Genomic DNA, 115,343 nt, shown 5'->3' with positions numbered 1-115,343 from the left:
CACCATCGACACGCACCCCAACTGGTCGCGGCGCCTTCCCGGTGGCAGCGAAGCGCTGCTCGACGACCCGGACGCCGCCCGGCGCTTGGAATTGCTCGCCTGTGCGCGGCTTCAGGCTGGCGAGCGTGACCAATGAATCACCCGTTAATACAACCGCTGCCGCTTCGCGCGACCCTGCGGCTGCAATTTCATAAAGGCTTCACGCTGGATCAAGCGGTGCCGCTGGTGCCGTACTTTGCCAGCCTGGGCATCAGCCACGTCTATGCCTCGCCACTGCTCGCTGCCCGTGCCGGCTCCATGCATGGCTACGACGTGGTGGATCCGACCACGGTCAATCCTGAGTTGGGTGGCGAAGCAGCGTTGCGCCGATTGATCGGTGCCCTGCGCGAACACAAAATGGGGCTGATCCTGGACATCGTCTCCAACCACATGGCCGTCGGTGGGAGCGATAACCCGTGGTGGCTGGACTTGCTGGAATGGGGACGCCTGAGCCCTTACGGCGAGTTTTTCGACATTCAATGGCACTCACCCGACCCGTTGATGGAAGGCCAGTTGCTGCTGCCTTTCCTCGGCAGCGATTACGGCATCGCGCTGCAGGACGGCACCCTGCCCTTGCGCTTTGATGCACAGCGCGGCGCGTTTTATGTCGAGCACTACGAGCATCATTTTCCGATCTGCCCGTCGAGCTACGGTGAACTGCTGCGGACCGATGACGAACCGCTCAAGTTTCTCGCGGACCGCTTCAGTGCCTTGAGCTACCAGACCGATGCGCACAGCCTGGCGCAACCGCTGAAGGCAGAGCTGCGTGAACTGGCCAGCGACCCTGCGCTCCTCCAGCACATCCAGCAGAATCTCAGCGCCTATGACTCGCTGACACCCGAAGGCTTCCAGCGCCTGCACCACCTGCTCGAACGCCAGAGTTACCGCTTGGCCAGTTGGCGCACGGCAGCGGATGACATCAATTGGCGGCGATTTTTCGATATCAACGAACTCGGCGGTTTGCGGGTCGAACGGCCGGCGGTGTTCGAAGCGACCCACGCGAAAATCTTCGAGCTGGTGGCTGAAGGTCTGGTTGACGGTCTGCGCATCGACCACATCGACGGCCTCGCCGACCCGCGTGGCTACTGCCGCAAACTGCGGCGTCGGGTCGATACGCTGTCGCCCGATCGGCACTTGCCGATCTTCGTCGAGAAGATTCTCGGTGAAGGCGAAACCCTGCACCGCGACTGGTCGGTGGACGGCACCACCGGTTACGAATTCATGAATCAGCTGTCGTTGCTGCAACACGATCCCGACGGAGCTCAGACCCTCGACGAGCTGTGGAATCGCTACAGCGAACGGCCCGCCGACTTCCGTCAGGAAGCGCAGCTGGCACGTCAGCAGATTCTCAACGGCTCATTGGCCGGTGATTTCGAGAGTGTGGCCAAAGCGCTGCTGCAAGTGGCCCGGGACGACTTGATGACCCGCGACCTGACCCTGGGCGCGATCCGTCGGGCGTTGCAGGAACTGATCGTGCACTTTCCGGTGTACCGCACCTATATCAGCCCGCGTGGCCGCTCTGCCGAAGACGATGTGTTTTTCCAGCAAGCCATGGACGGTGCCCGGCAAACCCTCAGCGAGGCCGATTGGCCCGTGCTGGATTGCCTGGCCGGTTGGCTTGGCGGTGAGCCGTGGCGCAACCGCCCGGTGGGTCGTCAGCGCAAGATACTCAAACATGCGTGCGTACGTTTCCAGCAACTGACGTCACCGGCCGCCGCGAAAGCTGTGGAAGACACCGCGTTCTATCGTTCGGCAGTGTTGCTGTCGCGCAATGACGTGGGGTTCAGCACCGAGCAATTCAGTGCGCCGGTTGCCGATTTCCATGCCGTCTGCCTCCAACGACTGGAACAGTTTCCGGACAACCTGCTGGCCACCGCCACCCACGACCACAAACGCGGCGAAGACACCCGCGCACGGTTGGCGGTGTTGAGCGAACGCAGTGCCTGGTACGCCGAACAGGTCCCGCTGTGGAGAACACTTGCACGGCCCCTGCGTGACGACGACCAGATGCCCTCGGCGGGTGATGAGCTGATCCTGTATCAGGCGATCCTCGGCAGTTGGCCGCTGGATTTGCGCGCTGACGATCAATCGGCACTTGAGGACTACGCCAAACGTCTGTGGCAGTGGCAACAAAAAGCCTTGCGTGAAGCCAAGCTGCAAAGCAGCTGGAGCGCGGCGAACGAGCCTTACGAAAAAGCCATGCAGGTCTTTATCGAGCGTCTGTTGTTGAGCCCGGAGGGTGAGCTGTTGCGCGCCGCCCTCGGCAAAGCGGTCCAAACGATTACCGCGCCCGGCGCGATTAACGGCTTGGCGCAAACCTTGCTGCGCATGACCGTACCGGGGATCCCGGACCTCTATCAGGGCAACGAGTACTGGGACTTTTCGCTGGTGGACCCGGACAACCGCCGACCGGTGGATTACGCCAACCGCGAGCAGGCGATGCAGGTGCCGTTGAATCTGCCCGAGCTTTTGGCCAACTGGCGTGACGGGCGCATCAAGCAAACCCTGATCAAGCAGGTGTTGAACCAGCGGGCCGAGCACGCCGATCTGTTTCGGCGAGGGACGTATCAAGCCCTTGATGTCGTCGGCAGCCAGGCTCACCGGGTGCTGGCTTTTGCTCGCGAACATGAAGGAACACGGGCCATCGTGATCGTACCGATACGTTGCGCCCCACTGCTGGAAAACAGTGCCGAACCCCGGGTTGACGCGCTGCGTTGGGGCGATACGCGGGTCAAACTGCCGTTCACCGCCGCTGAGGAAAATCTGAAGGGACTTTTCTCGAGCACAGCAGTCACACACGACAGGAAGCTGAACATCAGCGCCGCGCTGGGGGATTTCCCGGTCAATCTCTTTATTCAAACGTTTACCCAAGCTTGAGTTCAGTTCAGGAGTATTGCGATGAGTACCGACGATAAACGCGTTCGTGAATTTGCCTATCAAATCTGGGAGTCGGAAGGGAAACCCGAAGGCCAGGAAGCCCGGCATTGGGAGATGGCTCGCAAACTGGCTGAAGCCGAAGCGCTGGCACCGAGCAAATCGCCGAAGGCTACCGGCAGTAAAACGGCTGTCAAACCTGTTGTGCCCAAAGCCGCCAACGGCAAGGTTCCCGAGCCGAAAGCCAAGGCCAAGTCCAAAACGGCTGCCGCTTCATCGGTGATCCCGCCGAGTGGAAAAGCAGCCGAGAAGAAGCCTAAAGCAGCGCGTAAACCGCCTGCGGTCTGACGCTTCCCGAACCTGTTCTGATTGACCTCGTGGCCAGCCCCCTGGCCACCGTGGGCTCGCTCGCCCACGAAAAACCTGTAGGAGCGAGGCTTGCCCGCGAAGGCGGCATGTCAGTCGATTCAAATGTGACTGAAACACCGCCTTCGCGGGCAAGCCTCGCTCCTACAAAGAATCCCCTTTTTGCAGGAGCATGTATGACCAGTCCAAAGAAATCCGCGCCAGAACCTCACGCCGAGGCCTCGCGAATCCGTGAAGGTTTGCCCTTCCCGCTGGGCGCGACCTGGGATGGCCTGGGGGTTAACTTTGCCTTGTTTTCCGCCAACGCCACCAAAGTCGAACTGTGCATCTTCGACGATGCCGGCGAGGTCGAACTCGAGCGTATCGAACTGCCGGAATACACCGACGAGATCTACCACGGCTACTTGCCCGACGCCCACCCAGGGCTGATCTACGGCTACCGTGTCTATGGTGCGTACGACCCGGCCAACGGTCATCGCTTCAACCACAACAAACTGCTGATCGACCCCTACGCCAAGCAATTGGTCGGCGAGCTGAAATGGTCCGAAGCGCTGTTCGGCTACACCATCGGCCACCCCGACGCCGACCTGAGTTTCGATGAGCGCGACAGTGCGCCTTACGTGCCCAAGTGCAAAGTCATCGACCCGGCTCACACCTGGGGCAATGATCAACGGGTCAGCATCCCGTGGGACAAGACGATCATTTATGAAACCCACCTGCGCGGCATCAGCATGCGTCACCCCTCCGTCCCCGAGAACGTGCGCGGTACCTGCGCCGGGTTGATGGTCGATGACGTGCTGGAACACATCCGCAAGCTGGGGGTTTCTTCGGTTGAATTGCTACCGATCCACGCCTTCGTCAACGACCAGCATCTGCTGCACAAAGGCATGACCAATTACTGGGGCTACAACAGCATCGCGTTCTTCGCCCCGGACCCGCGCTACCTGGCCAGCGGCAAGATCGCCGAGTTCAAGGAGATGGTCGCGCACCTGCACGAGGCCAATCTCGAAGTGATCCTCGACGTGGTCTACAACCACACCGCCGAGGGCAACGAACAAGGCCCGACCCTGTCCATGCGCGGCATCGACAACGCGTCGTACTACCGCTTGATGCCCGATGACAAGCGCTACTACATCAACGATTCCGGCACCGGCAACACCCTCGACCTGAGTCACCCGTGTGTACTGCAAATGGTCACCGATTCCCTGCGTTACTGGGCCACGGAAATGCACGTGGACGGTTTCCGCTTCGACCTGGCGACCATTCTCGGCCGCTACCACGAGGGCTTCGATGAACGTCACAGCTTCCTCGTCGCCTGTCGCCAGGACCCGGTGCTGCGTCAGGTGAAAATGATCGCCGAGCCTTGGGATTGTGGCCCCGGCGGTTATCAGGTCGGTGGGTTCCCGCCGGGCTGGGTCGAGTGGAACGACAAATTCCGCGACACCGTGCGTGCGTTCTGGAAAGGCGATGATGGCCAACTGGCGGACTTCGCCAGCCGCATGACCGCTTCCGGCGAGATGTTCAACCAGCGCGGTCGTCGTCCCTATGCTTCGTTGAACTTCATCACGGCGCATGACGGTTTCACTCTCAACGATCTGGTGTCGTACAACGACAAGCACAACGAAGCCAACGACGAGAACAATCAGGACGGCAGCAACAACAACCTGTCCTGGAACCACGGCGTCGAAGGCCCGACTGACGACCCGGAAATCAATGAGCTGCGTCAGCGGCAAATGCGCAATTTCTTCGCCACGTTGTTACTGTCCCAAGGCACGCCGATGCTGGTGGCCGGCGACGAATTCGCCCGCACCCAGGAAGGTAATAACAACGCCTATTGCCAGGACAGCGAGATCGGTTGGGTCAACTGGGACCTGAGCGAAGACGGCAAGGCCCTGCTCAAGTTCGTCAAACGCCTGATCAAGTTGCGCCTGGCCTATCCGATCCTGCGCCGCGGACGCTTCCTGGTGGGCAATTACAACGAAGACATCGGCGTCAAGGACGTGACTTGGCTCGCCCCGGATGGCAGCGAAATGTCCATCGAACAATGGGAAGAAGCCCATGGCCGCTGCCTCGGCATGTTGCTCGATGGTCGCGCACAGGAAACCGGTATCCGCCGCAAGGGCGGTGACGCGACGTTGTTATTGGTGGTCAACGCGCACCACGACATCGTCAACTTCACCTTGCCGGAAGTGCCGGACGGCTATCACTGGACGTGCATGATCGACACCAATCAACCGAAGATTCGCGGGCAGGAGCTTTTCGAGTTCGGTCACGAGTATTCCGTCACCGGTCGTTCGCTGCTGCTGTTCGAATTGCAGCATGAGGAAGAAGAGTGAAATGGACCTTCAGGCGTTTCTCACTCGCCAATCACCGGACTACGCCGATACTCAGGCGCTAGGCCGGTGCCTGCGGACGCTGGTGGAGGCTGGACTCGATCAACTTCCACTGCCCGGCAGCGGCCAGACGCTGGAGCGATTCCAGCGGTTGGCCGAGGTCGGCGGCCATGACCTCGGGTTGTGCAAATTGTACGAAGGCCATACCGATGCGCTGGCAATCATCCAGCAACTCGGTGGCTCGCCAACCCCCGGCAGCACGTGGGGCATGTGGGCGGCCGAACCGCCACAAGCGCGGGTACTCGTCCGTCCGCAAGGCCATATGGTCGTGTTGAACGGGCGAAAGGCCTGGTGCTCTGGCGCAGCGGTGTTGAGTCATGCGTTGCTCACGGCCTGGGATCATCACGACCGTCAGCAATTGGTCGCGGTGGCGCTGGATCAACCCGGTGTGACCGTCACCGATCAGGGCTGGCAAGCGGTCGGCATGGGCGCCACCGGAAGCGTCGAAGTGCTGTTCGAAGGCGCTGAAGCGCAAGCCATCGGCTACCGCGGCGATTACCTGCAACGGCCCGGTTTCTGGCAAGGCGGAATCGGCATTGCCGCGTGCTGGTACGGCGCGGCACAGAGCATCGCCGAACGCCTGCGCAGCCATTGCGCCCAACATGAAGAACCCTATGCCCTCGCCCACTTGGGCGCTGTCGACAGCGCGATGCATGCCGCTGCCGAGGTGCTACGGTTCAGTGCATTGATGATCGACGCCGCACCGCTGGACGACGCCGAACTGCTGGCCCGGCGTGCTCGGGCGGTGGTGGAACACGCCGCCGAACAGGTGATGTTGCACGTTGGTCACGCCCTCGGGGCCGGTCCCTACTGTAGGGATCGGCAGTTCGCCCGACTGATCGCCGACCTGCCGGTATTCCTGCGCCAAAGCCACGCCGAACGCGACCTCGCCGCCCTCGGACAGCAAGTCATTACCGGGACATGGACGTTATGAAAACCAACCCTATCGTCGGCCAGGGCACGCCGCTTCATGTCTGGCAGACTTCCAGTCACCTGGCGCAGTTGCCGGTCATCGACATCCTGAGCCTGGTGCCGGAAGGCGCCCGCGCGGTGATCATCGCCCCGCATCCGGATGACGAAGTGCTGGGCTGCGGCGGTTTCCTGCAATTGCTCGCCGCCGCTGGCCGCCCTTTGCAACTGATTTCGGTCACCGATGGCAGTGCCAGCCACCCCGGCTCGAAGCGCTGGCCGGTAGAGCGCCTGAGCGCGGTCCGGCCTCAGGAATCGGTCGAAGCTTTGCGTCGTCTTGGCCTGCCATTGCACAGCCTGAAATGGCTGCGCGGCGGTTTCAAGGACAGCCAGGTCGCGGCTCGGGAAACCGAATTGAGCGAATTCATCGAACATCATCTGCGCCCCAACGACGTGGTGTTCACAACGTGGTGCGAAGACGGCCACTGCGATCACGAAGCCGTGGGCCGGGCCAGTGCCGCAGCGGCAAAGCGCGTCGGTGCGACCGTGCATGAACTGCCCGTGTGGACCTGGCACTGGGCGGCGCCCGAAGACAGTTTCGTGCCGTGGCACCGGGCGCGAAAAATCCTCCTGGCGCCGCATCTGGTCGCACGTAAACGCCACGCAATCCACGCCTTCGCCAGCCAGCTGGAAGGTGACCCTCAAATCGGCTTGCCGCCGGTGCTGGCGCCCTATGTGCTGGAGCGGCTGCTGCAACCGTTCGAGGTGGTGTTCTTATGAGCGTCGAGGATCGCTATTTCGACGGTTTGTTTGCCGGCAACGATGATCCCTGGTCCTTTCGTCAGCGCTGGTATGAACAGCGCAAACGCGCCATCACTCTCGCTGCATTGCCCCGCCCGCACTACCGGGCGATCTTTGAACCCGGCTGTGCCAACGGCGAGCTGAGCTTTGAGCTGGCCAGCCGTTGCGATCGCCTCCTGTGTTGCGACACCGCCGCCGCGGCCGTCACGCTGGCTCGCACCCGACTTGGGCCGTTCGACCACGCCGAAGTTCGCCAAAGCCGTTTGCCTGCTGATTGGCCGGAGGAAAAATTCGACCTGATCGTGCTCAGCGAAGTCGGCTATTACCTCGACACCGACGACCTGAAATGCCTGATCGATCAGGCCGAAAACTCGCTGACCGCCGACGGCCAACTTCTGGCCTGCCACTGGCGTCCCCCCATCGACGGCTGCCCGCTGAATGCCCGGCAGGTCCATGACTTGCTCCACGAACACTTGAATTTGCCGCGCCTGGTCCTGCATCAGGAAGCGGATTTTCTGCTGGAACTCTGGAGTCGTGAACCACGCTCCGTGGCGGCTCTGGAGGGCTTGCGATGATTGGCATTCTGATCCCCGCGCATAACGAAGAAGACTTGCTCGGAGATTGCCTTGAGGCGGCCCTGCTCGCCGCGCAACACGAACTGCTGGACGGTGAAACGGTCGAGGTGCTGGTGGTGCTCGACAGTTGCACCGACCGATCCTCGGAGATCGTCAGCGCTTACCCGGTGCACAGCCTGGCGATCGAGGCGCGTAACGTCGGCCAGGCCCGAGCGGCCGGAGCGCGGTTTCTGCTGGATCGCGGGGTGCGCTGGATTTCCTGTTCCGATGCCGATAGCCGTGTGGCGCAGGATTGGCTGGTGGCGCAACTGGCCCTCGACGTCGATGCCGTGTGCGGCACGGTCACGGTGGATGCGTGGCATGAGTCGATCGATGAATCGGCACAGATTCGCTATCACCAGAGCTATCAGGCCCGCGAAGGCCATCGGCACATTCATGGCGCCAATCTGGGCATCAGTGCTGACGCCTATCAGCGCGCCGGCGGTTTCGAACCGCTGGCCTGTGATGAAGACGTGCAACTGGTGCGACAACTCGAACGCTGCGGCGCCAATATTGCCTGGAGCCATCGCCCGCAAGTACTCACCAGTGCTCGACTGGACAGTCGGGCGCGCGGTGGTTTCAGCGATTATTTGCGAGGCCTGGCACAGGTTGGTTAAAAAAAAACGTCTCAGATGTCACCACTACGCGACGAATAGCCTTACTTGAGCAATACTCTGCTCGCGGCAATCCAGGGTACGGAGCGCTGCACATTGCTATCAAACTGAACAAGGACGTAGCGCCGATGAAATCCGTTTCCATCATCGAAAGCAGCCTGCCAGGACAAATCTGGAACAGCGCCCGGCAGCTGGACAACATCCCCGTCATCAACACCGAGACCCTGGTCCCCGCTGGCGCACGCGCCGTGGTGATCGCGCCGCATCCCGGCGATGAAGTGGTCACCTGCGGCGGTTTGCTGCAGCTGCTGTCCACCCTCGGTCATCCCCTGCAAATTATCTCGCTCACCGATGGCAGCGCCAGCCATCCGGGTTCGCAACAATGGTCAGAGAAGCGTCTGAGTGTGTTTCGCGGCCAGGAAAGCGTCGAAGCCTTGCGCCGGCTGGGATTGCCGATGCACAGCCTGAAGTGGATTCGCGGTGGCTTCACCGACAACGCCCTGGCCGAGCGTGAGGCCCGAATGACCCAATTCATCGCCCGTTATTTGCGCCCCGGCGACGTGGTGTTCAGCACCTGGCGCGAAGACGGTACCTCCGATCATGACGCCGTCGGCCGTGCGAGCGCCAATGCGGCGAGCATGGTCGGGGCAACGCTCAACGAACTGCCGGTCTGGGCCTGGCACTGGCCGACGCGCGATCAAGGACTCTTTCCCTGGCATCGTGCGCGCAAAGTACGCCTTGACACCTGGACCGTCGCGCGCAAAAGCCACGCCACCCATGCCTACGCCAGCCAGCTCGACGGCGAACCGGCCATCGGCATCGCACCGCTGCTACCCCGGGTGATTCTGGAGCGCATGCGCCTGCCCTACGAAGTCGTTTTCGTCTGACTGCCCACTTCCTGTAGCAGCTGTCGAGCCTGCCTTGTGGCGAGGGGATTTAGCGAAACGTCGCACCGCCCCGTTCGGCTGCGAAGCAGTCGTGAATTCTGCAAGTGCGGTGTGAATGGCGGAATGCTGGGGCCGCTTCGCAGCCCAACGGGGATAAATCCCCTCGCCACAAGGCAAGCTCGACAGCTGCTACATTTTTGTGTGAAGGCTGCTGGCGACGAATCACTCTGAACTGCCTGCCGCTGAATCAGTCGCATAACTAAGCAGCCCAGATTCAGAGGAGTGAACGTGACCAGCGATTCCGAGCAGCGAGCCGTCGAATCAGTGCCCTTGAACACGCCCCCGGTGATTCATCGTTTGAGGGTGCTGACGGTCAACACCCATAAGGGGTTTACCGCCTTCAACCGGCGATTCATTCTCCCGGAACTGCGCGAAGCGGTGCGCAGTACATCGGCCGATATCGTCTTCCTGCAAGAAGTGGTCGGCGAACACGATCGGCATTCTTCCCGCTACAACGACTGGCCGCAGACTTCGCAATACGAGTTCCTGGCCGACAGTATGTGGAGCGATTTCGCCTACGGCCGCAACGCCGTTTACCCCGACGGTCATCACGGCAACGCCTTGTTGTCGAAATACCCGATTCGCGAACACCGCAACCTCGATGTCTCGATCACCGGCCCCGAACGGCGCGGGTTGCTGCACTGCGTACTGGACGTGCCGGGGCACGCTGAAGTCCACGCGATCTGCGTGCATTTGAGTCTGCTGGAAAGCCATCGTCAGTTGCAGCTCCAGCTGCTCTGCCAACTGCTCGAATCCTTGCCCGACGATGCGCCAGTGATCATCGCCGGTGACTTCAACGACTGGCAGCTGCACGGCAACGCCGCCCTCGCCCGTCGCGATTATCTGCACGAAGCCTTCGAACACCACAATGGTCGTCCGGCGAAAACCTACCCCGCGCGTTTTCCGCTGCTGCGCCTGGACCGGGTCTACCTGCGCAACGCCAGCAGCCACAATCCGCGCATTCTCGGCAACAAACCCTGGACGCACCTGTCGGATCATTTGCCATTGGCGGTTGAAGTGCACCTCTGAGTTTTCATCCCATTAAGGCGCGTTAACCACGACGTAGGTCACATTACTGCCCTGATACTGCGGTTGATACCAGGTCGGTCCACACTCGTTTCCAGAACGGTATCCCGGGACACTTCGGTGTCTACCTGAAACTTCGACAGGCTGCGCAGGTAGTCGCTCATATCAATCAACTTGTCGACCACCTGAGGGCTGATCGTCGGGGTAGCGTCCGCGGTCATTTCCCGCCGCATTACTGACAGAATCGAGACACCCAATCAGCAGGACAACTGTGCACTGAACCTCGCTTTGGCAGACCGATAGCCCGCTATCCAAAGGCTCTGGCACGCGGGTTTTTTGACGATTTTTCGTACAAACAAGAACTTAGATGCGCGCCGTAAATCAGTCACTTGTGAGCACTAAAATACCACTACCACTTATCGGCCATTTTCTTGACGCGATGTCAAGGATCTTCTTAGCTACACGTTACTACCCCCGGAAATTCCACCAGGGGCAAACCTCCAGGACACCCGCGAAATCGGGCGACCAGCGGCTTGCCTCAATCCATTCGGTCGCCCCTCATTCGGGGTAGGAGAGACGCCAAAGCGAGATTCGGCATGCGATTGCAAGGTAGACCCCCATGAAAACTTCATTCACCCATCAAGAGATCAAAATCACTTTCTGCACTGTCTCGAGTTCGCTGCTGCTGTGTTCTTCCATGGAGGTGCAAGCAGGGCCCGCAGAGAATGAAACCGCCCCCAGGTATCGCCAGGATATTTCGGTAATGACCTTGCCCACGGTCAATATCACCGCCCCCTACCCTGGCCACTTCAGCGCCGCCTCCGATACAAGAAGTTCACACCTGACCATCGAAGACGCCGCGCCTTCGGCCTGGGATCAGCTGTACGGGCAGGCTTCGCGACAAGCACAGACCGATGTGATGGCGCAGGGCTTTTCCAGCCCTGGCAGTACAGAATTCAAAGGCCCGGCGATCCTGACCCTGCAGAGCGGTAGCGGCCATACCCAGCGGGTCGGCCTGATCGGCGGGATGACTCAGTTACAAGGCAACAGCAACGGCCTGCTGACCAGTCGCGCACTCGCCGACCCCGCCACGGACACCCTCAACCTTCAAGGCCAGAGCCTCGGCGCCTACTGGAGCCTGACCGGGCCCCAAGGCTGGCACGTGGATTTGTCGGCCAGCGGCGGCCGGGTCAACGGTTTCAGCCGTAACGACCAGGGTGCTCGGATGGCGACCGAAGGCAGCGCGGTGACGTTGTCGGTGGAAGGCGGTTTTCCGATTGGCCTGAGCGATAACTGGGTGGTCGAACCGCAAGCGCAGTTGATCAATCAACGCATCACACTGGATACACCTTATGCCGGCTCAGGCAATGCGTCGTCCAGCGACCTGACGTCCTGGAGCGGCCGGGTCGGCGCACGATTGAAAGGTAGTTACGACATTAACGGCCTGGGGGTCGAACCCTATGTGCGGACCAACGTGTGGCACACCGTATACACCGGCAATACCGTGACCCTCGATCAGGTCGACAAGATCAGCAGCAGTCGCCATTCATCGACGGTCGAAGTGGGTTTGGGGCTGGTGGCGAGAGTTACGCCTGCGGTGAGTTTTTACGTCAGTGCCGATTACAGCAGTGACGTGGATGACAATGATTTGAATGGATTGATCGGGAGTCTGGGTGTGCGGATGCGGTGGTGAGTGTCTGACTTCAGATGTGCGTTGTCCGGTCCGACGCCATCGCGAGCAAGCTCGCTCCCACAGTGGTTTTGTGTTCGACACAGATCCAATGTAGGCGCGAGGCTTGCCCGCGAAAGCGGTTTTAGATCAACCCTCCGGCCTCAGGATCAACACCGCCAGCGGTGGCAGGTTCAACACCAGCGAAAGCGACTGCCCATGGCTTGGCTCTTCCTCGGTAAACGCGCCGCCGCTGTTGCCGTAGTTAGAGCCGGCATACATCGCCGCATCGCTGTTGACCGCCTCGATCCAGCGCCCGGCGAACGGTACGCCGATGCGATAGGCCTGACGCGGCACCGGCGTGAAGTTCGCCACCACCAACACCGGCCGCCCTTCCTTGCTCCAGCGCAAGAACGCGTAAACGCTGTTGATCGCATCATCGCCAATCAACCACTGGAAGCCTTGCGGCGCGTCGTCCTGGTCATGCATCGCCGGTTCTTCGCGGTACAGCCGGTTGAGGTCGCCCACGAGTTTCTGCACACCCTTGTGTTCCGAGTATTGCAGCAGGTACCAGTCCAGTTGCTGATCGTGATTCCACTCGCGCCACTGGCCGAATTCGCAGCCCATGAACAACAGTTTTTTGCCCGGATGCGCCCACATGAAGCTCAAATAGGCCCGCAGGTTGGCAAATTTCTGCCAGCGGTCGCCGGGCATCTTGTCGATCAGGGAATGCTTGCCGTGCACCACTTCATCGTGGGAGATCGGCAGGATGAAGCGCTCGGACCAGGCATACACCAGGCCGAAACTCAGTTCGTTGTGGTGATGGGCGCGGTACACCGGATCCTGCTGGATGTAATGCAGCGAATCGTGCATCCAGCCCATGTTCCACTTGTAGTCGAAGCCCAGTCCGCCCTGTTGCGTGCTCTGGCTGACACCCGGCCACGCGGTGGATTCTTCGGCGATCACCAGCGCACCCGGCGCTTCCAGGTTGACCACGTCGTTGAGGTGGCGCAGGAAGTCGATGGCTTCAAGGTTCTCGCGTCCGCCGTGACGGTTGGGCACCCATTCCCCGGCCTTGCGCGAGTAATCGCGATAGAGCATCGACGCCACGGCATCGACCCGCAGGCCATCGACGTGGAAATGCTTGAGCCAGTGAAGTGCCGAGGCCAGCATGTAGCCGTGCACTTCGGTGCGGCCCAGGTTGTAGATCAGCGTGTCCCAATCCTGATGAAAACCTTCCTGCGGATTGCCGTATTCGTACAGCGCGGTGCCGTCGAACTGTGCGAGGCCGTGGGTATCGGTTGGGAAATGCGCCGGCACCCAATCGAGGATCACGCCGATGTCAGCCTGGTGGCAGGCATTGACGAAGGCCGCGAAGTCTTCCGGCGAACCGTAGCGGGCGCTCGGGGCGAATTGCGACAGCAACTGATAACCCCAGGAACCGCCGAACGGGTGTTCCATGATCGGCATCAGTTCAATGTGGGTGAACCCCAGCTCCTTCACATAAGGGATCAGCCGTTCGGCCAGTTCGTGCCACGTGTACTGACGCGCCACTTCACCCAGATCATCCAGCTCACACTGCCACGAGCCGGCGTGCAACTCGTAGATCGACAGCGGCGCACTCGGCAGATGCCGGTCGCCACGGGACTCCATCCATGCCTGATCCTGCCAATCGATGTTCAGCGGCGAAGCGACTTTTGACGCTGTGTCCGGCGGCAGCGAGGTGGCCAGGGCCATCGGATCAGCCTTGAGCGGCAGAATGCCTTGGGCACCGAGGATTTCGTATTTGTACGTTTCCCCCGCCTGCAGGCGCGGGACAAACAGCTCCCAAACCCCGGTGGGATGGCGCAGGCGCATCGGGTGCCGACGACCGTCCCAGTTGTTGAAGTCACCGACCACCGACACCCGCTTGGCGTTCGGTGCCCACACGGCGAAACGCACGCCGTCGACACCGTCGACCGACTTCAGCTGCGCACCGAGGCAGGCGCTGAGGTCGCGGTGATTGCCTTCTGCGAACAGGTACAAGTCCATCTCGCCGAGCAACGGGCCAAAGCTGTAAGGGTCCTCGGACACTTGTTCGCCGCCGGCCCACCGGGTTCGCAGCAGATACGGCTGCGCCCGATCGAAGTGCCCGACATACAGCCCCGGCGTCTGGGTGGCTTCAAGGTTGCCGAGTTCTTCCCCAGAGTCCCTGGCCAATACCTGCACACTTAGCGCGTCTGGCAGATAAGCCCGAATGAATTGCCCACCGGCGTCATCGCCGTGGGGGCCGAGAATTGCAAAAGGGTCGTGATGTTCGGCGCGTACCAGCGCGTCGATATCCCGCGATCTGGGCAGCAGCGCTTCTTTAGCGTGACCCTGTTCCTTGTTCGAGAAACTCATGACTACTCTCCACCAAGATCGGAAAAGGGTTTAAGCCCACTCAATAATCCAAACAAACCGTGCAATGGCACCGGCAGCCACGTGGGGCGATTTTCCGCCTCGTAGGCCACCTCATACGCCGCCTTCTCCAGCCCGAACAACGCCAACGCGGCGTCCTCGCCTTCCGGATCTTGCCACGCATGAGCAAGACTAGCTGCCGCCAGCCGATAAGCGTCGACAAATGCCTTTTTTGCTTCATTCAAATAACGGTCGGCTACCCGTTGCCGTGCCGCGCGGGCCTCGGCGGTGTTGTCGACGCTGTGCACGTTGATCGCCATCGCCGCGGCGTAATCGAAGGAGCGCAGCACGCCACTGACATCTTTATACGGGCTGTGCTTGCCGCGTCGTTCACTCAGCGGCCGCGCCGGTTCACCCTCGAAGTCGATCAGGAAAGCGTCGCCCTTGATCACCAGCACCTGACCCAGGTGCAAGTCGCCGTGGACGCGAATGCGTAAGCCGCCAACGGCTTTTTTGCCCAGTTCCTGGACATGGCTGAGGATGGCTTTTTTGTTGTCCAGTAACCGAGTGACCAGCGCTTTGTCCGCCGGGTTCAGTTCACTTTGATGCTGTTTGAGCAACTTCAGCGAGTGCTCCAGCTGCGCCGCGACGTCCTTGGCCGAGGCCAGGGCATCTATCTGCGTGGTCGCCTGCGGGGCAAAGTCCGGGTCATCGGTCGGGGCCGCCAGCACCTGGTGCATTTCACCCAGGCGCTGGCCGAGCATGCCGGCGAAGTCTTTCAATTCACCCAAGGCGTTGTAGTGCTGCTCCTGCTCCGATATGGCATCGGCCAGCTCATCACGTATCGCCCGTTCGAGGTTGTTCTGGGTCCATTCCCAGGCGTCGCCCTGATTGCTCAAATAGCCTTGGGCGATCATCAGCAGATTGTCTTCGCCTTGGGCATCGCGACGAACCACCGAACCCAGCAGCGGCGAGATGTTGCTGAAACCGGCATGGGTCAAGTACGCGCTCATTTCCAGTTCCGGGTGCACGCCCGACGCGACTTTGCGGATCAGCTTCAGCACCAGGCTGCTGCCGATCACCACCGAACTGTTGGACTGTTCGGCGGACAGGTAGCGCACTTCCGATTCCGCCGTCAGGCCCAGTCTGGCCAGCTCGGCGGTCGGTTCGAAACGAATCTCGCCGCCATCCGAAGGCAACACGGTGTTTTCCTGCATGCCTTGCAGCACCGCGCGGATAAAATTTTCCAGGCTGAACGCATCGGTGATCAAACCCACTTGAGGGCCACGTCGTACCCGAGACAGCGCCAGTTGCTGCGGCAACGCCGGCCCGACCTGATCATCGGCAATGAAGCCGAACGGCAACTGGTAACGGCTGGTCTGGCCGCCACTGGTGACTTCGACTTCACTCAAGAGCACCGGATGCTGCGCGTCACCGAAGCGCACGCCATAGACCAGGTTGACCTTCTCGATGGCCGCGTCCTTGCCGGCGAACCAGCGGCGGTTCTGCAACCAGTTCGGCAAGATGCCCTGCTCCAGCGTGCCACGGGACGGCACTTCGAGCAGTTCTTCCAGGCGTTTTTTCAGCACCAGGGTGGTGAAGTCCGGCAGGCTTTGCGCCGGTTCTACGTGCCAGCTAGGCATTTGATTCTCCGCGGCGAGTCCGAACCAGTAAAAGCCGTACGGCGCCAGTGTCAGGAGGAAATTCAACTGGCCGATCGGCGGAAAGGCGTTACCGCCGAGCATCTCCACCGGCACCATGCCGACGTAGGCGGACAAGTCCAATTCCGCCGCTTGCGCACTGCGCGATACGTTGGCGACACACAGGATGGTTTCGTATTGGCCATCCGGCCCGGTGAATTCACGGGTGTAGGCCAGAATCCGTCGATTGCTCGGCGACAGCATTTTCAGCGTGCCGCGACCGAAGGCCTTGGACTGCTTGCGCACGGCGAGCATGCGCCGGGTCCAGTTCAGCAGCGAATGCGGGTCGCCGGCCTGGGTTTCGACGTTAACCGACAGGTAACCGTATTGCGGGTCCATGATCGGTGGCAGCACCAGGCTCGCCGGGTCGGCGCGGGAGAAACCGCCGTTACGGTCGATTGACCACTGCATTGGCGTGCGCACGCCGTCTCGGTCGCCGAGGTAGATGTTGTCGCCCATGCCGATTTCATCGCCGTAGTACATCGTCGGCGTGCCCGGCATCGACAGCAGCAAACTGTTGAGCAGCTCCACGCGACGGCGATCCCGCTCCATCAGCGGTGCGAGGCGGCGGCGAATACCGAGGTTGATCCGCGCCCGGCGGTCAGCCGCGTAGTAATTCCACAGGTAATCGCGCTCTTTGTCGGTGACCATCTCCAGGGTCAGCTCATCGTGGTTGCGCAGGAAAATCGCCCACTGACAGTTGGCCGGGATCTCCGGGGTCTGACGCAGGATGTCGGTGATCGGGAAACGATCTTCCTGAGCCAGCGCCATGTACATGCGTGGCATCAACGGGAAGTGGAACGCCATGTGACATTCGTCGCCGTTGAGGCCTTTTTTGTCAGTGTCACCAAAGTACAGTTGCGTGTCTTCCGGCCATTGATTGGCCTCGGCCAACAGCATGCGGTCCGGATAATTGGCGTCGATTTCAGCACGGATCTGTTTGAGGACGTCGTGGGTCTCGGGCAGGTTTTCGTTGTTGGTGCCGTCACGCTCGATCAGGTACGGAATCGCGTCCAGCCGCAAACCGTCGATGCCCATGTCGAGCCAGTAGCGCATCACCGACAGCACCGCTTTCATGACTTGCGGGTTGTCGAAGTTCAGGTCCGGCTGGTGCGAATAAAAGCGGTGCCAGAAGTACTGGCCGGCGACCGGGTCCCAGGTCCAGTTGGACTTCTCGGTGTCGAGAAAGATGATGCGGGTGCCGTCGTATTTTTGATCGTTGTCGGACCAGACGTAGAAGTCCCGCGCCGCCGAACCGGGTTTGGCTTTACGTGCGCGCTGGAACCAGGCGTGCTGGTCGGAGGTGTGGTTGATGACCAGCTCGGTAATCACCCGCAGGCCACGTTTGTGGGCCTCGGAGATGAAACGCTTGGCGTCGGCCATGGTGCCGTAGTCGGGGTGGACGCTACGGTATTCGGCAATGTCGTAGCCATCGTCGCGCCGTGGCGACGGATAGAAGGGCAAGAGCCAGATGGTGTTGACGCCGAGATCGGCAATGTAATCGAGTTTGGCGATAAGACCGGGAAAGTCGCCGATGCCGTCATTGTTGGAGTCGAAAAAAGACTTAACGTGTACCTGGTAGATCACCGCATCCTTGTACCAGAGCGGGTCCTTGATGAAGGTGGCTGCCTTGGGTTTCTTCGCCATTTGAAACTCCTGTTGAATTAGAAATAGCCACCACCGAGCCAGTCGCTTTGGAAAAAGGCATTTGTGGTGAGGGGATTTATCCCCGTTCGGCTGCGGAGCAGTCGCATGCGTGTGATCTGGTTGATGCAGTGTTTGGGCGGACTGGGGGCCGCTTCGCGACCCAACGGGGATAAATCCCCTCGCCACAGGAATCCCCTCACCACAAAAGCCCCTCACCACGGTCAGGAGGTGGTGATTCGCCAGATGCTGAACGGTTGATGCGCCGGGTCGATCCGCATGAACTGGTACTTGCCGTGCCAGGTCCAGCGATGGCCGCTCATCAAGTCTTCGCCTTGGGTGCTGGCGTCGTCGGGCAAGCCCATTTCCCACAGCGGCAATTCGAAGTTCGCTTCCTGGACGTTATGCGGGTCGAGGCTGACGGCCACCAGAATGAAGTTGCTGCCATCCGCGCTGCGTTTGCCGAAATACAGAATGTTGTCGTTCCACGCGTTGTAGACCGTCAAGCCCAGGTGCGTGTGCAGCGCCGGGTTTTGCCGGCGGATGCGGTTGAGCTGGGCAATCTCGGCGATGATGTTGCCCGGCGCATTGAAGTCCCGTGGGCGGATTTCGTACTTCTCGGAATTGAGGTATTCCTCCTTGCCCGGCACCGGCGCGGCTTCACACAGTTCGAAGCCCGAATACATGCCCCACAGCCCTGAACCCATAGTTGCCAACGCCGCGCGAATCAGAAAACCGGCGCGCCCGGACTCATGCAAAAACGCGGGATTGATGTCCGGCGTATTGACGAAGAAGTTCGGCCGGTAGCATTCGCGCCACGGCGACTCATTGAGCTCGGTGAAATAGGTCGCCAGTTCCGTTTTAGTATTGCGCCAGGTGAAGTAGGTGTAGCTCTGGGAGTAACCGACCTTGCCCAGCCGCGCCATCATCGCCGGGGTGGTAAAGGCTTCCGCGAGGAACATCACCTCGGGATACAGCGCCCGCACATCGGCGATCAGCCATTGCCAGAACGGCAGCGGCTTGGTGTGAGGGTTGTCGACGCGAAAGATCTTCACGCCCTCTTCGACCCAACCGACCACGATGTCCCGCAGCTCCACCCACAAACTGGGGATCGCATCGCTGGCATAGAAATCGACGTTGACGATGTCCTGATATTTTTTCGGCGGGTTCTCGGCGTATTTGATCGTGCCGTCCGGACGCCAGTTGAACCAGCCCGGGTGCTGTTTGAGCCACGGGTGGTCCTGGGAGCACTGGATCGCGAAATCGAGGGCAATTTCCAGTCCGTGATCCGCCGCCGCTGAAACCAGTCGACGGAAGTCTTCGCGAGTGCCGAGTTCGGAATGAATCGCCTCGTGCCCGCCCTCTTCGCTGCCGATGGCATACGGGCTGCCCGGATCGTCGGGGCCGGCGGTCAATGAATTGTTCGGGCCTTTGCGGTAGCTGCGACCGATCGGGTGGATCGGCGGGAAGTACAGCACATCGAAACCCATGTCCTGAATCGTCGCCAGACGCGAGTGCACATCGTTAAACGTGCCGTGACGGGCGGGATCGTCGGTGATCGAGCGCGGAAACAACTCGTACCAACTGGCGAACTGCGCCAGTCCCCGCTCGACGTCCAGCGCAAACTCGGGGCTGAGACTCAGGTAAGCGCGGTGATCGGCCTGGGCCATCTGGTCGGCGCTACGCTGGTGCAGAAACAGGGCGACCTGCTCGGTTTCGAGCAGACCGGACAGCTCATGGTGCAACGCCGCCAGCTCTTCGCTCAACGGCCCTTCCGAGCGTTCGGCCGCTTGTTTCACCTGGTTGCGCCCTTCCTGCAACTCCAGGCTGATCGGCACGCCGGCGATGTGTTTCTTCTCGATCTCATACAGAAAGCTGGCGTACTGATCGATCCAGGCTTCGATACAAAAGACGTAGCGGCCCTGATCCTCAACATGGAACTGGCCCTGCCAGCCGTTGTTGCCAAGGTCGGTCATGACCTCGCTCTGCCAAGTCTCGTCGCTGTCGGCACGCCAGCGTATGCGCACGGCCAGTTTGTCGTGACCGTCGGCGAATACTTTGGCGGTGACCACCACGTCCTGCCCCACCACGGCCTTGGCAGCAAACTGCCCGCCGTCCAGGGTCGGCATGATGTTTTCGATGGCGATGCGCGGCAGCAGCAGAGCCTGCGACAGCGGCATATGAGGGTTGTAATTCAGCTCTGTCGGTTTTTCAGCAGTCATCGAGCATCTCTCCTTAACGCCCCATGGACGCTCATGTGTCTGGTCGTCGTTCACGCAGAACCCGTCGGTCCGACATGAACTCACTTAGGTTCCGAGCGACAAGCGCGGGGAAAAGTTCACGCCATTTGCCGGGAATCAAATCCCTCGCGCGACGGTCAACCAACTTAAGCACGACTTACGCCATGTGCCACTGGAGGCTTCAACGATGAGTATTCCAATCCCGGCTGAAACACCCGATCCGAACATCGACCAGCCGACCATTCCGCCGACCGAGCCAGAGCCGGTGCCCGAGCAAGAGCCGCCGGGAACCACTCCACCGCCTCGGGAAGAACCACCAGCCACCCTGCCGCCGGTGATCCTGACGCCAGAGTGATAGCTACGGCCGCTCTTGCTCGTCTGTTTCCCTGTCGATCATTCTCACGATCCTCGGCATCACGCTGAAAATCGCCAAGGCCAGCAGCGTACTGAACACCGCCGTCGCCTCGCGACCCAAGCCGGCCGAGACACCGATGGCGGCGGTCATCCACAAGCCGGCGGCGGTGGTCAGGCCTTTAACATGGCCATCATCGCCTTCCTGGTTTTTCAGGATGGTGCCGGCGCAGAGGAAACCGATTCCGGCGATCACGCCCTGCACCACTCGGCTCATGGCATCGGCCTGGGAGCCGGACATCTGCGGCACCAGCACAAACAACGCCGCGCCCAGCGCCACCAACATGTGCGTGCGAACCCCGGCAGCCTTGCCCTTTTGCTCCCGTTCGAAACCGAGAATGCCGCCCAATATTGCTGCAATCAGCAATCTCACGGTTATACGTGTCAGTTGTGACGCATCGCCGATGTCGGCGAACTCCGCTTGCAGGGTTACCCAAACCTCATGCCACCAGGCGTTCATGGTGCAATCCTTGTGATTGTTCGTTATGGGAGGATGAACCGCGCCGACCATTAATCAGTTGCACAGAACGATGTCCTACGGATGCGCCCTAACAGTTTAGAACCCGCTAAAAAAAGGACACCGCCATGACTGTGCGCATCGAAAACCAGACCTGCTTTTTCCTTACCGAGAACGGCGAAGAAATTCGCCTGTGCCCCGATGTCACGATCATTACCGATTCGGAAAAAGCCATGTCGGCGGTTGAGCTCAACGGCCAGCGTGTCTACATCACCGAAGCAGAAGCCGACGCATTGACCGTAGCAGGTGCAGTGGACGGTCGCAGGCATTTGAAGGCTACCGACAGTGATTCGGTGATTTGACTGACCCGGATCAACAACGCCCGCAAGCGCCTGATATAGGGGCCTGCGCCCCGCTGTGACGGGGTGCATCAAGTTGTCGCAGGTAGCGGATCAATGCCCATCTGATCCGCTTTTTATTGCAATACCTGAGTCTGTTATGCAAACAGATCGCTGGTCATAGTGCTCATGCCTGATGGAGGCTGATGAGCGAAAGACCATGAGCGAAAGAATCCCCGTCCGAACCGTAGAACCTGCCTCATTTGTAAAAAACGAGCCTTTGCGTCCAAAGACAAAGGCCAAATCCAGCGACAACCTGATCCACACCCGCAGCTTCACCGGCCTGTTCCGCACACTGCGCTTGAGCGGCACGGGCGTATTGTTTTTACTGTTCTTCGGCACCGTGTGGCTGAACTGGGGCGACCGTCAGGCGGTGCTCTGGGACCTTTCCGAAAGCAAATTCCACATTTTCGGCGCAACCTTCTGGCCTCAGGACTTCATCCTGCTCTCGGCGCTGCTGATCATCGCCGCGTTCGGCCTGTTCGCGATCACCGTGTTCGCCGGCAGGGTCTGGTGCGGTTACACCTGCCCGCAGAGCTCCTGGACCTGGATCTTCATGTGGTGCGAGAAGATCACCGAAGGCGAACGCAACCAGCGGATCAAATTGCAAGCCGCGCCCTGGGGCCTGAACAAACTGATCCGCCGCTCGGCCAAGCACACCCTGTGGCTGGCCATCAGCCTGCTCACCGGGCTGACCTTTGTTGGCTACTTCACGCCGATCCGGCCGCTGGCCGAAGAGCTGCTGACCCTGCAGATGGGGGGTGTCAGCCTGTTCTGGGTACTGTTTTTCACCGGCGCAACTTACATCAACGCCGGTTGGCTGCGTGAAGCGGTGTGCATGCACATGTGCCCGTATGCGCGGTTCCAGAGTGTGATGTTCGACAAAGACACCCTGACCATTTCCTACGACGTGGCCCGTGGTGAAAACCGTGGCCCGCGCAAACGTGAGGTGAAACCGGCCGAGGTGGGCCTGGGTGATTGCATCGATTGTCAGGTGTGCGTGCAGGTCTGCCCGACCGGAATCGACATTCGCGATGGTTTGCAGATGGAGTGCATCGGCTGCGCGGCATGTATCGACGCCTGCGATTCGATCATGGACAAAATGGGCTATGCGCGTGGCTTGATCAGCTATACCTCGGAGCATGAGTTGCAAGGTGGCAAGACCCACCTGTTGCGGCCGCGGCTGATCGGTTACACCGCGGTGCTGCTGGTGATGATCGGCGCCCTCGCCCTCGCCTTGGTCGAACGGCCGATGGTGTCGTTGGACGTGAGCAAAGACCGTGGCCTGTTCCGCGAGAACAGTCAGGGGCAGATCGAAAACATCTACAGCCTGAAGGTCATCAACAAGACTCAGCTGCGTCAGGAGTACCAACTGAACCTGGTGGATGGCGAAGGCTTCCAGCTGCAAGGCAAGACCGAGCTGAGCCTGGCGCCGGGTGAGATTGTGGATGTGCCGGTGTCGGTGGCAATGCTGGCGGACCGGCCGAACAGCAGCTCGCAGACAATCAGCTTCAAGATTGTCGACAGTGACGAGCCAGACATCTATAGCGTGGCCAAAAGCCGGTTTGTTGCGCCGATGAACCGTTGATCCCTTAGACTACGGTGCTGCCATTCGCGGGCGGCGTTCCGACTTGCCCGCGAAGAGTTCACCTCGATTTTTCTGAATGACACCAATCCAGGCACTCGATGAAACGCTACGAAAAATTCGCCGACGACATCGCTGAACTGATCCGCTCCGGCGTCCTCGGCCCCGGCCAGCGCGTGCCGTCGGTGCGCTACGCCAGCCAGACTTACGGGGTCAGCCCGTCCACCGTGTTCCAGGCCTATTACCTGCTCGAACGCCGTGGCCTGATCCGCGCCCGGCCGCGCTCCGGCTACTTCGTCAACGCGCACGCGCCGAGCCCGTTTTCTGAGCCGGTGATCAGCAGTCAGGTCAACGAATCCACCGAAGTCGACGTCAGCGAACTGGTGTTCTCGGTCCTCGACTCGATCAAGGACCCGACCACCGTGCCCTTCGGCTCGGCCTTCCCCAGCCCGACCCTGTTCCCGTTGCAGCGCCTGTCCCGCTCCCTGGCCAGCGCCGCCCGGGACATGGACCCGCGAATGGTCGTCACCGACATGTCGCCGGGCAACCCGCAGCTGCGTCGCCAGATTGCCCTGCGTTACATGGTCGGCGGGCTGATGCTGCCGATGGAGGAATTGCTGATCACCAACGGTGCGCTGGAAGCGCTGAACCTGTGCCTGCAAGCGGTCACCGAGCCCGGCGACCTGGTGGCCATCGAAGCCCCGGCGTTCTATGCCTGCCTGCAAATACTGGAACGGCTGAAGCTCAAAGCCGTCGAGATCCCGGTGCACCCGCGCGACGGTATCGACCTGGGCGTGCTCGCCCAAACCCTGGAACGCCACCCGATCAAGGCGTGCTGGTGCATGACCAGTTTCCAGAACCCGATGGGCGCAACCATGCCCGAGGCCAAGAAGCAGGAGCTGGTCGAGTTATTGCGCAGCCACCAAGTGCCGCTGATAGAGGACGACGTCTACGCCGAACTCTATTACGGTCAACAGGCACCGAAACCGGCCAAGGCGTTTGATACCGAAGGGCTGGTGATGCATTGCGGTTCCTTCGCCAAGAGCCTGGCCCCGGGCTACCGCATTGGCTGGGTCGCCGCCGGGCGTTACGCGCAGAAGATCGAGCGCCTGAAACTCATGACCTCGCTGTGCGCCTCGATGCCGGCCCAGGCCGCCATCGCCGACTACCTGCAACACGGCGGCTACGACCGGCACTTGCGCAAACTGCGTTATGCCCTGGAAGAACAGCAAAGCGCCATGCTCGCCGCCATCGCCCGCTACTTCCCGGCGCAGACACGCGTCAGCCAACCGGCCGGGGGCTACTTTTTGTGGCTGGAACTGCCGCCGCAGATGGATTCGCTGAAGTTGTTTCAGATGGCATTGGCGCAAGGCATCAGCATCGCGCCGGGGCCGATCTTTTCACCGACGCAGCGGTTCAGGAATTGTATTCGGTTGAATTATGGGAGCCCGTGGACCGAGGATTCGGAGAAGGCGATGGAGACGTTGGGGCGGATAGTGCGGTCATTCTGACGATTCTGTGTTGTTTGATAGATTGCTATCGCGAGCTTGCTCCGGGCGGCGATCCGACGATGAGGCCGACCCGGTTAACACAAGTCTTAGAGATTAACGCCCGCCGCCAAGATCAACGAAAGTCCCCGTCGCATAAGAAGCCTTGTCCGACAGCAACCAGATAATCGCCTCAGCCACTTCATCCGGCCGGCCACCGCGAGCCATCGGGATTGCCGATTCGAGCTTGCTGACCCGATCCGGATCACCGCTCAGCGCATGGAAGTCGGTGTAGATAAACCCCGGCCGCACCGCATTGACGCGAATCCCCTCGCCCGCCACTTCCTTGGACAGGCCGATGGTGAAGCTGTCGAGGGCGCCTTTGGAGGCGGCGTAATCCACGTATTCGTTGGGTGAGCCCAAACGCGAGGCCACCGAAGACACGTTGACGATGCTGCCGCCCTGCCCGCCATGTTTGGGCGACATGCGCATGATCGCGTGCTTGGCGCAGAGGATGGGCGCCAGGACGTTGGTCTTGAGGGTTTTGAGAATGCGGAACTCGGACATTTCGTCAACGCGGGATTTGTGCCCGACGGTGCCGGCGTTGTTCACCAGCGCCGTGACTCGACCCAGCTCGGTGTCGACACGGTGGAACAGACTGATCACTTCGTCTTCGATGCTGACGTCGGCGCGCACCGCAATGGCTTGAGCGCCCAGTGCGCGAACTTGCGCCAATACACTATGCGCAGCCGATTCGTCGGCCTGATAGTTGATACAGATCCGATAGCCAAGCCCTGCGGCCAACAGCGCGGTTGCAGCGCCGATACCACGGCCGCCGCCGGTGATGACAATGACCTTGTCCATGCTGACTTTCCCCCTTCACGCGTAAGCAGTCGGGGCCAAGAGTAACCGCCATTGCCGGTTTTTGCATGGTCTCACATCAATCACAACGGTATTCAAGCCGTCGTCAATCGTTCCCCGCGAACAATGTCGGCCATGAAGCGATCCGCCGGCAGAGGATGGCCGAGCAGGAAGCCCTGCAATGAATCGCAGCCCAGTTTGGTCAGGAAGTCTTGCTGGACACCGGTCTCCACGCCTTCAGCCACGATGCGCAAACCCAACGCCTGGCCGAGGGCGACGATGGCCGAAACGATGGCCGCGTCGTCACTGTCGTGTTCCAGATCTCGGACGAAACCGCGGTCGATCTTCAGTTCGTTGGCCGGCAGACGCTTGAGGTACATCAAACTCGAATAGCCGGTGCCGAAGTCATCGATGGACAGGTCGACGCCCATTTCCGAGAGTTCCTGAAGCACCGTCATGCTCGCATCGGCATCGCTCATGGCGGTGGTTTCGGTGATTTCCAGGGTCAGGCTATTGGCCGGCAGCTGATGCGTGGCCAAGGCCTTGGAGACGCTCTTGACCAGGCCCGCATGGCAGAACTGCAACGCCGAGAGATTTACGGCAATGCGCCAGTCGGTGTAGCCAAGCACGTACCACTCGCGCATTTGGCGGCAGGCTTCGTTCAGGACCCATTCACCAATGGGAATGATCAGCCCGGTCCGTTCCGCGAGGTCGATAAACTTGTCCGGCAGCAACATGCCCTGGGTCGGATGCTCCCAGCGCAGCAGCGCCTCCGCGCCCACCGGGCGGCCATTGCCGGCGTCGAACTTGGGCTGGTAATAGAGGCTGAATTGCTGCTGATCGAGGGCGTTGCGCAAATCCTGCAGCAGTTGCAGCTGTTTGCGCGCGTTGCTGTTCATCGAGGCGTCGAAGAAGCTGTAGCCGTTTTTCCCGGCGCCCTTGGCGTGGTACATCGCCGCATCGGCGTTCATCAGCAATTCCTGGGCAGTCTGGCCGTTGCCCGGGTACAGCGCGATGCCAACGCTGGCGGAAATCTGCAGCTCATGTTCGGCGACGCGGAACGAACTGCCGATCAGCCCGACCTGACGCGCCGCCAGGCTCAACGCGTCATTTGGCTCGCCGAGCCGCACCAGCAACACGAACTCATCGCCACCGATTCGCGCCAACGTGTCCTGACTGCGCATGTCCTCGCGCAGGCGCAAACCGACCTCACGCAACAACTGATCGCCCATGTGGTGGCCGAACGCATCGTTGACCGGTTTGAAACCGTCCAGGTCGATGAACATCAGCGCGAAACAACCGCCCTGCTCCTGAACCTTGGACATGGCCTGCTCGATGCGGTCGGCCAGCAACATGCGATTGGGCAGTCCCGTCAGGGTGTCGTGCAGGGCCAGTTGGGTCAGCTCACGGTTGGCTTCCGTCAGCGAGCGCGCCAGGTCCGCAGTGCGGGCCTCAAGACGTGCATCGAGCACCGAGGTCAACAAGGCGATGCTCAATACCGCGAGCGTGGTGATCAGTACCAGATTGTCGAGGCCTTTGCCGTTCAAGCCGCTGATGGCGGCGCCACAGAAACTGCCGTCCGGGAATCGCGCCGCGGCCATGGCGGTGTAGTGCATGCCGACGATGGCGAGGCCCATGATCACCGCGGCACCGGCGCGTAACAGACCCACATACGGCGTGTGCTGGCGCAGGTGGAAGGCAATCCATAACGCTGCGCCGGAAGCGCCAACGGCGATAAGCAGCGACGCACCGAACAGCGTCGGGTCGTAATCGATACCCGGCTGCATGCGCATGGCGGCCATGCCGGTGTAATGCATGGCGCTGATCCCGGCCCCCATGATCAACGCGCCGAACGCCAGTTGCCAGCTCGGCAGCCGTGGCTGGCTGACCAGCCACAGGGCAAAGCCGCAGGACAGGATCGCGGTCAGCAGCGAGAGTGCCGTGAGGGTGAAGTCGTAACCCAGGTCGATGGGCAATGTGAACGCGAGCATGCCGATAAAGTGCATCGACCAGACGCCAACGCCCATGGCAAAGGCGCCGCCCGCCGTCCATAGAAACACGGCGCGGCCTTTGGCCGTGGAGATGCGTTCGGTCAGGTCGAGCGCGGTATAGGAGGCGAGAATCGCTACGCAGAGCGAAATGATAACCAGCGTGGGTGAATAGCTACCGATGAGCATGTGACTTCTCGCGATCGCCCCACCGTACTGCTTCCGTTCTCGGGAGGGCAAATCGGGCGATTGTACTGATTGCACAAAAGAACGCACTGACAAAAGTAATCAAATGGCCATCAAACCGATGAAACGCTTGTTTGACTCCCCAATGGCTTACGCATCCGCTCGTAGCAGCTGTCGAGCCTGCGAGGCTGCGTTCGGCGGCGCAGTCGTCGTAAAACCTGTGCATGAGGTCTTCCTGAAACACCGCACCGCCCGATTTCACGACAGCTGCTACAGGGACCGCGCTATTTGTTTTCGCTTACCTGAAGCGCCCCATCCCAACCACCGCCCAGCGCCGCAATCAGCTGCACACTGGCGATCAGACGGCTCTGCAACAGGCTCAACACGCTGCGTTCGTTATTCAACGCGGTGGCCTGGACCACCACCACACCCAGGTAAGCAATCACCCCGGCCTTGTATTGGTTTTGCGTCAAGCGAAGGGATTCACGCGCGGCATCCAGCGCTTCCTGGCGCACGCCGGCTTCGTCTTCCAGCACCTTGAGCTGCACCAGATAGTTTTCAACCTCGCGGAAACCATCGAGCACGGTCTGGCGGTACTTGGCGACGGTTTCGTCGTAGGCCGCTTCGCTGCGATCGACCTCTGCAGAGCGCTGGCCGCCATCAAACAGCGTCATGGCCAGTTGCGGTCCCACTGACCAGAAGCGGTTCGGCACGCTGATCCAGTTGGCATAGGTGCTGCTGCTGTAACCGCCATTCAGGCTCAGGGTCAGGTCCGGGTAGTAGGCGGCCTTGGCCACGCCGATGTTGGCGTTGGCCGCCATCACCGAACGCTCGGCGGATGCGATGTCCGGGCGGCGCTCGAGCAGTTGCGAAGGCAGGCTCAGCGGCACTTCGGGCAATGCCGGGATGTTCTTGGATTCGGCCAGGCTGAACTCGGCTGGCGGCAGACCGATCAATACGGCGATGGCGTTCTCGAACTGGGCGCGTTGCCAGATCAGGTCGACCATGTCCGCCTGGGTGCTTTTGAGCTGGGTCTGGGCCTGGGCTACCGCATCCTTGCCGGAGACACCGGCGCGGTACTGGTTTTCGGTCATTTTCAGCGAGCGCTGATAGGCCACGACGGTCGCTTCCAGCAAGCGTTTCTGTTCGTCGATCACCCGCAGTTGCAGGTAGTTCTGCACCAGTTCCGATTGCTGGCTGAGGCGCATCGCCGCCAGATCGGCAAAACTGGCCTCGGCGTTGGCGGTGTCGGCTTCAAGCCCTCGGCGCAACTTGCCCCAGATGTCCGCTTCCCAGCTCACCCCGGCCTGAGCGGTGTAGGTGTCACGAATACCGCTGGAGGAACTGCTCAGGCTCGAACTGCTGCTCCCGGTGCCCTGGCTGGAGCGGTTTTTCCCGACAGTTAAATCAACCGTTGGAAAAAACGCGCCCCGGGCGCTGCGCACCAAGGCCTGGGCCTGACGGTACTGGGCTTCGGACTGGGCGACAGTCTGGTTGGAGCTGTTGAGTTTCTCGATCAGGCCATTGAGCAGCTGATCGCCATACAACTCCCACCAGGCGCCACGGGCCAGGGAATCACTCGGGCTGGCCTGACGCCAGCCGGCGGCTTCCTTGTACTGCATCGGCGCGGCGGCCTGCGGGCGCTGGTAATCCGGGCCGACAGCGCAAGCGCTGAGCATCGCCACGCACAGCGCCAGGCTCAGCAAACGCGAGCCCCGGGCCGTCGCCAACGGCGTGGCCAGATTGATAAGCGAACAGTCAGTCATAGCGGAGTTTCCAAAGCAGCATCGGTACGCACTCCACGCCATTTGTTGAAGCGATGGCGCAGTTTATCGAGATAGAGGTAAACCACCGGGGTGGTGTAAAGGGTCAGCACCTGGCTGAAGATCAGCCCGCCGATGATGGTCAGACCCAACGGCTGACGCATTTCCGCACCTTCGGCGCGGCTCAGCAGCAGCGGCAATGCACCGAGGATGGCCGCCAGGGTGGTCATCAGAATCGGTCGCAGACGTTGCAGGCACGCGCTGCGAATCGACTCCAGCGGCTCCAGGCCCTGATGGCGTTCCAGTTGCAGCGCCAGGTCGATCATCAGAATGGCGTTTTTCTTCACCACGCCGATGAGCAGGAACAACCCGAGCAACGAAATCAGGCTGAACTCACCGCCCAGCGCGTAGATTGACAGCAGTGCGCCGACCCCGGCCGACGGTAACGTCGACAAAATAGTCAGCGGATGAATGTAGCTTTCATACAGCACGCCCAACACCAGATACACCGCCACCAGCGCGCCGAGAATCATCCACGGCTGGCTCTTCTGGGTGGCAGCAAAGGCATCGGCGGTGCCGGCCATTTTCGCGATCACGCTTTCCGGCAGACCGACCTTGGCGATTGCGCGCTCGATCGCCGCCGTGCCCTGCTCCACCGTCACCCCGTCGGCCATGTCGAACGACAGGCTTTCGGACGCGAACTGGCCTTCATGGCTGACCCGGTCGTCTTCCAGGCTGTTTTCGTAGTGGGCAATGGTCGACAGCGGAATCCGTGCGCCGTCAGCGGTAATCACCTGCACCTGCTTGAGCGTGATCGGGTCCTGGGCGTATTTCGGATTGACCTCCATCACCACCCGGTACTGGTTGAGGCTGTCGTAAATCGTCGAAATCTGCCGCTGACTGTAGGCGTTGTTCAGCACCGAGGTGACCATGTCCATGTCGACGCCCAGGCGCTTGGCCTGATCGCGATCAACGATCAGGGTCACCTGTTGCGCGCCCCGACCCTCCCGAGCGTCAATCGCGGTCAGTTCCGGCAACGCTTTCAAAGCGGTGACGACTTTCGGGTACCACTCGCGCAAATCACCCAGATCGCCGCTTTGCAGGATGTAGGAATACTGCGAGGTGGTTTGTTCGCGACCGCCACCGAATTGCAGGTCCTGATCCGCCATCAACATCAATTGCGCGCCAGGGACTTTGGGCATTTCCTTGCGCAAGCGTTCGATGACCTTCTGCGCGGAAATGTTGCGTTCCTTGATCGGTTTCAACCGCACCAGCATGAAGGCGTTGTTGGTGCCGTTGGTGCCGCCGATGAAACCGGCAACGCTTTGCACCGCGTCATCCTTGAGCACGGCACGCCGGAAGATTTCCATTTTCGGCTGCATGACGCTGAACGACAGCCCGTCGTCGCCGCGCACGAAACCGATCAATTGGCCAGTGTCTTGCTGCGGCATAAATGTTTTAGGAACAACGATATACAGCGCGACGTTAACGCCAACTGTCACGAACAGACTGAGTAAGGTCAACCGACGATGACGCAGCACCCAGTCGAGGCTGGTCGCGTATTTGCCGACCATCCACTCGTTGGCCCGCTGACTCCAACGCTGCAAACGGTTTTCCTGCCCCGGCGTGTGCGGCTTGAGCCAGCGGGCGCAGAGCATCGGCGTCAGCGTCAGCGACACCACCAGCGACACCACGATGGACGCCGCCAACGTGATGGAAAACTCGCGGAACAGGCTTTCGACAATCCCGCCCATGAACAGGATCGACAGGAACACCGCCACCAGCGAAACGTTCATCGACAACAAGGTGAAGCCGACTTCCTGCGCCCCGAGGTAGGCGGCCTTCATCGGTGATACGCCTTTGTCGATGTGCCGGGAAATGTTCTCCAGCACCACGATGGCGTCGTCCACTACCAGCCCGGTGGCCAGAATCAGCGCCATCAGCGAAAGGTTGTTCAGGGAGAACCCGTAGAGGTACATCACCGCAAACGTGCCGACCAGCGACACCGGCACCGCCAAGGTCGGAATCAGCGACGCGCGGAAGTTACCAAGAAACAGGAACACCACCAGAATCACCAGCGCCACGGCGATCAGCAGGGTCATTTCCGCTTCGTGCAGCGTGGCCTTGATCACCGGCGAACGGTCCATCGCCAGGTTCAGCTTGACGCTGGCCGGCAGCACGGCCTGCAACGCCGGCAGCTGCGCCTTGATTTCGTTGACCGTCTCGATGATGTTGGCGCCGGCCTGGCGGTTGATCACCAGCAGCACCGCCGCGTCATTATTGAAGAAACCGCTGTTGTAGCGGTCCTCGACGCCGTCGCTGACCTTGGCCACATCCCTCAGGCGCAGTGCCGCGCCGTCCGCGTAGTGAATGATCAGCGACTCGTAATCCTTGGCTTTTTCCAGTTGATCGTTGGCTTGTACCTGCCACAGCCGCTGGCCGTCTTCAACCGAGCCTTTCGGCCGGCGCACGTTGGCGTTGGCAATGGTGTTGCGCACATCGTCCAGGGCCACGCCGTACTGGTTGAGCGCCTGCGGTTCGAGCTCGATGCGCACCGCCGGCAAGGAGCTGCCGCCAATCTGCACTTCGCCCACGCCCTGCACCTGGGACAGGCTCTGGGACAGAATCGTCGAGGCCAAATCGTAGAGCTGGCCTTTTTCCAATACGTCGGAAGTCAGCGACAACACCATGATCGGCGCCTGGGACGGATTGACCTTCTTGTAGGTCGGCATGCTGCGCATCCCGCTCGGCAGCAGGTTGCGCGAGGCGTTGATCGCCGCCTGCACTTCCCGGGCGGCGCCGTTGATGTCGCGGTCCAGGTCGAATTGCAAAATCACCCGGGTCGAGCCCTGGCTGGACCGGCTGCTCATGGTGTTGACGCCGGCGATGGCGCCGAAGGAGCGCTCCAGCGGCGTGGCCACGGTCGAGGCCATCACTTCAGGGCTCGCGCCGGGCAGGCTGGCCTGAACCACGATCACCGGGAAGTCCATCTGCGGCAACGGCGCCACTGGCAACAGGCCGAAGCTCACGCCGCCCAGCAGCATGATCGCCAGGCTGAGCAACATGGTCGCGACCGGGCGCTTGATGAAAGGTCCGGACAGGTTCATGGCTGCTCTACCGCTTCCGCGGCTTCAGACTTGCGGCCCCAGCGCCGACCAAGACGATCGAAATACAGATAGATCACAGGTGTGGTGAACAGTGTCAGTACCTGACTCACCAACAAACCGCCGACCATCACCAGGCCCAACGGCTGGCGCAACTCCGCGCCAGAGCCGGTGGCCAGCATCAACGGCACCGCACCAAACAATGCAGCCATGGTGGTCATCAGAATCGGTCGGAAACGCAGCAACGCCGCTTGATAGATCGCTGTTTCCGGGTCCATGCCCTGATTGCGTTCAGCGTCGAGGGCAAAGTCGATCATCATGATCGCGTTCTTTTTCACGATGCCGATCAGCAGAATGATGCCGATGATCGCGATCATCCCCAGGTCATTGCCGCTTAACAGCAACGCCAGCAAGGCGCCGACCGCCGCCGAGGGCAAGGTCGAGAGAATGGTGATCGGATGGATGTAGCTCTCGTAGAGCACACCGAGCACGATGTACATAGTCACCACCGCCGCCAGAATCAGCAGCAAGGTGCTCGACAACGAGGCCTGAAACGCCTCGGCTGCGCCTTGGAACTGAGTCTGCACACCAATCGGCATGCCGATGTCTTTCTGCACCTGATCAATGATTTCCACCGCATGCCCCAGCGCCACGCCGGGTGCCAGGTTGAAGGACATCATCACCGCGGGGAACTGGCCGATGTGAGTGATCGCCAGTTGCGCCTGACGCTCCTCGATGTGCGCCAGGCTGGACAGGCGTACTTGCCCGCCATCGGTGGTCTTGACATGAATCTGGTTCAACGCATCCGGGCCGATCTTCTCGCCGGACTGCGATTGCAGCACCACGCGGTACTGGCTGGCCTGGGTGTAAATGGTGGAAATCTGCCGCTGGCCGAAGGCGTCGTACAGCGCATCGGTGATGTTCGACACCGACACACCGACCCGTGACGCCGCATCGCGGTCGATCACCAGATAGACCTGCAGGCCCTTGTCCTGCAGGTCGCTGGCGACGTCGGTCAATTCCGGCCGCTGCGCCAGCGCTTCCACCAGACGCCCGCTCCAGAGGCTGAGCAACTCGGAATCCGGCGATGACATGCTGAACTGGTATTGCGTGCGGCTGACCCGGTCTTCGATGGTCAGGTCCTGCACCGGCTGCATGAACAGGCGAATGCCGACCAGCTTGTCCAGTTCCGGTTGCAGGCGGGCAATCACCTCAGTGGCGCTCAGGTCACGGTTGCTGTGGGACTTGAGGTTGATCAGCAGGCGGCCGCTGTTAAGCGTCGAGTTGTCACCGTCGATGCCGATGTAAGACGACAGGCTTTGCACCGCAGGATCGGCCAGGATCACCTTGGCCAGTTCCTGCTGACGCTCGCTCATCGCCGCAAAGGAAATCGACTGCGGCGCCTCGGAAATGCCCTGGATAACGCCCGTGTCCTGCACCGGGAAGAAGCCCTTCGGCACTACCATATAAAGGACAACGGTCAGCGCCAAGGTGCCGATAGCCACCAGCAGCGTCAGTGGTTGATGCTTGAGAACCCACTTTAACTTGCGCCCGTAAGCCGCGATCATCCAATCAATTGTGGCGCCGCTGGCGCGGTAGAACCGGCCCTGTTCCTCTTCCTTGGGTTCACGCTTGAGCAACCGTGCGCACATCATCGGCGTCAGGGTCAGCGATACCACCAGGGAAATCAGGATCGCCACCGCCAGGGTGATGGCGAATTCGCGGAACAGGCGCCCCACCACGTCAGCCATGAACAGCAGCGGAATCAGCACCGCGATCAGCGACAGGGTCAGGGAAATCAGGGTGAAACCGATCTGCTTGGCACCCTTGAGCGCAGCATTGAGGGGACTTTCCCCTTCTTCGATAAATCGGGAGATGTTTTCCAGCATCACGATCGCATCGTCCACTACAAAACCGGTGGCGATGGTCAGGGCCATCAAGGTCAGGTTATTGACCGAGAAACCGGCGAGGTACATCACGCCGAAGGTGCCGATCAGCGACAGCGGCACAGCCACCGAGGGAATGATCGTGGCGCTGGCCCGACGCAGGAACAGGAACGTCACCATGACCACCAATGCGATGGCGATCAGCAATTCGTGTTGCACGTCGGTGACGGAGGCGCGGATGGTCTGGGTGCGGTCGGTGAGGACCGTGACGTCGAGGCCGGCCGGCAGGTTGTCGGTGATGCTCGGCAGCAGGGCCTTGATCCGGTCGACTACCTCGATAACGTTGGCGCCGGGCTGACGCTGAATGTTCAGCAGCACCGCCTGGTTTTCATTGGCCCACGCCGCCAGCCGCTCGTTCTCGGCACCGTCGACAATCTCGGCCACGTCCTTGAGGCGCAACGGTGCGCCGTTGGCGTAGGCCAGAATCAGGTTGGCGTAATCCTTGGGCGAGGTCAGTTGATCGTTGGCATCGAGCATCGACACCCGGGTCGGGCCGTCGAAATTGCCCTTGGGCTGGTTGACGTTGGACGCGCCGATCAGGGTGCGCACATCCGACAGGTTCAAGCCATTGGCCGCCAGGGCTTCAGGGTTGACCTTGATCCGCACCGCCTGACGCTGGCCACCAGCGATGCTGACCATGCCGACGCCGCTGATCTGGGCGATTTTCTGCGCCATGCGCGTGTCGACCAGGTCATTGAGCTTGGGCAACAGCATGGTTTTGGAGGTGATGGCCAGGGTCAGCACCGGGGTGTCCGCCGGGTTGACCTTGTTGTACACCGGCGGCGCCGGCAGGTCCTTGGGCAGCAGATTGGTCGCGGCGTTGATCGCGGCCTGCACCTGCTGCTCGGCAACGTCCATATTGATGTCGAGGCTGAAACGCAGGGTCAGCACCGAAGCGCCGCCGGAGCTGGTCGACGCCATCTGGGTCAGGCCGGGCATCTGCCCGAATTGACGCTCCAGCGGCGCGGTCACGGCGCTGGTCATGACATCCGGGCTGGCGCCGGGATACAGCGTCATGACGCGAATGGTCGGGTAATCCACCTGAGGCAATGCTGACACCGGCAGCAGCCGATAGGCGATCACGCCGGCCAGGATAATGGCCAGCATGCTCAGCGTGGTGGCGACCGGGCGAAGGATGAACAGCCGCGAGATGTTCATGCGCCGCCCTTTTTCGCCTTGTCGGTGGTCGCCGGCTCAGTCGAGCTGGCCGCCGATTTACCTTGCAGGTGGCCGGTCGGGGTGGTCGGTACGTCCTTGGTGTCGTTGACCACTTCCACTTCGCTGCCTTCCTTCAGGCGGTCAGTGCCTTCCAGGACAACGCGATCTCCGGGAGCCAGGCCTTCGGTAATCACGGTGTTTTCGCCGTCACTGGCGCCGACTTTCAACTGACGGATCGCGACTTTCTTGTCGCCGTCCAGGGCGTAGACGAAGGTGCCGTTGGTGCCGAACTGAATCGCTGCCGAAGGCGCGAGCACTACGTCTTTCAAGGTGTCGGCCAGCAAGTGGACGTTGACGAACTGGTTGGGGAACAGCGCCTGATCACGGTTCTCGTAGCGCGCCTTGAATTTCAGGGTGCCGGTGGTGACGTCAATCTGGTTGTCCAGGCTCTGCAACACGCCGGTGGCCTGCAACTTGGTGTCGCCACGGTCCCAGGCTTCGGCGGGCAGTTTGGCGCCAGTACGGTAGCGCGCCAGCACGACGTCGAGGCTGTTTTCCGGCAAGGTGAAGGCGACACTGATCGGTTGGGTCTGGGTGATGATCGCCAACGCCGTGGTGTCGTTGGCGGCCACCAGGTTGCCGACGTCCAGTTGTCGCAGGCCCACACGCCCGGCAATCGGGGCGCGGATCTTGGTGAATTCGAGATTGAGCTTAGCGTCGTTGACCGCCGCCTGATTGGTCTTGACCGTGCCCTGGTACTGACCGACCAGTGCTTCGGCGGTGTCCAGGGTTTGCTTGGCGATACTGTCTTCCTTGAACAGACCACGATAACGCTCGACATCGACCTGAGCGTTTTTCAGTTGCGCCTGGTTCTGCAGCAGCGTGCCTTCGGCCTGAAGCAAAGCGTTCTGGTAAGGGCGCGGATCGATTTCAGCCAGCAGTTCGCCAGCCTTGACCATTTGCCCTTCTTCGAAGGAGATCTTCATCAGTTCGCCGCCAACGCGGCTGCGCACATTAATGGTGTTCAGCGCAGTCACCGTGCCCAGCGCCTTGTAGTACAGCGGAAAATCCCCCTTGACCGCCAGCGCCACCCGCACCGGGATCGGTCCGGTCGCCCCGCCGAAGCCCGGACGCATCCCCCCCGGCTTGCCGGTGTGGCCGGCCACGGCTTTGGGCGCAGCACCGTCCTTTTGGGCAGTGCCGGCGGGCCAGAATTTCCAGCACAGGCCAGCGATGACCAACAAGACAAGCAGGCCGGGGAGCCAGCGACGAGGATTACGGGAAACGGAGGATTGCATGGAATGATCAACCATTGGGCGCGTGGGCTTCTTCTACAGGAGGCTGAACGATAAGCACTGGCGGGTATTAAGCAAAGCGGCTTTACCGGCAATTTACCTTCGGCTTACGTAACAGGAGGTTTATCTAAGACACTGAAGCACAAATGAAAACGGCCTGGACAGAGGGGGCGTTCTCAGTTAATTACCCCGCCGCGCCGGGTCTGCTGTTGTGCAGGGCAAGGCGCGAGAAGCGTGGTTTGGTCATTCCAAATAAGCTTCGAGCAACGCAGCCCTGCACAACAGCAGGCCCGGCCCTTCGGGTTGTGCCTTAAAGCGGGCCAGCCTGCGTTGCAGGCCTTGGAAAGGGAACAACCATTCCCTGCGGCCTACGCCTTGCCTGGCCCGCTTTAAGGCGACAACGCGGAGGGGAAATTAACTGAGAACGCCCCCTCAGGCCGTTAACAATTGTAATGCTTTACTTATTTCAGAACGGCAAGTGCCGCTTCGTAGTTCGGTTCTTCAGCGATTTCCTTGACCAGTTCGCTGTGCAGAACGTTGTCGTTTTCGTCCAGCACAACGACGGCACGGGCAGTCAGGCCTTTGAGTGGACCGTCAGCGATGGCAACACCGTAGTTCTCGATGAACTCGGCACCGCGCAGGGTCGACAGGTTTTGCACGTTTTCCAGGCCTTCGGCGCCGCAGAAGCGCGCTTGAGCGAACGGCAGGTCAGCGGAGATGCACAGCACCACGGTGTTGGCGATGTCGTTGGCCTGGGCGTTGAACTTGCGCACCGAAGTGGCACAGGTCGGGGTGTCGACGCTTGGGAAGATGTTCAGCACTTTGCGCTTGCCGGCGAAGTTCGCCAGGGTCACGTCGGACAGATTGCCGGCAACCAGGGAAAAGGCTGGCGCCTTGGAACCGGCTTGAGGCAGTTGGCCGTTGACTTGAACCGGGGAGCCTTTAAGAGTGACTTGAGCCATGAACGGAGTCCTTCTGACGTTATTGTGGAGAATTTTGAAGAGGCCGAAGTTAACCACGAAATGGTCCGACGACCTATGCCCGGATACAAATTGTGATGTCTCGTCGCACACATTGGATACAAACCAAATCCGGTGTAGGAGCGAGGCTTGCCCGCGAAGAACGGTAACGCGGTCAGCTTGTTGCAACGAGGCGCTCCCTTCGCAGGCAAGCCTCGCTCCTACGGGTCGGGTTCAGGCCAGCAATCGCAGCATATTGCGGTGCCGCGCCTAGATGCTCCGGGGCATATAGGCATTCACCAGCAGCGCCTCTGTTAATGCACCACCGATCACCGAATTCGTCACACAGTCGAAATACAGCGTACCGCCCTCTCCCGCCTCCACCCGGTCTTCATGACGAAAGGCAGCCATCGCGACTACATTTCACCCATCGCCTGTCGATTCAGGCCACGGTTGTTCGACTACACAGTGAATCACCCACCCTCCAGCGGAGACAAGACCATGCGATTCATGATCATTGTAAAAGCCAGCCAGGAATCCGAGGCCGGCGTGATGCCCAGCGAAGAACTGATGGCTGCGATGGGCAATTACAACGAGGAACTGACCAAGGCCGGCATCCTCATCGACTGCGACGGCCTGCACCCCAGCAGCAAGGGCGCCCGGGTGCGTTTCTCGGGTGAAAAGCGCACAGTCATCGACGGCCCGTTCGCCGAAACCAAGGAGCTGATCGCCGGTTTTTGGCTGTGGGAAGTGAAGTCGAAAGAGGAAGCGATCGAGTGGGTCAAACGCTGCCCCAATCCGATGCCGGGCAACGACGCGGAGATCGAGATCCGCCCGATATACAGCGCGGAAGATTTCGCGGCGCTGTTGACTCCGGAACTGCGCGAGCAGGAAGAGCGGGTGCGCGAGCAGATGAAAAAGCGCTGAATATTTCAGGTACGTAACCGTCCAGAGCCACCGCATTATCGTTCTTCGCGGGCAAGCCTCGCTCCTACATAAGCGAAGCTTGCCAGCAGTGGTTTCTTACATCCATCACCCAAACCCCTGATTCGCATTAACTTTTTAGTACACAAAAAAAACACCGAAAACTTGTACAAAAGTCCAAAGATCCCCCCTTCCGACTGGCGAACCCGGCGTTAGCTGCTAACTTCAACAGACGTGTCCTACAGGCTTGATAGGAAAGGGCTTACGCAGTAACGGCCGCCAAGTGCCGAGTCGTCCATACGAGCCACGAAGGAACGGGGGAGTCATGTCGATAAGAACAGGAACATGCGCCGTGTTGTTGGCGGCATGGTTTGCGCCTGTCGTTTGTGCCCTGGCGGACAACGCCGATACGGCCAACAAAAGTAACAACCCGCTGAACCTGGCACCCGGTGCCAACCTTCAGGACTACTACACGCCCAAGCTTTACGACAGCGGTGCCCACACCAACGATCTCTTGATGCGCGGCACGCTGCCGATTGCACCCGGAGACTTCATCGGTGTGCCGCAATTGCTGCGCGCCACCGTGCCGATCAGCACGCGCCCCGACCCGCATGGCGGCTACAGCACCGGCGAAGGTGATCTGAACGTCTTCGATATCTTCTTGCTCAAGACCGAGGGTGTGCAGTTGGGCATCGGCCCGCAAATCACTGCACCCACCGCCGATCAGCACGAACTGGGCACCGGCAAATGGCAGGCCGGCCTGGCCGCCATAGCGATTGATGCATCGCCGCGCGGTTTGCTCGGCGCACTGGTGCAGTATCAAAGCTCCTTCGCCGGCGACCATGACCGTGCCCACGTTGAAACCGCGACGCTGCAACCTTTCATCATTCATAACCTGGACAAGGGCTGGTACCTGCGCTCGACCGGTACCTGGACCTTCGACCTGAAGAACGACACCCATTACATCCCACTCGGTTTGGGTGGCGGCAAGGTCTGGAAATCCGGGTCCAATATCCTCAATGCCTTTATCGAACCGCAGTGGACCGTGGAGCGCAAAGGCGATGGCCTGCCTCAGTTCACACTGTTCGCCGGGATCAACGTCACGTTCGGTAAATGAGGACTTTTCTATGCACGGTGCAATTCGCGCAACCGGTTTCAGCCTGATGACCATGTTCGTCAGTTGCGGCGTTGGCGCACAGGACGTTGAGACGCGGATCGGCAAGGTTGCGATGGAGGGCGAGCTGCCAGCCCATGACTCGATCCCCAAGCTCTATGCCGAACTGGATTTCCAACAGGCGACCCAGAGTTATCTGTGGGCATTGCCGTTGGTGTCCTACGCCCAGTGGCAGGAAGAGTTTCGTGGCAAGCTCGGCGCCCACAACGGCGACCTGATGGTACTCAACAGTTACGAAGACAAGCTGGGCGTGATCACTGCCAATGCGACCACACCGTACATCCTCGGCTTCGTCGACCTGAATGAAACCGGTCCGCTGGTGATCGAACTGCCGCCCGGCCCCACTGCGGGCGGCGTGGGTGATTTCTGGCAGCGCGCGATTATCGACATGGGCCAGACCGGTCCCGACAAAGGCAAGGGTGGCAAATACCTGGTCCTGCCACCCGGCGCCGAGTCTCCGGCTGATGCGGGTAAGTATTACCTGGCCAAATCGGAAACCATGAACGTGCTGGTGGGTTTTCGTGTGCTGGATCCGGACCCGGCCCAAGGCAAGGCGTTGGTCGAGCAGTTCAAGATGTACCCGTACGTCAATCGCACCACGCCTGCCAAAACCAGACTGCTCTCCCCCGGCGGCAAAGCCTGGTCCGGCACCCAGCCGCGTGGCCTGGCCTACTGGGAGCGTTTGCACCAGATCATCCAGAAAGAGCCGGTCAACGAACGTGATCGTTTCTACATGGCCATGCTCGCCAGCCTCGGTATCGAGAAGGACAAGCCCTTCAACCCCAACGACAACCAGCGCAAGGCTCTGGAGCAAGGCGCACAAGTCGGCGAACTGATCGCCAAGGCTAACACCTTCGCCAAGCGTTTTCCGGACGCCCAGTACTGGAAAGACCGTCAGTGGGACACGGTACTCAACATCGCCGAGCCGTCCCAGCGCGTCGCTTACTACGACCAGTTATGGGAGCGCAGTGCCTGGTTCTACGAGGCGGTCACCAACACCAAAGGCATGGTGTCCAGAACCCCGGGCCTGGGCCAGACCTACCTCGGCGCCTACACCGACGCCAAGGGCAACTGGCTCGACGGCGGCAAACACTATCGCCTGCACGTCGGCGCCAATCCGCCGGCCAAGCAGTTCTGGTCGATGACCGTGTACGACATCGACAGCCGCTGCCTGATCGACAACCCGCAGCGCAAGGCCGATCTGTCGTCCCGTCAGGACCTGAAGAAAAACGCCGACGGCTCGGTGGACTTGTACTTCGGCCCGACCGCGACCACAGGCTGGGAGAGCAATTGGGTACAAACCGTGCCGGGCAAACACTGGTTCAGCTATTTCCGCTTGTACGCGCCCACCGAAGCCTATTTCGACAAAAGCTGGAAACTCGACGACATCACGGCCGTGGAATGACGCCCAGGATTCAATAAGGAAGTTTTATGAATAACCGTCTGTTGCTCACCGCTCTCTCGCTCGCCCTGAGTACCAGCGCCTGGGCCGACTTCACCGCCACACCCGAGGAAGCTCGAGGCATCGCCAAGGAGGCGTACCTGTATGGTTTCCCGGTGGTGGAAATGTACAAAACCCTCTACACCCAGGCCGTCGACAAAAAGAGTGCAAACTTCAAGGCACCGTTCAACCGGATCGGCAACACCGCGAAGGCTTTCACCGCCAAGGACACCGCATTCGTCACACCGAACGCGGACACGCCCTACTCGTTCGTCTGGATGGACCTGCGCGCCGAACCGGTGGTGCTGACCTTGCCGCCCATCGATGAGCACCGTTACTACTCCGTGCAATTGATTGACGCCTTTACGCAGAATTTTGCGTACCTGGGCACCCGCAGTACGGGCAACAACGGCGGGCATTTCATGGTCGCAGGCCCTAACTGGCAGGGTCAGCAACCGGTGGACATCGACCGACTGCTGCGCAGCGAAACCAACATCGCCTACGCCCTGTATCGCACGCAGCTGTTTGATGAAAAGGATCTGGGCAAGGTCAAGGAAATCCAGAAAGGCTACAAGGTCGAGACGCTGAGCCACTACGTCAAACAGAAGGCCCCGCCAAAGGCGCCGAAGATCGCCTGGCCGAAACCCACGCCGACCATGAGCGATACCCCTGACCTGTTCCGCTACCTGAACTTCATGCTGGCGTTCGCCCCAGCGCAGGACGCGGAAAAGGACCTGCTTGCGCGCTTGAAGAAAATCGGCATCGAGGCTGGCAAGCCTTTCAAACTCCATGAGTTCACTGCCGAACAGCGCCAGGCACTTGAAGACGGCATCAGCGATGCCAAGGCCGAATTCGCACGGTTCAAAAAAGACCAGGTCGATACCCACCAGGTCTCCAGCGGCGACCTCTTCGGCACGCGCGATCACCTCAAGGGCAATTACCTGTACCGCTACGCCGGCGCCAACATGGGAATTTTCGGCAACTCGGCCGAAGAGGCGAATTACATCGGTTATTTCGTCGACAAGGACGGCCAGCCGGTCGACGCCTCGAAACACGATTACACCCTGCATTTCGACAAAGGCGCCCTGCCCCCCGCCGATGCGTTCTGGTCGCTGACGATGTATGACGGCAAAAACAAGCTGCTGGTGGCTAACCCGCTGAATCGCTACCTGATCAACTCGCGGATGTTGCCCGACCTCAAGCTCGACGCCGACGGTGGACTGACCCTTTACGTGCAGGACAAGGCACCGGCCAAGGACTTGCAAAGCAACTGGCTGCCAGCACCGAACGGCCCGTTCTATGGGATCTTGCGCCTCTACCTGCCGAAACCGGAAGTCACCAGCGGCCAGTGGAAAATGCCGCTGCTGACTCCCGTCAACTCACAAAAACAGTAAGCGGAGTCAGTCATGGTCAGGCCATTTGTAGCGCGTCCCTTACTGGCCCTGTGCGTGATCGGCGCAAGCCCCTTGGGTTTCGCGGCCGAGGGCGGTGTCGGGCGCCCGATCACCGGGCAACAGGTGTTTTCCAATGCCGGGATCGTGCCGCCGGAACCGGGCTGGGTCATGTCCTTTACCAGCATCTGGTATGACGGCGATCTCAAGGGCAGCAAGGGTGTGCCGATTGTCGGTGAGATCGGTGCCGACCTGGACATGAAAGTCTCCTACACCATGGCCAACTTCACCCATGTCTGGGACACCGGCAAGGGACGCTGGAACTATGCCTCGGCCATCGGCGTGCCGGTGCAATACACCGACATCAACATTTCGATTACCGGTCCGCGTGGGCGGACGCTGGGCACCGGAGATACCGGTACGCAGTTTGCCGACATGCTGATCACGCCGATCGCCGCCGGCTACCACTTCGACGAGGTCAACCACCTCTCGTTTTCCCTGCCGATCTACGTGCCGACCGGCGCCTACAACGACGATCGCCTGGCCAACCCCGGCCAGAACACGTACACCTTCATGCCCACCGTGGCGTTCACCCATCTTGATGGCAAAGGTGGCGAGTTCACCCTGTCGAGTGGCCTGGAGTTCTACACCGAGAACGACGCCACGGATTATCGCAACGGCAACATTTTCACCCTCGATGCGATGTGGACCCACGGTTTCGGCAATGGCTGGAGCGCGGGCCTGGTCGGCGGTTATGTCCAGCAGGTCACCGACGACAAAGGCCAGACCGCGGACTCGCTGAATGGCTTTCGCAGTCGCTCTGTCGGTGCCGGTCCGGTGATTGGCTGGGCCGGCAAGTTCAACGATGCCCAGGCCAGCGTCAGCGCGCGTTGGGTACCGGAGTTCGACACCAAGAACCGCCCGGAAGGCAACGGTGTGGCCGTTAACCTGACGTTGGCGTTTTTCTGAGGAGTGACCAGGGATGGCGATGGGTTCCAGACTGACTTTATGCAGCGTGTTGTTCAGCGGTTTCGCCTGCGCCAGCGGTGACTTGCCCGCCCTCGGCACGACACCCTCGCATGCGGCAGCCAAAGGTGACCCCGAGACTTGCCATCGGCTGCAACAGGACTTCGACATCGACTTGAAAAAGGTCGTGGCGGCCGGTTGCGATCCGTCCACGGAACAGATTGCCAAGCTGATGGATAACCCAGTGGGCAATCTGGTGCTGCTGTTCAACCAGTTTGACTACACCGCGCTCAAAGGTCCGAACAGCAACGGCACGCGCATGCTGGGCAAATACAGCTTCATGCCGACCTTCCCGATTTCCCTCGGCGAGGACTGGAACCTGATCAACCGCCTGCCCATCAGCTACGTCAGCGCGCCGGTCAATCACCGGGCCGGCAACCTGATCGGTATGGGCCCCAACGACATTTTGAGCGAGCGCAGCGATTTCGCTTCGGTGGTGCAGGACCCGTTCGACCGCACCAGTGGTTTTGGCGACCTGGCCTACGTCGGCGTGTTCTCGCCCAAACAACCGATCCGCTTCGCCGGTGGCGGCAAGATGGTCTGGGGGTTCGGGCCAACCGCGATGTTTCCCACCGCCGAAGAAGACGTCCTGGGCACCGGCAAGTACTCGCTCGGTCCCGCGTTTGTCGCGGCGTATCTGGGCGAAGACTGGACCCTGGGCCTGTTCCCGCAGCATTGGTGGTCGGTCGGTGGCGACAGTCAGCGCAAGGATGTCAGCCTGACCAACATCCAGTACTTCATCCAGCGCAACATTCCCGGCCCCGAACAATGGCGCGTCGGCATGACGCCTAACGTCACGGTCAACTGGAAGGCCGAAGGCGGCAACAAGGTGACCTTCCCCATCGGTATCGGCGCCGGGCGGATTTTCAACTTCGGCAAGCTGCCGGTACGGATCTCCGGGGAGATTCAGTACTCGGCGATCCACCCGGACGACCTGATCAGCAGCCGCTGGAATTTCCGCTTGTCGTTCATCCCCGTCATTCCGACTTTCATGTTTTGAGCCAGGGATTCTCATGACCGCACTCAATGACCTCAACGCCCTGCAAGCCAGCATCGCCGAAGCGGTGCTCGGCCAGGACCAAGTAATCCGGCAGATTATCCTCGGCTTGCTGGCCAACGGGCATTTGTTGCTCGAAAGCCTGCCGGGGCTGGCCAAGACCCGCACGGTCAAGGCGCTGGCCAAACACCTGGACGCGAAGATGAGCCGTATCCAGTTCACCCCCGACCTGTTGCCGTCGGACATCACCGGCGCCGAGGTCTTGCACCAGATCGATGGCAAGAACGAGATCCAGTTCCAGCCCGGCCCGCTGTTCGGCAACCTGATTCTGGCGGATGAAATCAACCGCGCGCCGGCCAAGGTGCAGGCGGCGTTGCTGGAGGCGATGGAAGAACGCCAGATCACCGTGGCCGGCAACAGCCACGTGCTGCCGGAGCTGTTCATTGTGGTGGCGACGCAAAACCCGATCGAACAGGAAGGCACGTATCCGTTGCCCGAAGCGCAGATGGACCGCTTTCTGATGAAGGTTTTGCTCGATTACCCCAGTGCCGAAAACGAGAGCCAGGTGCTGCGGCTGTTGCGCGAAGAAGAATTTGCGTTGGGCGCCAAGACCGCGGCGGTGCAGGGTTTTGCGCTGTCTCAAGACGTGATCTTCGCGGCGCGTCGAGAAGTCAGCGCCATTCACGTGTCCCCGGCCATCGACCGTTACCTGATCGACCTGATCAACGCCACCCGCCATCCCGCTGACTACGACGCCGACCTGGGCCGCTGGATCGCCATCGGCGCCAGTCCCCGGGGCGGGATCGGCCTGGACCGTTGCGCCCGAGCCGATGCCTGGTTGCAGGGGCAGGATTTCGTGTCGCCCGATAACGTCCGCACGGTGGTGCACCCCGTGCTGCGTCATCGTTTGCAGCTGAGCTATGACGCGGTGGCAGACGGTGTGACGGCTGATCAGGTGCTTGATCGCCTGCTCGACAAAGTGGCGATTCCCGCATGAATGCGGACGGTCTGGTCTATGTCTCTCTGGCGCAGTTGATGGCCCTGGAGTTCAAGGCCCGTGACCTGAGTTTTGTGGCGCGTCAGCCGCAGGGCAGCATTCTGGCCGGCAATCATGCGTCGCGCCTGCGCGGCCGGGGTTTGAACTTTGATGAACTGCGTCGCTATCAGCCGGGGGACGATCTGCGTCATCTGGACTGGCGCGCCTCGCTGCGCACCGGCAAACCGGTGGTGCGCACGTTTACCGAAGAGCGCGACCGCCCGGCCTTGATTCTGGTGGACCAGCGCATGTCGATGTTCTTCGGCTCGCAACGCAGCTTCAAATCGGCCATCGCGGCGGAGCTTGGCGCACTGGCGGCGTGGATGGTGTTCAACGCCGGGGATCGGGTCGGTGGCCTGGTGTTCAACGATCAACGCATCGACAGCATCGCCCCGCTGCGCAGCCGTAAACGCATCGAAGCCTTGTGCAGCCGGATTGCCGAGCAGAATCAGCAACTCAACGCCGCCAACCCGGACGCCGAAGGCGAAGACCAGCTCGACAAGGTGTTGCAGCATTGCCTGGCAGTGGCCGGGCACGATCATCTGATTTGTATCATCAGCGACTTTGCCGGTGCCGGTGAGCGCACGTTGAAGTTGATGCGCCAATTGGCCGCGCACAACGACGTGGTCGCCATGCAGGTGTACGACCCATTGGCGCTGAACCTGCCAAAGAACGGGCGTTTGCTGATTACCCAGGGCCAGTTGCAGGTGGAACTGGCCGTCGAACAACGCAGCGTTCATCAGCCGTTGGGTGATTTTCTCAGCGGTCGGCTCAAGGATGTCGCCACCCTGCTGCGCCGCAGCCAGGTGCCGCTGATGATGTTCAGCACCGCAACCGATGCCCAGGAACAATTGCGCACCGAACTCGGCAGAGGTCGGCGATGAACCCGAATATCCCAAGTATCGAACAGTTGAAAGAGATCGGTTTGCCGGCGCCGGTCAGTTATGCGCCGCAGACGTGGGGATGGTGGGTGTTGCTCGGGGTGTTGGTGATTGCCGTGTTGCTGGTCGGTGCGCGGCGGTATTGGCAATGGCGGCGGGATCGGTATCGGCGGGAGGCGTTGGTGCGTCTTGCTCAATTGCGAGCCAGCAACGATCAACTGCAAGCACTGCGCGAACTCCCGGAATTGCTAAAACGCGTGGCCCTGTCGATTCCCGTCCCTGTAGGAGCGAGGCTTGCCCGCGAACCAGACACCGCGGTCCCACAGAGAGACCGCGTTATCGTTCTTCGCGGGCAAGCCTCGCTCCTACAGAGGGTGGGGGCGCTTGGGGGTGAGGATTGGCAGGCGTTTCTGGCGCAGCACAGTTCGCAGCCGTTGCCCGCCGATTTCAGTCAGCAACTGGCGCAACTGGCCTATGCGCCCGATGCGGCATTGCTGGCCTTGCCCGGCGATAAACGCCAGCAACTGTTCGATACCTGCAAACACTGGTTCGAGCATCATCATGTGGCAGCTTGATTACCCCTGGCTGCTGATCCTTTTGCCGCTGCCGTGGTTGGGCTACCGCTACCTGCCCGATTACCGCGAAGCCCGCAGCGCCGTGCGTGTGCCGTTTTTCGGCGCCATGAGCCGCGCGGTCGGTCAGGCGCCAAGCCAGGCCGGGACCCGCAGCAATCGCTGGCAGCTGGCCCTCAATCTGCTGGTGTGGGCGCTAATGCTGCTGGCCGCCGCGCGCCCGGTGTTCGTCGAAAAACCGATCGAACGCCAGCAACCGGTGCGCGACCTGATGCTGGCCATCGACATTTCCCAATCGATGGAAACCACCGATTTCACCGACGCCAATGGCCAGAAGATCAATCGTCTGGCGGCGGTCAAGGAAGTGGTGCATGGCTTTATCGACAAACGCAAAGAAGATCGCCTGGGCCTGATCGTGTTTGGCAGCGGCGCGTATCCCCAGGCGCCGCTGACGCTGGATCACGCCAGCCTGTCGCTGTTGCTCGACGACACCGGCATCGGCATGGCCGGCCCCAACACGGCGATTGGCGATGCCATTGGCCTGAGCCTGAAGCTGCTCGATCAGGCCCACGAACAAGAAAAAGTGCTGGTCCTGCTCACCGATGGCAATGACACCAGCAGCGCGATCACCCCGGATCACGCGGCGACCATGGCCGCCGCCAAAGGCGTGGTGATTCACACCATCGGCATCGGCGACCCGACCGCGGAGGGCGAAGCCAAGGTCAACCTGCAGGGCTTGCAGCAGATCGCCGACGCCACCGGCGGCCAGTTCTTCCGCGCTGAAGACCGTACTGCGCTGGATCAGGTCTACAGCACGCTCGACAAGCTCACCCCGCATCAGGTGAAAACCCTCAGCCATCAGCCGAAAAAGGACCTGTTCTGGTGGCCGGTTGGGGCCGCCATCGGTGTGCTTGCGCTCTACCATTTGGGCGCCCTGCTCCGTCCGCACCTGACACTCGCGCGTCAGCGGCAGGAGGCTTGAGATGGAGATCAATCTCAGTGACTTCCATTTCCTGCGTCCACTGTGGCTGTTGCTGGTGCCCTTCGCCGCGTTGCTGCCGATGCTTTGGCGGCGCAGCCGCGACCTGCAACGACGCTTGCGCAGCAACATCGCCGAACACCTGTTGCCGCATTTGCTGATCACGCCGCAGGATCAACAGCGCTTTCGGCCGGTGCATCTGGTGTGCGCGGTGTTGATTCTGGGCGCCCTCGCGGCGGCCGGCCCGACCTGGGAACAGGACCGCCCGGACTTCCTGGAAAACCGTGCGCCGCTGATCATCGCCATCGACCTCTCGCCTTCAATGGACGCCAGAGACGTTCCACCGAGCCGGCTGGAAGCGGCCAAACACAAGCTGCACGACCTGATCCAGCGCAGTGCCGGTGCCCGCAGCGGCTTGATCGCCTACGCCGGCAGCGCGCATCTGGTGTTGCCGCCGACCGACGACCCGGCCCTGCTCGACACCTTCATCCAGGCATTGAGCACCGACCTGATCGCCAAACAGGGGAAAAACGTGGGTGCGGTCATCGAACAAGCCAAACGCCTGCTGGTCGCCGAGAAAACTCCAGGGACGCTGTTGTTGATCACTGACGGTGCCGACACTTCACAACTCACCGGATTGGACAAGCAACTCGACGACAGCGCGCTGCAAGTGCTGATACTGGCCGTCGGCAGCGAGGACGGCGGGATCATCCGCGACGCCAATGGCCAGCCGCGCACCGACAACAACGGTCGCCCCGCGCTCGGCAGCTTCGACCAGGGCGCGCTCAAGCAGCTTGCTTCAGCAGTGGATGCGCCGTTGGGCAGCCTGACCCTCAATGACGACGATCTGCAATGGGTCGAGTTGCACGCCCAGCAGCATTTCCAGAGTACCAGCGATGAACAGCGCGAATTGCACTGGAAAGACGCCGGTTACTGGCTGTGCTGGCCGTTGCTGCTGCTCGCCTTCCTTGGCGTGCGCAAGGGCTGGAGCCTGAACTGGATGGCCGGGTTATTGCTGGCGCTGGGCATCGGCTTTCAACCGGCACCGGCCGAGGCCAACGCGTTGACCGAAGCGTTTTTTACCCCCGACCAGCAAGGTCGCTGGGCCTTCGAACACGAGCACTTCCCACAGGCCGCCGCGCATTTTGTCGACCCGTACTGGAAGGGCATCGCCGCCTACAACGCGGCCGATTTCGACGTGGCGCTGGCCAGTTTTGCGCGACTGGAAACGCCGCAGGCGTACTTCTATCTGGGCAATATTTACGTGCGCCGCTTCAAGTTTGATCAGGCCATTGCGGCGTATCAGCAAGCGTTGAAGTTGCAGCCGCAGTTCCCGGAAGCCACGGCCAATCTGGCGTTGGCGATTGCCTTGCAGAAGGACACTGAAAGCGCCGAACAGAACACGCCCGAGGTCAAACCGGACGAAATAAAAATGGACAAGGCGCCGGGCAAGGGGCAGAGCAAAGCGGTCGAGACCGAGCAGGCGGCTTCGGATGAGCAGTGGTTGCAGAATCTCAGCACTTCGCCGGCGAAGTTCTTGAAGCAGAAATTCAGTTTGCAGGATCAGGTGGGGAACAGACCATGAACCGAGTTGTGGCCATCGCCAGCAGGCTGGCTCCCACACTGAATCTGCGCACACCGCAAATCCCCTGTAGGAGTGAGCCTGCTCGCGATGACGTTCGGTCATTCACCACAACTCTCACAGCCTTACTCCTCTGCCTGATCACCACGGCCACTCTCGCCGCAGAACCCGAACTGCGAGTCCAGACCCGCCTGCAACCCGACACCTCTGTCATGGTCGGCGGCATGCTCGAACTGCAACTCGATGTTCTCACCGACAGCTGGTTCACCGACGCCCCCGCCCTGCCCGACCTGAAGTTGCCGGGTGCGCTGGTCTTGCCACCGGACGGGCATGCCGAGCACATCAACCAGACGCTGGATGGCAAGTCCTTCAACGGCATGCGTTACAGCTACCGGATCACGCCGAATCTGGCTCAGGGCTTCGACATCCCCGCGCTGACCGTTCGCGCCACGCCTGGCCAGGCCAGCACCCCCCTGAGCGCCCAAAGCCAGCCACTGCACTTCACCGTGGCACAGCCGCCGGGATTCCAACCCGGTGAACCGGTGCTCGTCGCGCAAGGTCTGCGCTTCACGCAAAAAGTCGTCAACTCGGCAACGCCTCTGAAGGTCGGCGACAGCATCACCCGGCAACTGACCATGCAGGCCGACGATGCCATGGCCATGTCGCTGCCGGCACCGTCAATGGGCGATGTGAACGGTCTGAGCCGTTACCCCAAGAGCCCGCAAATCAGCAACCTGGACGACGGCCGTGGCAACTTCAGCGGCGGCCAACGCATCGACACCGTGACTTACCGCATCGACACCGAAGGTCGTTACAACCTGCCGGCCATCGAGCTGAAATGGTGGGACGCCAGCAGCCGACAAACCCGCACGGCCCACGTCCCGGCCGTGAGCTTCGACGCCGCGGCCAACAGCGCTTACAAACCAGTGTTCTCGATTGCGGAAGACCTGAAAAACCTTGGCCAGCAAAGTCGCGTGCATCTTTCCCGGCACTGGCTCTTGCTGTCTACGCTGCTGTTGGTCGTGGTGCTGTTCGGCTGGTTCGGCCGTCCGTTTGTTCAGCGTGTCTTCCTTGCCGGACAAGCCCGACGCCGCGCACGGCACGCCGCCTGGCTGCAATCCGCTGACTATGCCTGGCGGCAGATCCCGGCGCAGATTAATGGCAAACCGGCACAACTGAGCGCCCTTTACCTCTGGGCCAGACGCAGCCGCCGGGGCCTGAAACTGAGCAACCTCGGCCCGCGCCTGCAGGACCTTTTGCGCGCCTGTTACAGCCAGCAACCCACCGAAGATCAAGCACTGCGCCAATTGAAGAAATCCTTGTCTACGCTGCATGGTCAGGCCGAACACAAACCGTCCCTTACGGTTCACGCCTTACGCCCACTCAACCCCGTACACGAGAAGGACTTCCCATGACGAACCCGATATCGATCCGCCAACGCCACGGGCTGAAGCTCTTGTTTGCGCTGGCCTTGAGCATGCCGCTGCTGGCCCTGGCAGCCGAACCCTTGCCATCGTGGAACGACGGACCATCGAAGAAAACCATCATCGAGTTCGTCCAGGCAGTCACCGATCAGTCCAGCAAGGACTTCGTCAAACCCGAGGACCGCATCGCCGTCTTCGACAATGACGGCACCTTGTGGAGCGAACAGCCGATGTACTTCGAGTTGCTGTTTGCGCTGGATGAGGTCAAGCGCACTGCACCGCAACATCCGGAATGGAAAACCACCCAGCCCTTCAAAGCCGTGCTGGAAAACGATCACCAGGCCCTGGCCGCCACGGGCATGGAAGGCATTATGAAAATCTTCGGGGCTACCCACACCGGCATGACCACCGAAGCTTTCGACGACTACGCCAAAACCTGGCTGAGTCAGGCCAGACATCCCAAAACCGGCAAGCCGTACACCGAGATGATCTTCCAGCCGATGCTGGAAATGCTCGACTACCTGCGCAGTCAGGACTTCAAGACCTACATCGTATCCGGAGGCGACACCGGGTTCATGCGCGCCTTTGCCGAGAAGGTTTACGGCATCGCGCCCGAACAAGTGATCGGCACCACTTTTGTCACCGCGTTCGAGCTCAAGGACGGCAAAGCCTCGATCGTGCGCACGCCAAAACTCGCCCACAACGACGACGGCCCGGGCAAACCGGAAAGCATCGACGCGGTGATCGGGCGCCGGCCGATCCTGGCGTTCGGCAACTCCGATGGCGATCTGCAGATGCTGCAGTGGACCGCCGCAGGTTCGGGCAAACGATTCATGGGGTTGGTGCATCACACCGACGCCAAACGCGAATGGGCCTATGACCGTCAATCGCAGATCGGACGCCTGGACAAGGCCCTGGACGAAGCAAAAACCCGTGGTTGGACTATCGTGGACATGGCGTCCGAGTGGCGCCGGGTCTATCCGTTCGAGGCCGCCACTCCCGAGCAAGTGCAATAAAAAAGCGTAACGCAGGACTGCAATAAACGTTTGTCGCGCTTGAGCGACGCAAGTGAGCAAAGGAGCAAGTCAGATGACTCGCATACGCAAGTGGCTACCGAAACTCGCCTTGGTGGCAGCCTCGGTCATGGCGATTTCGGCAACAGCCGGGGCCGCTGAAAAACCCAACATTCTGGTGATCTTCGGCGATGACATCGGACAGACCAACATCAGTGCCTATTCCATGGGCGTGGTCGGCTACAAGACGCCGAACATCGACCGGATTGCCAAGGAAGGCATGATGTTCACCGACTATTACGCGGAGAACAGCTGCACGGCCGGACGCTCGTCCTTCATTACCGGTCAGACGCCACTGCGCACCGGCCTGTCGAAAGTCGGCGCACCCGGCGCCACGGTCGGCTTGCAAAAACGCGACATCACCATTGCCCAGGCACTCAAGTCCCAGGGCTACGCCACCGGCCAGTTCGGCAAGAACCACCTGGGCGACAAGGACGAATACCTGCCGACCAACCACGGTTTCGACGAGTTCTTCGGCAACCTCTACCACCTCAACGCCGAGGAAGAACCCGAGCGCCCGTACTGGCCCAAGGATGACCCTGAGTTCGTCAAGGCCAACTCCCCGCGCGGGGTGATTCACAGCTTCGCCGATGGCAAGATCGAAGACACCGGCGCGCTGACCACCAAGCGCATGGAAACCATCGACGACGAAACCACCGCTGCCGCGCAAGCGTTCATCGAGAAACAGGCCAAGGCGGACAAACCGTTCTTCGTCTGGATGAACACCACCCGCATGCACTTGTTCACCCACGTGCGCGAATCGATGAAGGGCCAGAGCGGCATGCCCGGCAACGAGTATGCGGACGGCATGCTGGAGCACGACGGCGACGTCGGCAAATTGCTGAAAACCCTCGATGACCTGAAAATCACCGACAACACCATCGTCGTCTACACCACCGACAACGGGCCGAACCAGTTCTCCTGGCCAGACGCGGCGACTACGCCGTTCCGCAATGAGAAGAACTCCAACTGGGAAGGCGCTTATCGGGTGCCGGCGATGATTCGCTGGCCAGGCAAGGTCAAGCCCGGTGAAGTCTCCAACGAGATGTTCTCGGGCATGGACTGGTTCCCGACCCTGCTCGCGGCGGCTGGCGATGCAGAAGTCAAAGACAAGTTGCTCAAAGGCTGGGCGCCCACCTCGGGCGGCAGCAACTTCAAAGTGCACCTGGACGGTTACAACCAACTGCCTTACCTGACCGGCCAACAGCCTAAAGGCGAGCGCAAGGAGTTCTTCTACTTCAACGATGACGGCGTGCTGGTGTCGATGCGTTTCGACAACTGGAAAGCCGTGTTCTGCGAACAGCGGGCACCGGGCGGCTTCAAAGTCTGGAGCGAACCGTTCGTTTGCCTGCGGGTACCCAAAATCTTCAACCTGCGGATGGACCCGTATGAACGCGCCGACATAGTGTCCGATCAGTATTACGACTGGGCCACCAAAAACGTGTACCTGGTCGCGCAAGCGGTGACCAAGTCTGCGCAGTTCCTGCAGACGTTCATCGAGTATCCGCCAAGCCAGAAACCGGCCAGCTTCAGCGTTGACCAGATCCGTGCTGCGGTGGATGCGAAGATCGCGGAAAAAATGAAAAACCAGCCTGCACAGTAAGACCGCTTGACCGCCGCTCGCCTTTATCGGCGAGCGGCCTTATTTTTTAGATCGTTCCCACGCTCTGCGTGGGAATGCAGCCCGTGACGCTCCGCGTCACCTGCCGAAGCGGACGCGGAGCGTCCAATGAGGCATTCCCACGCAGAGCGTGGGAACGATCATCTTCAAGCCACTGCACAAGGCAATCCGCAATGTCCTCACGTGTCGCCAGCAAGTCGTCGGCCCTACCCGCCCCCCATACCGCCACTTCCCCGGCGCTGCTGATCCCCGCGCTGTTGCTGTTCGTCTCCGGCGCCGCCGCGCTGGTGTATCAGGTGCTGTGGATCAAACAGTTGTCGCTGGTGGTCGGCGTCGAGGTGTATGCGATCACCACCGGGATCAGTGCGTTTTTTGCCGGGCTGGCCTTGGGCGGCTTGCTGTTCGGGCGTTGGGCGGATCGCTTGCAGCGGCCGGTGTTGCTGTATGCCGGGCTGGAAGTGTTGGTGGCCGTGCTGGGTGTCGGTGCGACCTTCGCCATGAGCCTCGCCGCCAGCCCGTTCGCCTGGCTGGAACAGCACGTCGGCCTGGCAGCGTGGGTGTTGCCGTTTGTGCTGGTCGGTATTCCGGCGCTGCTGATGGGCGGCACCCTGCCGGTGCTGGTTCGCTCATTGGCCGCTGATCCGCAACAATCGGGCAAGGCTGGCGGCCAACTCTATGCCGCGAACACCGCCGGGGCGATTGCCGGCACTCTGCTCGCCGCGTTCATACTGATCGCCACCCTCGGTGTGCGCGGCAGTGCCCTGGCGGCGGCGATGCTGAACTTGCTGGCTGCAGCGGGTGCGCTGTGGTTTCAACGCCAGCGCCTGGCACCGATCGATACCCCGGTGAAACATCCGGCAGAGAAAGTCCCTGATCGCCTGGCACTGTGGCTGTATTCCATCGCCGGCGGTGTGGCGCTGGGTTACGAAGTGGTCTGGTCACAGTCCATCGTGCAATTCATGAGCACCCGCACCTATGCCTTTGCCGTGGTGCTGGCGACGTACCTTACCGGGCTGTTCCTCGGCAGCGCATTGCTGGCCCGCCGGGTTGATCGCATTCGCGATCCATGGGGTGTGTTCGGCTTGTTGATTGCCGGTGCCGGCCTGATTGCACTGCTGGAAGTCGCTTTTCTCGGGCGCTGGCTGGTGTTTTTGCAATCCCAGGCCGAAACCCTTGCGCTGGCCATGGGTGGCAGCGAATTACTGGGCATGAGCGCACGGTTTGTCGTGGCGGCCCTGAGCATCGTGTTCGTGCCGACCCTGCTGCTGGGCGCCGCTTTTCCGCTGGCCTTGCGCTTGAGCGTCGGCCGTGAGCGAGTCGGTTGGGATGTCGGCGCCGTGGTTGCGTTCAACACCTTGGGCGGGATTATCGGCGTGATGCTCTGCGGATTCCTGCTGATCCCATTGCTTGGGTTGGTGCGCACCTTGGGCCTGTTGGCGATTGTCGCCGCCGGGATTGGCTATTGCGCGGTGCGCAAGGGTCATCACGTCAAGAAAGGCCGGCGTCAGGCCGTGATTGCCATCGGCCTGTTGTCGATTGTGGTGGCCGTATTTACCCCAGTGAGCAAACTCGCCAACCTGCTACCCGGCGCACGCAACGGCACGCTGGCGTTCTATGAAGAAGGACGCGGCGGGACGGTGGCCGTGGTCACCCAGGGCAAGGGACAAAAGATGTTCCAGCGCCTGTATATCCAAGGCGTTTCCAACACCGGTGACGCCATGCCATCGCTGCGCTACATGCGCATCCAGGCCCTGTTGCCGCTGCTGATCCATAACGGCGAACCACGCTCGGCGCTGGTCATCGGTTTTGGCACGGGCATTACCGCTGGCGCCCTGACCCGCTATCCGGGGCTTGAACATCGCGTCGTCGCGGAATTGCTGCCTTCGGTGGTGAAAGCCGCGCCATTGTTCAAGGGCAACTTCAATGCCGCTGCCGATCCGGCAGTCGACGTCCGCCTGCGTGATGGTCGTCAGGAACTGCTGCGCAGCCCGCAGCTTTACGACCTGATCACCCTCGAACCGCCACCGCCCTCGGCTGCTGGCGTGGTGAATCTGTATTCGCGGGACTTCTACCAGTTGGCCACCAGCCGCCTGGAGAAAAAAGGCCTGGTCGCCCAATGGCTGCCGTTGCCGACCCAGAACATCGACGATTCGCGCTCGCTGGTGCGCAGCTTCCTTGATGTCTTCTCCTACGCGACGTTGTGGACCAGCGAATTCCACGAAATGCTGCTGGTGGGCTCGATGGAGCCGATCGAACTGGATGCCGGGAAAATCAGCCAGCGCTTCCAGCAGGACACTGTGCGCAGCACCCTGCAGGACGTCGGCATCGGCTCGGCCGCCGCCTTGCTGGCAACCTGGGTGACCGATCGCGCCGGGCTGGAGCGTTTCGCCGCCGATGCACCGCCTGTGACCGACGATCAACCGCGCATCGAATACGCGCCGTGGGTGCGCGCCAAGGAAATCAGTCGCGTGTTGCCGGCCCTGCTCGACTTGCGTCAGCCACCGCCGCTGTTGAATGCCGACGCAGGGTTTATCGAGCGCATGAACGTCCATCAGCAGCGGCTGATGCAGTTCTACCGCGCAAGCTTGCACGCCTATGACGGTGACCGGGACGCCTGGGCCAGGGACATCCGCGAAGTAATGCGCGGCGACGGCGGCAATCCGTATTACCGCTGGTTTGTCGGCGACTGAAGGTAAGACCTGGGGACTTTTCGACGCGAAACAGGTAGGGTGCGCACAATCAAACTGCCACCATCCCCCCGGTTTCATGGAGTTGTCGCGTCGCGGGTTTTCATGGAGTTGCACACGCAATGAGTTGCTGGACCATCCTTGGCCTCCCGGCCGATGCCGATACGCGCAGTATCAAACGCCAATACGCAACCCTGCTCAAACAGACGCGCCCGGATGAAGACCCCGAGGGGTTTCAGCGTCTGCGTGAGGCATATGAACACGCGCTGAGCATCAAAGAATGGGAGCATTTGCGCGAGGAGAACTCGGGCGACGATACCTCGTGGGACATGACCGGGCTGTCGGTCGTTGAAGTCGACACGCTGCAACTGGTCACCCGTTCACTGGACGGTGTCAGCCGTGTCGAGCTCGAACGACGTCATGCCATCGCCGTTGAGCATGGCGCGGTCGATGTGATGGAAGATGCGGTGCTCAGGCATTGCGTCGAACACTTCGAGACGTCTGAACCACTGCTCGAATGGGCGATGGAAACGTTTCACTGGTTCAGTCTCTGGCAGCGACTGGAACTGGACGAAGAGCTGATCGAACAATTGTTGCAGCAGCGCCAGCGTTTGGCGGAGCGCCGTGAAGCGCCGATTTTTCTGGCCCGGCAACTGCTGCTGGCCACGCAACCTGCCGCGACGCCGGAGCATCGCGCCGCCCACTTGCTGCTGGCACCAGGCACGTTCAGTCAGCGCCGCGCCCTCGCCCGACGTTTGCGCGAAGACGATTGGGTGCAATGCCGCAAGCTGAGTTCTGCGTTGTACGCCAACCACCCGGACATCTGCGCAGACCTGCCGGGCGGCACACCGTTCTTTTGGCGTGACTGGGAATACAGCTACGACAGTTGGCCGATGTACCTGGGGATTGTCCTCGCCTGTCTGGTCGGCTCCTTTATTCAATTCGCGCCGTTGGGCACGCGTCTGGGCGGATTGATCGGCGTCGCTGTGTTCTGGTCAGTGATATTCGCGGTCGCCGGTTGGGTACTCGACTGGCTGACGGGGCACGTCGCCCATCGCTTTTGGTTGCTGGACGATCGATTGAGTGTGCGCCTTTCGCCCTCGCTCATGCCCCTGTCGTTTGGAGTGCTACGCGACTTGATTCCCTGCATTGCGATGGCGGTGGGCATTGGCAAAGTGTACGGCGTGGTCGGCAGCATCGTTTACATCACCACACTGACGGGTGTCGGACTGATACGCCGCCGGGAGGTCAACCCGCACGTTTCCTGGCAACACGCCAGCCCCTTGCTCAAACGCTGCCTGATGGGCGCGGGCATTTTGGTGCTGGTATTAATACTCGGCGTGTTCAAAGTGATCTCAAGCCAAGGTACGGTCAACCGCAACCAAGGCCTGCAACAGTGGACCGAACGCTTGTGCAGCCGCATGCCGGTCACCGCCAGCGAATGCACCGCACCGGCCACCGTTGAGCAGTGGTACGGCCAGGAGAAACAGCCATGAACCCGAAATGGCTGTTCCCGGTGGCGACCATTGTGATGCTGATCCTGATGGGGCTGGCCGGCTCTTCGAGATTAGTCGCCCGCATCGACTTGTGGCTGGATCAACACGACGCACCGCTCACCGCGCAGGCCAATGCCCTGAGCCCGGTGATCGACTGCATCAACCGGGTCGACGTGCATTGGCGGGTGGCTTACGAACTGTACAAATCGCCGAAGCAACCTGCGGAACCGGTGCGAGACTGGATCGCCAACCAGCATGATTTCGACGACAACGGTGCCAGTGATGCGCCCGGCATCCAAAGGGATATCTGTTCGCCGAAAATCAGCGAAAAACTCAAACTGCTGGAATACGACCCACCGCAGGTGTTGAAAGCCGATGCCTACGCGCAGGCATTACAGCAAGTGACGCCCCTTACGCAGCAAATCACCTTTTACCGACAGGCGCGTTTTTCGACCGCCATCAGTGAGGTGCTGCCCGCCTTTGCCGATCAATTCAGAGCCAGGGCCGAGGACTACCTCACGGCGTCAACAGTGCTGAGACAGCACGTTGAATCGCTGGACCTTGAACAACGGCGGGCACAACTCAATCTGATCGAAGCACGTCTGGGCAAGGACATTCACTGGTATTTGCTGGCTTACATGATCCAGGCCAGAGACACGCTGAACCTTGTCACCGAGGGCGTGAAAAATCGAACCCTGACGCCGCAGGCACTGGCGAAAACCACCGCTGAACTGCAATTGGCCTGGGATTACCGGCAGCAGTTCAGCCAACGTCAATTGCCGGAAACGCAAAAACGCAACGAAGTACCCGATTATCTCTGGTCGCACATTGCCAGGCCGACGCAGAAGTATCTGGATGCCTTGAATGCTCTGCACAAGGACTGGCAGAACAAGGCTGAACCACAGCGATTGAGTGATGACTTTTATGCGGTGACGCGTGGGTATGATTCGCTGATCAGTCATTACAACCGGTTGGCCCGGGTTGAGTATTGAGAGATGTGTTGTTTTTGAGGCCGCCTTCGCGGGCAAGCCTCGCTCCTACAGGATCAGGTCGTTCATAAAATTGACGAACGACTCAATACCGTAGGAGCGAGGCTTGCCCGCGAAGAGGCCATCAGCCTTACTGCATCACTTGGATTTAAGCTTCAGATACGACTGATGCAAATCCGACGCCCAGCCATCGATCACGCCTTTCACGTCATCAGCCTTCATCACCTGAGACTCATTTTCCAGCGGCTTGCCGGTGCCCTTGCGCACGACCTGGGCTAAAACGTGATTGTCGCCGCCATCGAGGAACACCGCTTCGGTGGCCAGATCGGTCTCCTGGTCGCGAATACCGCTGGCCGTGCTGACCGCTGCGGCCACCAGCGCAATCGGGATCACCTCATAAGGCTTCAGCCCTTCTGTCTTGCTACTGACTGCCGTAATCGCGGCACGCACCACAATCACGCCCGGGCCGGGACCTGCGGCCAGAGGCAAGGATTTACCAATTTCACGCTTCAGCGCTTGGTCGTAGTAACCGGTGATGCCGTTGAGGGTGGCCTGGGGGATTTTCACAGTCGGTTGCGGCTTGGGAAAGAGCTGGGTCGGCTCAATGTAGACACTGGTGTATTTACGGGTGTCGAGCTTGGGATCGATCCAGCGCATCACCGTCGCGCCCGATGGCGACTTGGCTTCCTTGAGCTGGCTGTAGTCCTTGAGGAAGCCTGAATACTGGTCCGGCTCAACGACCTTGCTGGCACACCCCACCACCCCGAGCGAGGCAATGCACAACGTGCCCATCATTAACGCTAGCTTCATGCTGTAACTCCTGTCAGAAGGCCGACAACGGTATTGCATACGGGAATTACAGTTATAGCCAACACACGGCGTTTTGTTATCAAAAAGCACAATATTCATCTCGGGCAGCGGCTTCGCCCGTCGCGCCATTTGACAGACGCGGATCATCCGGCAAAGCTGCACCGAGCTTGAACGCGCGCCTGACGGCAAACGCACCTGGACTACGGAAGTCGCAATGCCGAACCATAAAAATAAAGCAGCAACCCCAAACCCTGATTCGCCACCGCCCCTGATTCACCGTTACCTGTTTCCCGTCACCATCGGCGTATTGCTGGTGGCCGTGGCGGCGATTGGCTGGTTTCTGTTCAGCAGCACGCCAGCGCCGCTCAAAACCGTGCCCGTCAGCACTCCGACCGTTCACCCGGCCAAACCGCAACCGGTCGCCGTGGCATCGGCGAAGATGGTTGACGAGCAACAATGCCAGGGCTGCCACAGCGAACAGATGAAGGACTGGCAAGGCTCCCATCACCAACTGGCAATGCAGGAAGCCAACGCCGAGACCATGCTGGGCGACTTCAATAACGTCACGTTCAAGGCGGAAAACGAAACCACGCGTTTCTCGCGCAAGGACGACGGGTTCTGGGTCAACACCCCCGGTATTGACGGCAAGAATGCCGACTTCAGAGTGGCCTACACCTTTGGCATCGCGCCGTTGCAGCAATACCTGATCGAGGTCGGTGAAGGTCGTTTGCAAGCGCTGGGCGTGGCCTGGGATACCGAGAAAAACCGCTGGTTCCACCTCTATCCGGGCCAACGGGTGAACTTCAAGAATCCGCTGCACTGGAGCAAGCCGAGCCAGAACGCCAACTTCATGTGCGTCGAGTGCCACACCACCGGCTACAAGCGCAATTTCGATGCGGCAAAAAACACCTTCGACAGTCAATGGAACAGCCTCGGTGTCGGTTGTCAGGCCTGCCACGGTCCCGCGTCCAATCACCTGGAATGGACGGCGAAAAAAGGCGATCTGATCCATGCCGGTTTTGCAGTCGACCTCAAGGACAAGGACACCACCGTCGAAATCGAAACCTGTGCCCGCTGCCATTCACGCCGCGCACCGCTGGACGACGGCTTCACCGTTGGCAAGCGCTTGATGGACGATTACCTGCCGAGCCCCTTGACCCGCGAGTTGTATGCGCTGGACGGCAAGATCAAGGATGAAGTGTTCGAGCACGGCTCCTTCGCCCAAAGCAAAATGTTCGACAAGGGCGTGCGTTGCAGCAACTGCCACAACCCCCATAGCACCGAACTCAAGGCCCCGGGCAACGGCGTTTGCCTGCAATGCCACAACACCGCCGGCAAGACCTCGGTGGCAGGCGTCGACGGCAAGGGTTTGCAAGCGAAAAATTACGATTCCATCGAACACACCCGCCACACCATCGGCCAGCCGGGCTCCCAATGCGTGGATTGCCACATGCCCGGCAAGTTCTACATGGGCAACGACTTCCGGCATGACCACAGCTTCGGCATTCCCAACCCGCAGCGGGCGAAAAAGCTTGGCACACCGGACGCCTGCCTGACCTGTCACCAGGGCAAGGCCGGCGACAAGGTCACCGAGCAATTCAAGCTGTGGAACACCGCCACTCCCTTGCAGGCGCCTCGCTATGACGAAAGCCTGTGGCTGATCCGCAACGGCCAGCCCGGCGCCGCGCAAGCCTTGTACGAGCAGCTGCAGCGCAGCAACCTGCCGGCGATTCAGCGTGCAACCTTGCTGGCAGAGTTGCCGCTGTACCCGAGCGAGCAGTCCTTGAAACTTGCAACCAAAGACCTGAGCCACCCGGCACCGCAAGTGCGTGAAAGCGCGGTGCGGGCGATCAGCGCGTTCCTGCCGCCACCGGAGCGTGCGCCGCTGCTGACGCCGTTGCTGGGTGATCCGGTGAAGGCTGTGCGGATCGTTGCGGCCCGGGATCTGCTGAGCGTGGCCCGCAATGGATTGGGCAACGCCCAGGCGAACTGGAATGCGGCGATTGCCGAGTACGAAGCGGTGCAAATGAGCCTGGCCGAGCGCGCCGAGGCCAACCTCAACCTGGCGATGCTCTATCAGGCCAGCGGGCGCAACGGCGAGGTCGAATCTTTGCTGCGCACCGCCCTCAAGCGTGATCCGGAGTTCTACCCGGCGCTGGTGACACTGGTGCAATGGCTGGAAGCCAATGGACGCGGTCCAGAGGCGCAGACGCTGTTGGCGCAGGGCCTGAAAGAACACCCGGACGCCGCCCTGTTGCAACACACCCACGGTTTGTCGCTGGTGCGCGCGGGCAAATCAGCCCAAGCCATGCAGGCCCTGCGCAAAGCCGCGCAACTGGAACCGCAGAATGCCCAATACGGCTACGTGCTGGCCGTGGCATTGCATGACAGCGGCAAAGTCGATGAGGCTTGCGAAGAGCTGGAGCGCTTGTTGAAAGTGCAGCCGGCCAATCGCAATGCGCGGTTGTCGCTGATCCAGTACTACCTGGATAACGGACAGGAACCGAAAGCGCAGGTGCTGTTGCAAGGCTGGAAGAAAATGAACATGGGCGATCCGGCGTTGAAATGATTGGGGTCTGATCAAATGGCCCCTTCGCGGGCAAGCCACGCTCCTACAGGTTCTGCGCAATCCTTGTGGGAGCGTGGCTTGCCCGCGAAGGCGTCACCACGGTCTCAGATCAGCATCACCACGAAGAACCACTCTTCAACGCCAGTTCCCGCCGACTGTTCGCCCGCATCGCCTTGATCAGCGACACCGTGCCCACCAGGATAATCACCCCGGCGAACAGAAAGTCGATGGTGTACAGCTGGAAGTCCTTCACCGGCCCCACCAGCAAGACCCGGATCGCGCCGATACTCACCAGCGTGGCAAGAAAATCGATCCCCGGTTCATCGCGGTAAAACACGTGTAGCAACGGCAGGCACAACACCAGTAGCAACAGCAGCACGATCACCTTGAACGAGCCTTTGCGCTCGACGCTGAACGCGCACTCGTGGGCGCCATAGGCCTTGTAGTCTTCATCGCGGACCATCGAGTTGCGTTCGTTGATGTAGTCGACGCGGTTGTACTTCTGGATCGGCGTGAAGGTGTTCGACATCTCCATCAGCGTGGTGATGTTTTTGAACCTCAGGTCGATACGCTCGTTGCCCTTGAGGTAGTACAGCACCGGTTTGTAGCCATAGCGGTAGGTATCGAAGGGGAAATCGGTGGCCCGGCCCTGCACCCCGATGGGTCGTGGCTCGAGTTCGGCGTAGGCGCTTTTGCTGGCCGACGCGAGGTTGCGGCTCAGCGGCTGGATCTTGACCTGTTCAAGGAAAATCGGCGTGACACCGAACGACCACTGCAAGGGTTCCAGACGCAGGCGCAGTTCGTTGCGGCCCAGGTCGTAGCGGTTGAAGGTGCGTTCGGACACCACCACGGCACCGCTGAGCATGAACTCGCCGCGCACCGTGTTGGTGATGCGCAGCGTCAGTTGATCCTTGCCCAGCGCAGCAGCATCGCTGGCCGGTGGCGTGCCGCACCAGGCCGTACTGTCGAAGGCTCCGCCCAACTGGCCGTCGCGATTTTCCTTGAACACATAAAAATAACTGGCCCACAGCGCCACAATCAGCAACAGCGCAATCAGCCCCAACATCTTTTTGCCCACGCTCAAACCAGACTCCTTTCTTTGCCAACTCCCTGATGAGGCGCGGACTCTACCAAAATGCCATCAGCGCCCCAAGCAAAAACACAAGAGCAAGCCTGTAGCAGCTGTCGAGCTTGCGAGGCTGCGTTCGGCGACGAAGTCGTCGTAAACCCTGCAAACGCGGTTTTCCTGTAAACCGCATCGCTTGATTTCACGACGACTTCGTCGCCGAACGCTGCCTCGCAAGCTCGGCAGCTGCTACAAAAAAAGCAGTGTTGGAGCTTGTGTGTCAGCGTCTTCTGAACAACGGCCGCGGTTCAATCACCGAACGCCCGTACAACACGCTCATCCCGGCCAGTCCCTTCAGCGCGTCCTCAGCGGATTTGTCTTCGCGCACCGCAAAGCTGTCGAAACCGCATTGGCGCATGTGGCTGAGCTGATCGCGCAGCACATCACCGACCGCGCGCAACTCTCCCGTCCAGCCCGATCGAGTGCGCAGCAGGTACGCCTGGCTGTAACCGCGACCGTCGCGAAAACTCGGGAAATCCAGCGCAATCAGCGGCAATGAGTCAAACCACGGCTTGAGGCTTTCCACTTCATCATCCGGCCCCAGCCATACCGCATGCTGCGCCGGCTCCAGAAGCCAGCGACTCAACGGCAATATCAGCGGCCCGGCCGGTAACTCACCCTCCAGTTCCCGGACCATTACCCACGGATCGTCAGCTACAATTCGCGCCACACTTTCCTCCAGTCGAAGCAGATTGTTCATGCCGAGACCTCCAGCACCTTCGGATAAACCTTCTCCTTGAATGGCTCAAGACCGATGCGTTGCAGAGTGTCGACGAACAGTTCTTCGCTCTCGCGGTAACTGACGAACGTAGCGATGATCCGCTCGATTACCTCGGGCACTTCGGCGGCGCTGAAGGACGGGCCGATGACCTTGCCCAGGGCGCTGCTCTTGCCCTGGCTGCCGCCGAGGGTGATCTGGTACCACTCGCTGCCGTTCTTATCGACCCCCAGAATGCCGATGTTGCCGATGTGGTGGTGACCGCAGGCGTTCATGCAGCCGGAGATGTTCAGGCTGATGTCGCCCAGGTCGTGGAGGTAATCCAGGTCCTCGAAACGGCCTTGGATCGCTTGGGCAATCGGGATCGATTTGGCGTTGGCCAGCGCGCAGAAATCGCCGCCGGGGCACGCGATGATGTCAGTCAGCAAACCGATATTGGCGCAGCCCAGTCCTTGCTCGCAGGCCAGGCACCACAGCGTATAGAGATCAGCCTTGGGCACGTCCGGCAGCACGATGTTCTGTTCATGGGCGATGCGAATCTCGCCGAAGCCGAACTGCTCGGACCACTCGGCCACGGCCGTCATCTGCTCGGTCGTCACGTCCCCCGGCGGTGAGTCGAAGCCCGGTTTGGTCGACAGCACGACGCTGGTGTAACCCGCGACCTTGTGCGGCTGGACGTTGCGCGTGACCCAACGCGCGAAGGCTGGGTTCTCGGCCAGGTGTGTGCCGAAATCCAGGTCAGTGTCGGACAGTGAACGGTAGTCGGGGGACACGAAGGCACTGGCGACACGCTCATACTCGACGTCGGTCAACTGCGCCGGGCCGTCCTTGAGGTACTGCCATTCCTCCTCCACTTCCTTGGCGAAGGCTTGGATGCCCAAGGCCTTGACCAGAATCTTGATCCGCGCCTTGTATTTGTTGTCGCGTCGACCGTGGCGGTTGTAGACCCGCAGCACCGCCTCGACGTAGGACAGCAAATGCTGCCACGGCAAGCCCTCGCGGATCTGCAGGCCAAGTATCGGCGTGCGCCCCAGCCCACCGCCAACGATGACCCGCAACAGCATCTGCCCACTGTCATCGCGATAAAGGTAGAGCCCGATGTCATGCATCATAATGGCGGCGCGGTCCTGCTCCGCCGAGCAGATGGCGATCTTGAACTTGCGCGGCAGGAACAGGAACTCCGGGTTGATGGTCGACCACTGGCGCAGGATCTCGGCCAGCGGTCGTGGGTCCATCAGCTCGTCCGCCGCCACACCGGCAAACGCTTCGGTGGTGATGTTACGCACGCAGTTGCCGGAGGTCTGGATTGCGTGCATCTCGACCTGGGCCAGCCGTTCGAGAATGTCCGGCACCTGCGCCAGTTCGATCCAGTTGAACTGCATGTTCTGCCGGGTGGTGAAGTGGCCATATCCGCGATCATAGTCCCGGGCGATGCTCGCCAGCGTACGCATTTGCCTTGCGCTCAGGGTCCCGTAAGGGATCGCCACACGCAGCATGTAGGCGTGCTTTTGCATGTACAGGCCGTTCTGCAAACGCAGCGGCAGGAACTCTTCTTCACTCAACTCGCCCGTCATGAAACGCTCGACCTGATCGCGAAACTGCGCAACGCGTTCGAAGACCAGGGCCCGGTCATAGTCATCGTACTGATACATGTGGCTACCTCATCAGGGTCTGGCATTGAACCTGTGGGAGCGGGCTTGCTCGCGAAAGCGTTGTGTCAGGCGACATCACTGCTGACTGTGCCACCGCCTTCGCGAGCAAGCCCGCTCCCACAGGGAATGTGGTGCGCTCGGGCTCTGTGGCTCGTTTGAGGTGTCGACTATGAACCTGCAGCGCAGTGCGTTACAGATTCACCTGAATACTAAAAAACCATATCAGAGCGCGTCAGATCACAGCAGGCATGCCTTGCATCTGATCCGCATAAACTCGGTTTTTCTGAGTCTGTTTTGTTTCCGACAGGGTTTCTACAGTTGACGGCATGCCAGTCCGGGTGGCCTGGCAAGACTTTGCAACCGTGGAAGCATTGACCATGAGCACAGCAACAATCGGACAGGCCTATAACTACAAGGTCGTCCGCCAATTCGTCGTGGCAACCATCGTATGGGGTGTCGTGGGAATGGCGATGGGGGTATGGATTGCCTCTCAGCTGGTGTGGCCCGAGATGAACCTCGACCTGCCGTGGACCACCTTCGGCCGCTTGCGCCCGCTGCACACCAGCCTGGTGATTTTCGGCTTTGCCGGCAGCGCGCAATTCGCTGCCAGCTACTACGCGGTGCAGCGCACGTGTCAGGTGCGGCTGTACTCCGACAAACTCGCCGCGTTTACTTTCTGGGGCTGGCAGTCGGTGATTGTGGTGATGCTGATCACCCTGCCGCTGGGCTACACCACCACCAAGGAATATGCCGAGATCGAATTCTCCGGCGCGGTGTGGATGACCGTGGTGTGGGTCGCTTACGCCATCGTGTTCTTCACCACCGTGGTGCAACGCAAAACCAAACATATCTATGTCGGCAACTGGTTCTTCGGCGCCTTCATCGTGGTCATCGCGATGCTGCACGTGGTCAATCACCTGTCGATTCCGGTGGACTGGTTCAAGTCCTACCCGGTGTATTCCGGTGCCACCGACGCGATGGTCCAGTGGTGGTACGGGCACAACGCCGTAGGCTTTTTCCTGACCACCGGATTCCTGGGGATGATGTATTACTTCGTACCAAAACAAGTCGGGCGACCGGTGTATTCCTATCGTCTATCGATCGTGCATTTCTGGGCGCTGATCACCCTGTACATCTGGGCTGGCCCGCACCACTTGCACTACACCGCGTTGCCGGACTGGGCGCAGTCACTGGGGATGGCGATGTCGCTGATCCTGCTGGCGCCGAGCTGGGGCGGGATGATCAACGGGATGATGACGCTCTCCGGGGCCTGGCATAAGTTGCGCACCGACCCGATCCTGCGCTTTTTGGTGCTGTCGCTGGCCTTCTACGGGATGTCGACGTTCGAAGGGCCGATGATGGCGATCAAAACGGTGAACGCCCTCTCCCACTACACCGACTGGACCATCGGCCACGTGCATGCCGGCGCCCTCGGTTGGGTAGCGATGATCACGTTTGGCGCCATCTACCACATGGTCCCGAAAGTCTTCGGTCGCGAGCAGATGTTCAGCACGCCGCTGATCAACCTGCACTTCTGGCTGGCGACCATCGGCACGGTGTTGTACATCGCCTCGATGTGGGTCAACGGCATCACCCAAGGGTTGATGTGGCGTGCAATCAACAACGACGGCACACTGACCTATTCGTTCGTCGAGGCGTTGCAGGCCAGCCATCCGGGGTTCGTGGTGCGCTTTGCCGGCGGCGTGTTCTTCCTCAGCGGGATGTTGCTGATGGCGTACAACACCTGGCGCACCGTGCGGGTTTCGGACGTGGCGATGGCCGAACTTGAAGCGCAGATTGCCTGAGGCGAGGAGCTAAAGATGACCGAGATTGTGCTGAATCTGTTTGGAGTCGTGGGGTTTTGGCTGGCGATCGAGTATTGCTTGAAACATCAGACGGCTGAGAGTCTGGAAGATGCCAGCCTGATGCCGTTTGCCGATGACCCTGAGGTGGCGCGGCGGGTGGAGCTGGCGACCGGGAAGACCGTAAAAGCAGTGGCGCCGGAAGAAGCCAAACCCGGTTGGGGCAACCTCGAAATCTGACACACACCAAACCAATGTAGGAGTGAGTCTGCTCGCGATTGCGGTTTAGCATTCAACATTTATGTTGGCTGTTCCACCGCCATCGCGAGCAGGCTCACTCCCACAGGGTTCTGTACCAGGCTCGGTGGATTCAGCCACGTTCGCGGGGAATAAGACTCTGCAACTGCTGCGCCAGGAAGTTTGCATCGAACGCAAACGTATCCGGGTCCTTCAACCCATTGGTCTTGCGCCATTGCCAGTTGGTCGACGGTGGCAGGCACACCAGCGAAATGCTGCCATAGCGCGCTGCCGTCAACCCCATCACCGCCAACGAAATCTGACCACCGACACCCATCACATCCGGCACAAACTCCACCGGTTTACCGGCGATGACAATGCCCAGTTTCTCGGTCTTGAACGTCGACGTCTCGACCGGAACGCTCGGCCCTGAAGCGACATACGCCTCGCGACTCACCTCCAGCAGATTCGGCGCCTGGACCGGTTCCAGCCACTGCTGGATCTGATCGAACAGTTCACCGATACGCGTCGTCCACACGGCTGATTGCGACTCAAACACTTGCTTCTTGTGCGCTTCGCTTTCTGCGTAGTGGCGAAGCATCTCACCCAGTTGCTGTACGTCGTCCATTGCGGTGTTCCTTTGGTTGAAGCGGTGCTGCGGAAATCAATCATGGCAGATGCCAGCCACCGGCGTACGACAAAGCTGACGTGTGATCACCCTTTAATGATGGAGGAATACGACCAACGGCAACTTTTTCAGGGGTTTACTGCCTTTTACCTGTCAGATCTGACAGTAGCTGATGCCCACGTGTTGGTGTTTGATGGAATCGCAGCCGAGATAAGGATAAAACTCGCAACCGGGGACGCAGCTCATGAGCAACTCACTATTAGCAATAGACAAAGTTTATATTCCGCTGTGGACGACGCCGGTCATTCATCCCGACAGTCCTGAGGGAGGTGTCGGGCTAGTCCTGGTAAGACCTGCCGGCGTTCAAGTGTTGGTCGACCCCTGGTACGAGATGAGTGAATACGATACTGCAGAGTTGTTGCTTAATGCCCTGCCCACGGCCGTCGACTCCAAGACGATCCAGCCGGGTGAGGAAGACAAGAGATTCACCTTGTATCTGCCAGGCGGTTTTTTGCAAAACGGTATCAACCGTGTTCGCTTGAGAGTCAAACGCGTCAGTCAGGAACCGGAAACATCGCAGGACCTGGTCTTTCTGTTTAACACCCCCCGCCCTGGCGGTGAAGTCACCGGATCCGGGGACAATCCCAACCTTGGAATGACTCTCCCTGCGGATGTAATCGCCAAGGGGCTGGATGCTAATCGCGCGGCGCAAGGGGTAGACGTCACACTCGAATATCCTTACATGCGGGCGCACGACAAAATCACTCTCGATTGTGATGGCCACACTGTCCTGCATACAGTGACGGATGCACAAGCCGCCGCCGGCACAGTGGTGTTGAGGCTTTTTGCAGATGCGTTCAAAAATGATAACCCTCGATTTGCAATGCGCTTCAGGGGCGTGGATCAAATCGGAAACACATCCGGCCCGCAGGCGACCTGGTCGAGCACGACTTACATCGATGTGCATATCAAACGACCGGTTCTGGATCTGAAGCCGCCTAAAGTGCTGGAGGCCTTTGGAAATGATGGCAAGGAATTGACGTTTGATGACATGTACTCGGCCGAACACGCCAGAGTACAAGTTGCTTATACCGGCTCGCTCACCGGCCACACCGTCAAGGTGTATTGGGTTGGCCGAAACAATACCTATGGCAGTGAAGTGCAAACGGTCGGACAGCCTGACCAAACCCTGACATTCCTGATCCACCGTCTGGACGTCATCGACTGTATTGGCAGCGGCGCCGAGGTGTATTACACGGTTGAATACCCCGGTATTGCCGAGCCACTCAAGTCGCGCCCATTGGACCTGACCGTTACACGCCAGAGATTTCATCTACCTGAACCCACATTGTCAGCAGACAAGCGAATTGCAACCGTGAGTTATGTAGGCATGAGCAGCGGATATTCAGTACGCATTGCCTGGCACGGGAAAGTCACTCGTTATGGACCCGAAGTACCTATCAACAATACTTCCCAGATGAGGCTGTCCATTGATCCGGCCTGGATTGCTGAAAGTGCAGGACTGCCGGTGCGTATCAATTACACGGTCCTTCACACCGGCAGTGGTGAGCGTTTGATGTTTTCGTGGATCTTGCGCTTGCTGGCTGAATAACTAATACAACAGCAAAAAAATATCGAAATATTCAACACCCACAAGGACGACATTATGAACCGCCACGTCTGGTCATTTCTTTTCGCAGGGTTATTAATAAGTCATTACTCATTGTCGTATTCAGATCCGCTAACAACCAACGCAACAGAAGACGGAAAAACGAACACACTACAACGTTGTGCAAAATACATCGAAAGCGCCGTATGGTTACGTCGTGACAATGAATGGTCTATCGCAATAACACCCACGCCCTGCGCAAGAGAAACACAGCCAGAGCAAACACCGTATCTATGGGACGAACTCTCGCGGGATTATTCCAATAGTGAATATTGGAAAAACACCCATGGACTTCGTCACCAACTGATTTGCCATCTGGAAATTGCCCGGAATAAATTGCAGTGGATTCTGGAACCTTGGCGACCTGATGTGGGTTACCAATTAACGTTAGCTGCCGGTTGCAATCATGTCACTCCGCTACCCGAAAAGGCACCGTAAAACGTCTCTAAACATCAAGATGCCGTGACACTAACACATCGACAGCCATTAAAAACCAAATACGCCAAAGTCTTTTGATGAAGGAGCCTTATCGTGAAAAATACGATTCTTATTGTATTCATCGCATTAATCATGGGTTGTTCACCCACCCGCACAATTTTACCGAATGACGTCGGCGCCCTTGACAGCCCTGCCGCCCGGAATGGCGCGGCGGTAGTTGCCCAGCTAACAACGCTTTACGGGAGGAAGTTCCTCAATTGCAACAAGGCCGACTCTCAACCGGCGTTCCTGTGTGCTGGCATGACGTTCAGGGTGACCGTGAAAGACCCTGCGGGGCAGTACAAAGTATGGGACCCCAGCCCTACCTCAGTAAAAAGCGGCGGGGTGTCGTTCTCCCACTTGAGGGCTGACACAAACTTCGGGCGACTCGCATGGGGTTATGGTAATGGCTACATCCTTTACCCCTTTCTTGAACAACCGGGCGGTCTGGACCACTTGCAATTCCTGTGTTCTTACCCAATGGACGCTTGGGGTTGGCATCGAAGTGCGACGGAAGTTTGCGGGCCGTCTGCCACTTACCCCGTACAAAGTAAACGTTGTCAGGAAGCCGGTGTAACGACTGCCGCACAAGCGGTGGCCGTGTGGAACCAGCCAGGGGGCAATCCAAATTTGCGCCAATGTGGTTTCGATGTCTCGGATGATCGCAATATGTTGGCAGGACCGGCGTTCTACCAGTCCTTACTGGCAAAATCCATGCTGGGCACTACGGGCTTTAACGAACATAACGAGATCATCATTCGTACCTGGCCTGCTGGCCGTGCCAATTGGTTTCCTATCATGGCGTTCTTTTTCATCGCCGGCGGCGCTAATCAAGGATTGGCGGATGCGCAATACAATCAAAAAGACTTCTACAATTCAACCAATCCGAAAAGGATTGTCCCCATCATTCGCCTGACACCGTCCGCCAGCGCAACCGGTATTACCACTTTTACGTACGTTGCCGCCGACCAGGCGGTCGGTCTATGAGCACGCCCGGAAGTTAATACAAACAATTAAAAGTACAACTTAAAACGGATAATAATATGAAACGAATTATATTAACGCTTTTTGTCGCGTCCGCCCTCGGGTGCGTACATGTCGACAGCCCAACCCAAGACGTTACAGCGTCCAGTGCATCGCAGGTGGCCATGACAGGACCGGAGGTCGTCACCTTGCTAACGACACTTTATAACCGGGTCGACCCCAACTGTAAAAACTCCCCCACCGCACCGGCATTTTTATGTTCGGGCATTGTACTCAGAGTCACGGACAAAAAGCCTGGCGAAACGCATCATGTATGGAATCCGAGCGATACTTCTGTTAGAAACGACGGTGTTTCGTTTTCCTACATCAGAAAGGATGCAAATGTCGGGCGACTCGCATGGGGGAAAAACAATGGCTACATGTTATACCCCATCTTCGGGGCGCCGCATGACAAGGTCGATCTCGATTTCCTTTGCTCCTTCCCCATCGACGGCTGGACCTGGAACCGAACCACACCGTGCGGTGCTCACGCGTCGTTTCCTTCTCAAAGCCAACGTTGTCGCAGTGCAGGTGTGACCACGGCAGAACAATGGAAGGCCGTTTGGGACAGCTCACCGACCAATCAACATATTCGCCAATGCGGTTTTGATGTTTCGGAGGCAACAGGTAAACCGGCTGCAGATGCTTTTTATCAATCCGTACGGGCAAGAGGGATGTTAGGCGCAACCGGATTTAACGAACAAAACGAAATCGTCATCAAGACATGGTCACAGAATATGCAGCAGACGCTGCCCCTGATGGCCTTCTTTTATATCTTCGGGGGGAACAATGACGGTCTTGAGGAAGCCCGTAACAACCAGAAGGATTTTTATGACTCCACCAACCCAAGGATCTGGGTGCCCGTCATAAGGCTCATTCCGTCTTCGTTACGTTCCGGCAACGCAAGTTTTCAATACGCCGCCTCGGATCAACTGGTCTCACCTTGATCGCCCGCGCCCGCATACCCCTGAAGCGGGCGCTTCAGGGCGAGCGAGACATAATCCACCCAATACACTGGCATCACCTGCCCAAAACGATGGACACTCTCCCCAGTTGGAAAAATCGGAGAGTTACATGCGCACCATCGGCCTTATCGGCGGCATGAGCTGGGAGTCCAGCGCCGAGTATTACCGCCTCATCAACCAACAGGTTCGCGACCGGCTCGGGCCGTTGCGTTCGGCGAAATTGCTCATGTACAGCGTCGACTTCGGCCCTGTCGAACAGGCCCAGCATGCGGGTCGCTGGGACGATGCGGCGGCGATTCTGGTGGATGCGGCGCGGCGACTGGAGGCTGGCGGCGCCGAATGCGTGGTGCTGTGTACCAATACCATGCACAAGGTGGCCGGGCAGATTCAGGCAGCCATCAATATTCCGTTTTTGCACATCGCCGACCCGACCGGGCAAGCCGCCGTGGATGCCGGTGCACTGAAGGTCGGTTTGCTCGGGACTGCCTTCACCATGGAACAGGTTTTTCTCAAGGATCGCCTGAGCGCGATGGGCTTGACGGTGCTGGTGCCGGACGCCGAAGAACGCAACGCCGTGCACCGGATCATCTATGACGAGTTGTGCGTCGGGGTGATCAACGAAGCGTCGCGCAAGGTGTATCAGCGCGTCATCGAGTCGCTGACCCGGCGAGGTGCCCAGGCGATCATTCTCGGCTGCACCGAAATCGGCCTGCTGATCAAACCCGAGCACTGCGCCCTGCCCTTGCTCGACACCACCGAACTGCATGCGCAGGCGGCGGTGGCTTTCGCATTGGGCGACTGAATCAGTCAGATCGGGGCGAGCGACGCAGGCGCGCCATGCTCAAGGTATCGACCAGCCGGCCGTCCCGCACGGCGTAGTCGCGGAACAGGCCTTCGGTCTCGAAGCCGAACTTGCGGTAGAGCCCGATGGCCGCTTCGTTGTCGGCGTACACCGAAAGCTCGACCCGTTGCAGGTTCATCCAGTTGTCGGCGACGTCCAGCGCAGCCGCCAGCAGTTTTGAGCCCACGCCTTTGCCCTGCCATTCCACCGCGACCGCCATGCCGAGACTGCCGGCATGGCTGCGGCGGATCCGCGAGAACTGTTCCAGGCCAACGTTGCCAATGACCATTCCCTGATGCAGCGCCACCAGTTTCACCAGCCGCTCGTTATCCGATGCCAGGCGTTTACGCCAGACTTCAGTGGATTGAAACGGCATTTGCAACACTTGGCGGGTAATGGCCGGGTCGTTGTAGAGCGCGGTGACACCGTCGATGTGGGATTCGCTGAAGCGTTCGAGGGTGATGGCAGGTTCGGTGGCGGGCATGGGTGACTCATCCTTGATGCAGACATGGCCGGCAACTCTACAACGCGTTCTTCCTATCTGGCGAGAACCTTTGTGGGAGCGGGCTTGCTCGCGAATGCGGTGGGTCAGTCAGCATTGATTTGACTGACCCGCCGCATTCGCGAGCAAGCCCGCTCCCACAGGGGGGCAGTGTTCAGGCTTCAAACCACTCGCGTCGTTCATTGAAGGTGTTATGGATCAGCTCGACAATCATCTGCACCTCCGCCTGCCCCTTGGACTCGGCGTTGACCGCCATCCACACCTGACGCTGCATCGGCCGGTCGAACAGCCCCGACAGCCCCGACAGCGCAATCAGCCCGCGATCAAACCGGCTCATGTAATTGGGCAGCAAACCGATGCAGGCGCTGCAACGGATCATCTCCAGCATCAGCTCATAAGAATGCAACTGCACCACGCCGGCCAGGCGCTGATCGATCACAGCGTGCCACGGCCGAAAACTCTCGACCTGACGGTCAGGCTGCCATTGCACCAACATGAAGTCGGCCAAGTCATCGAGGCTGTCGGGACGGGCCGCAACCCGCGAATAACGTTTGGCGATGTGCGGCAGATAGTCCAGTCGCGCCAGGCGCTGCGGCTCACTGATCGGGAAACTCGGGCCCGGCGGCGGTGAATCGGGGCCGGCCAACCACAGCACCACGTCGGCACTGATCGCCTGCAACGACAGTTCACTGTCCAGCGTGATGATATCCAGGCGAACGCTGGCGTTGCGTCGCAACAGCGAGACCAGATCTCGCCCCAGAATGTCGTGCAGAATCGACTCGGCCACGGCCAGTCGAATCAGCGGCTGTTCGATCACCGGCACGTCGTGCTCATGGGCCAGGGCGATCAATTGCGCCTGAAGCTGCAACCCTTCATGAGTCAAGGCCAGGCCATTGTCCTGATGATTGAACAGCGAACACTGCAATTGCGTTTCAAGTTGCGCCAGGTGTTTGCGCAACTGGGTTGATTTGATGTTGAGGCTGCGGGCCGCTTGCATGAAACAACCGCAACGGGCGCTGACCCGGAAAGACTGCGCCAGTACCGGATCGATACTGGCGGCGCGGGTGGATTCCATGAATGACATCAATGACTCCTTGTCGATCTATCCTTGAAAACCTCATCCTGCGCAGCGTTTATGAACCTGACGTGACACCCGGCGCGGAAAATCGATTCAGCTGCTGGGGCTTTGCCGAAAACTCACCGCCAGGCGATTCCAGCTGTTGATCGTGGTGACCGCGATGGTCAAGTCGACCATTTCGTTTTCGTTGAACTGCTCCCGGGCCAAGGCGTAGACGTCGTCCGGCACATGGTTTTCAGAGAGCAAGGTTACCGCTTCGGTCCAGGCCAGCGCCGCGCGTTCGCGAGGGTTGAAGAAGCCGCTGTCGCGCCACACCACAATCGAATACAAGCGCCGATCGGTCTCGCCGAGCCGCCGTGCATCCACGGAATGCATGTCGGTGCAGAAGGCGCAGCCATTGAGTTGCGAGGCGCGGATCTTGATCAAATGCAGCAAGGCCGGCTCAATGCTGAGGTTGCTGGTCAAGGCCTCCATGGCAATCATCGCTTTCATCGCTTTGGGCGATGCGCTGTAGTAATCCAGGCGGGCATTCATGGAGCGACCTCTTGGATCAAATAGAGACTTCCAAGGTAGGCGCTGGCGCACGGACGTTACAGATCCAATTCAGCGAAAAAGCCGTGGACCATTCGCCGGCAGACCAATCCGGGGTTTTTCGCCCACGCAACTTCTGCACAGCGGCTCATGCGGGTAATCTGGCGCGACCCACAAGCGCCTCAATCGCCCCAGGAGCCTCGCCGGTATGGAACTTCATGTCGTCATCAACGGCCGCAAGGACCTGGCAGGCCAGTTGTACAACCAACTGCGCAGCGCCATTGAATCCGGCCGCCTGACAGCCGGGACACAGTTGCCGCCCAGCCGCTTGCTGGCCGAACAGCTGAGCATTTCGCGCAAGACCATTTCCGACACCTATGCACAACTCACGTACGAGAACTTCCTCACCGGGGTGATCGGCAAAGGCACGTTCGTCAATGCCCGGACAGCCAACGCCGCCCCCAAGCAAAGCCATTCGCATTTGGCGAGCTTTGAGGTGATCGAGTCCTGGCGCAAGCTGCCGGTGTTTTTGCGTCACCCGACCCTGGAAGGCTCGTTACGCTACGACTTCATCGGTGGCGCGACCAGCAAAGGTCAGTTCCCGCAGGACGATTGGCGGCGCTGCACCTCCCACGCGTTACGCCAGATCGCCGCGTCGAAGGGCTTCTACAGCTTGCCCGAAGGCCTGCCGGCGCTGCGTAATGCAATCGCCCGACACATCGCGTTTTCTCGCGGGGTCAATTGCCAGGACGAAGACGTGGTGGTGTGCAACGGCGCGCAACAGGCGCTGGACTTGATCTCCCGGGTGTTGACGCGTCCAGGCAGCATTGTCGCCATGGAAGACCCTGGCTATCCGCCGGCACGTCTGTTGTTTGGCACCCACGGGGCCACGGTGATCGGGGTGCCGGTGGATGCCGAAGGGATTGAGGTGGATAAAATCCCCCTGGGCACTCGGCTGATTTACGTCACGCCGTCCCACCAGTTCCCGTTGGGCATGCCGATGAGTCAGGCGCGCCGGGTGGCGCTGCTGGAGCGGGCCCACGAGTTGGGCGCGATCATCATCGAGGACGACTACGACAGCGAATTTCGCTACGAAGGCCGCCCCACCGATTCACTGCAAAGCATGGATGAGCGCGGCATCGTCGCCTACGTCGGGACCTTTTCCAAAACCATGTTGCCGGAGCTTCGGCTTGGTTATGCGGTGTTGCCGCCGGCGATTCTTGAAGCCGTCATCCGCGCCAAGCAGCTCACCGACCTGCACACCTCCACCCTGCCCCAATGGGCGCTGGCCAAATTCATCGCTGAAGGCTGCCTGCTCAAGCACATCCGGCGCTGCCATACGATCTATGCCGGGCGCCGCGAGCGGATTCTGACGCGCATGGCGGGCGACCTTTCACCCTGGCTGGAACCTGTGCCCACTACGGCCGGTTTCCACATGGTGGTTATGTGCAAAGTGCCTATCGATATTCCATTGGTGATCGAGCTGGCCAAAAAAGTCGAAGTCGGGCTCTACGCGATCGACAGCTTTTTCTACCAGCAAGCGCCACGGGCCGGGCTTTTCCTGGGCTTTGGTGCAATAGAAACCCTGGACATCGACACCGCGCTGGACCGTTTGCGCGACATTCTGCAACAGGTGGCCTGATCGATTGGTCTGCGGCTTTATCCGGCGATTGGCTATTGGCGGTCCCAAGGTGCAGGCCTATCCTGCATAAGCGTTATCCCTCAATGAGCAGGATTCGTCCGGCCTGATTCAGGAGTGTGAGCAATGTCCAACGAAGTGATCAATACCATAAAGGTGCAGGCCGCCGCCGGCCGCTCGGATGAACTGGGTAAGCAACTGCAAAAGATTGTCGACACCCTGCGTCAACAACCGGGCTGTGATTCCTATATGGTCGACCGCTGCCCAGAGGACAGCAACCGCTGGAACGTCAGCGCCCGCTGGCAATCGGAAGCGGCTATGCAGATGCATTTCAACTGCCCTGAAGTACAAGGCTTCATTGGCCTGATCGACAGCCAATTGGCGAATTCAGTGGATTTCAACAGCTTCCCGATTCGCTAGACCCTTTGTAGCAGCTACCTTGTGGCAAGGGGATTTATCCCCGTTCGGCTGGGCAGCAGTCGTAAAATCAGACTACGCGGTTTCTCAGCAGGACCGTGCTGGCCGGGTTTACAACTGCTTCGCAGCCGGACGGGGATAAATCCCCTCACCACAAGGCAGCTACAAAAAATTCTGTGTTGGATTGGTCCCCTCACCTTCCCGAATATTGGCTGTTTGATTGGATCGGGCTGCGGATTATCGTTGTTTCTACTTGGAAAACTGATCGCTGAAAGACAGCCATAAATAAAAGGCCCGAATTAACGTTCCGGGCCTTTTTATTTCCCGGTGTAATGACCGGGCCTCGTTTAAGCCCAATTAAACTATTGGTCACCCAGGAAGTGCTGATTGGCTTCACTAAGCGGCGACAGGTTTAGTCTTGAAACACGCCGGGCAACCCGGCACTACAACTTTGCGACCCAAGTTGTTCCACTGGAGAAACACCATGAAACTTGCGCTTGTCAGTACCTTAACAATAACCGTTCTGTTGACGGGCTGCTCAGTTCCCACCGCACCCAAAGCGGTATCTTCGCTGGACGGCGTCTTCACTGAGCCGGTTGGCCGCAGCAGTGCCACGCATGTTCCCAATGGCAGCCATGTTTCACTGGGCATCGTCTACCGCCGCAACATCCAGGCCAACCGCGCCTACCTGCAGCACTATCAGGCCAACGCCGGCACCGGTTTCGGCCAGAGCCTGCTGGTGCAGCCGATCCACGACGTACGTGGCCACCTCCAGGCCGGACCATGCGGTGGACTGGGTCAAGGCATCGTTGCAACGCCAGTTCGGCTCGGTGACGGTGTTCCCTGACATGCAAAGCCTCAGAGCGGCGAAGCCGGACGTGGTCGCCATCGTTGACACCCGCAGCCAATTGATGACGTCGCGCAGTTCGGATATCGAGGCAAATGTGAGTGCGGAGTTCTATGATTCGAACTTCAATTACATCGGTACTGCACAAGGGCATGACGCTAAGGCGCTGAGTCCAGCGTGGGCGGATTACAAACGTAGCGAAGAGTCAGTGGCGGATATTAATGAACAACAGAATGTGCAAGTACGGGCATTACAAATGTTTGACCAGTCGCTCAGTAATTTATTGACCAGATCGACAGATAAAGTGTCGACGATCGACAACACAGCAGGTCAGAAGTTGTATTAAGGCGAATGGCCTCTTCGCGGGCAAGCCTCGCTCCTACAAGGAACCACTCATTCCCTGTAGGAGCGAGGCTTGCCCGCGAAGAGGCCCGCCCCAACACTACAAAACTTGCAGATAAAAAAAGCCCCGCCTCTTTCGAGACGGGGCTTTTTCATTCAGCGACTGATCAGGCCGCCGGCTCCAGTTCTACACTGGCGGTGACAGTGGCAGGCACTACCGCTTGCCCACTCAACGCCAAGTCCAGCAACTCACGGTTGGCCACCGCATACATCGCGTAGTCAGTGCCGCTCGCCGCACGGATCTCCACCAGCATGGCGCGCCAGCGTTCGATCATGCCTTTGTGCTCTTCCATCCACAGCGCCAGGCGTGTTTCCACGTCCTGGGTGCCGTCGCCCTGTTGCAGGACCGATATGGTGATCGCACGTTGCTGCCAGTCGACGTCATCACGGAACGCCTCACGGGCCAGGGCCTGCCAGTTGTTTTCAACCGGCAGAGCGCTGATCTGTTGCAGGTACCAAGTGATGTCCAGCGCGCTGCCCACGGCGAAGTAAGCTTTCGCCACGTCCGCAGGGTTCTGGCCGGTCACGTCGGAAGCCTCGATGATCGGCAGCAGCGTGTACAGGTGCGAAGTGCCAGCCACCATGCGCGCGAGCAACTCCGGCACACCGGCTTCGACGTACGCCTCATAGCGGGCCTGCCAGTTCTCGTGGATCTCGCCACTGAGCAGTTCGTCGAGCTTGAGACCCAACTCCTTCAGATGCGGACCGAAGTGGGCGACGTCACGGGCAGCGTTCTGCTCGTTGCGGCGGGCACGCAGGAACCAGCGCGTAGCGCGACGGCCCAGACGCATCAGCTCGTCCATCAGCTCCAGTTGTACGTCGGCGGAAACCTGGTAATCCAGTGCTTCGATCTGACGGAACCAGTGCGGGAGATGGAAGATGTCACGCACGATCACATAGGCACCGGCCACGTTCGCCGGGCTCATGCCGGTCGACTCTTTGAGTCGTTGAACGAAGGTGATACCCATGTGGTTCACCAGATCGTTGGCGATCTGGGTGCTGACGATTTCGCGCTTCAGACGGTGACGGCGCATGGCGTCGGAGAACTTGCTCACCAGGCTCGGCGGGAAAGCGGTTTCCATGTCGCGCGTCAGGTAGTCGTCGTCCGGCACCTGGGAGTTAAGCAGCGCTTCCTTGAGGTCGATCTTGCTGTAGGAGATCAGCACCGACAGCTCGGCACGGGACAGGCCATGGCCTGCCGCGATGCGCTCGTTGATCGCTTCTTCAGCCGGCAGGAACTCGATGGCGCGATCCAGCTTGCCGCGGCCTTCCAGATCGTTCATCAGACGCTTGTATTCGGCAATCCGCGGCAAGGCACGACGGGCCGCCAGGGACAGGGCCTGAGTCTGCTTGTAGTTATTGCCGAGCACCAGGTTGCCGACTTCGTCGGTCATGCTCGCCAGCAACTGGTTACGTTGCTTGTCGGTCATGTCACCGGCCTGAACCACTTCGTTCAGCAGGATCTTGATGTTTACTTCGTGGTCGGAGCAGTCCACGCCACCGGCGTTGTCGATGAAGTCGGTGTTGGAACCGCCGCCATTTAGACCGAATTCGACACGACCCAGTTGGGTCATACCGAGGTTACCGCCCTCGCCCACGACTTTGCAGCGCAGTTCGTTACCGTTCACGCGCAGTGCATCGTTGGCCTTGTCGCCGACATCGGCGTGGCTTTCGCTGCTGGCTTTGACGTAAGTACCGATACCGCCGTTCCACAACAGGTCCACCGGGGCCTTGAGCAAGGCATTCAGCAGTTCGGTCGGGGTCAGCTTGTCAGCCTGAATGTCGAAACGCTCTTTCATCTGCGGGGAAATCGCGATGCTTTTCGCGCTACGGGAGAAGATCCCGCCGCCTTCGGACATGATGCTGGTGTCGTAATCCGACCACGCCGAACGCGGCAGGTCGAACAGGCGCTGACGCTCGGCAAAGCTGTTCGCCGGCTCAGGGTTCGGGTCGATGAAGATGTGCAGGTGGTTGAATGCGGCGACCAGTTGCAGCGTCTCCGACATCAACAAGCCGTTACCGAACACGTCACCGGCCATGTCGCCGACACCGACCACGGTGATGCTGTCTTTCTGCACATTGATGCCGCGTTCGCGGAAGTGACGTTGTACGCCAACCCACGCGCCCTTGGCGGTGATGCCCATCTTCTTGTGGTCGTAACCGGCCGAGCCGCCCGAGGCGAATGCATCACCGAGCCAGAAGCCATAGTCGATGGCGATACCGTTGGCGATGTCGGAGAAGGTCGCAGTGCCCTTGTCCGCAGCGACCACCAGGTACGGGTCATCGTCGTCATGACGCACAACGTTGGCCGGCGGAACCAGCGCGCCGTCCTTCAGGTTGTCGGTGATGTCCAGCAGGCCCGAGATGAAGATGCGGTAGCAGGCGATGCCTTCGGCCGCGATCTCGTCACGGCTGCCACCCAGTGGCAGGCGACGCGGCAGGAAGCCGCCCTTGGCGCCGACCGGCACGATGACCGAGTTCTTCACTTGCTGGGCTTTTACCAGGCCCAGGACTTCGGTACGGAAGTCTTCTTCACGGTCAGACCAGCGCAGACCACCGCGAGCAACGTTGCCAAAGCGCAGGTGCACGCCTTCGACGCGTGGCGAGTAAACGAAGATTTCGAACTTCGGTACTGGCTTCGGCAGCTCGGGAATCTGGTGCGGGTTGAACTTGAAGCTGAAGTAGGACTTGTTCTTGCCGTTCGCATCGGTCTGGTAGAAGTTGGTCCGCAACGTGGCCTTGATCAGGTCCAGGTAGCGACGCAGGATGCGGTCTTCGTTCAGCACCTGGACTTCGTCCAGCGCGGCAATGATCGCGTGTTCCAGGCGTTGCTGCTTGTCTTCCAGATCGTCGCCAGTCAGCTTGCGCGCCAGGTAGAAACGGGTCTTGAACAACCGGGTCAACTCGCGAGCGATGTCGGTGTGGTTGTTCAGGGTGCTGGCGATGTAACCCAGGTCGAAGCCCAGACGAATCTGCTTCATGTAACGGGCGTAGGCGCGCAGCAGCGCAACATCGCGCCATGGCAGGCCGGCGGTCAGCACCAGACGGTTGAACGCATCGTTCTCGGCATCGCCACGCACGATGTGGACGAAAGCGTCCTGCAAGGTGTCGTTGAGTTGCTGGATGTCGAGTTCCAGGCCTTCAGCAGCGGTGAACGCGAAATCGTGAATCCAGAATTCGCGGCCATTGTTGTGACGCAGGCGATACGGGAACTCACCCAGCACGCGCAGACCCAGGTTTTCCAGGATCGGCAGCACGTCGGACAGCGCCAGCGGCGTATCGGCGTGATACAGCTTGCAGTGCAGCTCGCGTTGGCCGGACACCTGACCCAGTGGCTGATAGAAGCTCATCACCAGTGGGTTTTTTTCGCTCAGGCTCAGCAAGTGCTGCATGTCGACCACAGCCGAGTGGGCTGCGAAACGCTCGCGGTAACCGGCCGGGAAGCCTTTCGGGTAGTCTGCCAGCACGTTGGTGCCATGGGCTTCGCCGAAGCTTTCGACGACCAGGCTCGCGTAGTCGTCCTGCCAGCTGCGGCACGCTTGCACCACTTCTTTTTCCAGCAGAACCGGGTCGATGTCCAGACGGTTCTTCGGATCGACGCGCAGAATCAGCTGCACACGGGCCAGCACGGATTCGGAGAAGAAGGTCCAGAACTCGCAGTCCGAGGCTTTCAGGCGATCCATCAGCACTTGCTGGATCTTCTGGCGCACTTCAGTGGAGTAGATGTCACGCGGCACGTAGGCCAGGCAGTAGCAGAAGCGGCCGTACGGGTCTTTACGCAGGAACACGCGAATCTTGTTGCGTTCCTGGATCTGTACGATCGACATCACGGTGCTGAACAGCTCGTCCACCGGGGTCTGGAACAGATCGTCGCGCGGCAGCACTTCAACCACCTGCGCCAGTTCCTTGCCCAAGTGAGCCTTGGCCTGGAAGCCGGAACGGCGTTCGATTTCTTCGACCTTGCGACGGATGTACGGGATGACCCGCACGCTCTCGCCATACACCGACGAGGTGTACAGGCCCATGAAACGGCATTCCTTGGTGACGTTGCCGTCGGCGTCGATGACACGGATCGACACATAATCCGGGTAAGCCGGACGGTGTACACGGCTTGGGTGCGCAGCCTTGGCGAACGACAGCAGGGTCGGTTCGCGCAGGTAGTTCACGGCGTAGTCTTCGATGCGCAGGTCATCGTAGGTCAGGCCGGTGCGCAGCAGTTTGGTCAGGCCGAGGAAAGAGTCCTGGTCGTAGACGATATGGCCACCATCGGCTTCATCGCGAACCACGAACTCTTCATAGCCGAGGAAGGTGAAGTGGTTGCCCACCAGCCATTCCAGGAAGCTTTTGATTTCGGCCTTTTCTTCTGGATCGACGGCGAACTGGCTAGTGTCCAGGCCGGTGAGGATTTCCTGGACCTTGGCTTTCATCGGCTCGAAATCGGCGACCGCGACGCGGACTTCACCGAGAACCTGTTCCAATTCCTTGCTCAGGACATTCAGTTCGGCCGAGTTGGCGCAACGGTCGATTTCCAGGTACATCAACGACTCTTGCAGAACGTCGTCGCCCTGGGTGCCTTTCGGCAGGATTTCCAGCAGCTCGCCCTTGCTGCCGCGACGCACGCTCAGCACAGTGGTTTGCAGGGTGTGGATGCTGTAGCCGCGACGGTTCAGCTCGGTACGCACCGAGTCCACCAAAAAGGGCAGATCGTGGTGCAGTACTTCGACCGCGGTGTGGGTCGACTGCCAGCCGTGGCGTTCGTAATCAGGGTTGTAGACGCGCACTTGCGGTTGCGCGTGATCGAAGCGCTCAAGCAGGCGCCACGCAGAAAGGGTGCAGCCGGCGAGGTCGGACAACCGACGTTGAGTCAGCTCGTCGAGGGAAATGATGCCGAAAAATTGTTCCGCGAACAGCGCCACTTGTGGCAGTGCCTGTTCACTGATGTGCTGGGCCAGTGCCGCTTGCAGTTGGTGCTGGAAGTCGGCTTTGCTGGCTGCGGTGAAGAACGCCATCTGTGGTACTCCGCTTGGGCTTGTTATTGATGGAAGCGTCGCGTGCAAACCCCTTTCGGGGTGATCCGTCACCCTGTTCCTGATTCTCGGGCAGAGGAAACAGGATGACAGTTGGGTGAAGCTGGACGAGACACTCAGGTCACATTCACCTTCCATGAAGGGTTATCGGCAAAAACGCCTGTGCGATGAATTGCACAATGCCTTTACGGATATCCATTCGATGCGCAGCTTAACGAGTGCGGCAAGGCCTGTGCTTGCGGCGCTGCGACATATTCGGTCATCGGTACGCAGCTCGCGTCATATGCCTCGAACAACACTAGCAGCCGTGCAGGAAAACGGGCGTTTTATCCCCGGTTTTACGGTACATCCGTACCAGAAATGACCAGCAACACCCCAAGTGTTCACGACACATCCTCTGACACTCAGACAAGCAGAAATTCCCGAGGGCTGGCAGAATCGCCTTTTATTGCGTTCACAACGCTCGCCGAGCCAGGATTTTCCCATGCAAATGACCACCCCACTCTTGATCGTCAACCCGTGCGATGACGAAGAAGACAACATGGCCATGCTCTGCTGCCACAGCGAACAGGGCGACATGTTCCTGATGACCCGGTATCCGGACGAAGACGCGCTGGACATCAGCCTCGGCGACGAACCGTCGACCCTGGACGGGGTGAAAGTGACTCTCAGCGCTACCCGGCTGCTGATTGAGATTGCGGCGGCGGATGCGGATGCGTTGAATGGGGATGATTCGCTGGAGATCATTCACAGTACGGATGCCGGCGATCTGGCGGAAGTGGAAGAAACGCTGCAGAACATCCTCAAAGGGACTGGCATCTATATAAGCGAGATTTGATGGCGCCTGAACGGGCGCCTTCGCGGGCAAGCCTCGCTCCTACAAGGTCAGTAGCGTCCGCAGATAATGCGTACGACTCAATACCTGTAGGAGCGAGGCTTGCCCGCGAAGGCGTACGAAAGCACACCGCAAGACCCAGCCACTACAAATCTCCAACAATTTCCCCAACCATTTCCCACACTTTGCACAAAATGCCGTTAGTCGCCGCCCCCCGCGATGGATTAAAGTAACGCCCCCAGCCCTGGCGTTATTCGAACGTCTTCGGTCACCCTTTCCAGGAACAGTCATCGATGGAACATCGTGAAGCGCTGCTAGCGCTGCGAACCTTTCTTTCAACGCAGATTCTCGGCCAGGAAAAACTCATCGAGCGCTTGCTCATCGCCTTGCTCGCCGACGGCCACATGCTGGTCGAGGGCGCCCCGGGGCTTGCCAAAACCAAGGCCATCAAAGAACTCGCCGAAGGCATCGAAGCCCAGTTCCATCGCATCCAGTTCACCCCCGACCTGCTGCCAGCCGACATCACCGGCACGGAAATCTATCGCCCGGAAACCGGCAGCTTCGTGTTCCAGCAAGGCCCGATCTTCCACAACCTGGTGCTGGCGGACGAAATCAACCGCGCCCCGGCCAAGGTTCAGTCCGCCCTGCTCGAAGCCATGGGCGAACGCCAGGTCAGCGTCGGGCGCAGTACTTACGAGCTGTCGCCGCTGTTTCTGGTGATGGCCACGCAAAACCCGATCGAGCAGGAAGGCACCTATCCGCTGCCCGAAGCGCAGCTCGACCGCTTTCTGATGCACGTAAAAATTGGCTTCCCTGACGCCGCCGTCGAACGTCGGATCCTGCAACAGGCCCGTGGCGAAGCGTTGAACGGCGAAACCAAACCCGAGCGCCGGGTCAGTCAGCAGGCGATCTTTGCCGCGCGCAAGGAAATCCTCGGTTTGTACATGGCCGACGCCGTGGAGGAATACCTGGTGCAACTGGTCATGGCCACGCGCACCCCGGCCAAATTCGACCCGGAGATGGCCGAGTGGATCGCCTACGGCGCCAGCCCGCGCGGCTCGATTGCCCTCGACCGCTGCGCCCGGGCCCACGCCTGGCTGGCCGGTCGCGACTTTGTCAGCCCGGAAGACATTCAAGCGGTGCTGTTCGATGTGCTGCGTCACCGCATCATTCTTTCCTTTGAAGCCGAAGCCGCGGGCATCGACCAGGACCGAGTGGTCCAGCGGATTCTCGACGTCGTAGCCGTCGCTTGACCCCGATGAACGCCATCCTGCCACCCGAACCGGGCATCCGTGTCAGCCTCGCCGAGCTGATCGAGATGCGCCATCGCGTGCGCGAAGTGCAGCTGTTTTCCACGCCGAGCCAGCGCAGTCCGCTGATCGGCCTGCACCACTCCAAGCTACGCGGGCGCGGCGTGGACTTCGATCAGGTGCGGGTCTATCAGGCCGGCGATGACGTGCGAAGCATCGACTGGCGCGTCACCGCCCGCACCCAGGAACCCCACACCAAGCTGTTTCACGAAGAACGCGAGCGACCGATTTTCATCATGGTCGAGCAAAGCCGTCGGCTGTTTTTCGGCTCTGGACTCATGTTCAAATCGGTACTCGCCGCCCAGGCTGCAAGCCTGATTGGCTGGGCAGCACTCGGCCATAACGATCGGGTTGGCGGGCTGGTGTTCGGCGACAACGAGCATTACGAGATCAAACCCCGGCGCAGCAAACAAAGCCTGCTGCAACTGCTTAACCGTCTGGTACGGGTCAATCAGTCGCTGCACACCGAAAGCGAGCAAAACCGCGACTCCCTCAACCTGGCGTTGCGGCGTGCACGGGAAGTGCTGCGCCCCGGCAGTCTGGTGATCGTGATCTGTGACGAACGCGCATTGACCGAAGGTTCCGAACAGCAGTTGAGCCTGTTGTCGCGCCATTGCGATCTGTTGCTGCTGCCGCTGTCCGACCCGCTGGACCACGCCCTGCCCGCCGCCGGGCTTCTACGTTTTGCCGAACGTGGTGCGCAACTGGAACTCGACACGCTCAATTTCGACCTGCGCCAGACTTACCGCGCCCAGGCCGAAGCGCGCATCGCCCGCTGGGAACTGCTCGCGCAAAAGCTGCGCGTATTGCTGATGCCCTTGAGCACCCAAAGCGAGATGGTCGAGCAACTGCGCGAGTACCTGAACCCACAGAAACCGGGGAAAGGTCGATGAGCAGCCTCGATCAACTGCAACCGCTGATCTCCCCGCCTCCCATCGAGTTCTGGCCACCCGCGCCCGGCTGGTGGCTGTTGGTGTTGTTGCTGCCGCTGATCGGTTTCGGGCTGTGGAAGGCGCGGCGATTCATTCCGAACAAACGCCCGATCGTGCGCGCCGAACAACCGCTGGACCCGGTGCGTATCGCCGCACTCGCCGAACTGGCGCGGTTGCCAAAACCCTACGACGGCGCACCGGCCGGCGCCTGGTTGCAGCAACTCAACGGCTTGCTCAAGCGCCTGTGCCGCAACCATTACCCCTACAGCCAGAGCCATACCCTCAACGGGCGCAAATGGCTGGCGTTCCTCGACAACCGCTGCCCGGCCGCCGGCCTGACCCGCTGGATGGTGCTGGTCGAAGGCGCCTACAAACCTGAATGCAAACTCGACGACAAGGCCATCGCCGGCCTCACCCAGGCCGTCGACACCTGGATTCGCAAACATGTTTGAGTTCGCCTGGCCGTGGATCTTTGCCCTGCTGCCGCTGCCCTGGTTGATGCGCATCCTGCTGCCGGTGGCCGACAGTGGCGAACCGGCGCTCAAAGTCAGCTTCCTCAATGACCTCGAAGGCCTGGCCCGCCGCCGTGCCCGGGCCAACCTGCCGGCCTGGCGCCAGCAAGCGCCGTTCATTCTGTTATGGCTGTTGTTGCTGATAGCCGCGGCGCGCCCGCAATGGCTGGGTGAACCACTGCCGATCGCTGCCAGTGGTCGCGATCTTTTGGTGGCGGTGGACGTGTCCGGCTCCATGGATTTCCCCGACATGCAGTGGCAGGACGAAGACATCAGCCGACTGTCGCTCGTTCAGCATTTGCTCGGTGATTTCCTTGAACGTCGCGACGGTGATCGCGTCGGCCTGATCCTGTTCGGCAGCCAGGCTTACCTGCAAGCACCATTGACGTTCGACCGACACACCGTGCGCGTGTGGCTCGACGAAGCGCGAATCGGCATCGCCGGCAAAAATACCGCCATTGGCGATGCGATCGGCCTGGCCCTCAAACGGCTGCGTATGCGTCCGACCCAGAGCCGCGTACTGATTCTGGTCACCGACGGCGCCAATAACGGCGGCGAAATCGACCCGCTCACGGCGGCGCGACTGGCGGCGAAAGAAGGCGTGAAAATCTACTCGATCGGCATCGGCGCCGACCCGGAGCAAAGTGGCACCTTGGGCTTCCTTGGGATCAATCCGAGCCTGGACCTCGACGAACCGGCCTTGAAAGCCATCGCCCAAGCCACTGGCGGTCAGTACTTCCGCGCCCACGATGGCAAAGAGCTGCAGACGATCAAGGACACCCTCGACAAACTGGAGCCGGTGACTCAGCAACCGACCCAGGCCCGCCCGGCGCAGGCGTTGTATCACTGGCCTGTGGCGATGGCGCTGCTGCTGAGCATGTTGCTGGTGGTGCGCGAGCGTTGGCCGGACAACGCGCTACAACGGCTGTTCACCAAGGATCTGTTTTTGCAAACGCAACTGCCTGACTGGCGCCAGCGGCTCAAACGCCTGCGTCTGCGGAGGCGCCGATGAGTGCGCTGTGGCCGTACTGGTTCCGCCCCTGGTGGCTGCTGTTGTTGCCGTTGCTGGGCTGGCTGCTCTGGCAACTCTGGCACCGGCAAAAACGCGCTGGGCGCTGGCAGATGATCCTGCCACCGGCCTTTCACGCCGCCTTGTTGAGCGGTGGAAACGGTCGCGACAGCAAGCTGCCGTGGGTCGTCCTCGGCGTGGCGTGGGTGCTGACCGTCCTGGCCTTGTTGGGGCCGAGTTGGGAGCGCGTCGAACAAATCAGCCAGAAACCCGCCGACCCGCTGGTGGTCGTGCTTGAGCTGACCCCGGAAATGCTCGCCACCGACGTCGCGCCGAACCGACTCGAACAGGCCCGACGCAAACTGTTGGACCTGCTGCAAATCCGTAGCGACGCCCAGACTGCAATCGTCGTCTACGCTGGCAGTGCCCACACCTTGGTGCCCCTGTCGGATGACCTGTCGACCAGCCGCAATCTTCTGGACGCGCTCAAACCTTCGCTGATGCCCGAGGCCGGTCATCGCGCCGATCTTGCGGTGACCAAGGCCCTGGCCCTGCTGAATCAGGGCGCTTTGGGTGACGGCCGGATCCTGTTGATCGGTTCAACCCTTACAGAGCTGGAACGCGAAGGCATTCGCCAGGCGCTGGACAGAAAATCGACGCAGTTTCTGATGCTCGGAATCGGCACTGCCGAAGGTGCGCCGGTCGCACAGGAGGACGGCAGTTTCCTCAAGGACGATCAAGGCGCGATTCTGGTGGCACGCCTGGACAGTCCGAGCCTGAAAGCCTTTGCCAATGAACTCGGCGGACGCTATCGCCCGGCGCGTCTGGGCGATACCGACTTGCGTGGGCTCGGCCTGCTCGACGGTCCACGTACGCTGCGCAACGACGGCCAGACCTTGCGCCTGGACACCTGGGCCGATCAGGGTTACTGGTTGCTGCTGCCGTTGTTGCTACTGGCGGCGTGCGCCGGTCGCCGTGGCTGGTTGTTCTGCCTGCCTTTACTGTTTCTGCTGCCGCAACCGAGCTATGCCTTCGACTTCGAAGACTTGTGGCTGCGCCCCGATCAACGGGGCCTGCATTTACTCAGGCAAGGCCATCCGGCCAAGGCTTCGCAGCATTTTGAAGATGCGCAGTGGCAAGGCGTGGCGCTCTACGAGGCCGGCGACTACAGCGGCGCCGCCCAGCGGTTCGCCGAGGGCAATGACGCCCACGCCCACTACAATCGTGGCAACGCCCTGGCCAAAAGCGGTGAGCTGGAAGCGGCGCTCGATGCTTACGATCAGGCACTGGAGCGGCAACCGGATTTGCGCCCGGCACAGACCAACAAGACACTGGTAGAAAATCTGCTCAAGCAGAAAAACGCACCGCCACCGGTTGAGCCGCAGAAATCCGCCGATGACGACGCCGAGACCAGCGCGCAGGAACCGCCACCGGGTGCCGCCACGCAACCGGCGGACAATGACCACCCGAAATCCGACGCCGAGCAGGCCACGCCGGACGCCGGGCAGCAGGCCACAACACCGCCGAAACCGGGCACCAATGAAGTCCCGGGCAGTGAACTGGGCGATGAGCAAACCACCACGCCACCGCTGCGTCCGGCCAGCGACAATATCGATGGCGAACAGCGTCAGGCGCTGGAGCAATGGCTGCGCAAGATCCCGGATGACCCGGGTGAACTGCTCAGGCGCAAATTCTGGTACGAACAGCAACAACATCAGGATCAGGAAAAAACTCGATGACCCGCTTCACCCTTTTCATGCTCGCCCTGCTGTTCTGCACCGTTCAGGCCCAGGCAGCGGCGCTGGTCGCCAGTGTGGATCGCAGTCGCCTGAGTTCCGGTGAGACGGTCGAACTGACCTTGGAATCCAACGACGTGACGCAGTTCGGCAAGCCTGACCTGGCGCCGCTGGAACCGCTGTTCGAAGTGCGTGGCACCCGCCAGGTCAACCAACTGACCACCCTCAACGGTGACAATCGCGCCACCACGCGCTGGATCATCACCCTGCTGCCGAAGGAAAACGGCAGCGTGACGATTCCATCGCTGCAGCTGGGCGAGGTGCAGAGCCAGCCGATCACCGTGCAAGTGGTCGAGAGCGAAACCCAGGACACCACGAACAAACTGGCCCCGGTGTTCATCGACGCCAGCCTCGACCAGACCAGTGTGTACGTGCAGGCCCAGGCCATCCTGACGTTGCGCATCTACCATTCGGTGTCGCTGTACGACGACAGCAGCCTGACCCCGTTGCAGATTCCCGATGCGCGTATCGAACAACTGGGCGAGTCGCGCACGTACGAGAAAGTCATCAACAATTTGCGTCATGGCGTGATCGAAATGCGCTATGCGATCTACCCGCAACACAGCGGCGAACTGACCATTCCGGCGCAGCTATTCAGTGCAACGCTCGTGGACGCGCAGCCCGCCCAGGACGCCGCAACCCAAGTGCCGAAATCCGGAAAACTGATGCGAGTCAGCTCCTCCCCGATTCTGCTGACGGTCAAGGCCAAACCCATTACTTACCCTGCCGACCTGCCATGGCTGCCGGCCCGTAGCCTGAGCCTGAGCGAAAGCTGGAACCCGGAGCCGGACCACGCGCAGGTGGGTGACTCGCTGACCCGCAGCCTGACCTTGAAGGCCGAAGGCCTGGCCAGCTCACAACTGCCGCCGCTGCCCGCCACCGACGTCAACGGCCTGCGGCGCTACCCGGATCAACCGGTGCTGAGCAACCAAAGCACCGAGCGCGGCTTGATTGGTAGTCGTGAAGATCGCGAAGCGTTGGTGCCAGGCCGCAGTGGCGCAATCGAATTACCCGCGGTGGAAGTGGTCTGGTGGAACACCTTCGAAGATCACCTGGAGCACAGCAGCCTGCCGGCCCGACCCCTGCAAGTGGCGAGCAATCCGAGCATGGTGGTTGATACACCAACGAATACCGCGCAGGTGAATGTCGGCGTCGACAGCGAAACCCTGTGGAAGTGGAAACTCAGCACGTTGATTCTGGCCTGTACCACGTTGCTGGGCTTTGGCCTCTGGTGGCGCGCCCGCTGGCAACCTGCAATCCTGCGTGCCGCGCAGACCGGCCCGAGCCCGCGCACCGTCCTCGACGACCTCAAACGCGCCTGTCAGGCCAACGACTCCCACGCCACCCGCCAGGCCCTCGACGCCTGGGCCCGGCAACAACCGGAAACCCTGGCCGACATGGCCGCCCGCTTCGTGCCATTGTCCGACGCGCTGGACGGCTTGAACGGCGCGCTCTACAGCGAAACCGGCCAGCACTGGCAAGGCGAAGAATTGTGGCGGGCAATCAAGGCGATCCCGATTGCCGAGCGGGTTCAGGACCCGGTGGGTGACAGTGGCCTTCCGCCGCTTTACCCCAAATAATCACCAATCCTTCTGGTGAAAGGACTTTTGTGTTGATGTGGCTTGCCTGTGGCGAGGGGGCTTGCCAGTTAACTCCCTCCCCATCGCCCCCCTCATGACGGTCTCTGACTGCTCAGATGAAACTCGGCATCCAGATGAATGGCCTGTAAAAAAGCGTTGTCGTGAGAAACGACGATCAATGCGCCCCGGTACTGATTGAGCATCTGCTCCAGCGCCACTTTACTGGGCAAATCCAAATGGTTGTCCGGCTCGTCGAGCAACAGTAACTGCGGTGGCCGCTGTGCATACAACTGCGCCGCCAAGGCTATTTTCAGGCGTTCGCCACCACTCAACTGACAGGTGTTGAGCGTCGCTCGATCCGCATCAATACCCATCTGCGCCAACCGCGTTCGCGCCTCGGCTTCGGGCAACTCCGGATTGCTCTCATAGAGCCATTGCACCGCCGTACGTTCGGGGTGCTGTAATCCGGCGTGTTGATCCAGCCAGCCGACATGGCAACTGCGGATGAGTTCGCCTTCGCGCACCGGCAGTTGGCCGGCGATCACTCGCAACAGGGTCGACTTGCCGCTGCCGTTGGCGCCCAGGATTGCCATGCGCATAGGCCCCGTCAGCGTCAGATTGACCGGCGCCGCGTAACCGAACGGGAGAATGACGTCGTTGAGCTGCACAATCAGCTTGCCATTAGGCACTACACTTTCCGGAGACAGCATCATGCGTTGAATGTCCGGCGCACACCGCGCACGGGCCTCGGCGATACGTTGTTGTTGCTGCTCCCGGGCCACCTGTTGATTGAGGCGCAATTTTCCCTGACTGTTTTCACTGCGCTCTTTCTGCGCATTGGTGATCAGTTTGGTTTGATTGCCGTCGCGGGCCTGACGGTCACCACGCGCATTACGCCGTTGCTGACGCTCCATCTGCACAGCCATCTCACGTTGCTCGCGCTTGGCCTGCGCCCGCTCACCTTGCAATGCCGACTGAAACGACTGCTGTTCTTGCTCGCGTGCCGCTGCATACTGACTGTAGTTGCCGCCATAAACCGCCAGCCCCAAAGGTGAAAGCTCGACGATTTCGCTCATGTGTTCCAAAAGGCCGCGGTCGTGACTGATCAACACCAGACCGTTGGACCAGCGATCGATCTGCTGCGCGAGCTTATGCTGCTGATCAATATCCAGGTGGTTGCTGGGCTCATCCAGAATGAGCCAGTCGGCCCGAGACAACCACGCCCCCAGCAGCGCGACCCGTTGCCGCTCGCCCCCACTGAGGACGTCGGTGTGCGAGTCGGCATTCAAATGGCCCAGGCCGATCTTCTCCAGCTCCGCCTCAAGGCGTGTGGCGCAATCCCATTGATCGACCGCCAGCGCATGGTCCTCATCGTCAACGCTACCCTGGGCAATGCGATCCAGCGCCGCCAAAATAAGATCGACACCTGCCAACGCGGCAACGGTGGGATAGCGCTCGGGCTCCAATAACTGCGCCACGGTGTATACCTGACCTTCGCGGCGGACGATGCCGCTGCTGGGGCGTTGTTCACCCGCCAGGAGGCCGCCAAGCAAGGACTTGCCACAGCCATTGGCACCGACGATGCCGGTGGCCCTGGAGTTGAAGGTGTGATTCAAGTGATCGAACAGAACGCGCCCATCGGGCAGGTTGTACGACACTTGATCAAGTTGAAGTAACCGTTGAGTCATGACGCTTCCTTAAACAACCGGCCCGATAGGCACGGAACCTCTCCCTGATGGCGCGCAAGAGCACCCGGCGGATGTGCAATGACCGTGAACACGGCGCCCGCCCACATTTGAAAATAACCTTCAAACAGCATGCCGGCCCTGATCGACGTCGAGAGATCTTGCATCACCCTCAACACCAGACATCCCGAGGGCAGATGGACCTCGACCAGGCGCGCAGCATCGAAATCAAAATAACGGCCAACCTGCGGAAAAACGGCCTTGAACAGACTTTCCTTGGCTGAAAAAGCCAGGGTCAACATCTGCTCACAAGGCCCCAACATTCCAAGGTAACGGGCTTCCTGGCGGTCGACGATGGTGTCGCTGATCTTAACGGCGACCTCTGGTGCCAGCCAGTTCTCAAGGTCCAGGCCCAGCAGTCCGACCTCGCAAGACTGGGCTAAGCAACTGAGGGCGATAGTTGATGTGTGGCTGATGGAGCCGACCCAACCACTCGGCCATATCGGCTGGCGATGTGCTCCCGAATGGACCTGCACCGGCGCGAGATTGCGCTTGGTGCACAACTGTCGGCTCAACCAGCGCCCCGCCAGGTATTCGGCCTGACGGCTTGGCACCGCCCGGACAATAGCTGGCGGACAGTCGACACCCGCACGGGGGTACAAACCAGGATCAAAGCGCTCCAGGTTGAAGCGCCCCGACACCGCCGTGACTGCCGCCAGGCCCATGTCTAGCGACTTGATATCGGTAAGGAACCCGTCCAGTGCGCATTGGCCCAAGTCCTGTTGGGTACAGGTCGGGTTACTCAAGGTTGCCGAGCCTGTACGAAGTCGAGCATCAGTTCATTGAAGCGCCGCGCAGCGGTCAACGGAATGAAATGTCCCTGATCGGCAAACACTTCCAGTCGGGCGTTGGGCAGGCGCTGTAACAGCGTCACATCCGCCCCGCCGATGACTACATCCTGCTGACCATGAACAATCAACGTCCGTACAGCAATGCCGGGAAGTTGCGCACTGAAATCCAGTTGCCCGAGCATCTGGTAATAACGGCTCAACGCGCTCATCGACGCCCCTGCCCCGACTTGCTCTGCGATGCTCTGCCGAGGTTCGAGCAAGATATCCAGGTAATCGGCATGGGCTTGCAGTTCAGCGTTCAACTCGATGGTTTTACCGAAGATATCATCGCCAAAACATGCGGCGGTACTGATCAGGATCATCGACTCGACCATTGCCGGGGCTCGGCGGCACAGCGCCAATGCGAGACACCCCCCCAACGACCAGCCCACCACGGGAACAGGATGGCCCTCGAGCTGTTCATTGATATAGGCCTCGATCTCCAGCACCAGCCCTTCAAGGCTAAAGCGCCCCTCATCAAGCGGGGTGCCCTGATGACCGGGATACGACGGGATATGCAGGGCGAAACCTTGGCGCCTCAGGACATTGACTTGTTGCATCCAGGCCTGCGCGCTCATGTTCAACGGTGGCAGCAGCACGATAGCGCGTCCTTGCCCGATTTGTGTCCAGGTCATTGGCGACCGGCTGACCGACGTGACGGCATCCTCCCTGGAAGCGGCAGACGAAACGGGCTGTAACTCCTCGAGTGCCTGGGCTAGAGCGACGATGGACGCAAAGTCAAAGACATCATGAGGCTGCATCCGACTGGCGCCTGCACCCAATTGGCTCAACAGTTCAATCAACGAAATCGAATCGACGCCGTAATCACGTAGCGAACGGCTGGTATCAATATCGGCCTGCTCGAAACCGAGCAATCGCGCCAGATCACTTTTCAGCGTGTCCAGAACACTGCTACGTCGCGGGCTCGATGCAGCAACGGGTGCCTGAGCAACGATCAGTTCAGTTCCCACCCAGTAGGGCTTGCGATCAAACGGGTAACCTGGCAGTTCAATTCGCGGGTATCGGGCCGCGTGCCCGATGTCGTACAGCGGCAGGTCGATACCTGCCAACCATCGCTGCAAGCGTTCGGCAAGCACGGTGTCGGGCAAAACCTCGACCTTTGAGCAGCCTACGCCGAGCTGCTCTGTCGGTGTTGCTAGCCATTGCTGCAATTGCGTCACCAAAGACAAACGAGTCGAAGCCGTGACAGCCAGACGCAGACGATACGGCTGGCTCCCTTTGCCAAGTGCCACACTGAGCGCCGCCAATTGATCGTCCGGCAGTCCATCGAGAACGCCCAGTACCTGGCGGATACGCTCATAAAGGCTGGGGCTGGATTGAGCGCTGATCAGAAAAGCCCAGGGGCCTGGGCTATTCTGCGGGTCAATCTTGCGCGGCTCCGGCTTGCCGAGCACGAGGTGAGCATTGCTACCGGTAAATCCAAAGGCACTGACACAGGCATACGCCTTGTCGGACGGCCAGGGAACTGCCTGCTCGCTGACCTTGAACCGATCAAGATCCAGAGCGGTATTGAGGGAACGCGCTAGAGGCTGGCCCGGAATGGTGCTATGACGAAAGATCAGCAGTGTTTTGATCAAACTGGCCAACCCGGAACACACCAGTGTGTGGCCAATTACGCTTTTCGAGGCGCCCAGATAAGTATCGTAAGGTTGTGCCTGAGCTCGAAAGCCGTTGACCAGCCCCGCCACCTCAATCGAATCCCCCAAGCGCGTGCCAGTTCCGTGGGCCTCGACGTAGCCGATGCGCCCCACCTCAATGCCACAACGCTCGTAGGAACTGGCGATCAGCGCCGCTTGAGCCTGACTGTTGGGCGCCATCATGCCATTGCTCATGCCGTCATGATTCAGGCTGATCGCTTCGATGCTTGCCAGCACATCCAACCCGAGTTCCCGGGCTTTGCTGGCGCTCATCAACATAATTGCCGCCACGCCCTCGGACGGGACGAAACCGTCGGCTTCGTCACCGAAGGCGTCGCAGTGCCCCCGCGCCGACAACATGTTCGAGCGCTGGGCAAACTCGAAAACCTCCGGGGTGGCAAACACCGAGACCCCAGCCACCAGTGCAGATTCACATTCACCTGCACGTAGTTGTGAAACGGCAATCTGCAAGGCTGTCAATGACGATGAGCAAGCGGTATCAAGGCTCACCGAGGGGCCATGGAAATCGTAGAAATAAGACACTCTTCCCGCCAACGACGACGTGGCGTTGCCAAGAAAGCTGTGGCTGCTGAAAGCTGATTCAGGCTCCTGCGCCAGCAGAAACTTGTAGTCTCCGGGCAGGCCGGTGCAAAACACCCCGCACTGCAAGTCGCGCAAGGTCTGGACCGGCACGCCGCAGTTATCCATTAGATGTTGCACGGTTTCCATCAACAATCGTTGTTGCGGGTCCATGCAGCGCGCTTCGTTGGGCGAGATACGGAAAAACCCCGCATCAAACTCGTCCACATGCTCCAGCAGGCCGCCATGGACCGCCGTTTCGCGCAGAGACTCCCATCGCGTGACCGGGGCAACGCAACGCTGACCGGCCATCAGGTTCCGCCAATAGGTCGACAGCGAATCGCTGCCAGGCAAACGGCAGGCTGCCCCCACAATCACCACTTTTTCGGCCGATTGCGATTTCAGGTGTGCTGTCATGTTGTGTGTCTCGTCCGTGTGCATGCTCTGCTCCTGTGATTTCAGCGATTGCCCGGCTGAACCTGTGATCCATCGTCAAACCAATACCGGCGCGTATCGAAGGCATAACCTGGTAAATGGAGCCTGCCCGCCTGCGGGTACAAGGTCGGCCATTGGACCTCCCCCCCGTGCAAATACTGTTCGCGCAGGTCATGCCATTGCCCGTCGACTTCGGGCGCTTCGGTGCCTCGCTCAACGTGGTGTACATCCGGAGTCTGTTCCGCGCGCAATGCATGCAACAACGCATCAACGGTTCGAACGCTCCAAGCCAGGCGATATTCAAAATGCTCGCGTCCGGCCCCAAGGGTAAACGCGATGTCAGCCAAAGACTGTGATCGGCCCTGTGGCGAATCAAGGTGAACAAGCAAGGCCTGCTTCATTGCCAGCAGTGAGTCACGGCTGCGGGCAGACAACACGATCAAATGATCCCCGTGTATCGACGACGCCCGTGCGGCGAGCGCCGGTGGTTCAGATAGGACAACATGAGCATTGGTCCCGCCGAAACCGAACGAGCTGATTCCGGCGACGCGATCGTGCCCCTCCCAAGGTATATTGCGATCCAGCACCTTGAACGGCGAGCCTTCGAAATCGATGTAAGGGTTGAGCGTGCGCAAATGAAGGTTGGCAGGCAGCAACCGGTTCTTGAATGCCAGAATCACCTTGAACAGTGACGCAATCGCGGCGGCCGGTTCTAGATGCCCGACATTGGTTTTGACCGAGCCCAGCAAAACCGGGTGCTTCTGGCCGGGTACCAGCGTGTGCCAGGCGCCCTTCAAAGCATCGATTTCCACAGGATCGCCCAAGCGCGTCCCCGTTCCGTGAGTTTCGATGTAACTGACTCGGGCTGCCAGCGATGGCGAGTAGGCGGCAAGCAACAGACGTTGCTGCGCCTTGGGGTTGGGTGCCGTCAGCGAGTTGGCCCGCCCTCCGTGATTCTCCTCGGCGGCCTCGATCACCGCATGAATGCTGTCTCCGTCGCGGCGAGCATCGACAAGTCGCTTGAGCAACAGGCTGCCAACCCCCTCCGCACGAACGTAGCCATCGGCTTCGCTATCGAACGTGGCACAACGAAAGTTCGGCGATAGCACGCCCATGCTTTGCGCCGCTTCGGTCATGTCGCTGTCTATCAATAAACTGACCGCACCGGCCAGCGCGTAGTCGCACTCCCCCCGTTGCAGCGAAATGACGGCACGGTTCACCGCCACCAGTGCACTCGAACAGGCGGTATCGATAGACTGGCTCGGGCCTTCGAAATCGAACAGGTAGGACACCCGATTAGCCAGCATCGCATGGGCATTACCGGTGGCGGCGAAGGGATGAAAACTCTGTCCGGAACGCTGGAGTAGTGTCTGGTAATCGCTGAACTGAACGCCAGCGAAAACCCCCACGCGCTTGAGCGAGGACGGCGTGTAACCTGCATCGAGCAACGTGTTGTAGCACGCTTGCAAAAACAGTCGGTGTTGTGGGTCCATCAGCATCGCCTCGCGCGCCGATATCCCGAAAAAACGTGCATCAAAGTGCCCGATCTCGGGAATAATCCCGGCATGGCAGGCCTTGTCAGGCCAGCGGTCCACCGCTTTGATCGCACTGCGATTGGCTAACAGCCCTTCCCAGAATCCGGCCAGATCCTGGCCGCCGGGCAAGCGACCGTCCATTCCGATGATCGCAATCCGTTGGTCATCGACGTCTGGATCGATGGCCAGCGTTGCCATCGGTATCGACGACGAACGTGCGTCTGGACCTTGCGCTTTGATGGGGGCCGCAGACTGCGCCCCCCGTTCACGAAGGTAATCAATCAACTGCACGACTGAGTTGTACGTGAACAGCGTATTGGGGGCCATCGGCACCTTGAACTGTTCCTCAATATCTTGCGCTAACTGTTGCAACATGACCGAGTTCAAACCCAGGTCACCAAAACTGCAACGATCATCGATGTTTTCAGGCAGCAAACCGGTCAACGCGCTCAAAAGCGCTTTGAGCCGAAGCTTCAGTTGCTCCGGTGTCGCCGATCCCCTGCTGGTTTCAGCGATGGCCACTGCGTCAGGCGCCAGCGCTGCGCTGCTGCGCAATCCTTCAGGAGCAACACTGCGACGGATTTTCTCGCCGTCGCCAACGAACGGGGCAATCTGAGTCATGCTCGAGTCCACCCCATCGATCAACCTCACCAACAGGTCGACGCCTGCGGCGGGGGTCAGCGCTTGCATGCCGTAGTTGTCCTGCAAATAGCGACTCAGGGCAACTCGACCCTGTGGGTAGGTATCTTGTTCCTCAAGCCACAAAGGCCAGTTCACCGACAGACTCAGCCCACGACGATGACCACGGGCAACTTGCCGCTGACGACCGCCGGCAAACAGGTCCAGATAATAGTTGGCCACGGAGTAATCAGCCTGGCCGATATTGCCGAACAACCCGGACACCGATGAAAACAACACGAAGAAATCCAACGCTACATCAGCGGTTGCGCTATCGAGATGGCGAGCGCCGTTGAGTTTTACCGCTATCACCTCCTGGAAGTCCGCCAGTTGTTTATTGCGCAACAGTCCATCCCGGGTGATACCGGCAGCATGCAACACACCGTGCAACGCGCCATGCCTGGCAATTACCGTCTTGACCAGTTCAACCACTACGGCGCTATCGCCTATGTCAGCGCTGATGTAATCGACGTTTGCCGGCGCGGCCAACCCGGCAAGCTTGTGTCGGATCGCTTCCCCCGCTGGGCTCCGACCGACCAACACGACCCTCGCATCGAACTGGCTGATCAAGCGTGCGGCAACCGCCAGCCCGATCAGGCCCATCCCCCCGGTTATCAGGTAGACGCCCTTGTGGCGAAAACGGCTGCCAGTCGCTACGGGCCAATGAACTTCACGCAAGCGAGCCTGCCAGCGCTCACCGGCCACATGCCGACTGACACTAAAGCCGTCAGAGGCATTAGCTAGCTCATCCAGCGCTGACAGCAACAGCTCAGGCACACGCTCGAAGTCGTGCGATGAGACAGTCATCGACACCAATTCGAATTCGGGCTGTTCCATTTGCAGCACGCGGAACAATCGGCTCACGGCCCCCGCTGCGGGCGTTGGCCAGACCTCCAGCCCTTCTTCGTGGACAAAGGCCATCCGATAACGGGCGCCGGCGGCAATGATCGCCTTGGCTAGCGTGAACTGCCAACACGCCCATGCGGCCTGCATGTCCTCGCCCGAACTTTGCACCAGATTGATCAGCCACGGTCGCTGCGCCACCTCACCTGAGGCATAGCGTTGCAAAACTTGCCGGCAATCGTCGATCGAATCACTGCGCACTTGGGCGAAATGATCGTCCAGACGCAGGCTGTCACCGAGCGTGACCACCACAATATGCGGTTGGTCGATCAACGCCCGAGCCTGTGACGGATTGCAAAAGACAATGGCATCCTGACCTCTCGCACCCGATGCCTGAACGGGCCGGGATTCCCAAACGGTTTGAAAACACACGGGCACCGAGGCCTTCGTCAACGCCGAAGCGCCTTCCTCCACAGGCTTGAGCGAGGCAGCGCCCGTCGGCCCGGAGGGAACGAGCTCTTCGTCCCAATACGTTTGTTCTTCGAATGGATAATGTGGCAACGACACCAGCCTACGGCTGTCATGCATCGCCGCGAAATTCAGTGCTTCCCCCGCCAGGTAAGACGCTTGAAGGGACAGCAGGGTAGACCGCGATTGATCCACGACGTCGGGCACGCCAGCCGCGGCATCCTGCAACTGTTGCTTGAAGCGAGCCAGGTTATCGCCAACGAAACAAACACGGTGGACAAAGTGTTCACGTGCGACGCCCAAGGTATACGCAATCGCGGCAAGGCTGACCTGTGGATGCTTGTCGATCCAGACGATCAAATCGTTGATCCGAGCCTTCAACGCCAAGGGTGTGCGCGCCGAAACAGGCAACAAATATTCCACCTGTGACGCAGGCCCGAGCGACGCATCAGTGTACTGCTGAACGATGACATGCGCATTGGAGCCCCCGGCACCGAACGAACTGAGTCCAGCCAGCAGCGGCGTGTCAGCGGTCCAGGATTCGGTGTCGCGTGGCAAGCGGAAATCAGTGTCGGCCAGGTTCAACCAGGGGTTTTCGATTTCACAGTTGAGCGTCGGCACTCGCTTCTGGTGCTGGAACTGCAGCAAGATTTTGACAAGGCCAGCCAGCCCCGCAGCCGATTCAAGGTGTCCGATATTGCTCTTGATCGAGCCGATGCAGCGTCGCTCACCCTGACGAGTGCCATAGGCCGCGTTCAGTGCATTGATCTCGATCGGATCGCCCAGTCGAGTGCCGGTACCGTGGGCTTCCACATAATCGATCTGGTTGGCGTCCACACCGGCCTTGCTTAACGCTTGGCGAATGACCTTCTCCTGGGCTCTTGCCGAGGGCACGGTAAAACCGCTCGAGCGCCCGCCACTATTGAGCGCAGAGGCACGAATGACCCCGTGTATCCGGTCCCCATTGGCTTGCGCCTTGGCCAGCGGCTTGAGCATCAGGGCGATGGCCCCCTCTCCCGGAACATAACCGTCGGCTTCGATACCAAAGCTGTGGCACCGTCCGCTGGGGCTCAGGAAACGCCCTGCCGACAGCAATTTGAACTTGCCCGGGTGAGGCATGATGTTGACCGCACCGACCAGGGCTTGGGTGCATTCCCCGCTACGCAGACTGTTGATCGCCAGATGCAGGGCGGTCAGCGACCCCGAACACATGGTGTCGACACACAGGCTCGGGCCTTGGAGATTAAAGGTGTACGAAATGCGGTTGGCAATCGATGCAAATGAACTGCTGGTCACCGTGTTGGCAGCGTTCAGGTTTTGATAATGACCGAACATCGCAGCGGTGAAGACCCCAGTATCCTCCTGCGGATCGGCAAAATGTCCCGAGTCTTCCAGGGCGTGGTAGGCGATTTCCAGCAAACGCCGTTCCTGTGGGTCAAGACGCGTCGCCTCGACCGGGGTGATGGAAAAAAAGGCTGGATCAAACTGCTTGGCCCGCCGCAAAAAACCGCCATGACGGCCATAGCTGGCGCCCGGTTGTTTTGGGTCGGCTGAGTAATCGAGCTGCCAGTCCCAGCGTTGCGCGGGGATGACGCTGATCGCCTCGGACCCGGACTCAAGCAACGTCCACAACTGGGCCAGGTTATCCGCCCCGGGAAACTCGCCAGCCACGCCGACAATCGCGATGTCGTCCGGCCGATAGTGAGCACCGAGACCAGGGGCGACATCAACCTCCGGGCTCACCGCCACCGTTGCCGTCACGACTGCCGAGTTGATCCCCGGCGCCATCTGCGCCTCAACAGTGTCCAGCACGGCGACAATCTGCGCTTCATAACGATCTATCAGGAAACGCACAATCTGATTGATGCTCGAGTATTCAAACAACAGCGTCTTGCTGATGCTGACCGGGGTTTGGGTCGACAAACGTCGCGCCAGTTCGGTGGCAATGTTGATACTGGCCACCGAATCCAGGCCACGCTCAAGCAGATTGTCGTGTACCGACGGATCGGTTATTCCGCTGAAGCGCCGAACCACCTCTTGCACCCACTGCGTCAGGCGGTCCTCAAGGTTGATGTGTGCGCCAGGCGTGGACGTAATCGTCTCGATGGCCAGCAAGGGCTTGGTCGGCCCACCCCCTTCACTGGCAAATGCCGCGGCGAGCGCTTGGGGCTGGGAGCCAAGCAAATACTCACTCAACGCCGTCACTGATGAGTAATCGAAAATCAGCGCCTTGCTCAGGGAGACCGAGACACCGGTGCCGTTCAGTCGATGCTCCAGGGCCGAGACAATGCTGATCAGCGCCGAAGACGTCACGCCCATCGCCACCAGCGATGCGTCATGCGCTACATCGCGTAAGCCGCTGTAGGTATAAACCAGTGAACCAATCCACTCACTGACCGGGCTCAGGGATGGCAAGCTCACGGCTGCTGCCGCATCTGTTACATCTTTCCCGCTACTGGAGGGATTCAGTGGGCCTAGTACTGCGCGGCTACCTGCGAAGGCCACCAGACGCGGCGCGGTCTGGTCGAGGATGGTGCGCAATGCCGCCAAACCCTGCTCATCCGACAGGGGCAATAACTCACTGCTCCCTTCAGCCATCTGCATGCCCTCGGACGCCCACAATCCCCAGTTAATCGACTGCCAGCGAGCGCGACCGGCTGGCGCCTGACGACTGACAAAATCGGTCAGCTCATCGATAAAACCATTCGCAGCGGCGTAGTCGGCCTGACCGACATTGCCCACCAGCCCACTGAGGGAACTGAAGTGGCATACAAAGCCTGGCTGTATCAGTGAGTCCAGTGCCCAAAGATTCAAGCTGCCGGCAATCTTGGGCAGCAGCACCCGCTCGACATCGGCACTGTTTTTGTTGATCAGCAAGCGATCGGCCGTCGTACCTGCCAGGTGAAAAACCCCGTCGATGGCGCCATAACGATCCTTGAAATGATTCAGTGCCCCCGCCAGTGACTGCTGGTCCGCCACATCGGCCTGCACATAAGAGGTCACTCCGTGCGCCAGGAGCATGGCGCGTCGTTCGTCATCCACCGAGGAACGTCCGACCACACAGACCTTGGCCTGGTACTCACGGGCCAGCCACCGGCAGAGCAGCCGCCCGACACCACCACCGCCACCCGTGACCACGTAACAACCGTTGTGTCGCAAGGTGGATCCCGGACTCGACTCGACACGATTGCCCACTGGCTCAAGTTGCTCACGCGCCAGGGTCTGCCCGTCAAAACGATGCCGTACGCCAGGTTGGTCCAACGCTGTGGCAATCGCCTGGGTCAACGTCGACGTCAACGCACCCTCAACGATCAGCGAGGCATAACGCAGGCGGGTCGTTTCCTGGCACGCGGACAACCCCAGGCCATCGAGCACACTGGCCGCCAGGGCGTCGCGACGGCGCAGCCCCACCAGTGCGACGGCTCTGGACTGGCTGATCAGGCCCTTGAGTAGCGCCAGAAAAACCTGCGCACATTGACTGACCGTAGGGTATTGCTCAACCGCTGGCGGGCGTTCGCCAGACAATGCACAAAGGACGGTATGAGCACGGCTCGCGTCGAGGCGCGACAGGAGTTTTTCCATTTCATCCGGCACGGCCAGACGCTCGACGTCCGTCTGAATGACAACCAGCCCAGCGGTGCCGCCCCAGCGTGCAAACTCATCACTGTCAGTCAACAGGACGCTGCTCAACTCTGGATCCGAACCGGAAGCCATCGGTGTCGGGACGAAATGACGCTTGAAAATATCCATATCAAAAAATCTCTCGGGTAAGCATCGAAGCAGGCGTGCGGGCAGGCCCTTTGATCGCTTAGCGGATGTACCGCCCGTCCAGGTACTTCATCGCCAGATCGATGTAATCGGGGCGCGTGGAGTGGCGTATGCATTCGAAGAAAAACATTTCCCGAGTCAGTACGCGTATGCCTGCCTGCGCCAGATTGGTCAGCGCGTGCTGGTGATCGAAAAGATTACGAGCGCTGCACGCATCCGCCATCACGCTGACCTCATAACCCAGTTCACGCAGCCCCAGTGCCGACTGCAGCAGGCACACATGTGACTCTGCCCCCGCCAGCAGCACCTGCCGCCGACCGGTGGCCTCAAGCGGATGGGCAATCGAGTCATGCGAACTGCAGTCGAACCAGGTCTTTTCGAGGTAAGAAGCGGTACCCGCCACCTCCTTCAATGCCTGGGAAGAGGCGCCGAGCTTGCTGTGTTCGATAATCAGCGTTGGTACGTCGAGGGTCTGTGCCACATCGGCGAGCCAGCAGCAATTGTTCAGCACTTGCGTGCCTTCATGAAGCAACGGAATCATTTCCAGCTGCATATTGAAAATAACCACGCATACGTTGTCGGCCTTGATCAACATAATGAAACTCCCTGTCAGATGATGTGTTCGCCAAGCGCCTGGGGCGCGTTAAACGATGACGTCCTTAATGAACTTATGAGACTGGCTCTTGTGCAGCGAGGTGCCTTTGGCGGCAGCGAACAGCAAGTTGCCCAATATCGCCTTGAAGCGTTCGGAGGGTCGGTGTACCCCCATCAGGTCCTTGATGACATTGAATTGAATGGCAGCCAGGTTGTTGTCGGCATAGGGATGGTCGGCACCCAATCGGTGGGCAATGACCATACCCGACACCACGGCCCCTTCGTGGCCGGTCAGTGAAGTGTCGGTGCCGCAATACCAGAGCTTTCCGAGCCCTTGAATGCGTCGATAGCGCGACTTCTGGTAGAAGTCGATCGGACGTAGCTTCGGCAACTTCCAGTGCTGTTCATGAACCTGCCGCCCAGGGGCGATCGTCTGTTTGGGATCGAATGTCACCAGCACCGGTTTACGCACATGGGCATAGGGCGCCAGGGCATTGTTGATTCGTGTCAGTTGCCCATGCCCCGTGCCCTCGAGGCCTGAAGGTCGGGAAAACTCGCAGTACTCACCGTGCCCGCCTTCGACCAGCACCTGTTCATCGGTGTGCAGCACACTGTGAGTCGGGACGTAGTCGAAACGCGAAAGAATGTCCCGTTGCTCGGCGGTCGGCGCTTCAAGCAACTGGAGGGTGACATCGGCGTGCGTGGCAAATACCACACTGTCGAACTGTTCAATGTCACCCTGTGCGGTCTCGACCAACCAGCCGCGAGTGGCGTCTTTGCGCACTTGTCGTATTGGGCAGGCAAGGCGCACTCGCGCGCCCAGTAACTCGCCGAGCAGCAGCAAGTAACCATCGATGCCACCTTTGGCTTTACGCCAGACACCCGGCGTAAAAAACGACAACAGACTCATGTTGAACGAGATCGCCACGTACATGAGTGTGTATTCCAGCGAAGGCGCATTGCACCCGGAAAACGTCGTCAACAAAGGCAGCAACGCCTGCTGCGTGAACGCTTCCGAGTAGTTGCGCTCACTCAGGAATTCGCCAATGTTGAGTTTCTTGTAACGCGGATCACCGCCACTGAGCACCTGGGTCATGTCCAGATGAAAACGGTCGATCTCATCGGCCAGTTCACCCCGCAGTCGCCCCTGGCCGTGGAGATTGCTCCAGGCATTGTCAGCCCCAGGAAATGCCGCGCGAAACGACATCGGAGCGATGTAGGTATCGATGCCCAACTGCTGCAACATCGCAAACAGGTTAGGGGCCAGGCGCTCGTTGAAATACTCCACTCCCATGTCCACGTGAAGCGTGTCCTCACCCACACTGAAATGGTGGGTATAGGCATGTCCGCCCAAGCGTGGTCCGGCCTCGAACAGTGTGACATCGTGCAGTGTGTGCAACTGCCAGGCGGCTGTCGTACCCGCTGCCCCGCCGCCAATAATTGCAATCCTTTCGCGTTTCATATCGACCTCGTCCGTGTCGGTAAGCGCACCTCAGTTGTGCGCGAGTAATTGGGCGTTAAGGCGGGTCAAAACCTGGCCCGGTCCGACTTCCTCGAAAGCAATCTCGTCAAAACGTGAACACAAGGCCCGGATGCTTTGGGTCCATCGCACCGGACGAATAAGTTGCAAGCCCATTTCTTCCAGCAAGTGAGCCTCCCCTAGACGTTCGCCACTGGTGCTGGAAATAACCTGCGTGCCGGGTGACCCCAGGGTCTGTTGTTGCAGAAACGCGACATAGCTCAGCCGGGCCGGTTCCATATAGCGGGAATGAAAAGCCCCGCTGACAGGAAGCCGCACACAACGCAGGCCGTGCTGTTCCAGCGCTTTGCAAGCCGCGTCGATATCCTCGGACTTGCCACTGATCACTGCCTGCACTGGGTTGTTGTAATTGGCGATATCAATTTGATGAAACTGATGTTCAAGCAGCAACTCGGGCAACCGTTCAACGCTCTCGCCAATAATCGCTGCCATTGCCCCACCCTGCACCGCTGCCATCAACTCGCCCCGCTTGGCCACCAGCCGCAGGCCGGTCGCCAGGTCAAAAGCCCCGGCTCCGAACAGCGCGGCATACAAGCCGAGACTGTGGCCAATAAGCAGTTGCGGCAGATCACCGACTTGCTGTTGACGTTCAAGCCAGGCCAGGCAACTGACGAAAAAAATCGCCGGCTGGGTGTAAGCCGTCGAGTTCATGCGCAGGGAATCTTCACCGTTGCACAGGGCGGTAATCGAGTAACCGAGAATGTCGTCGGCGATTTCGCATTCCAGCGCATAGCGGGCGAACAACTCCCGCCCCATACCAGGGAACTGGGATCCCTGGCCGGGAAACATACCTATCAACATGAGCGTTCCTCTCTTAGTCCAGGTCGAAGGCCACGATCCGCGACGGTCTGTGAGCCGCCGAAATGTCGCGGTCGATGCCCGTGGGCCGCTCAGTTTTCAATGCACTTTTATGCACCACCACCGACGTCAGCTCACGCATGACAATCAGGGGTCGGCCCTGGCCGTCACTGAAGAGCAAATCAAAGGTCACCGATCGATCACTGGCCTGCGCCGGGCGCATGACGCAGTGGCAGAACACCGCTTCATGCTCCGGAATGCGCAACACCCGACATTCTCCCAAGTGGTAAGGCACCAGCAGTTCGTCCGCGCCAAGACCCCGCAATTGCGGGATCAAAATGGCGGTTTGCAGGCCGCCATCGAGCAGTGCCGGCGATATCCGGTAACCCCAGTCGCGTCCTGCATCGAGCAATGTCCTGACACTGGTCTGCGCCACCTTTGCCCAACGCAGAGGTCGCAGATCCTCGCCGTACTGGTAACCCAGCCGAGTGAACTGCCGGTAAATCTCCTGATGCCCGAGAAAGGTCGACGAGGGTTCGGGAGCCGGCCAGTTCACCACCGTGTTTTCGACAGCAGGTTGCAACAGCCCTTCGCAGTAAATCTGTGCGTGATCCAGGGAGCGCAATTCGAATCGCTCACCGTTGATGCCCAGCAGCACATCATCCAAGTCACGAATGACACTGCGCCATATCACGGCCTTCAAGGTCACGTCGCGGCGGTTCTCCAGGCAGTGCGCGAGAGCCCACGCGGCCGGTGCGATCTCAGTGCCAAGAATCGAGTGTTGGCGTACCAGATCATTGGCGTGATGGAATGCACTTTGTGTCGACTTGACCCACGACCGGGTTTTCTCGAACGGATAACCGGGCAGTGAGATGACCTCGCGCAGGGGAAAGAATGCGGACCATGCAATGTCCTGCCCCGCCCTGAACGCCAAGACCAGTTCGGCGGCCTGAGCCGCCTGCAGCCGACCGCTGCCGGCCAGCGCTTGAGCAATCGATGGTGCATTGACCGGATCGGCAACCGCAGGCGCACGCTGCTGCAAATCTTCACGCAGCAGGCTCAACAACTGCGCCTTGCTTGAGAACACGTACCCCTGGCGATGGGAGAAGTGTTCCCGCGCACAACACAGGGTGTAGCTGATGGCGGTGAGCGACGGATCGTGCTGCTCCAGCCAGTCGTGCAGAGCGTCGATTTGACGTTGTAAACCCGCCTCGGTACGCGCCGACAAAAGCGCGATGTTCACCTCGGTCGTCGGCTGTGCCACCGGCGCCGGCACCGACTGCAACACCGCGTGGGCATTGGCCCCGCCCGCGCCAAAAGAACTGACAGAGCCGTACAAGGTTCCGTTGGCCGGCAAGGCCTGGGATTGCTGAACCAGGTAAAACGGCGTGTCGGCAAGATTCAGCAATGGGTTGATCTGCTGCGCATTGATCGAGGGGGCCAACGTACGAGCCTGCAACTGTTTGAGGACCTTGATGACGCCGGTCATCCCCGCCGCCGACTCCAGGTGCCCGACGTTACCTTTGACCGAACCGATGGCGACTGAGCCTGGTGCCACCCCTTTGAACACGGTGCTCAGGCCACGGATCTCGATCGGGTCGCCCAATTCGGTGCCGGTGCCGTGAGCTTCGACAAAATGGATATCGGCGGGCGTCAACCCGGCACGTTCAAGGGCTTTGCCGACAACCCGCGATTGCGCTTCCGGGTTGGGGGCCGAGTAACCGTTGGATTGGCCACCGGCATTAATGGCAGTCCCGCGAATCACACCATAGATACGGTCATTTGCGCGGATCGCATCGGCATAGGGCTTGATCAGGATCGAGCAGATGCCTTCGCCGTCAACGAAACCGTCCGCCGCTGAGCCGAACGGGCTGCAGGTGCCCGAGCGCGACAGCATGTGCAGGCTGCAGAGCTGCTCGTAATGACGTGGGTTAACGATCAAGTTGACCCCACCGACCAGCGCCTGGGTGCAGTCGCCGTTGCGCACCGCCTGACACGCCAGGTGCAGCGCGGTCAACGACGCCGAACAGGCGGTGTCGATGGCCATGCTCGGCCCCTTGAGATCGAACAGGTAGGAGACACGATTGGCAATGGACCAGAACAGCGACGTCGGCGTCGGATCTGTCGGTTCTTCGGGCCGATGCCAGGCATAACCGCCATTCATCACCCCGACGAAGACGCCGGTTTCACTGCCCTTTAGATCACCGCGCCGATAACCGGCATCGGCGAACGTCTGATAAGCGTTCTGCAAAAACAGGCGCTCCTGGGGGTCCATCCGCTGCGCTTCAAGCGGCGTGATATTGAAAAACTGGTGATCGAACGCGTCGACATCCCGCACAAATCCACCGATCGAGGTGTAGCTCCCTCCTTCAAGCGGACTGCGCGGGTTCTCAAAGCCTTCCAGCAGCCAGCGCTGGCCAGGAATAGAAGCGGTGCACTGGCGCCCAGCCTGCAAACTGGCCCAGAACCCCTGCACATCATCGGCATCGGGAAACTGTCCCGCCACACCGACGACCGCCAGATCATCGGCGCGCGCCGGCGACGCAGCGTCCATGCCGGCGCCGGCGGAGGACGTTTGCGCGGGTTCGCGCAGTGATTCGTTGGCCACCATTGCAGGCTCTGAAGCCTGCGGCCCGACGGCATCGGGGTATTGCTGCTCCAGGTAAGTCGCCAACCGGTCGACTGTGGGGTATTCGAACAGCAATGTCGCCGGCAAGTAGCCAAAACGCTCACGCAACGGTTTAAGCAACTCCAGAGAAATGATCGAATCGATGCCGTATTCCTTGAACGGCACCGTGTCCTCCAGCTCATCAGGCTCCATCAACATGGTCTCGGCTATCACCTGACGCAGGAGCGCGCAGGCCGGCCGCAGCGAGGTTGGCGCCGCTGCGCCGACAGTGACGGCTGGCGCGAGCGACGGTGGCGCTGTCGGCGTTACTGCGGCTGGCAGTTGCTGTGTACCAGCGGCGAGCGGCGGCATGGCGCCGGCCGCGCGCTGCACCACCTCGCCGAACTCCGTCAGGAAGTACCGTGTCAGACGCGCGATGGTGGGATGTTCGAACAATACGGTGGCCGGCAAGTACCCAAGGCTTTCCTTGAAAGGTTTGAGCAACTCCATCGCAATCAACGAATCAACGCCGTACTCGTTGAAAGGCTGGTCAACATCGATTTCGTCTTCAAAGGCGTGCAGCACATCAGCGATCACCCGGCGTACCCAGTGCTCGACCGGCGTCTGGGAATCACCTGCGGCGCCAACGTTCGGGGTGGCGCCGGACACTGCCGCAGACGCATTGGCAGAGGCGTCAAGCCTGGCAACGATCACTTGCTGATCCTCGGAACCGTGGCCAATCGTTGCGCTGAATCCGGCATCGCTGAGCAACGATTGCCAGGTCGCGGCAGCCACCAGCGGGCTGTTGGGGATCCGGTAAGGATCAACACTCAACCACCAGCCTTCTGTCAGGCCAAAGGTCAGCGTGGCGTAGTCCTGGCAGGACGTTATTTCATTGAGGATGAAAATGCCTCCGGGCGCCAGCCGATCACGCACATTGGCCAGGGTTGCCGGGAGATCGGCGGTCGCATGGATGACGTTCGTCGCGATGATGACGTCGTAACGCTGATCGCTGGTGGTCGGCCGCGCGATATCGCAGAGCTCGTAACGCACGAATCCGTACTCGGAAAAACGGCTGCGCGCCTTGTTCAAAAAAGCATGGGACAGGTCAGTGAAGGTGTAAGTAGCCTCCTTCCCTTGCAATACCGGGAGCACGAATTGACAGGTACTGCCGGTGCCGGCACCCACTTCAAGCAACTGCAAGGGTCGTGCTTGTTGACGGGCAAACCTGTCGACGACCTGTGCCACGATGTTGTTGAAATAATCCGCCAGGGGATTGTCCCGGTACACCGGCTCGACCAGCGCGAAACTTCCTTCAGGAAACAGCACAGTCAGCGGGTCAATTTCTCCGCTGAGTATTTGTGGATAGCGCGCCAGGCAAGCGTCGAGCAACGCGACATGTCCGGCGCTTTCCGGAAACTCGCTCAACAGTTGCTCACGACTGGGGCCGTGGCTCTGTGCAATGGCGTTGATGGCAGCCACCAGTTTGGCGTGTCGGGGTACTGTAACCGCTGGAATCGTGGTCTGCGCCAGGCGGGCACGTGCGTAATTTTGCAGTCCCAGGGACAAACCAATATTGCGGCGCACGCTCTCACTGTCGGGATCAAAGGCCGGAACGACTGCAGCCAACAGCGATTGCGCAGCGTTCACTGGGGTCTCTATCCCAGCCTCCGGATGAGGGCTTATACGCAGCCGTTCCAACGCTTGCGGCGACGCCTTGACCACACTGATCTGGGAAACGGCGCTGTGCAGCAACGCTTCGATGATCGCCAGCCCCTCCGGCGCCTCGATCGAACCGATCTGCAGCTTTTGCATCCGTTCACGGTAGAGGGGCGAGGCCACAATGCCGATAGACCCCCAATACCCCCAGTTGATGACTTTGGTGTTGACCATCAGTACGTCACGCAGCAATCCACCCAGCGCGTCCTTGCTGACACAGGCCGCCGTGTAGTTGGCCTGACCGGCGTTGGCAATGTAGGACTGGATCGAGGAAAACAGCAGGACGAAATCGAAGTCCCGCCCACGGACTGCATTCAACAGATTGACCATGCCGTGCAACTTCGGCTCCAGCACACGCATCAACGCCTGTTCGGTCATGTTGCTCAGCACCGCATCATCGAGCACCAGCGCTGAATGAATGATCCCGTCTATCTCGGGATAACGCGCCAACAGTGCCGCGACCGCGGCCGCATCAGCCAGGTCGGCCTGTTCATACACCACACTGGCGGCCAAGGGGCGCAGATCAGCGAGCAGTTCATTGGCGCTGGCGCGACGACCGACGAGAATCAGACGGGCCTGATAACGACTGGCCAGGTAATGAGCCAGCATGCTCCCCAGACCACCGGTAGCCCCGAATATCAGGTAGGTGCCAGCTTGTTTAAAGCCCTTGGCTGAATCGACCGGTGCCAGCGATTGCGCGGCCAGGGTCTGTGTCCACCACTGATGGTCATCAAGGGTGATCGGTTGGCCGCTCTCGACTGGGAATTGCCCCTGCAAGGCCGCTCGAAAATGGTCCTGGGTGAACGCCGCCAACGAGAAACAGCGTACGTCCCAGCCACTGAATTCCTTGGCAGCCGTCTGCCCCAGACCGATGTAGACACTGTCGACCGGATGGGTTGGCGCTTCGGCAGCCGGTGAGACGATCGACTTGACCGTCACGATATCCAACCGCAGATGCGCCAGTTTGGCCAGCCGCTTGTTCATCTGTAGAAAGACTTTTATCGCCTGATCATCGATGCCATCGCGCCAAGGCGTGACCGACATGAAAACAATGCGCGAAGCCGCACCGCTCTCAACCAGGCGCCCTATCCGCTCGACGTTTTCGGCATTGAGCAGCAGCGACTGCGCATCGGGCAACCACTGCTTGAGCGCTTCGAAAGTAGCGACCTGCCTGGCCGGAACCACGACCAGAATGTCACGCTCGATGCAGGAGCGAGTGTCGGGCTGAAGCTTCGAACACTGCCACCGAGGTGCGTATATCAATGATGCAACCTGGGAGAACGGAAGAACGGGCTGGCTCATGTTTCACCTCCATATGAATATGATCTGCGCTTTACAGAAGAGACGGTTTGACGCCCAGGTCGCGAACCGAAATCAGCGGTCTGCCGTCATGGCTGAGCACGCAAATGTCGGTTCGAAACTCAGTGTTTTTCTGGGTAGTGACCCAGTATTCATTCGTGTGACTGAAGTCGATGGGCGCATGCAGCACCAGCGTGCCGAGCGAAAACGGCATCAGGCTGCCGCGCTCGGTGCCAATGGAAATGGCCATGCCCGATTGAAACGCGCAGTCCAGTAGATTACTGAAGCAAAATCCGGCACCGGCCTGCCTTGAAAGCAACGCCAGGGACTGTTGCTCATGGATGCGCACATCGCTGATCTTTTTGAAGAACGGGCCGTAGTCGATCCCCATGCCCGTGAATTCGGCGTACACCTGCTGATGGCTGAAATACCGGCTGAAGTGCCGCCCCAACTGCTCGCGAATACGTTGCCCCTGCGCAGGAACGTCCGTTTTTGCGGGCTCGGCGCAGAGGCAGCCCAGTGCATAGGTATGTTCCTGGTCACCGACGGTAAACGCCAGACGCTCATCGCCGACCGGCTTGAACTCGATGTTCAGTCGCGGGGCCGGGACGTTGCCAAGAAACGGCCTGAGCCACAGGCAATCTTCCAAAGTGCTTGTCGTGTAATGCGGAAAGAGCAGCTTCGCGGCATTCAAGACCAGCTCCAGGTAACTCACGCCGGGCAAGACCGGCATCGAGCGCACCTGATGATCGGAAAAGCACGGATGATGGGGCGGCACACAGAGCGTCGCGGCGTGGCCCCGGGCGTGAATAAAAGGGGCAAAAATACCCTCCCCGATCATCTTGCCGATTCCTGCGCGGCACGGTTTGGGCGTACTTGGTCAAACCAGTAGTCGCGCTCGTCGAAGCGATAAGTCGGCAGATGCACTCGCTGCCCGCTTTCGCCCCGATGCACGCTCGCCCAATCCAGTGTCTCGCCCTGCAAGAAGCATTCTCTGAGGGCTGACAACGCTTCGTGCCGGGGCAGGTCTGCGCGCAGCGATGCAGCAGCGCCGCCATTGGCTTGAGCGGCCGCACGCCATGAGTCCGACGGCAGTGCCAGTTGCTGCACCAGATCTGCGAGACTGCCGGCCACCCAGGCCAATCTGAATTCCGCCTGAGCACGACCGCTATTGCACGTGTAAGCAACCTGTTCCAGGTCAAGGAGCGACGGATCGGTCTGCAACTTGTGTGTCAAAAAGTCTTTGAGCTGTTCACGCATGGCCTGCAAGGCTTTGTCGCTGGCAGCGGACAACGTGACCAGATAGCAGGCGTGAAGATTGGCACATCGCTCACGGCGCGGCGCTTGGCCAACGACCAGATGAGCATTGGCGCCACCGAAACCGAACGAACTGATACCCGCCACCTGCGGCGAAGGCCACGGCCGTGTTTGGGTGAGGATCGAGAACGGGGACTGCTCAAGGTTGATCAGTGGATTCAACCGACTGAAGTGATGGTTCGCCGTCAGGGTGCTGTGCTGCATGGCCAGCAGCACTTTGGCCAGCGAGGCGGCCCCGGCTGCCGGCTCCAGATGACCGATATTGGACTTTACGGCCCCGAGCCAGACCGACTGCTCAAGCTGGTTCGGACACAGTTCGCGCCAGGCTGCCTTGAGCGCATCAATTTCGATCGGATCGCCCAACAACGTACCGGTGCCGTGGGTCTCGATGTAACTGACTTGCGCTGCGAGCCCGGGACTGTAGACACGGGTCAACAGCGCCGCCTGAGCCGCCGGGTTAGGCGCGGTCAGGGAGTTGGCCCGCCCGCCATGATTTTCACCATGCGCCAGTATCACACCATGAATGGCGTCTCCATCCTGCCGGGCCTGACGCAAGGGTTTAAGCAAGAAACAGCCCACGCCTTCTGCTCGGACATAGCCGTCGGCAGACTCATCGAAACTGGCACAACGAAAACGCGGCGACATGAAGTTGCCGGCCTGTAGCCCCAGGGAAATCTGATCATCGGCAATCAGGTTGATGCCGCCCGCCAGCGCAACTTCACAAACACCCGAAGCCAGATCCTGGCACGCCTTGACCAGTGCACTCAACGAACCTGAGCAGGCGGTATCCAAGGTGAAGGACGGGCCGCGCCAGTCGAAAAAACTCGACAGACGATTGGCCAGGATACTCAACGAGTTGCCAGGCAATGTGTACGGGTTGGGAGGCGTG

Annotated in this window: 81 protein-coding genes and 1 pseudogene (2 of these 82 only partly in view); 50 read left to right on the top strand and 32 right to left on the bottom strand. The window is 60.1% G+C overall.

Annotated features, from left to right (window positions below; translation table 11 throughout):
• From malQ to ACYZTM_RS29030, 10 genes are all read left to right on the top strand, one after another.
• Window positions 1-136 carry the end of a 4-alpha-glucanotransferase gene (gene malQ / locus ACYZTM_RS29075; protein WP_461986114.1) on the top strand. 1,943 nt of this gene lie to the left of the window's left edge, so 136 of the gene's 2,079 nt are visible here — the last part of the coding sequence; the start codon falls outside the window, past its left edge; it ends in the stop codon at window positions 134-136.
• Window positions 133-2,916, top strand: a complete 2,784-nt coding sequence (locus ACYZTM_RS29070; RefSeq protein ID WP_461986112.1) for a malto-oligosyltrehalose synthase — start codon at window positions 133-135, stop codon at window positions 2,914-2,916. The genes malQ and ACYZTM_RS29070 overlap by 4 nt, the downstream gene beginning before the upstream one ends.
• Window positions 2,917-2,937: 21 nt before the next feature.
• Window positions 2,938-3,261, top strand: a complete 324-nt coding sequence (locus ACYZTM_RS29065) for a DUF2934 domain-containing protein (RefSeq protein ID WP_131061892.1) — start codon at window positions 2,938-2,940, stop codon at window positions 3,259-3,261.
• Window positions 3,262-3,455: 194 nt separating this feature from the next.
• Window positions 3,456-5,615, top strand: coding sequence for a glycogen debranching protein GlgX (gene glgX / locus ACYZTM_RS29060; protein WP_461986110.1), 2,160 nt, complete (start codon window positions 3,456-3,458; stop codon window positions 5,613-5,615).
• Between the two features lies 1 nt (window position 5,616).
• A complete protein-coding gene (locus ACYZTM_RS29055) occupies window positions 5,617-6,606 on the top strand; it encodes an acyl-CoA dehydrogenase family protein (RefSeq protein WP_131061930.1) in 990 nt (329 codons plus the stop codon).
• A complete protein-coding gene (locus tag ACYZTM_RS29050; protein WP_461986108.1) occupies window positions 6,603-7,361 on the top strand; it encodes a PIG-L deacetylase family protein in 759 nt (252 codons plus the stop codon). Before ACYZTM_RS29055 ends, ACYZTM_RS29050 begins: the two co-directional genes overlap by 4 nt.
• Window positions 7,358-7,957 (top strand): SAM-dependent methyltransferase, encoded by a 600-nt coding sequence (locus ACYZTM_RS29045; RefSeq protein WP_461986106.1) that lies wholly within the window; start codon window positions 7,358-7,360, stop codon window positions 7,955-7,957. The genes ACYZTM_RS29050 and ACYZTM_RS29045 overlap by 4 nt, the downstream gene beginning before the upstream one ends.
• The gene (locus ACYZTM_RS29040; protein WP_131061896.1) at window positions 7,954-8,613 is read left to right on the top strand and encodes a glycosyltransferase family 2 protein; all 660 of its coding nucleotides are present in this window, start codon (window positions 7,954-7,956) and stop codon (window positions 8,611-8,613) included. Before ACYZTM_RS29045 ends, ACYZTM_RS29040 begins: the two co-directional genes overlap by 4 nt.
• Before the next feature lie 125 nt (window positions 8,614-8,738).
• A complete protein-coding gene (locus ACYZTM_RS29035; protein WP_461986103.1) occupies window positions 8,739-9,497 on the top strand; it encodes a PIG-L deacetylase family protein in 759 nt (252 codons plus the stop codon).
• A gap of 288 nt (window positions 9,498-9,785) precedes the next feature.
• The gene (locus ACYZTM_RS29030) at window positions 9,786-10,586 is read left to right on the top strand and encodes an endonuclease/exonuclease/phosphatase family protein (protein WP_131061898.1); all 801 of its coding nucleotides are present in this window, start codon (window positions 9,786-9,788) and stop codon (window positions 10,584-10,586) included.
• 38 nt (window positions 10,587-10,624) lie between these two features.
• Here the strand turns inward: ACYZTM_RS29030 and ACYZTM_RS29025 are convergent, their stop codons facing one another.
• Window positions 10,625-10,804 carry a hypothetical protein gene (locus tag ACYZTM_RS29025; RefSeq protein ID WP_461986101.1) on the bottom strand — a complete coding sequence of 60 codons (180 nt, stop codon included), beginning with the start codon at window positions 10,802-10,804 and terminating at the stop codon, window positions 10,625-10,627.
• A 398-nt stretch (window positions 10,805-11,202) separates the two neighbouring features.
• Between ACYZTM_RS29025 and ACYZTM_RS29020 the strand changes: the two genes are divergently transcribed.
• Entirely contained in the window at window positions 11,203-12,276 is a 1,074-nt protein-coding gene (locus tag ACYZTM_RS29020) for an autotransporter domain-containing protein (RefSeq protein ID WP_131061899.1), read from the top strand.
• Between the two features lie 126 nt (window positions 12,277-12,402).
• Here the strand turns inward: ACYZTM_RS29020 and glgB are convergent, their stop codons facing one another.
• The 3 genes from glgB to ACYZTM_RS29005 form a co-directional block, all read right to left on the bottom strand.
• Window positions 12,403-14,634 (bottom strand): 1,4-alpha-glucan branching protein GlgB, encoded by a 2,232-nt coding sequence (glgB, locus tag ACYZTM_RS29015; RefSeq protein ID WP_131061900.1) that lies wholly within the window; start codon window positions 14,632-14,634, stop codon window positions 12,403-12,405.
• Between the two features lie 2 nt (window positions 14,635-14,636).
• Entirely contained in the window at window positions 14,637-17,978 is a 3,342-nt protein-coding gene (treS, locus tag ACYZTM_RS29010; protein WP_461986098.1) for a maltose alpha-D-glucosyltransferase, read from the bottom strand.
• A 221-nt stretch (window positions 17,979-18,199) separates the two neighbouring features.
• Window positions 18,200-20,197 (bottom strand): alpha-1,4-glucan--maltose-1-phosphate maltosyltransferase, encoded by a 1,998-nt coding sequence (locus ACYZTM_RS29005; RefSeq protein ID WP_461986096.1) that lies wholly within the window; start codon window positions 20,195-20,197, stop codon window positions 18,200-18,202.
• A gap of 205 nt (window positions 20,198-20,402) precedes the next feature.
• Between ACYZTM_RS29005 and ACYZTM_RS29000 the strand changes: the two genes are divergently transcribed.
• Window positions 20,403-20,570 (top strand): hypothetical protein, encoded by a 168-nt coding sequence (locus tag ACYZTM_RS29000; RefSeq protein ID WP_165557480.1) that lies wholly within the window; start codon window positions 20,403-20,405, stop codon window positions 20,568-20,570.
• 3 nt (window positions 20,571-20,573) lie between these two features.
• Here ACYZTM_RS29000 and ACYZTM_RS28995 read toward each other — a convergent pair whose 3' ends face one another.
• Window positions 20,574-21,086: an MgtC/SapB family protein gene (locus ACYZTM_RS28995; protein WP_461986094.1), complete on the bottom strand. Its 513-nt coding sequence runs from the start codon at window positions 21,084-21,086 to the stop codon at window positions 20,574-20,576.
• Between the two features lie 125 nt (window positions 21,087-21,211).
• Here ACYZTM_RS28995 and ACYZTM_RS28990 point away from each other — a divergent pair, with 125 nt between their 5' ends.
• From ACYZTM_RS28990 to mapR, 3 genes are all read left to right on the top strand, one after another.
• Window positions 21,212-21,445 (top strand): DUF3203 family protein, encoded by a 234-nt coding sequence (locus tag ACYZTM_RS28990; protein WP_131061903.1) that lies wholly within the window; start codon window positions 21,212-21,214, stop codon window positions 21,443-21,445.
• A gap of 196 nt (window positions 21,446-21,641) precedes the next feature.
• Window positions 21,642-23,069 carry a cytochrome c oxidase accessory protein CcoG gene (gene ccoG, locus ACYZTM_RS28985; protein ID WP_461986091.1) on the top strand — a complete coding sequence of 476 codons (1,428 nt, stop codon included), beginning with the start codon at window positions 21,642-21,644 and terminating at the stop codon, window positions 23,067-23,069.
• A 98-nt stretch (window positions 23,070-23,167) separates the two neighbouring features.
• Window positions 23,168-24,577 carry a GntR family transcriptional regulator MpaR gene (gene mapR / locus ACYZTM_RS28980; RefSeq protein WP_131061905.1) on the top strand — a complete coding sequence of 470 codons (1,410 nt, stop codon included), beginning with the start codon at window positions 23,168-23,170 and terminating at the stop codon, window positions 24,575-24,577.
• A 93-nt stretch (window positions 24,578-24,670) separates the two neighbouring features.
• On the opposite strand, the gene ACYZTM_RS28975 is transcribed toward mapR, so the two are convergent.
• The 8 genes from ACYZTM_RS28975 to ACYZTM_RS28940 all read right to left on the bottom strand — a co-directional run bounded on the left by ACYZTM_RS28975 (window position 24,671) and on the right by ACYZTM_RS28940 (window position 38,224).
• Window positions 24,671-25,417, bottom strand: coding sequence for an SDR family oxidoreductase (locus tag ACYZTM_RS28975; protein WP_131061906.1), 747 nt, complete (start codon window positions 25,415-25,417; stop codon window positions 24,671-24,673).
• Window positions 25,418-25,509: 92 nt separating this feature from the next.
• Window positions 25,510-27,591, bottom strand: a complete 2,082-nt coding sequence (locus tag ACYZTM_RS28970) for a putative bifunctional diguanylate cyclase/phosphodiesterase (protein WP_461986088.1) — start codon at window positions 27,589-27,591, stop codon at window positions 25,510-25,512.
• A gap of 281 nt (window positions 27,592-27,872) precedes the next feature.
• Window positions 27,873-29,354, bottom strand: coding sequence for an efflux transporter outer membrane subunit (locus tag ACYZTM_RS28965; RefSeq protein WP_461986086.1), 1,482 nt, complete (start codon window positions 29,352-29,354; stop codon window positions 27,873-27,875).
• Window positions 29,351-32,458, bottom strand: a complete 3,108-nt coding sequence (locus tag ACYZTM_RS28960; RefSeq protein WP_461986084.1) for an efflux RND transporter permease subunit — start codon at window positions 32,456-32,458, stop codon at window positions 29,351-29,353. The genes ACYZTM_RS28965 and ACYZTM_RS28960 overlap by 4 nt, the downstream gene beginning before the upstream one ends.
• Window positions 32,455-35,559, bottom strand: coding sequence for an MdtB/MuxB family multidrug efflux RND transporter permease subunit (locus tag ACYZTM_RS28955; RefSeq protein ID WP_461986082.1), 3,105 nt, complete (start codon window positions 35,557-35,559; stop codon window positions 32,455-32,457). The genes ACYZTM_RS28960 and ACYZTM_RS28955 overlap by 4 nt, the downstream gene beginning before the upstream one ends.
• Complete coding sequence (locus ACYZTM_RS28950; RefSeq protein WP_131061912.1) at window positions 35,556-36,872, bottom strand: MdtA/MuxA family multidrug efflux RND transporter periplasmic adaptor subunit; 1,317 nt, start codon at window positions 36,870-36,872, stop codon at window positions 35,556-35,558. Before ACYZTM_RS28950 ends, ACYZTM_RS28955 begins: the two co-directional genes overlap by 4 nt.
• Before the next feature lie 443 nt (window positions 36,873-37,315).
• Window positions 37,316-37,816 carry a thiol peroxidase gene (gene tpx / locus ACYZTM_RS28945; protein ID WP_010459910.1) on the bottom strand — a complete coding sequence of 167 codons (501 nt, stop codon included), beginning with the start codon at window positions 37,814-37,816 and terminating at the stop codon, window positions 37,316-37,318.
• A 267-nt stretch (window positions 37,817-38,083) separates the two neighbouring features.
• Window positions 38,084-38,224 (bottom strand): hypothetical protein, encoded by a 141-nt coding sequence (locus tag ACYZTM_RS28940; protein ID WP_461986079.1) that lies wholly within the window; start codon window positions 38,222-38,224, stop codon window positions 38,084-38,086.
• Between the two features lie 90 nt (window positions 38,225-38,314).
• On the opposite strand from ACYZTM_RS28940, the gene ACYZTM_RS28935 reads away from it, so the two are divergent.
• From ACYZTM_RS28935 to ACYZTM_RS28855, 17 genes are all read left to right on the top strand, one after another.
• Complete coding sequence (locus ACYZTM_RS28935) at window positions 38,315-38,740, top strand: YciI family protein (RefSeq protein ID WP_461973891.1); 426 nt, start codon at window positions 38,315-38,317, stop codon at window positions 38,738-38,740.
• A gap of 322 nt (window positions 38,741-39,062) precedes the next feature.
• On the top strand, window positions 39,063-39,854 hold the full coding sequence (locus ACYZTM_RS28930) for a hypothetical protein (RefSeq protein WP_131061914.1): 792 nt from the start codon (window positions 39,063-39,065) through the stop codon (window positions 39,852-39,854).
• 10 nt (window positions 39,855-39,864) lie between these two features.
• Window positions 39,865-41,316 (top strand): DUF1254 domain-containing protein, encoded by a 1,452-nt coding sequence (locus ACYZTM_RS28925; protein ID WP_461986077.1) that lies wholly within the window; start codon window positions 39,865-39,867, stop codon window positions 41,314-41,316.
• Between the two features lie 26 nt (window positions 41,317-41,342).
• A complete protein-coding gene (locus ACYZTM_RS28920) occupies window positions 41,343-42,746 on the top strand; it encodes a DUF1254 domain-containing protein (RefSeq protein WP_461986075.1) in 1,404 nt (467 codons plus the stop codon).
• A gap of 12 nt (window positions 42,747-42,758) precedes the next feature.
• Window positions 42,759-43,712 (top strand): SphA family protein, encoded by a 954-nt coding sequence (locus ACYZTM_RS28915; protein ID WP_461986073.1) that lies wholly within the window; start codon window positions 42,759-42,761, stop codon window positions 43,710-43,712.
• A 19-nt stretch (window positions 43,713-43,731) separates the two neighbouring features.
• On the top strand, window positions 43,732-44,769 hold the full coding sequence (locus ACYZTM_RS28910; RefSeq protein WP_461986071.1) for a hypothetical protein: 1,038 nt from the start codon (window positions 43,732-43,734) through the stop codon (window positions 44,767-44,769).
• Window positions 44,770-44,782: 13 nt separating this feature from the next.
• On the top strand, window positions 44,783-45,763 hold the full coding sequence (locus ACYZTM_RS28905) for an AAA family ATPase (protein ID WP_131061918.1): 981 nt from the start codon (window positions 44,783-44,785) through the stop codon (window positions 45,761-45,763).
• Window positions 45,760-46,686, top strand: a complete 927-nt coding sequence (locus tag ACYZTM_RS28900) for a DUF58 domain-containing protein (protein ID WP_131061919.1) — start codon at window positions 45,760-45,762, stop codon at window positions 46,684-46,686. Before ACYZTM_RS28905 ends, ACYZTM_RS28900 begins: the two co-directional genes overlap by 4 nt.
• Window positions 46,683-47,258 (top strand): DUF4381 domain-containing protein, encoded by a 576-nt coding sequence (locus tag ACYZTM_RS28895; protein WP_461986068.1) that lies wholly within the window; start codon window positions 46,683-46,685, stop codon window positions 47,256-47,258. The genes ACYZTM_RS28900 and ACYZTM_RS28895 overlap by 4 nt, the downstream gene beginning before the upstream one ends.
• Window positions 47,245-48,237 carry a vWA domain-containing protein gene (locus tag ACYZTM_RS28890; RefSeq protein WP_461986066.1) on the top strand — a complete coding sequence of 331 codons (993 nt, stop codon included), beginning with the start codon at window positions 47,245-47,247 and terminating at the stop codon, window positions 48,235-48,237. The genes ACYZTM_RS28895 and ACYZTM_RS28890 overlap by 14 nt, the downstream gene beginning before the upstream one ends.
• 1 nt (window position 48,238) lies before the next feature.
• Window positions 48,239-49,819 carry a vWA domain-containing protein gene (locus ACYZTM_RS28885; RefSeq protein ID WP_461986064.1) on the top strand — a complete coding sequence of 527 codons (1,581 nt, stop codon included), beginning with the start codon at window positions 48,239-48,241 and terminating at the stop codon, window positions 49,817-49,819.
• Complete coding sequence (locus ACYZTM_RS28880; RefSeq protein WP_461986062.1) at window positions 49,816-51,231, top strand: hypothetical protein; 1,416 nt, start codon at window positions 49,816-49,818, stop codon at window positions 51,229-51,231. Before ACYZTM_RS28885 ends, ACYZTM_RS28880 begins: the two co-directional genes overlap by 4 nt.
• Entirely contained in the window at window positions 51,228-52,256 is a 1,029-nt protein-coding gene (locus ACYZTM_RS28875) for an HAD family hydrolase (RefSeq protein WP_461986060.1), read from the top strand. The genes ACYZTM_RS28880 and ACYZTM_RS28875 overlap by 4 nt, the downstream gene beginning before the upstream one ends.
• A 73-nt stretch (window positions 52,257-52,329) precedes the next feature.
• Complete coding sequence (locus ACYZTM_RS28870; protein ID WP_461986058.1) at window positions 52,330-53,916, top strand: arylsulfatase; 1,587 nt, start codon at window positions 52,330-52,332, stop codon at window positions 53,914-53,916.
• A 191-nt stretch (window positions 53,917-54,107) separates the two neighbouring features.
• Complete coding sequence (locus ACYZTM_RS28865; protein ID WP_461986056.1) at window positions 54,108-56,624, top strand: fused MFS/spermidine synthase; 2,517 nt, start codon at window positions 54,108-54,110, stop codon at window positions 56,622-56,624.
• Window positions 56,625-56,743: 119 nt separating this feature from the next.
• Window positions 56,744-58,117 (top strand): J domain-containing protein, encoded by a 1,374-nt coding sequence (locus ACYZTM_RS28860; protein WP_461986054.1) that lies wholly within the window; start codon window positions 56,744-56,746, stop codon window positions 58,115-58,117.
• Complete coding sequence (locus ACYZTM_RS28855) at window positions 58,114-59,109, top strand: DUF3829 domain-containing protein (protein WP_131061927.1); 996 nt, start codon at window positions 58,114-58,116, stop codon at window positions 59,107-59,109. Before ACYZTM_RS28860 ends, ACYZTM_RS28855 begins: the two co-directional genes overlap by 4 nt.
• 135 nt (window positions 59,110-59,244) lie before the next feature.
• On the opposite strand, the gene ACYZTM_RS28850 is transcribed toward ACYZTM_RS28855, so the two are convergent.
• Entirely contained in the window at window positions 59,245-59,916 is a 672-nt protein-coding gene (locus ACYZTM_RS28850; RefSeq protein WP_461986051.1) for a DUF3313 domain-containing protein, read from the bottom strand.
• A 214-nt stretch (window positions 59,917-60,130) separates the two neighbouring features.
• Between ACYZTM_RS28850 and ACYZTM_RS28845 the strand changes: the two genes are divergently transcribed.
• Window positions 60,131-62,485, top strand: a complete 2,355-nt coding sequence (locus ACYZTM_RS28845; protein WP_461986049.1) for a tetratricopeptide repeat protein — start codon at window positions 60,131-60,133, stop codon at window positions 62,483-62,485.
• Window positions 62,486-62,600: 115 nt separating this feature from the next.
• On the opposite strand, the gene ACYZTM_RS28840 is transcribed toward ACYZTM_RS28845, so the two are convergent.
• The 3 genes from ACYZTM_RS28840 to ACYZTM_RS28830 form a co-directional block, all read right to left on the bottom strand.
• The gene (locus ACYZTM_RS28840) at window positions 62,601-63,569 is read right to left on the bottom strand and encodes a hypothetical protein (RefSeq protein ID WP_461986047.1); all 969 of its coding nucleotides are present in this window, start codon (window positions 63,567-63,569) and stop codon (window positions 62,601-62,603) included.
• Between the two features lie 262 nt (window positions 63,570-63,831).
• A complete protein-coding gene (locus tag ACYZTM_RS28835) occupies window positions 63,832-64,311 on the bottom strand; it encodes a DUF934 domain-containing protein (protein ID WP_461986046.1) in 480 nt (159 codons plus the stop codon).
• Window positions 64,308-65,981, bottom strand: coding sequence for a nitrite/sulfite reductase (locus tag ACYZTM_RS28830; RefSeq protein ID WP_131062899.1), 1,674 nt, complete (start codon window positions 65,979-65,981; stop codon window positions 64,308-64,310). Before ACYZTM_RS28830 ends, ACYZTM_RS28835 begins: the two co-directional genes overlap by 4 nt.
• Window positions 65,982-66,358: 377 nt before the next feature.
• Here ACYZTM_RS28830 and ccoN point away from each other — a divergent pair, with 377 nt between their 5' ends.
• Window positions 66,359-67,786 (top strand): cytochrome-c oxidase, cbb3-type subunit I, encoded by a 1,428-nt coding sequence (gene ccoN / locus ACYZTM_RS28825; protein WP_131062898.1) that lies wholly within the window; start codon window positions 66,359-66,361, stop codon window positions 67,784-67,786.
• A 15-nt stretch (window positions 67,787-67,801) separates the two neighbouring features.
• The gene (locus ACYZTM_RS28820) at window positions 67,802-68,023 is read left to right on the top strand and encodes a cbb3-type cytochrome c oxidase subunit 3 (protein WP_131062897.1); all 222 of its coding nucleotides are present in this window, start codon (window positions 67,802-67,804) and stop codon (window positions 68,021-68,023) included.
• Window positions 68,024-68,153: 130 nt separating this feature from the next.
• On the opposite strand, the gene ACYZTM_RS28815 is transcribed toward ACYZTM_RS28820, so the two are convergent.
• Window positions 68,154-68,648, bottom strand: coding sequence for a hypothetical protein (locus ACYZTM_RS28815; protein WP_461986043.1), 495 nt, complete (start codon window positions 68,646-68,648; stop codon window positions 68,154-68,156).
• Window positions 68,649-68,892: 244 nt separating this feature from the next.
• Here ACYZTM_RS28815 and ACYZTM_RS28810 point away from each other — a divergent pair, with 244 nt between their 5' ends.
• The 5 genes from ACYZTM_RS28810 (at window position 68,893) to ACYZTM_RS28790 (ending at window position 73,584) form a co-directional block, all read left to right on the top strand.
• Window positions 68,893-70,260 carry a hypothetical protein gene (locus ACYZTM_RS28810; protein ID WP_461986041.1) on the top strand — a complete coding sequence of 456 codons (1,368 nt, stop codon included), beginning with the start codon at window positions 68,893-68,895 and terminating at the stop codon, window positions 70,258-70,260.
• Between the two features lie 54 nt (window positions 70,261-70,314).
• The gene (locus tag ACYZTM_RS28805) at window positions 70,315-70,755 is read left to right on the top strand and encodes a DUF2599 domain-containing protein (protein ID WP_461986039.1); all 441 of its coding nucleotides are present in this window, start codon (window positions 70,315-70,317) and stop codon (window positions 70,753-70,755) included.
• 93 nt (window positions 70,756-70,848) lie between these two features.
• On the top strand, window positions 70,849-71,781 hold the full coding sequence (locus tag ACYZTM_RS28800; protein WP_461986037.1) for a halovibrin HvnC: 933 nt from the start codon (window positions 70,849-70,851) through the stop codon (window positions 71,779-71,781).
• A gap of 56 nt (window positions 71,782-71,837) precedes the next feature.
• Complete coding sequence (locus ACYZTM_RS28795; RefSeq protein WP_461986035.1) at window positions 71,838-72,764, top strand: halovibrin HvnC; 927 nt, start codon at window positions 71,838-71,840, stop codon at window positions 72,762-72,764.
• Window positions 72,765-72,891: 127 nt separating this feature from the next.
• Window positions 72,892-73,584, top strand: a complete 693-nt coding sequence (locus ACYZTM_RS28790; protein WP_131062891.1) for an aspartate/glutamate racemase family protein — start codon at window positions 72,892-72,894, stop codon at window positions 73,582-73,584.
• A 1-nt stretch (window position 73,585) separates the two neighbouring features.
• Here ACYZTM_RS28790 and ACYZTM_RS28785 read toward each other — a convergent pair whose 3' ends face one another.
• The 3 genes from ACYZTM_RS28785 to ACYZTM_RS28775 all read right to left on the bottom strand — a co-directional run bounded on the left by ACYZTM_RS28785 (window position 73,586) and on the right by ACYZTM_RS28775 (window position 75,737).
• Complete coding sequence (locus ACYZTM_RS28785; RefSeq protein ID WP_461986033.1) at window positions 73,586-74,107, bottom strand: GNAT family N-acetyltransferase; 522 nt, start codon at window positions 74,105-74,107, stop codon at window positions 73,586-73,588.
• A 172-nt stretch (window positions 74,108-74,279) separates the two neighbouring features.
• A complete protein-coding gene (locus tag ACYZTM_RS28780) occupies window positions 74,280-75,209 on the bottom strand; it encodes a LysR family transcriptional regulator (protein WP_461986031.1) in 930 nt (309 codons plus the stop codon).
• A gap of 87 nt (window positions 75,210-75,296) precedes the next feature.
• On the bottom strand, window positions 75,297-75,737 hold the full coding sequence (locus ACYZTM_RS28775; protein ID WP_131062888.1) for a carboxymuconolactone decarboxylase family protein: 441 nt from the start codon (window positions 75,735-75,737) through the stop codon (window positions 75,297-75,299).
• A gap of 205 nt (window positions 75,738-75,942) precedes the next feature.
• On the opposite strand from ACYZTM_RS28775, the gene pdxR reads away from it, so the two are divergent.
• The 3 genes and pseudogenes from pdxR (at window position 75,943) to ACYZTM_RS28760 (ending at window position 78,983) form a co-directional block, all read left to right on the top strand.
• A complete protein-coding gene (pdxR, locus tag ACYZTM_RS28770) occupies window positions 75,943-77,376 on the top strand; it encodes a MocR-like pyridoxine biosynthesis transcription factor PdxR (RefSeq protein ID WP_461986029.1) in 1,434 nt (477 codons plus the stop codon).
• Window positions 77,377-77,499: 123 nt separating this feature from the next.
• Window positions 77,500-77,793, top strand: a complete 294-nt coding sequence (locus ACYZTM_RS28765) for an antibiotic biosynthesis monooxygenase family protein (RefSeq protein ID WP_131062886.1) — start codon at window positions 77,500-77,502, stop codon at window positions 77,791-77,793.
• A 481-nt stretch (window positions 77,794-78,274) separates the two neighbouring features.
• Window positions 78,275-78,983: pseudogene (locus ACYZTM_RS28760) on the top strand (ATPase).
• Between the two features lie 163 nt (window positions 78,984-79,146).
• Here the strand turns inward: ACYZTM_RS28760 and ACYZTM_RS28755 are convergent.
• Entirely contained in the window at window positions 79,147-84,048 is a 4,902-nt protein-coding gene (locus tag ACYZTM_RS28755) for an NAD-glutamate dehydrogenase (RefSeq protein WP_461986026.1), read from the bottom strand.
• 502 nt (window positions 84,049-84,550) lie between these two features.
• Here ACYZTM_RS28755 and ACYZTM_RS28750 point away from each other — a divergent pair.
• The 7 genes from ACYZTM_RS28750 (at window position 84,551) to ACYZTM_RS28720 (ending at window position 92,040) form a co-directional block, all read left to right on the top strand.
• The gene (locus ACYZTM_RS28750; protein ID WP_131062884.1) at window positions 84,551-84,904 is read left to right on the top strand and encodes a hypothetical protein; all 354 of its coding nucleotides are present in this window, start codon (window positions 84,551-84,553) and stop codon (window positions 84,902-84,904) included.
• A 290-nt stretch (window positions 84,905-85,194) separates the two neighbouring features.
• Window positions 85,195-86,154 (top strand): AAA family ATPase, encoded by a 960-nt coding sequence (locus tag ACYZTM_RS28745; protein WP_008150800.1) that lies wholly within the window; start codon window positions 85,195-85,197, stop codon window positions 86,152-86,154.
• Window positions 86,155-86,159: 5 nt separating this feature from the next.
• Window positions 86,160-87,104, top strand: coding sequence for a DUF58 domain-containing protein (locus tag ACYZTM_RS28740; RefSeq protein ID WP_461986024.1), 945 nt, complete (start codon window positions 86,160-86,162; stop codon window positions 87,102-87,104).
• Window positions 87,101-87,595 carry a DUF4381 domain-containing protein gene (locus ACYZTM_RS28735; RefSeq protein WP_131062882.1) on the top strand — a complete coding sequence of 165 codons (495 nt, stop codon included), beginning with the start codon at window positions 87,101-87,103 and terminating at the stop codon, window positions 87,593-87,595. The genes ACYZTM_RS28740 and ACYZTM_RS28735 overlap by 4 nt, the downstream gene beginning before the upstream one ends.
• A complete protein-coding gene (locus ACYZTM_RS28730) occupies window positions 87,588-88,667 on the top strand; it encodes a vWA domain-containing protein (RefSeq protein ID WP_461986021.1) in 1,080 nt (359 codons plus the stop codon). Before ACYZTM_RS28735 ends, ACYZTM_RS28730 begins: the two co-directional genes overlap by 8 nt.
• Window positions 88,664-90,403 (top strand): vWA domain-containing protein, encoded by a 1,740-nt coding sequence (locus ACYZTM_RS28725; protein WP_461986019.1) that lies wholly within the window; start codon window positions 88,664-88,666, stop codon window positions 90,401-90,403. Before ACYZTM_RS28730 ends, ACYZTM_RS28725 begins: the two co-directional genes overlap by 4 nt.
• Entirely contained in the window at window positions 90,400-92,040 is a 1,641-nt protein-coding gene (locus tag ACYZTM_RS28720) for a BatD family protein (protein WP_461986017.1), read from the top strand. The genes ACYZTM_RS28725 and ACYZTM_RS28720 overlap by 4 nt, the downstream gene beginning before the upstream one ends.
• 92 nt (window positions 92,041-92,132) lie before the next feature.
• Here the strand turns inward: ACYZTM_RS28720 and ACYZTM_RS28715 are convergent, their stop codons facing one another.
• The 10 genes in view from ACYZTM_RS28715 to ACYZTM_RS28670 are tightly spaced (at most 58 nt apart) and all read right to left on the bottom strand, a layout consistent with a single transcriptional unit that may run on beyond the window.
• Window positions 92,133-93,728: an ATP-binding cassette domain-containing protein gene (locus ACYZTM_RS28715; protein WP_461986015.1), complete on the bottom strand. Its 1,596-nt coding sequence runs from the start codon at window positions 93,726-93,728 to the stop codon at window positions 92,133-92,135.
• Window positions 93,725-94,531 carry a 4'-phosphopantetheinyl transferase family protein gene (locus ACYZTM_RS28710; RefSeq protein ID WP_461986013.1) on the bottom strand — a complete coding sequence of 269 codons (807 nt, stop codon included), beginning with the start codon at window positions 94,529-94,531 and terminating at the stop codon, window positions 93,725-93,727. The genes ACYZTM_RS28715 and ACYZTM_RS28710 overlap by 4 nt, the downstream gene beginning before the upstream one ends.
• Window positions 94,528-97,269 (bottom strand): alpha/beta fold hydrolase, encoded by a 2,742-nt coding sequence (locus ACYZTM_RS28705; protein ID WP_461986011.1) that lies wholly within the window; start codon window positions 97,267-97,269, stop codon window positions 94,528-94,530. Before ACYZTM_RS28705 ends, ACYZTM_RS28710 begins: the two co-directional genes overlap by 4 nt.
• Before the next feature lie 41 nt (window positions 97,270-97,310).
• Entirely contained in the window at window positions 97,311-104,561 is a 7,251-nt protein-coding gene (locus ACYZTM_RS28700) for an SDR family NAD(P)-dependent oxidoreductase (protein WP_461986009.1), read from the bottom strand.
• 58 nt (window positions 104,562-104,619) lie between these two features.
• Entirely contained in the window at window positions 104,620-105,174 is a 555-nt protein-coding gene (locus tag ACYZTM_RS28695; RefSeq protein ID WP_461986007.1) for an isochorismatase family protein, read from the bottom strand.
• Window positions 105,175-105,222: 48 nt separating this feature from the next.
• A complete protein-coding gene (locus ACYZTM_RS28690) occupies window positions 105,223-106,635 on the bottom strand; it encodes an FAD-dependent oxidoreductase (RefSeq protein WP_461986005.1) in 1,413 nt (470 codons plus the stop codon).
• Window positions 106,636-106,665: 30 nt separating this feature from the next.
• Window positions 106,666-107,514: an ACP S-malonyltransferase gene (locus ACYZTM_RS28685; RefSeq protein ID WP_461986003.1), complete on the bottom strand. Its 849-nt coding sequence runs from the start codon at window positions 107,512-107,514 to the stop codon at window positions 106,666-106,668.
• Between the two features lie 13 nt (window positions 107,515-107,527).
• A complete protein-coding gene (locus ACYZTM_RS28680; protein WP_461986001.1) occupies window positions 107,528-113,140 on the bottom strand; it encodes an SDR family NAD(P)-dependent oxidoreductase in 5,613 nt (1,870 codons plus the stop codon).
• Between the two features lie 31 nt (window positions 113,141-113,171).
• Window positions 113,172-113,978 (bottom strand): polyketide synthase dehydratase domain-containing protein, encoded by an 807-nt coding sequence (locus ACYZTM_RS28675; RefSeq protein WP_461985999.1) that lies wholly within the window; start codon window positions 113,976-113,978, stop codon window positions 113,172-113,174.
• A protein-coding gene (locus ACYZTM_RS28670) for a beta-ketoacyl synthase N-terminal-like domain-containing protein (protein WP_461985997.1) crosses the window boundary here: on the bottom strand, window positions 113,975-115,343 show its 3' end. 3,383 nt of this gene lie beyond the right edge of the window; the window shows 1,369 of its 4,752 coding nt (coding positions 3,384-4,752); the start codon falls outside the window, past its right edge; it ends in the stop codon at window positions 113,975-113,977. The genes ACYZTM_RS28675 and ACYZTM_RS28670 overlap by 4 nt, the downstream gene beginning before the upstream one ends.

Source organism: Pseudomonas sp. MDT2-39-1 (genome assembly GCF_054898085.1).
This window is presented reverse-complemented; position numbering and strand designations above follow the sequence as displayed.

Bases quoted from the DNA above. Each gene is read 5' to 3' on its own strand.
- ACYZTM_RS29045 (WP_461986106.1), top strand. From the start codon at position 7,358: ATGAGCGTCGAGGATCGCTATTTCGACGGTTTGTTTGCCGGCAACGAT.
- ACYZTM_RS28995 (WP_461986094.1), bottom strand. From the start codon at position 21,086: ATGAACGCCTGGTGGCATGAGGTTTGGGTAACCCTGCAAGCGGAGTTC.
- ACYZTM_RS28870 (WP_461986058.1), top strand. From the start codon at position 52,330: ATGACTCGCATACGCAAGTGGCTACCGAAACTCGCCTTGGTGGCAGCC.
- ACYZTM_RS29065 (WP_131061892.1), top strand. From the start codon at position 2,938: ATGAGTACCGACGATAAACGCGTTCGTGAATTTGCCTATCAAATCTGG.
- ACYZTM_RS28935 (WP_461973891.1), top strand. From the start codon at position 38,315: ATGCGATTCATGATCATTGTAAAAGCCAGCCAGGAATCCGAGGCCGGC.
- ACYZTM_RS28740 (WP_461986024.1), top strand. From the start codon at position 86,160: ATGAACGCCATCCTGCCACCCGAACCGGGCATCCGTGTCAGCCTCGCC.
- ACYZTM_RS28680 (WP_461986001.1), bottom strand. From the start codon at position 113,140: ATGAGCCAGCCCGTTCTTCCGTTCTCCCAGGTTGCATCATTGATATAC.
- ACYZTM_RS28790 (WP_131062891.1), top strand. From the start codon at position 72,892: ATGCGCACCATCGGCCTTATCGGCGGCATGAGCTGGGAGTCCAGCGCC.
- ACYZTM_RS28930 (WP_131061914.1), top strand. From the start codon at position 39,063: ATGTCGATAAGAACAGGAACATGCGCCGTGTTGTTGGCGGCATGGTTT.
- ACYZTM_RS28875 (WP_461986060.1), top strand. From the start codon at position 51,228: ATGACGAACCCGATATCGATCCGCCAACGCCACGGGCTGAAGCTCTTG.
- ACYZTM_RS28695 (WP_461986007.1), bottom strand. From the start codon at position 105,174: ATGTTGATCAAGGCCGACAACGTATGCGTGGTTATTTTCAATATGCAG.
- ACYZTM_RS28690 (WP_461986005.1), bottom strand. From the start codon at position 106,635: ATGAAACGCGAAAGGATTGCAATTATTGGCGGCGGGGCAGCGGGTACG.
- ACYZTM_RS28810 (WP_461986041.1), top strand. From the start codon at position 68,893: ATGAGCAACTCACTATTAGCAATAGACAAAGTTTATATTCCGCTGTGG.
- ACYZTM_RS28855 (WP_131061927.1), top strand. From the start codon at position 58,114: ATGAACCCGAAATGGCTGTTCCCGGTGGCGACCATTGTGATGCTGATC.
- ACYZTM_RS28890 (WP_461986066.1), top strand. From the start codon at position 47,245: ATGTGGCAGCTTGATTACCCCTGGCTGCTGATCCTTTTGCCGCTGCCG.
- ACYZTM_RS28795 (WP_461986035.1), top strand. From the start codon at position 71,838: ATGAAACGAATTATATTAACGCTTTTTGTCGCGTCCGCCCTCGGGTGC.
- ACYZTM_RS28915 (WP_461986073.1), top strand. From the start codon at position 42,759: ATGGTCAGGCCATTTGTAGCGCGTCCCTTACTGGCCCTGTGCGTGATC.
- ACYZTM_RS28785 (WP_461986033.1), bottom strand. From the start codon at position 74,107: ATGCCCGCCACCGAACCTGCCATCACCCTCGAACGCTTCAGCGAATCC.
- ACYZTM_RS28820 (WP_131062897.1), top strand. From the start codon at position 67,802: ATGACCGAGATTGTGCTGAATCTGTTTGGAGTCGTGGGGTTTTGGCTG.
- ACYZTM_RS28860 (WP_461986054.1), top strand. From the start codon at position 56,744: ATGAGTTGCTGGACCATCCTTGGCCTCCCGGCCGATGCCGATACGCGC.
- ACYZTM_RS28910 (WP_461986071.1), top strand. From the start codon at position 43,732: ATGGGTTCCAGACTGACTTTATGCAGCGTGTTGTTCAGCGGTTTCGCC.
- tpx (WP_010459910.1), bottom strand. From the start codon at position 37,816: ATGGCTCAAGTCACTCTTAAAGGCTCCCCGGTTCAAGTCAACGGCCAA.
- ACYZTM_RS29035 (WP_461986103.1), top strand. From the start codon at position 8,739: ATGAAATCCGTTTCCATCATCGAAAGCAGCCTGCCAGGACAAATCTGG.
- ACYZTM_RS28775 (WP_131062888.1), bottom strand. From the start codon at position 75,737: ATGAATGCCCGCCTGGATTACTACAGCGCATCGCCCAAAGCGATGAAA.
- ACYZTM_RS28725 (WP_461986019.1), top strand. From the start codon at position 88,664: ATGAGTGCGCTGTGGCCGTACTGGTTCCGCCCCTGGTGGCTGCTGTTG.
- ACYZTM_RS28970 (WP_461986088.1), bottom strand. From the start codon at position 27,591: ATGCTCATCGGTAGCTATTCACCCACGCTGGTTATCATTTCGCTCTGC.
- pdxR (WP_461986029.1), top strand. From the start codon at position 75,943: ATGGAACTTCATGTCGTCATCAACGGCCGCAAGGACCTGGCAGGCCAG.
- ACYZTM_RS28880 (WP_461986062.1), top strand. From the start codon at position 49,816: ATGAACCGAGTTGTGGCCATCGCCAGCAGGCTGGCTCCCACACTGAAT.
- ACYZTM_RS28735 (WP_131062882.1), top strand. From the start codon at position 87,101: ATGAGCAGCCTCGATCAACTGCAACCGCTGATCTCCCCGCCTCCCATC.
- ACYZTM_RS28720 (WP_461986017.1), top strand. From the start codon at position 90,400: ATGACCCGCTTCACCCTTTTCATGCTCGCCCTGCTGTTCTGCACCGTT.
- ACYZTM_RS28675 (WP_461985999.1), bottom strand. From the start codon at position 113,978: ATGATCGGGGAGGGTATTTTTGCCCCTTTTATTCACGCCCGGGGCCAC.
- ACYZTM_RS28950 (WP_131061912.1), bottom strand. From the start codon at position 36,872: ATGGTTGATCATTCCATGCAATCCTCCGTTTCCCGTAATCCTCGTCGC.
- ACYZTM_RS28865 (WP_461986056.1), top strand. From the start codon at position 54,108: ATGTCCTCACGTGTCGCCAGCAAGTCGTCGGCCCTACCCGCCCCCCAT.
- ACYZTM_RS28975 (WP_131061906.1), bottom strand. From the start codon at position 25,417: ATGGACAAGGTCATTGTCATCACCGGCGGCGGCCGTGGTATCGGCGCT.
- ACYZTM_RS29070 (WP_461986112.1), top strand. From the start codon at position 133: ATGAATCACCCGTTAATACAACCGCTGCCGCTTCGCGCGACCCTGCGG.
- ACYZTM_RS28965 (WP_461986086.1), bottom strand. From the start codon at position 29,354: ATGACTGACTGTTCGCTTATCAATCTGGCCACGCCGTTGGCGACGGCC.
- ACYZTM_RS29025 (WP_461986101.1), bottom strand. From the start codon at position 10,804: ATGACCGCGGACGCTACCCCGACGATCAGCCCTCAGGTGGTCGACAAG.
- ACYZTM_RS28685 (WP_461986003.1), bottom strand. From the start codon at position 107,514: ATGTTGATAGGTATGTTTCCCGGCCAGGGATCCCAGTTCCCTGGTATG.
- ACYZTM_RS28845 (WP_461986049.1), top strand. From the start codon at position 60,131: ATGCCGAACCATAAAAATAAAGCAGCAACCCCAAACCCTGATTCGCCA.
- ACYZTM_RS29020 (WP_131061899.1), top strand. From the start codon at position 11,203: ATGAAAACTTCATTCACCCATCAAGAGATCAAAATCACTTTCTGCACT.
- ACYZTM_RS29040 (WP_131061896.1), top strand. From the start codon at position 7,954: ATGATTGGCATTCTGATCCCCGCGCATAACGAAGAAGACTTGCTCGGA.
- ACYZTM_RS28900 (WP_131061919.1), top strand. From the start codon at position 45,760: ATGAATGCGGACGGTCTGGTCTATGTCTCTCTGGCGCAGTTGATGGCC.
- ACYZTM_RS28990 (WP_131061903.1), top strand. From the start codon at position 21,212: ATGACTGTGCGCATCGAAAACCAGACCTGCTTTTTCCTTACCGAGAAC.
- ccoN (WP_131062898.1), top strand. From the start codon at position 66,359: ATGAGCACAGCAACAATCGGACAGGCCTATAACTACAAGGTCGTCCGC.
- ACYZTM_RS29055 (WP_131061930.1), top strand. From the start codon at position 5,617: ATGGACCTTCAGGCGTTTCTCACTCGCCAATCACCGGACTACGCCGAT.
- ACYZTM_RS28920 (WP_461986075.1), top strand. From the start codon at position 41,343: ATGAATAACCGTCTGTTGCTCACCGCTCTCTCGCTCGCCCTGAGTACC.
- ccoG (WP_461986091.1), top strand. From the start codon at position 21,642: ATGAGCGAAAGAATCCCCGTCCGAACCGTAGAACCTGCCTCATTTGTA.
- ACYZTM_RS28750 (WP_131062884.1), top strand. From the start codon at position 84,551: ATGCAAATGACCACCCCACTCTTGATCGTCAACCCGTGCGATGACGAA.
- ACYZTM_RS28955 (WP_461986082.1), bottom strand. From the start codon at position 35,559: ATGAACATCTCGCGGCTGTTCATCCTTCGCCCGGTCGCCACCACGCTG.
- ACYZTM_RS28745 (WP_008150800.1), top strand. From the start codon at position 85,195: ATGGAACATCGTGAAGCGCTGCTAGCGCTGCGAACCTTTCTTTCAACG.
- glgX (WP_461986110.1), top strand. From the start codon at position 3,456: ATGACCAGTCCAAAGAAATCCGCGCCAGAACCTCACGCCGAGGCCTCG.
- ACYZTM_RS28700 (WP_461986009.1), bottom strand. From the start codon at position 104,561: ATGGATATTTTCAAGCGTCATTTCGTCCCGACACCGATGGCTTCCGGT.
- ACYZTM_RS28780 (WP_461986031.1), bottom strand. From the start codon at position 75,209: ATGTCATTCATGGAATCCACCCGCGCCGCCAGTATCGATCCGGTACTG.
- ACYZTM_RS28755 (WP_461986026.1), bottom strand. From the start codon at position 84,048: ATGGCGTTCTTCACCGCAGCCAGCAAAGCCGACTTCCAGCACCAACTG.
- ACYZTM_RS28850 (WP_461986051.1), bottom strand. From the start codon at position 59,916: ATGAAGCTAGCGTTAATGATGGGCACGTTGTGCATTGCCTCGCTCGGG.
- glgB (WP_131061900.1), bottom strand. From the start codon at position 14,634: ATGAGTTTCTCGAACAAGGAACAGGGTCACGCTAAAGAAGCGCTGCTG.
- ACYZTM_RS28830 (WP_131062899.1), bottom strand. From the start codon at position 65,981: ATGTATCAGTACGATGACTATGACCGGGCCCTGGTCTTCGAACGCGTT.
- ACYZTM_RS28835 (WP_461986046.1), bottom strand. From the start codon at position 64,311: ATGAACAATCTGCTTCGACTGGAGGAAAGTGTGGCGCGAATTGTAGCT.
- ACYZTM_RS28765 (WP_131062886.1), top strand. From the start codon at position 77,500: ATGTCCAACGAAGTGATCAATACCATAAAGGTGCAGGCCGCCGCCGGC.
- ACYZTM_RS28815 (WP_461986043.1), bottom strand. From the start codon at position 68,648: ATGGACGACGTACAGCAACTGGGTGAGATGCTTCGCCACTACGCAGAA.
- ACYZTM_RS29005 (WP_461986096.1), bottom strand. From the start codon at position 20,197: ATGACTGCTGAAAAACCGACAGAGCTGAATTACAACCCTCATATGCCG.
- ACYZTM_RS28940 (WP_461986079.1), bottom strand. From the start codon at position 38,224: ATGGCTGCCTTTCGTCATGAAGACCGGGTGGAGGCGGGAGAGGGCGGT.
- treS (WP_461986098.1), bottom strand. From the start codon at position 17,978: ATGGCGAAGAAACCCAAGGCAGCCACCTTCATCAAGGACCCGCTCTGG.
- ACYZTM_RS28895 (WP_461986068.1), top strand. From the start codon at position 46,683: ATGAACCCGAATATCCCAAGTATCGAACAGTTGAAAGAGATCGGTTTG.
- ACYZTM_RS28960 (WP_461986084.1), bottom strand. From the start codon at position 32,458: ATGAACCTGTCCGGACCTTTCATCAAGCGCCCGGTCGCGACCATGTTG.
- ACYZTM_RS28705 (WP_461986011.1), bottom strand. From the start codon at position 97,269: ATGACAGCACACCTGAAATCGCAATCGGCCGAAAAAGTGGTGATTGTG.
- ACYZTM_RS28730 (WP_461986021.1), top strand. From the start codon at position 87,588: ATGTTTGAGTTCGCCTGGCCGTGGATCTTTGCCCTGCTGCCGCTGCCC.
- mapR (WP_131061905.1), top strand. From the start codon at position 23,168: ATGAAACGCTACGAAAAATTCGCCGACGACATCGCTGAACTGATCCGC.
- ACYZTM_RS28805 (WP_461986039.1), top strand. From the start codon at position 70,315: ATGAACCGCCACGTCTGGTCATTTCTTTTCGCAGGGTTATTAATAAGT.
- ACYZTM_RS28885 (WP_461986064.1), top strand. From the start codon at position 48,239: ATGGAGATCAATCTCAGTGACTTCCATTTCCTGCGTCCACTGTGGCTG.
- ACYZTM_RS29000 (WP_165557480.1), top strand. From the start codon at position 20,403: ATGAGTATTCCAATCCCGGCTGAAACACCCGATCCGAACATCGACCAG.
- ACYZTM_RS29050 (WP_461986108.1), top strand. From the start codon at position 6,603: ATGAAAACCAACCCTATCGTCGGCCAGGGCACGCCGCTTCATGTCTGG.
- ACYZTM_RS28925 (WP_461986077.1), top strand. From the start codon at position 39,865: ATGCACGGTGCAATTCGCGCAACCGGTTTCAGCCTGATGACCATGTTC.
- ACYZTM_RS28715 (WP_461986015.1), bottom strand. From the start codon at position 93,728: ATGACTCAACGGTTACTTCAACTTGATCAAGTGTCGTACAACCTGCCC.
- ACYZTM_RS28905 (WP_131061918.1), top strand. From the start codon at position 44,783: ATGACCGCACTCAATGACCTCAACGCCCTGCAAGCCAGCATCGCCGAA.